The sequence below is a fragment of the Streptomyces sp. NBC_00370 genome (genome assembly GCF_036084755.1).
Lineage (GTDB): Bacteria > Actinomycetota > Actinomycetes > Streptomycetales > Streptomycetaceae > Streptomyces.
In genome coordinates this window covers 4,650,001-4,765,343 of sequence record NZ_CP107968.1, presented here as the reverse complement: position 1 = coordinate 4,765,343, position 115,343 = coordinate 4,650,001, and the positions used below count along the sequence as shown (strand labels likewise).

Sequence of the window (115,343 nt, the reverse complement as noted above, 5' to 3'; positions counted from 1 at the left end):
CTCGGTCCACTTCCAGCGGCGGACGAGCCGCCCGAAGTGGGTGTCGACCGTGAGCCCGGGGACGCCGAACGCATTGCCCAGCACCACATTGGCCGTCTTGCGGCCCACGCCGGGCAGCGTCACCAGATCCGCGAGACGGCCGGGCACCTCGCCGTCGAACCGGTCGCGCAGGGCCGTGGACAGCCCGATCAGCGACTTGGCCTTGGCGCGGAAGAAGCCCGTCGGCCGGATGACCTGCTCCAGCTCCTCCGGGACCGCCGCCGCCATGTCCTCCGGGGTCGGATACGCGGCGAACAGCGCGGGCGTCGTCTGATTGACCCGCAGGTCGGTGGTCTGCGCGGACAGCACCGTGGCGACCAGGAGCTCGAACGGACTGCGGAAGTCCAGCTCCGGATGGGCGTAGGGATACACCTCGGCCAGCTCACGGTTGATCCGCCGGGCCCTGCGGGTCATCGCCAGCCGCGACTCCGGCTTGGACGCGGGCTTCGCGGATGCGGGCTTGGCAGATGCGGGCTTGGCAGATCCGGACTTGGCAGATGCGGGCTTCGCGGGTTCGGGTTTCGCCGTTGTTCGCTTGGCCGACTCGGGCTTCGTCTGCTTGGTGGCTGCCTTGGCCGCTTTCTTCGTTGGACCTTTTGCGGCTTTTTTCGCTTTCGCCGAGGGCTGTTCGCCCACAGCGGAATTAGGCTCCGCTGACACTCTTCCAGCCCCCTTGGCCTGCGCTGTCATGGGCGATTTCGACACCCGGCCAGCGTAAAGCCCGACACTGACATCCGCCCGGGCCATGGGAGATCACCACCCGAATCGGCCCCCCGGGCACGCTGGGACACTCCTGTGCGTCAAACTTGTGACTGATCGCACGGTTTCACCGCGCGTAATCGGAGAGGTGGTGCCGGGCAGCGAGTAAAGGCGCAGTCCGTACGACATCACCAGTACCTACGGCATCATGGGGACCACGGTTTCCTGACCATGGATCCCTGAGCATTCTGAGCATTTCAAGAGCAGGTCGATAGGAGAGAACTCGTGGACGACGTTCTGCGGCGTGCCCCGCTCTTCGCGGCGCTCGATGACGAGCAGGCTTCGGAGCTGCGCGCCTCGATGGGTGAGACGACGCTCGCCCGCGGCGACGCGCTGTTCCACGAAGGCGACCCCGGCGACCGCCTGTACGTGGTGACGGAGGGCAAGGTCAAGCTGCACCGCACCTCCCCCGACGGCCGCGAGAACATGCTGGCGGTCCTCGGCCCCGGCGAGCTGATCGGCGAGCTGTCGCTCTTCGACCCCGGCCCGCGTACGGCCACGGCGACGGCCCTCACCGAGGTCAAGCTCCTCGGTCTCGGCCACGGCGACCTCCAGCCCTGGCTGAACGCCCGCCCCGAGGTCGCGACGGCCCTGCTGCGCGCGGTGGCGCGCCGACTGCGCAAGACGAACGACCAGATGTCCGACCTCGTCTTCTCGGACGTCCCCGGCCGGGTGGCCAGGGCGCTCCTGGACCTGTCGCGCCGCTTCGGTGTGCAGTCCGAGGAGGGCATCCACGTCGTGCACGACCTGACGCAGGAAGAGCTGGCCCAGCTGGTCGGCGCCTCACGCGAGACGGTCAACAAGGCGCTCGCCGACTTCGCACAGCGCGGCTGGCTGCGGCTTGAGGCCCGCGCGGTGATCCTGCTGGACGTGGAACGCCTCGCGAAGCGCTCGCGCTGACGTCGCTGACGTCGCTCGCCCTGACGCCGCAGTGGCCGTCGACATCTCAGTAGTCGTCGGGCACGTCGATCAGGCCGTGTTCCCGCAGGTAGGCCAGTTGCGCCCGGACCGAAAGCTCGGCCGCCGGCCACAGTGACCTGTCGACGCCCGCGTACACGTGGGCGACCACGTCGGCCGCTGTCCGGTGGCCGTTCTCGACGGCCGTCTCGACCTGCGCGAGACGGTTCGCCCGGTGGGCGAGATAGAACTCGATCGCGCCCCGCGCGTCGTCCAGCACCGGGCCGTGCCCCGGCAGGACGGTGTCGACGCCGTCGTCGACCGTGAGCGAGCGCAGCCGGCGCAGCGAGTCGAGGTAGTCACCGAGCCGGCCGTCCGGGTGCGCCACCAGCGTGGTACCGCGCCCGAGGACGGTGTCGCCGGTCAGTACCGCCCGGTCGGCGGGCAGATGGAAGCAGAGCGAGTCAGCGGTGTGGCCGGGCGCCGGTACGACCCGCAGCTCAAGGCCGCCGGTGCTGATCACGTCCCCGGCCGCCAGGCCCTCGTCCCCGAGCCGCAGCGCCGGGTCCAGGGCCCGTACGCCGGTACGGGTCAGCTCGGCGAAGCGCGCGGCGCCCTCCGCGTGGTCCGGGTGGCCGTGGGTGAGGAGGGTCAGCCCGACCCGCTTGCCCGCCCGCTCCACCGCCGTCATGACCGCCTTGAGGTGCAGGTCGTCCAAGGGGCCCGGGTCGATGACGACAGCGAGGTCGGAGTCCGGTTCGGCGACGATCCAGGTGTTGGTGCCGTCGAGCGTCATCGGCGAGGCGTTGGGCGCGAGTACGTTGACCGCGCGCGCCGTGGCGGGGCCGGACAGCACGCCGCCGCGCGGCTGACCTGGAAGAGCTGCGGCCTCGGTCATCGGGACTCCCCCTCGCTGTGTGCGGCGTCAACGTCGGCGTCAACGCCGGCGGGACCGCCCGGATCCGCACCGGGGCCCCCGTCCGAACCCGCGCCCGCGCCACCGCCCGGACCCGCCGGTCCGACCCGTTTGGTGAACTCGTCGTGGCCCGGCCAGCTCAGCACCAGCTCGTCGCCCTCCAGCCGCGCCTTGGCCAGCACGGGCGTCATGTCGCACGTCTCCGCCGCCGCCAGCGCCTCCGCGGCCGTCGCGCTGCGGCCGAGCTGCCGCAGGGTCGAGACGGTCGGCGGCATCATCAGCAGCTCGCCCTTCTCGTACGCGCCGAGCGCGTCGGCCGGTGCGATCCACACCGTACGGTCGGCCTCGGTCGACGCGTTCCTGGTGCGCTGGCCCGCCGGCAGGGTGGCGACGAAGAACCACGTGTCGTAGCGGCGCGGTTCGAACTCCGGGGTGATCCAGCGGGCCCACGCGCCGAGCAGGTCGCTGCGCAGCACCAGCTTCCGCCGGTGCAGGAACTCGGCGAAGGACAGCTTCCGCTCGACCAGCGCCGCGCGGTCCGCCTCCCAGTCGTCACCCGTGGTGTCGGTGACGACGGTCGTGGGGCTCTCCCCCGCGAGCAGGACGCCGGCTTCCTCGTACGTCTCACGGACAGCGGCGCACACGACGGCCTGCGCCGAGGCGGCGTCGACACCGAGCCGCCGTGCCCAGACGTCCCGGCCGGGCCCCGCCCAGCCGACGGGCCGGTCGTCCGGGCCTGGGGCGTCCCTGGGGTCGACCCCGCCACCCGGATAGACGTACGCGCCCGCGGCGAACGCCATGGACGCCTGGCGGCGCAGCATATGGACGGCGAGACCGCCCGTACCGTCGGCGCCCGGATCGTCGCGTACCAGCATCACGGTCGCGGCCCTGCGCGGTGTCACCGGCGTCAGTTCGCCGGCGGCGAGGGCGCGGATCCGGTCCGGCCATTCGGGCGGGTACCACTGACCATTGGGCATGGCCGGATGCTATGCGCTGATGTGCGGATGTTCGAGAGGGTGTGGCACGCGCCTCATCAGTGACGTACCGCGTCCCACACCCTCACCCCATAGCGCTGCTCAAGTTCCAGTCAGGCCTCAGGCCTCGGTCAGCTCGACCAGGATCTCGACCTCGACCGGCGCGTCCAGCGGCAGCACCGCCACGCCCACCGCGCTGCGCGCGTGCACGCCCTTGTCGCCGAGGACCTGTCCCAGCAGCTCGCTCGCGCCGTTCACGACGGCCGGCTGGCCCGTGAAGTCGGCCGCCGACGCCACGTACCCCACGACCTTCACGACGCGCGCGATGCGGTCCAGGTCGCCGGTGACGGACTTCACGGCCGCCAGCGCGTTCAGCGCGCAGGTGCGGGCGAGTTCCTTGGCCTCGTCGGCGGTGACTTCGGCGCCGACCTTGCCGGTGACCGGAAGCTTGCCGTCCACCATCGGCAGCTGGCCGGACGTGTACACGTACAGACCGGTCTGCACGGCGGGCTGGTACGACGCCAATGGCGGTACGACCGCCGGCAGGCTCAGTCCGAGCTTCGCGATGGACGACTCGACGGCCCCCAGGGCGCCCCCGGCCGCGGCGGACACGCTCATGCCGACTTCTCCCGCTTCAGGTAGGCCACCAGCTGCTCGGGGTTGTTCGGCCCGGGAACGACCTGGACGAGCTCCCAGCCGTCCTCGCCCCAGGTGTCCAGAATCTGCTTGGTCGCGTGCACGAGAAGGGGCACGGTCGCGTATTCCCACTTGGTCATGAGGGCGACTGTAGCCGTAACCGTGTGGCGGCCTCGTGCGTAGCCCACGACCTGACTGGTTAGGCTCGAATACGTGAGCAGGCTCCAGGTCGTCAGCGGCAAGGGTGGTACCGGTAAGACGACGGTCGCCGCCGCCCTCGCGCTTGCCCTCGCGACCGAGGGCAAACGCACTCTCCTCGTCGAGGTCGAGGGAAGACAGGGCATCGCCCAGCTCTTCGAGACGGAAGCCCTTCCGTACGAGGAGCGCAAAATCGCCGTGGCCTCGGGCGGCGGTGAGGTGTACGCGCTGGCCATAGACGCAGAGCGGGCCCTCCTCGACTATCTCCAGATGTTCTACAAGCTCGGCAGCGCGGGCCGGGCCCTCAAGAAGTTCGGCGCGATCGACTTCGCGACGACGATCGCGCCCGGGGTCAGGGACGTCCTGCTTACCGGCAAGGCGTGCGAGGCGGTACGGCGCAGGGACCGGCAGGGCCGGTACGCGTACGACTACGTCGTGATGGACGCGCCGCCCACCGGCCGCATCACCCGCTTCCTGAACGTGAACTACGAGGTGGCGGGGCTGGCCAAGATCGGCCCCATACACAAGCAGGCGCAGGCCGTGATGCGGGTGCTGCGGTCGAGCGAGACGGCGGTCCATCTGGTGACGCAGCTGGAGGAGATGCCGGTCCAGGAGACCGCCGACGGCATCAGCGAGCTGCGCGCCGCCGAGCTGCCGGTCGGGAACGTGATCGTGAACATGGTGCGGCCGCGTCTGCTGGACGAGGCGGCGGTGCAGGCCGCGGCCGGCGACCGCCGCAAGGAGGTCTCCAAGGCGCTCGCCGCCGCCGGGGTCTCCGCGCCGACGAAGCTGGTGGGTCCGCTGCTGGAACAGGCGGCGGAGCACGCGCAGCGCGTCGAGCTGGAGCGTGAGCAGCGGGCCGTCCTGGCGAAGCTCGGGCTGCCCACGTACGAACTCCCCCTGATCGGCGAGGGCATGGATCTCGCGGGTCTCTACCGGCTGGCGGGGGAGCTAAGGAAACTTGGGGAGGTCTTCGCATGAACCTCGACTCCGCCGCTGCCCCGCTCGAAGTCGACGCGCTGCTCGACGACCCCGCCACCCGCATCATCGTGTGCTGCGGCTCGGGCGGCGTCGGCAAGACCACCACGGCCGCGGCCCTCGGCGTACGGGCGGCCGAGCGGGGCCGCAAGGTGGTCGTGCTGACCATCGACCCGGCCCGCAGGCTGGCGCAGTCGATGGGCATCGACTCCCTCGACAACACCCCGCGGCAGGTGAAGGGCGTCGAGGGCCCCGGCGAACTGCACGCGATGATGCTCGACATGAAGCGGACCTTCGACGAGATCGTCGAGGCGCACGCCGACGGCGAGCGGGCCCGCTCCATCCTGGAGAACCCCTTCTACCAGTCCCTGTCGGCCGGTTTCGCGGGCACGCAGGAGTACATGGCGATGGAGAAGCTGGGGCAGCTGCGGTCCCGCGACGAGTGGGACCTGATCGTCGTCGACACCCCGCCGTCGCGCTCCGCGCTGGACTTCCTGGACGCGCCGAAACGTCTCGGCTCGTTCCTGGACGGGAAGTTCATCAAGCTGCTGATGGCTCCGGCGAAGATGGGCGGCCGGGCCGGAATGAAGTTCCTGAACGTCGGGATGTCGATGATGACCGGCACCCTCGGGAAACTCCTCGGCGGCCAGTTCCTCCAGGACGTGCAGACGTTCATCGCCGCGATGGACACGATGTTCGGCGGCTTCCGGACGCGCGCCGACGCGACGTACCGACTGCTGCAGGCGCCGGGCACGGCGTTCCTGGTGGTCGCGGCCCCGGAGCGGGACGCGCTGCGCGAGGCGGCCTACTTCGTACAGCGGCTGGCTGCGGAGGGGATGCCGCTCGCCGGGCTCGTCCTCAACCGGGTGCACGGCAGCGGCGCTTCGCGGCTGTCGGCCGAGCGGGCGCGGGCGGCTGCGGAAAATCTTGAAGAGGGCGGCATTGTGGATCAGGAGGCCGGGAATGGTCTCCCTGGCACCGCCACACCTCTGGCCGGTTCTTCTCCCGAGACCGCCGCCGGAGCCCCCGAGACCGTGTCCGATTCAACCGAAAAAAGCACATCCGCGTCGTCGCCGACCCCCGATCCCGACACGCCTTCTGTCACAACTGTGGAACAGCTGACCGCCGGTTTGCTGCGGCTGCATGCCGAGCGCATGCAGGTTCTCGCACGCGAACAGCGCACGCGCGACCGCTTCACGGCGCTTCACCCGGAAGTCGCCGTGGTCGAAGTGGCCGCCCTGCCCGGCGATGTCCATGACCTCACGGGTCTGCGGACGATCGGCGACCGGCTGGCGGCGGGGCGTACGAGCCGTCCGGGCCGTACGGCCTGAGCGGAAGCCCCTGACCAGGGCAGAAGTCAGCCGTTGGCGGTACGGAAGGGACCAGCACCCGACGTAGGAGCCGTACGTACGTGAGGTACGTGCGGGTCGTCCGCGCGACGTCGTACGGATCGGCGTACGGGCATGCGGCGGCATGTACGGGCACGCGACCGTTGCCCGCGGCCGTTGCCCGCATCGGCTCCGCACGGTCGACGCGGCGCGGGCAGGGTGATGCACGCAGGCGAGCGCATCGGACCGCGCGCCGTCACCCTGTGACGGCGCGGCTGTCCCATGCCCGCCCATGACCGGCCTGCGGCGCACGGCTGACCTGCGACGTCAGCCGATCCGCTGTGCCGGCCTGCGGCGCTAGCCGACCGCTGCGTACGTCGCGTACGTCTCGTCGTCCTCCAAGCCCACGGGCAGGATCCCCGCACTGCGCTCGTACTCCGTGCGCGCGGTCTCAAGCAGCCGTCGCCACGAGGTGACGGTGGGGCGCCTGCGCAGCAAAGCGCGGCGCTCCCGCTCGGTCATTCCGCCCCACACGCCGAATTCGACGCGATTGTCCAGCGCATCGGCCAGGCATTCGGTGCGTACCGGGCACCCGGTGCACACCGCCTTGGCTCTGTTCTGCGCTGCACCTTGAACGAACAGTTCATCCGGATCGGTAGTGCGGCAAGCTGCCTGCGCACTCCAGTCGGTTACCCAGCCCATGCCGGCGCCGTCCTCTCCCGAATCGAGGCTCCCCCACGGCGGCAGCGGCATATTCACCGCTGCCAGTTGAGGACGTTACGGCCGGGGGGCACAGCGCAACACCCCCTTCGGGCCCAATCTTGCATGGCCCGAACGGACTATGGGTGCGCGGCAGATCACCCAGGGGAGTGACCTGTGGCATAACCGACCAACCAGACATAGCCGGGCAGTTCACTTGTGTCACAACGGGCGTCAGCGGACGCATGGGGCGGAATCGGGCAGAGCTTTCCGCGATTCGGGTTCACGGGAAGTTCATGCCGGTGTCTTGATGCACAACCGCACTGCTGTGACAGTTGGGTACAGCTTAGGCCAGAGCCTTGACGCGTGTCCGGCGAATGAGAACGTAGGCTGCCCTCATGCCAAAGAAGCGCTCGGGCGGGGGTCTGACCAAGACCCAGCAGGCCGCCAAGTTCCTCGGTGTCAGCGTGCTCGCAGGGGCGGTGCTCGCCGGAATCGCCCTGCCTGCCGCCGGGGCGCTGGGGCTGGCCGCCAAGGGAACCGTCGACGGGTTCGACGAGATCCCCGCCAACCTCAAGACGCCGCCGCTGAGTCAGCGCACCACGATCCTGGACGCCAAGGGCGGCAAGATCGCGACGGTCTACTCACGCGACCGCACCGTGGTGCCGCTGAAGGCCATCTCGCCGTACATGCAGAAGGCGCTCGTCGCCATCGAGGACTCGCGCTTCTACGAGCACGGCGCGGTCGACCTCAAGGGCGTACTGCGCGCGCTGAACCGCAACGCGCAGGAGGGCGGGGTCTCCGAGGGCGCTTCGACCCTCACCCAGCAGTACGTGAAGAACGTCTTCGTCGAAGAGGCGGGCAACGACCCGACGAAGGTCGCGCAGGCAACCCAGCAGACCCTCGGCCGCAAGGTCCAGGAGCTCAAGTACGCGATCCAGGTCGAGGAAGAGCTGGGCAAGAAGAAGATCCTCGAGAACTACCTGAACATCACCTTCTTCGGCGAGCAGGCCTACGGCGTCGAGGCGGCCGCCCAGCGGTACTTCTCCAAGTCGGCCAAGGACCTGACGCTGGAGGAGTCGGCGCTGCTCGCCGGCATCGTCCAGTCGCCGAGCCGCTACGACCCGGTCAACGACGTGCAGGAGGCCACCAAGCGCCGTAACACGGTGCTGGCGCGGATGGCGGCCGTCGGCGACATCTCGCAGGGCGAGGCGGACAAGGCCATCGCCAAGCCGATCAAGCTCCATGTGACCGAGCCGAAGAACGGCTGCATCACCGCGGTCAAGGGCGCCGGCTTCTTCTGTGACTACGTACGCCAGGTGTTCCTGAACGACCCGGTCTTCGGCAAGACACCGAAGGAACGGGCCGCGATCTGGGACCAGGGCGGTCTGACGGTCCGTACGACGCTGGACCCGCAGGCGCAGGACTCGGCGCAGGCGTCGATCAAGGACCACGTCTACAAGACCGACCCGGTCGCGACGGCGCTGTCGATCGTGCAGCCCGGCACCGGCAAGATCCTCGCGATGGGGCAGTCGAGGCCGTACGGCTTCAAGAAGAACGAGACCCAGATCAACCTGTCCGTCGACAAGGACATGGGCGGCGGCGCCGGTTACCAGCCGGGGTCGACGTTCAAGCCGATCGTCGCGGCCGCGGCGCTGGAGCGGGGCATTCCGGCGACGCAGACGTTCCCTGCGCCGTACAAGATGACGTACCCGACGCCGGTGCAGACCTGCAACGGCCCGTGGACGGACAAGGACGTCCCGGTCGAGAACGAGAACGAGTCCGAGAAGGGCCCGATGGGCATGAAGGAGGCGACCGCGAAGTCGGTCAACACCTACTACGTCCAGCTGATCAGCCAGATCGGCGTCTGCCCGGTGACGGACCTGTCGAAGAAGATGGGCGTCGTACGGGCCGACGGCAACCCGATCCAGCAGGTCCCGTCGATCACCCTGGGCTCGCAGGAGGTCTCGCCGCTGACGATGGCCGGCGCGTACGCCACCTTCGCCAGCCGGGGCACGTACTGCACCCCGATCGCCATCGAGTCGATCACCGGCCCGGACAAGAAGCCGATGGCCGTGCCGAAGTCGAAGTGCGATCGGGCGATGTCCGAGAAGACCGCCGACACGGTCAGCGCCCTGCTGAAGGGTGTGGTCGAGGACGGTACGGGTACGGAGGCGGGCCTCAGCGACCGCCCGAGCGCGGGCAAGACCGGTACGACGGACTTCCGTTACGCGGCCTGGTTCGTGGGCTACACGCCGAACATGGCGGCCGCGGTGTGGGTCGGCGACCCGATGCACAAGAAGCGGATGGAGAACATCACCATCGGCGGGCAGTACCACGAGAAGGTCTTCGGTGGTGACACCCCGGGCCCGATCTGGCGCGACGCGATGAGCGGCGCTCTGCAGGGCGTGCCGGCGCTGAACTTCAACGAGATCAACATCCCGGACCCGCCGAAGGAGAACGACCCCGACAAGGGCCACGGTAAGCCGGGCGACGACGGCGGGAACCAGGGCGGCGACCAGGGGAACGACCAGGGCGCGAACCAGGGCGGCGACCAAGGTGGCGACCAGGGGGCCGACCAGGGCGGCGACGGAAAGCCGGGCGACAACGGGAACCCGGGGTTCCCGGGCTTCACGACGGGCGGCAACGGCGGCCCCCAGGACGGCGGAAACCAGGGGAACGGCGGGAACGGGCCGTAGCGGCTGATGTGACGTGAGCGGAGGGGCGGGCGCCGGAAGAGGCGCCCGCCCCTCTGTCATGCCGGGCCTTCAGGCACCAGGCCGGCAGCCGGCACCAGGCCGGCAGCAGACGAGAAGGAGGCCGCCGGGAGCGAGCCGGGGAGGAGAAAACAGCAGCGAGACCTCAGCCGGCGAGAAGACGCTTGACGGCGCCGGCGACGCGGCCGCCCTCGGCCCGCCCTGCGACCTTCGGGCTGACGATCTTCATGACGGCGCCCATGGCCCGCGGCCCCTCGGCCCCGGCCGCCCGCGCCTCGTCGACGGCCTGCGCGACGATGGCGCCCAGCTCCTCGTCGGAGAGCTGCTGCGGCAGGTACGCGTCGAGGATGACGCCCTCGGCCCGCTCCTTCTCGGCCTGCTCGGGCCGACCGCCCTGCGCGAAGGCGTCGGCGGCCTCGCGTCGCTTCTTGGCCTCCCTGGCGATCACCTTCCGCACCTCTTCGTCGGAGAGCTCACGGGCTGTCTTGCCCGAGACCTCCTCCTTCGTGATGGCGGACAGGGTCAGCCGGAGCGTGGCGGAGCGCAGCTCGTCACGCGCCCTGATGGAGTCGGTGAGGTCGTCGTGCAGCTTGGACTTGAGGCTGGTCATACGGCCAAGTGTGGCAGGTGCGATTACCGGCCCGCCCGGATTTCCGAGCCCTGCGGCGTCTGCGACGATGGGCGCATGCGCGCACGCTACGGAGTACCTCTGTCCATCGCGGCGGTCGGCGCGGCGGGTATCGCCTACGCCGCCGGATTCGAAGTCCGCTCGTTCCGGCTGCGGCGGGTGACCGTACCCGTACTGCCGCGCGGCATGCACGACATCCGGGTGCTGCAGGTCTCCGACATCCACATGGTGAGCGGCCAGGGCAAGAAACGGCGCTGGCTCCAGTCGCTGGCGGGGCTGCGCCCGGACTTCGTCGTGAACACGGGCGACAACCTCTCGGACCCGGACGGCGTCCCGGAGGTCCTGGACGCGCTGGGGCCGCTGCTGGAGCTGCCGGGCGTCTACGTCTTCGGCTCGAACGACTACTACGGCCCGAAGCTCCGCAACCCCGCCCGCTACCTCTTCGAGAAGGCCCAGGGCAGCCACGGCCTGAACGGCAACCCCCCGGCGGTCCACGCGATCCACAACCCGTGGGAGCCGATGCGCGACGCGTTCGACGCGGCTGGCTGGGTGGGCCTGACCAACACCCGCGGCCGGCTGAAAATCGACGGCCACGAGATCGCCTTCACGGGCCTGGACGACCCGCACATCAAACGGGACAGGTACGAGCACGTCGCCGGCGGCCCGGACGAGGCGGCGGACCTGTCGATCGCCGTCGTGCACGCCCCGTACCTACGCGCCCTGGACGCGTTCACGGCGGACGGCTACCCCTTGATCCTGGCCGGCCACACCCACGGCGGCCAGCTCTGCGTCCCCTTCTACGGCGCCCTGGTCACCAACTGCGACCTGGACACGGCCCGCGTGAAGGGCCTCTCCACCCACACCACCGCAGGCCACACCGCCCACCTCCACGTCTCGGCAGGCTGCGGCACCAACCGCTACACCCCCCTCCGCTTCGCCTGCCCCCCGGAAGCCACCCTCCTGACCCTGACAGCCCGCCCCTGACCCAACCGAATCGGATTTCGCCTCCGGCCGACGGTGGGCTAAAGTAATCGATGTCGCCGCGACACGGGCGACATCGGGGTGTAGCGCAGCTTGGCAGCGCGCTTCGTTCGGGACGAAGAGGTCGTGGGTTCAAATCCCGCCACCCCGACAGCTTTAACACCAGGTCAGGGGCCTGATCCGCTTAGCGGGTCGGGCCCCTGAGTGGTTTCCGGGGGCGTTTTGGGAGCCGTTTGGGAGCCAATCTCAGGATCCGGCTCCCAGAAGGCGACGAGAGGGCATGTCCGTGGTCTGGCGAAAGAACCTTCAAGAGGTAGGCCCACCCGCGTAGGGTCTGGAGGTCCGGCACACCGCTGCCGGGCGCGTACCAGGGGGCGCCGTGGATCATCTCTTTACCGTCGCCGGCCAGACGGCCACGCCCATATCGCGCACTGGGCTAGCCGCAGAAAGCCTTCTTGAGCGGCAGCACCTTCAGGAGTGGGTGATCGCCCATCCGCAGGTGCTCGGGGAGTCCGTGCTCGTGGTAACCGCGGAGTACGACCGGTGGGCCGACACGGACGGGGTGCCGGCGCGCGACAGGCTGGACGTATTGGGGCTGGACGTGACCGGACGCCTCGTCGTGGTCGAGCTGAAGCGCGGAACGGCCGACCGGGACGTGCACCTCCAGGCGATCACGTATGCCGCTCTGGTGTCCCGGTTCGACCTCGGCACCCTGGCCCAGGCGCACCGCGACTTCCTGTCGCGCAGGGGCCAGGACCTCGATATCGACGCGTGCCCGCAGCGCCTACTCGATCACGTGGACGGGGAATGGAGCCCGGAGCTGCTCCAGCGCCCCCGCCAAGTGATCATCGCCGCCGACTTCCCCAAGCAGGTCACCCATTCCGTGGTCTGGCTGTCGGAGATGAGCCTCGACATCGACCTCATCCAGGTGGGCCTGTGGAAGGTGGAAGGTCACCTCGTCGCCGGCTTCACCAAGGTCTACCCGACTCCGGAGGTGGAGGAGTTCACGCTCGCACCGGCTCGGGTCGAAGGCGAGGCGGCGGCCAAGAAACTGCAGGAACGCTCACGCTCGCGCAACGCCGTCCACGTGCTCTTCGACGCGGGCCTGCTGCCCGACGGAACCAGGCTACTGATGAGGCCGCGCCATGGCGTGACGGACGCCATACGCAACGACATCCACTCCTGGGTGGCCGAAGACACCCGTCGAGCGACCGCCACCTGGGTTAACAACACCGCCAAGCCACTGGTCTGGGACGCGGACGGAGCCTCCTACTCGCCTACCGGGCTGGCCAATCACATCTTTACGGGCGTGACCGGTCGCACCGCCGACGGCATACAGGGAACGACGTGGTGGGACGTGGACACCGCCCATGTGCCCGCCGACGTCGATCCTGAGGAATGGGCCAAGCTGGCGGACACCGATCTCACGTGGCTGGCCAGGCAGCTCATCGGCACCGGCAAGCGCTAGACCGGTCTACACACCCTGCCCGCTGCCATCCCCGCCGGAAAGTAGTGGACCATCTACGACAAGTGACGACGGTGGTCGGCAGCCATACCGTTCCGATCGGCAGACATCTGGGCACCTGCGGCCAATGCCCGAACCCCTGGCGAGTTCTCACGGCAGCAGGGACGGTAGGCCCCGGCTTCCAATAGGCCCCTCTCGCACGGACACTGCCGCAGACCTCCTGAACAGGGAAGCCACACGCTTCGACGGGGATGCCGACGACCCGGTTCAACGCCTTCGTGAGGACGCTCTCCGGCGCATTCTCAACACCTGAGGGGGTCTCCAGTCTGTGATGCCGTGACTGCGAGTGCCCTTCCTGTTCACTGACCACAATGGCGAGATGACAGCAGCGCCCCGGCTTGGCTTACGAACTGGGGAGCCACGCGAAGGGCACTTCCACTCCACTTGGTCGGGACCGGCCGTTAGGCGGATGACTCGCAGCGGGCACAAGGTCCGTACCCGGCCGATTGAGCGTCGCCAAACAACATCCAGCTCGCCTTGTCCGGCTGTCGGCCCTCCCCTGTCGCCGACCCGCAGCAATCATCACTGTGGAAGACATCCCGGTTGCCTGGTGCGCTCGCCCGCACAGGCACAGCTGGCTCGTTGCGCCTGTCCGTACCTTCGACCAGGTAGCACTCCTGCATATACCGCTGAGCATCTTCCCGCCCGCTTGCCTCAGTCGCAGGAAGCTCTCTACCTCGCATCGCATTCACTCCTGTCCTGCTGGGCTTGCCCAGCGTGTTCATATAGCGGCGCTGCCTGGACGAGCCTAAAGTTCCAACCTGTTGGAACTTCCGAGGTGTACCGGCCCGTAGCGTGGCAGGAGGCCCGACCCGTGCGGGTCTCTAAGCTCGAACTGACACATACTCCGCATAGTCTTGTCCCACCCCGCCTTCGCCCGTCCGCGCCACGATGGGAGACGCCCAACACGTCCGGGATCGGCGGCCAAGCTAGTCCCGGACGGCCGAGGCGGTCCCCACACAGGCCCGCGACTCGGCGACTCAGGGCCGTTGCAAAGTCCGGCATGGTTGAGCCGTGCCGACTATTGCTGCATCTGACCCAGCAGCCGTACGCGCAGGTCAACACGTGTTTCGCGGCCCCACCCGGAGCTGATGCCCTGACAGGAACGCCTGACGGCTAAGCCAGAATGAGGCCACCGACCTGCGGAAATGCTGCTAACTCACGGATTTCAGCAGACCTGTAATGATTAGGCCGAAACGCAGTTCTTGGCGCAGTGCGAGCGTACTCTCGCGGTTATCGCGTGAAGCGCACGCATCTGATCTCAGGAGTGCAAGATGCCCAAGGGTCACAAGTGTCCGGTTTGCGGCACCCAGACACTGCATCCAACCAGCACCAACCGCCTGAAGTGTTCGAAGTGTGATTCGACTTTCCTCAAGAGCGTGATCGTCGACCGCTGACGTCCACGGGCGTTCTGTAGCCCTGATGATCACGTAAGCCTGCGGGTCGTAGTGGTGCAGGGTGGCGCGGATTACCCGTCCCGGAGGCAACGCAACTCCGGTTGCACGAGGCGAACCTCCCAAGTCACCCTGCTCACGAGAGTTTCGATATGTCGTCACTCTGCCACCATCTGTCTGGGCAAGTGACCTATTCCTCGCGGGTGTCGGCCCATTCCACTGGGCGAGCGGTTGCGGATACTGCCTTACTGATCGTTTCAGAATGAGATCCCAAGCCGCCTCAAGCAGATGACGCTGCAGGCGAGTGGGAGGAGTCCGAGGTGGAGGTCGGCTCGAATCTCGTAGCGGATGCGCAGTCGTTTGAACTGGTGGAGCCAGGCGAATGTCCGCTCGACGACCCACCGTGTTTTACCCAGCCCCGAGCCGGTGCGGGGTTCCTCGACGGTCGAACTTGGGGATGATCCCACGGGCGAAGACAAGACGCCGGTACTTGTCGTAGTCGTACCCACGGTCGGCGAACAGCCGACGGGGCCGGTGGCATGGCCGGCCGCGCAGGCCACGGACGCGGGGTATGTCACCCGGCAGAGGCATGAGCTGGGTGATGTCGTGACGGTTTCCGCTGGTCAGGGAAACGGCGAGCCGGGTTCCGTGCCGGTCGACGATCAGGTGGTGCTTGCTGCCGGGGCGGGCTCGGTCGACTGGCGGAGGTCCGGTGTGAGCCCCCCTTTGAGAGCCCTGATGTGCGAGCCGTCGATCGCGGCGTCGCCCATCTCCAGCAGGCCCTCTTTACGCAGTTCCGCCAGGAAACCTCGTGCAGGCGGGGCCACACTCCGGCCTCGGTCCAGTCCCGCAGACGCCGCCAGGCAGTCACCTCGCTGCAGCCCACCAGCCCTGCGGGAACATCCCGCCAGCTCACACCCTTGCGCAACACGTACACGATGCCCCGCAGAGCAGCACCGTCATCAGCCGACAACCGCCCCGGATGCTGACGCCGCCGAGGCGGTCGAACTGCAGCAGTGGGGCTACGCGTTCCCACAGGTCATCAGGCACAAGATCAGCAGATACCCACCAAATCCTGCCGACACAACACCCAACTACCAAGCCACCAAACCGATCTCATTCTGAAACGATCAGTTAGTCGGTGGCCGTGGGCGGTCAGGACGCTGGGGTCGGCATCCTGGATGAGGGGCGGCACCTCGCTGAGGCTGAGGCGGGCGGTGAAGGTGGGGTGCATCGCCGCCGCGTGGGGTTGGTCGGCGTCGCGGAGCCAACCGTGCCCGGCAGCTGCGGCGAGGACCAGTTCGGGGCCGTCGTACAAGGTGGTGGGCGGGTTGCATCGGTCGAGCGCCAGGAGAAACTCGGTGATGGCCTCTCCCGGTACGCCTGGGGTGAAATAGGCGGACCAGTCCGCGAGCGAACTGGTGGTGTCCGAGCGGGCAGAGACCTGCCACGCGATCGGCAGACCACCGAGGTGGAACGGCTCGTCTGCCAGCACCCACTGTGCCCACCGAAGGGCGTCGGGACTGATGTGCAGGACGGTGCTGCGCACCACCTGGTGATCTCCCTGCGCGTCGAAGTCTCGCCGTCCTCGCACGGCTGTCAGAATCGCCCAGCCCAAACCGGCGAGACTGTCCGCGACGACATCGCAGAGACGACCGTCATCGCCGGCCAAGTGCCGAGGGCTGACCCAATACGCGGGAAGCGCGCCAGCCATAGAAGACGGATCGAACGGGTGGTGCGGATTCAGGAGTGCCTCCAAGGGCCGGGTTCGGGTGTACTTGCCGTCGGCAACGCGGAGCGGCAGCGTCCGGACGGGAGCCTGCCGGTTTATGGCGCCGGCCCCCTCGGGCGATGGGCGCCCGAGCCCACTGTCGGCGTCATGCCTCCGCTAGATAGACAAGTGGAGAAGCTGCGGTCAGGGAAGTCGTAGGCTCGCCGAGCAATGCTCTGACCTGGAGGTCTGGCAGGTCGTCTACGTTGACGTCCCTCTGCACTCGCTGACCGGTCTTTCGAGACTCTTTCCTGTCTGCCCCCGGCGAACTAGGCCACAGGCGACGCTCATACGTCGCCGGAGGGGCCGCGTAGGAGCCGTGAACCCCATCCCGCGTCAATGTCAGCGCAGAGGGAGGCCAAGGCGAACACCTTTTGCCCGCAGGCACGGTCCCGCTGACCTGGAGACATGCCAGATGGAGCAGCAGTCTGCCCCTGGGGACAGCTCTGCCGTATCCCCATAGAAACCCGGTGCGCACGACAGACAGAGTGCTGAACAGTTGCTGCATGGATGCGATCGACGCCGCACATGCCGTCATCAAGGAGCACCACCCTGACGCCCGGGCCGCCTTCCTAGGAGGCAGCGTCGTGGCGGACCGTCGCACGGCGATGTCGGACCTCGACATCGTGGTGCTTCTCCATGGACCCCCAGCCCCGTACCGGGCAAGCATCCAGCACGGTGAGTGGCCCGTGGAGATGTTCGTGCACACCGAGGCAACGTGGCACGCATTCGTCGAACGGGAAGTACGAAAGCGCAGATCACCGCTGCTCTGGATGTGCGCCGACGGGATCCTGCTCTTCGACCACGACGGGGTCGGCGCCTACGTCGCCGCTGAGGCCCGGAAGCTGGCCGCGGCGGGACCGCCTACGGTGTCGGCCGAAGAGATCGATGATCGCCGCTATGCGATCACTGACCTTCTCGACGACCTTGCGGGGAGCGAAGATCGGAGCGAACGGCTGTTCATTGCCACCGAATTGGTGCGACGCACCGGCGAGTTGGCGCTGACCGCCGACGGATCTTGGAACGGAGGCGGGAAGTGGCTGGCGCGCCGTCTTGAGACAACGGCGCCGGGACTCAGCATGCGCCTTCACGACGGCCTTCGTGACGTACTGGCGAGGCGGATTGAGCCGCTCGTGGAAGTCGTGGACGAGGTGCTGGAGCAGGTCGGCGGTCGGCTGTGGGTCGGCTATAAGCGCGGTGGCACTCCGTGAACGAAGTCGCCGTGGAGGGGGCCACCTTGCGGCCAACCTTGAGATACAGCTCGACTCTGTCGAGCGCACCCGCCACACCAACCACCGCACCGAGCGCCTGCTGGACGGACGCCTCCGTGAGCTGAGTGGTCTGCTGCTCTCCGTCTGGCGGCCTTAGACCCAGAGTCAGTTCAGAGCAAGCAATCCCGAACCTCCTCGGCGCACCCCCACGACAGGGTGACACCGGCACCGCCGTGACCGTAGTTGTGCACGACCAGCGCACCGCCCTCCCTCCGCTCCGCCTCCACGCGGACCGGAGAACGGGTCGGCCGAGCGCCGATCCGGTACTCCAGGACACGGGCGCGGGCGAGGCGGGGTTCGACCTTGGCGCATCGAGCGAGAATGCCAGCCGCCGCCTTGTCGTCAGGGGCGAGGCCGCCTTCGCTGTCGATAGCTGTGCCGCCCAGGACGACGGTCTCTCCATGCGGGTAGAAGCACAACAGATCCGGTGAAGTGCCGGTGTCCTCGGAAAAGAACTCGGTGAGCCCCGGGTTGGTGACGACTACGTGCTGGCCGCGAATCGGCCGCAGTTCTTGATCCAGGACCAGGTCGCGGGCTCCCAGGCCCGCGCAATTGACGATCACAGAGACTGGGCCGACTTCCGCGAGCGAAGTCAAACGTCGCTGCTCGACCGTTGCGCCGGCCGCATGCAGCCGGCGCAGGAGGTAGTCGAGATACGCGGGCATGTCGATCAGCGGCACTGTGAACCGGTACCCGGCGGTGAACCCGGTCGGAAGTTCGGTCGGCTCGCACGGCCGAAATCCCGGCAGGGTCGTAGCCCAGTCCGGTGGAGACTCGGCCGTACGCGATGCCTCGATGCCGCTGGTGAGCCGGACACCTGTGGCCTGGTCCTCGGCCAGCTCCCGGAATACCTCCAGGGACCGCTGTCCCCACCGGTCGACCTTGTCCTTCGGCTCCACCAGGTACGGGCCCCACATCGCTCCGGCGGCCAGCGAGGTCGCACCCGGCACCTGCTCGGCGATCACTCGCACCAAGGCCCCGGCCTCGGCGAGAACGACGGCGGAGGTCAGTCCTGCCACCCCAGCCCCGACAACGACAACGCGCTCCCCTGCGTTCATGTCTCGACATTAACGGCCGGGTGGCGAGGATGGAGCATGTCGGGCGAGGGCGTCTTCGAGGACCGGCAGGAAGCTGCGGACATGCGGGTTGCGCTGGCGGCGGCGGAGGTCCGCGGCAAGCTGGTGCAGTAGGGCGGCGCTCCTCGGTGAACGCACGACGCCAAGGCGATCAGCCGCGATCTGTCCGATCTCGCAGGCTGCCTCCAGGTCTCCGTGAGCGCTGTGCCCCAAGGCCAGCCAGGCACCCTCGAACATGGCCCTACGTTGGCTGGGATCGCCACGTGGAACGTCGTATGCCCCTGACCGGAGCATCTCGGTCCCCTGCGCGAGGAATCGTCGGGCCTTCGTGCCGCCGTCCGCCTTCTGCCGCGCGCGCCCCATCTGGATGAAGCCGTAGCCGGCCTGGCAGTCCAGGTGGTTGTCGGTCAGGAAGTACATCCACCGGGGCTCCTCCTGGCTGCCGTCCCGACTTGCGATCAGTTCTCGGGCAGAGCCGCGGGTGTGTGCGAAGTCGTTGTCACGGCCGGCAGCGGCATACGCGTAGGCGAGCCGGGAAAGGACGGATGCCCGGGCTGCGGGCGGAGCAGCTTCGCTGGCGCGGTGGGCGGCCTCGCCGAGGGCGATTGCGTCCGCTGGGTGTCCTCGGCTCGCTGCTTGGAAGGAGAGGTCGCCCAGAATGTGGGCGCACAGGGGCAGGTCGTTGGCCTGATGCGCGGCTCTCAGCGCCGTGGCGAAGTAGCGCTGCGCCAGGCCGTGATCGGCGGCGTCGAAGGCCATCCAGCCGGCCAGCTGGCCGATCTCCGCAAGCGCGCGAATAAGCCTGCTCGTCACGACGGGCGAGTGCCCACCATCGTGAATGAGTAGCCCCACCGCACGGAACTGAGCACCTACGTAAGGGAGGTGGCGCGCTCCTCCGTGCTCGTCGTCAAGCAACTGGAGCATGGGCAGGTGCTGCTCAACCTGGTCGACAAGTGGATCGGCGCCGTTCGACGGAGCTATCCGGGGCGCGTACTGGCCTCGCCCTGCCGTTCCGTCAAGGTACTGGGCGACGATCGCGAGGAGTCCCGCGCCTGAAATCGCGAGGAATCGGCGCCGGTCGACGAGCCCTCCCATCACCCAGTCCTCCACGATCGCCTCCATGCCCTGCACGGTCCAGGGCCGTGCGAGATCCGTGTCCGCAGGGACGAGAGCCGAGGAGTCGCCCGCGCGGCCTTGCCACAGTTCGGCCACCGAGATGGCTCTGCCCAACTCCTGGGAAAGCACGTAGGCAGCCATCATCGGTAACGGCGAACGCGGAAGGGAACCGCCGTCCCTCCAGTGGTACGGCGCCGACTCGGCGACAGTGCCCGCTCCGAACACCCTGTTGAGCTTGCGAGCAAGCGCCTTGGGGCTCCATCCGAGTTCGTCGAGGCAGCCCGACAGCACGGCGTTCGGTCCCCCCGCCTGCTGTGCCACGTGCGACCACCTCGCGTCCCAGGGGTTCGTCGACCACTTCGTGCTCCCCATGGTGGGGCAGGCAGCTGCCGAATCTTCTGCCTATCAAGGAAGTTGACCGAGTTGACCGACTGATCGGGTGCTGCACGACCGGCCTCCTCCGGTGTTCTTGAGTCACGGCGGAAGGCGCCGCCTTCGACGTCGGCGGAGAAAGAGGTGGGCTTTGAGAGACCACACGAGCACCTCCCGAGACCGTCCGGGCAGTGTGCTGGAGCGCGACACCGGGCGACCGATCTCCGCGCCCTCACACGGGTACGCCGATGGCGGCGGTACGACCACGCTGATCACGGACCTGCCGTACGGGCCGAAGGCGGCTGCGGTCGCTCGGGAAGCCGTCGCTGTGGCGCTCCTCGGCACCGAGGCGGACCTGCTCGACGACGCCCGACTGATCGGGTCGGAACTCGCAACGAATGCGTTCGCCTCGGGGAACCCGCCCCTGGTCCTGTGCGTGGACCGCAGGAGCCCGGTCGTCGGTGGCCTGGAGGTCGAGATCACCGTGACCGACGGTGGCTGCCCTCGACCCGCGCCTACCTGTCACCCGGCGCCCGAGGAGCAGGCCGAATCGGGGCGGGGCCTGGTCCTCGTCGAGGCACTGGCCGACGCCTGGTCCTTGACGACCGGAACCGACGGCACCCGCGCCTGGTGCCGGCTGACGCGCGCGTCCAGCTCTTCGCCTGCGAGAACGCTCTGATGCCCGCGCCTGCAAGGTCCTGTCTTCGAAGGAGACACCACACAGTGCGCATCGACCATGCGACCCCACCGTCCCCGTCCGCTGAAGCACCGACGGCCGTTCGTCATCCTCGCGTAGTCGTCGCCCTTCACGAGGGCCTTTACGGCGCTGAGTCGGGCACCGGCTTCAGTAACCGTGCCTTCCTCACGGCGCTCGCTCGCCTCCTGCCGACGGGCCGCCTCTCCGTGATCTCCCCACCCGTCTCTGAAACAGCGGTCGCGCACGATCGGCGGTGGCGCCGCGAGGTCCAGCTGATGCTGGACGAGGCGGAGGCCGAGGTGATCACGATTCCCGAGGTCCAGATGCCCCCGGATTCGGTCCGCGGCTCCACGCACCTGTGCGCCCTGGCGGGGAGGGCTGCCGCACGCGTCGCCGATCGCACGAGCCACTGCCTGCTCGTCGGCCTCGACGTTCCCTTCCTCGGCCTCGCGGCTTACACGTCACCGACCACAGACCTGCTGCTCGTCCCCCGCTCCGCAGCGGCCCTGACGCGGCCTGGCGACCTGTCCCGAATCCACTGGGAACGTGAGGCCCTGCGGGCGGCGACCGCCCAGGGCGGTCGGATCGGGGCCATCTCCACCCACATGCGAAACCACCTCGTCACGAACTGTGCCATCCCGCGAGCGGACATTGTGAACATCCCGAACGGGCTGATCCGAGAGGAGATGGCCAGGCCGACGCATGTTCGGCCCCTGCCCTTCAAGGCCCGAGCCGGCTTTCTGCTTGCGATGGGGCGCGCGGTGCCCAGCAAGGGGTTCGAAGACCTCCTGGAGGCGCTGCACGTTCTGAAGGAACGAGGGGTCCGCCTTCCGCATCTGCTCCTGGCGGCCGTCACGTCAGGTGATCACGAGCACCTGACCTCGTACCAGAGGGACCTGGCGGCAGGTATCCGCGCCTACGACTTGTCCGCGACGCTGATCACCCGCTTCACCCCCTCCATCCGCTCCTGGCTGCACAGCCCCGCGCTGCACGCGGTCGTCGTTCCCTCACGCGAGGAGCCCTTCGGACGGATACCTCTGGAGGCGTTCGCAGCGGGGGCGGGGGCGGTCGTCGCCACCAGCGCCGGCGGACTGGCCCAGACCGTCATCGAAGGCGAGACCGGATTCACCGCCGCACCCAGGGACTCCCCGTCTCTGGCGTCCGCCCTGCACCGAGCCCTGACCGCCCTGCCTCGAGAACGCGAGCGGCTCCGGAACGCCGGTGCGGCTCTGGTGCGTTCACGCCACGACTACGAGGCCAACATCGGCTCCGCCATCGGCCGCATCGCCCCCTGGGCTCTGGCTCCGTCGCCCACCGGGGAAAGCAGGAGCCAGTGACCCGGCCGGTGGTGCTCATCAACCTGGAATCCCCCCACTCGTTCTGGCGGTTGTCCGCCGAGCACAAGCGTTCCCTACGTGCTTCCTTCCCGAGTGTGGAGTTCTGTACGGCCGCCGAGGAGGACGTGCCGTACCGGCTGGCGGAAGCCAGCGTCTACTTCGGCTGGCGGTTCGAACCCTCCTGGCTGGTCGGCGCACCGCATCTGAACTGGATCGCATCCCCGGCCGCCGGCACCGACCATCTGCCCGCTGCCGAGGCGCACTCCGCCGGGGTGGCCCTGACCCGCTCGTACGGGTTCCACGGCCGTCCCATGGCCGAGCACGCCATGGGGCTGATCCTGGGCTTCTCTCGCGGGTTGTTCACGAGCCAGCGCGTTCAGCGGAACCGGACCTGGTGGAAGGACGACCTCGCCGAGGAGTTCTTCGACCTGGCCGGGTCGACGATGACCATCGTCGGCTGCGGCAGCATCGGAGGCCACCTCGCTCGCACCGCGCGCGCCTTCGGTATGGACGTGATCGGAGTACGTCGGACGCCACCTGTGGCAGCGGGGGACGGGATCACCTGGATGCACGCCTCGGCGGTGCACCAGGCCGTTGCCGTCGGCGACGTGGTGGTCGACCTGCTGCCGGCCACCCGGGCCACAAACCATCTCTTCGACCACGGCCTCTTCGCGGCCTGTAAGCCGGGAGCCGTCTTCCTCAACCTCGGCCGTGCGACAACCGTCGACCAGTCGGCCCTCCTAGCCGCCCTCAATACCGGCCACCTGCGGGGCGCCGCGCTGGACGTATCCGACCCGAGGCCCCTGCCCGCTCGCCATCCGCTGCGGCTCCACCCCCGGGTCGTGCTCACGCCGAAGAGTTCGACGCTCTGCCACACGTACATGGACGAGGCGGTCGCGTTCTTCGCCGAGAACCTGCGCCGATTCCTTGCTGGCCAGCCGCTCAACGGCCTGGCCGAAGTACCCGACGCCCATTCCCCCCTCGCAGGAGGCTGACCCATGCCCACCACCCGCCACCGTGACCTGACCGCAGCCTTCGCGGCTACCGGCCGCAACCACCCCTATCTGGCCTTCACTCTGAACTCGTTGTGCAACCTGGACTGCGTGTTCTGCAAGCCCCGCTGCATGCCGGACTACGGGCACAAAGACCGCCCCCTGACCACCGCCGACTACGCTGCCATCGCCGCCGAGGCCGGAGTCTGGAAGATTCGGAAGGCGCACTGCTCCGGCGGCGAACCGACCCTGCGGGCGGACATCCTCGACGTGATCGAGGGCCTCGCCGACGGCCTCGGGCCCGACGCCGCGATCGGCATGACGAGCCACGGCAACCTGCGCCGCGGGCTTAGCGTGAAGAAGCTGCACCGCGCCGGACTGACGTACCTCAACCTCAGCCTCCACAGCCTCGACCCGACGCGATCCGCCACGATCATGGGCGGCGGCGACCCGCGCACGACTATGCGCACCCTCGACGAGGCCCTCTCCCTCGGAATGCGGGTGAAGATCAACTGCGTCCTCCAACGCACTTACCTGGACGACGCCTTCGCCGTGGCCGAGCTGGCCCGCGACCTACCTGTCGCCGTCCGTCTGATCGAACTCCAGAACATCGGCCCCGCACAGGCGCTGTTCGACACCGAGTTCATCAACGAGGCGGACGTCCGCAATCGTCTCCATGAATGGTTCGCGGGTGCGGGGGAGGTCTCTCGTGAACAGCTCGGGGTCCGTAGCCCCGGGCAGTATCTCCGTCCCGACGGCTGGGCGGGCTCGATCGGCTTCATCTCCAACTCCAGCTGTGCCACCTGCTCCGACGCCAATCGCATCAAGATCACGCCCACTGGTATGGCCCGCCCCTGCATCCTCCACAACCGTGACATCCCCCTGAAGCCCCACCTCGCCGACAGCACCCTCGGCGACGCCTTCGCCCACCTCTTCCAGGCCATGCTCGACCGCAACACGAACGACGCCTGGCAGGGCTTCCATTACGTCGACTACGACCTTCGCTGGGACCGGATGGAGCGTCCCGAGGGCACCCCGGTCCTGCTGCCCCTGCTCCCCGTCCTCCCCTCGGACGCGGCCCAGCCCTCGTGCACCCGAGCCTCCACCGGAGAGCAGTGATGGTCGCGGCCGAAGCGCCGCCGCTCTACCCGGGTCTCGGAACGCTGTACGAACACGAGCTGGACGCCCACGGGGTCGGGGCCGTGATGCTCACGCACAAGTGGCAGCCGGCCGATCTGCTGGCTCCCCACTCCGACATCGACGTACGTGTCCTCCTTCCCGAAGCCCCCGCGAACTGGGAGGAGTGGAATCACCGTCTGGCCGCCGCGCATAAGTCCGCGGTCCGCCGGGAGGTCTCCCACGGGCGGCTTCTGGAGCATCCTCCCGGGTTCGCATTCACCGTCCCCGAAGCGGACGGACGGCTCGTCTCCGCACCTGAGCTGGCGACCTGGTCGTTGATCAGCGGTAGCGCCCGGAACTTGCAACGCTGGAGGTCCCGGGCCCAGATGGCCCCCTGGTGCGAGATCGACGAACGCTTCTACCGGGCAATTCTCCAGTCGAGGCTCGGAGGCCGGTACCAGCTCGCGGCGGACAGTACGGACAACGTGGTCGAGGACATCACCGCGTACCGGCGTCACTGCGTGGCCTGGCACTACCTCGCACCCTGCTGGTTCGCCGCCGCCGCACTCGCGACACGGACGCGCTGCCCCGGCAAGACCGCCGCGCTCACCCAGTGGCGTCCGGACGGGCTGGACGCGTACGCCGAGCTGTTTCTCCGGCACGCCGAAGGCGGACCCGACGGGCGACTCCGCAGCCCGCGCCACCTGCTCCGCGCGGCACACGTCTCCCTGGAAGCGGCCATGCGCCGCATTCCGCAGGCAAGCCACCCTCCCGACAGGGGCAAGGAGTCCGCTGCCACCGACTGGGCAATGACCGCCGGAATGCTCCGCGTACGTGTCGCCCGCTGGCTGTACTACCTAGCTCCGCCGCCCGGTGTCGCGACCGAGTACCTGATCCGGCGGGAGGCAAAGGAACTCCGTTCCGCCGCGCAGACCCTGAACGCGCTCGCGGAGGAAGGGGCCACTCCCGCCCAACGCCTGGCCGCCCGAATGGCCGGGCTGATCCCCACCGGACCGACGACTGTCGACACTCTGCGCACCACCCTCGCGCTCTGGCACCGGCAGAGGTCCACGGTGCAGGACTTCCTCAGCCTCCCGCCCGGTGCCATCCACCCCTGACACAAGGAGCCTCGCCATGCCCGCGCGTGCGTCCCAGCCCCGCGCCCTGAAAACGACGAAGATCAAGATCACGACGAAGTGCAACCGGTCCTGCGACTTCTGCATATTCGCCGACGGCGCCCAGGGCGAGAACATGGCCCCAGAGCTGTTCTCCACCATCCTGACCCGGCTGGAGACCATCCCTTTCCAGCAGTTGCACATCAACGGCGGCGAACCCACCGTGCACCGGGACTTCCCCGCTCTCAGCGAAGCCGCCCGGACACACCTGCCGGACAAGGTCATGGTTCTGGGCACGAACGCCATCACGCTGGCCCGCAACCAGCGGATCATGGAGGCCACGCTCCGCTCGTACGACCAGGTCCTCATCGGCTGCGACGACGAACACGAGAACTACGCCGAAGTGCACGCCGTCGTGCCCCGTCTCCGCGAAGCCGGCAAGACCGTGGTCGTCAACAGCGTGCTGGAAGGCATCAGTTCCTCCCGTCTCGTGGAGCTCACGAGGCTGTGCGACACGTACGGCGCGATCCACGTCACCAACCACGTGCACCACGTCGACGTCGGCCAGCCGTCGAACGAGCTGCGCGGCATCTGCGATCGCTACCTCGACCAGCACCTGATGATCGAGATGGACGGCTCCTGCTACCGCTGCTTCAACGCCATGGCGAAGGTCGACAGCGAATTCAGCATCTGGGACGAGGACTTCGCGGCCAAAGTGTTCGCTCCCCGAGGCCATCACTTCCGGTTCTGCCTTCGCTGCCACGAGTACACCGACTCGGGCGCCGCTCTCCTGCCCGCCCGCATTCCGACCGCATGACTCCAGATCGGAGGTACACGACCATGCCCGCAGTCCTCGGGCTGAACTTCCACCACGACACCGCCGCCGCCTTGATCGTCGACGACCGCCTCTACGCGGCAGAAGAGGAACGCTGGAGCGGCGTCAAGCACAACCACCCCACCCGCAAGGGCACGCTCGCCGCACCGGTCCGTGCCCTTCAGTGGTGTCTGGAGGCCGCCGGCATCGAACCGCAAGACGTCGACGCCGTCTGGGCCGCCTCCATGCGCCCCAACCCCGCAGCCGGCTGGTGGCTCACCGAGGAGCGGGACGAACTCGCCGCTCTCTTACCTACCCCGCTCGGTGACCAGCTCCGCCTCCTCTCCCACCACACCGCCCATGTGCTCTCTGGGTACCTGCTCTCCGGACACGACCACGCGGCGGGTCTCGTCATTGACGCCGGCGGCTCCTCCCTCGGCTCCGACTTCGGTCCGGGGCGGGAACGCATCACCGGCTACGACCTGCGACTGGATCGCATCGACCGCATCCACCAGAGCATGCCGACCGTGGTTCCCGGCCCTGTCGGCCCTCGGCGCGTTCACTCCTCCCTCGGGCACTTCTACCGAAACCTGGCCCGCAGAGTGATCCCACCGGGCGACGAACCCGAGGGCAGCATGATGGCGCTCGCCGCGTTCGGCGACCCCCATCGCTACCGGCCGCAGATCCGCGAACTCGTACGGCTCGGCGATGACGGCGAGGTCCGGATCGGCCACCCCTGGGGCTCGGCGGACAGCAGCACACCGCTGCTGCTCCGTGGCCGCGTCTGGACCGCTGACAACGTCGTGGAGCAAACCGACGCGGAACGGGCCGACCTGGCCGCCGCAGTCCAGGATGTCTTCTCCGAGTCGGTCATCCACATCGCACGCCATCTGCAACGGCTCACAAGAGCCTCGGCGCTGGTGTTCTCGGGTGGGTGCGCCCTGAACTCCCATCTCAACGGCCGACTGGCCGACGACAGCGGTTTCGACACCCTCTTCGTGGCGCCGGCACCACACGACGCGGGCACCGCTGTGGGCGCCGCCTTGTACGCCTGGCACTACCAGCTCGGGCAGGAATGTCTCCAGGTGCCGACCGACGCGGCCTGGGGCCCTAACCCGGGCACTCTGAAAGCGGGTGCGATGCCATCCGGGTACCGCGCTCTGACCGGCCTGGGGGCGGACCTGGCACCGGCGGCGGCAGCGCTGCTCGCTCAGCACCGCATCGTCGGCTGGGTACAGGGACCGCTCGAATTCGGGCCCAGGGCCCTCGGGCACCGCTCGATCCTCGCCCACCCGGGCCACGCCGCCACGCGGGATCGACTCAACGCGATCAAGCAACGAGCTACGTACCGCCCGTTCGCCCCGGCCGTCCTCGCCGAGCACGCCACGAAGTGGTTCATGTCGACGGGCGACCCCTTCATGAACCGCGTCGCCCACGTCCGCCGGTGCCGAGCCGACCGCATAGCCGCGGTCACCCACCACGACGGCACCGCGCGCGTCCAATCCGTGGCCACAGACCACCAAGGCCTGCACGAACTCCTCCAGCGGTTCCACGAGCACACCGGCCTGCCGCTGCTGTTGAACACCTCCTTCAACCTCAAAGGCACGCCGATCCTGCGATCCGCCGAGCAGGCCGTACAGGCGGCAGCCGGCCTCGGGCTCGACGCCCTCGCCGTCGGAGACACCCTCCTGATCGCCGACCAAGTCCCCGACCCCCGGGCTCTACCCCAGCCATCCTTACGAGAGGGGTGACGGAAATGGCCGTTGCCAATCTGCCTCACATCCTGACCACACTCGCTACCAGCACATGGGCCGTCGGGGACCGTTCCCGCGCCCGTGTGGCTGCCGGTCTGGCCCTCGCGATCTACGCCGGGCATACCCGGGATCAGGGCACCCCGTACGTCCAGCATCCGCTCGCCGTCGTCACGGTTCTGCGGTCCGAGCTCGGCGTCACACAGCCCGAAACCCTCCTCCTCGGCCTTTTGCACGACGCCCTGGAGGTCGATCCGGGCTCAGAGGCTCTCGTCACCCACCAGCTGGGGGCACCCTTCGCTGAACGCCTACGCGCGATGACGCCCGACCATCGGCTCGAACGCCGGCCCAAGGTTCCGGGCGACGAGAACCGATGGCGCGTGAAGACAGCGGCCCTCCCCGCGGAGGAGCTCCTGATACGGCTGGCCGACCGTATCCACAACCTGCGCGACCTGGCCGCCTCGCCGAACCATGAACGCCGGCGGAAGTTCGTACGGAACCTCACAGACTTCCACCTCCCCCTGGCCGCCGCCGCACGCCGCCTCAGCCCTCACCTGGAAGCCGCGCACACGCTGCTCAACGCCGAGTACATCCACCACCAACAGGAGATACGCCCGTGAGACGGATCGTGTACTCGATGGAGCCGGTTGGTCGGACCGGCGGCCGGGTCTACCTCCGGATGCTTCACGAGGCGACCGCCGGCGATGTTGAGTGGCGCACGGTTCCGGACCACAAGCGCACCTACCGCGTCCGCCGCTGGCGGAAGATCCGCCACCTCGCCCGACTGGCCCCGACCGTCCGGGCGCTGAGTTCCGCCGCCACCGGCACCTTCGTGTGGGACGACCTCAGCCTGCTGCTCTTCACACCGGAGATGCGGGCCCGCACGGTGTTCCTCCTGCACCACTACGAGCCGTTACAGCACGACTCCACTCCTGTGGAGGCCATGCTCTGGGAACGGCTGTTCCGGGTGCTGCCGCAGTGTGCGGCCGTGGTGTGCGTATCCCCGTACTGGGCTGACTTCCTCCGGTCCCGCGGTGTCCACAACGTACGGGTGATCTACAACGCCTTCGACATGACCGAGATCGAGCGGGCACGCGCCCTTGACCGGGCCGAGTGCCGCGCCGAATTCGACCTGGCCGCGGACACGATCGGCGTGTACGCGGGCAAGGCCGTCCACTGGAAGGGCACCGCGGAGGTCGCGGAGGTCTTGGCCGGCGCACCCGGGCTTCAAGTGATCACCAGCGGCAGCAACACCATCGGCTTCGGCGGTACGCACTACGACGTGGAGCGCGAGCGATACCTGCGGCTGCTGCGGGCATGCGACGTCGGCGTCTTCCTGCCCCGGATGCGGGAGGGCTGGAGCCGCTGCGCAGCCGAGGCACTGCTGCTCGGGCTGCCCTGCCTGATCCGGCCGGTCGCGGGCCTCGGCGATCTCGCGGCCCTGACCGGCCAGCCGGCGCCAGACCTCGACCGTCTATCGACGCAGGTCCGGGAACACGCTACGGCGCGCCGAACCGAAGCCAAGGCCGCGTACGAGGCCCTGGCCCGGTTCGACCTGCACTACTTCGGAAACGCCTGGGGCGACCTTCTCGCGCAGGTCGCCTGACCGGGGCCGCTTACGCCTGCGCGGCCAGCTTCTCGGCCGCGGCGTCCAGACGGGCCAGCACGCGGTCCCGGCCGAGCAGCTCCATGGACTCGAACAGCGGGAGTCCGATCGTTCGGCCGGTGACCGCGACCCGGATGGGCGCCTGGGCCTTGCCCAGCTTCAGCCCGTGCTTCTCTCCCACAGCGAGCGTGACGGCCTTCAGGCCGTCCGCTTCCCAGTCCGCGACGGTGGCGAACTCGGCGCGGACATCGGCCAGGATGCCGTCGGCGCCCGCCTTCATCGCCTTGTTCCACGACGCCTCGTCCTCGACAGGCGAGTCGAGGAACAGGAAGTCCACGTTGTTGGTGATCTCGGACAGCAACGCCAGCCGGGTCTGGGCCAGCGGTGCCACCGTCTCGAAGACCGCCTGGTCGAACGCCTCCGGCTGCCACGGCGCGTACGGGGCGACGAGCCACGGCGCGCAGGCGGCTGCGAACTGCGCGGGCGCCAGGGCACGGATGTAGTCGCCGTTGAACGCCGTCAGCTTCTTCACGTCGAAGAACGCCGGGGCGGTGTTGACGTCCTCGATTCGGAAGAGCTGCTCCAGCTCCTCGTACGGCATGAGCTCCCGGTCACCGCCGGGGCCCCAGCCGAGGAGCATCAGGTAGTTCACCATCGCCTCGGGAAGGAAGCCCTCGGCGAGGTAGTCCTCCAGCGCGACCTTGTCGCGACGCTTGGACAGCTTCTGCCGCTTCTCGTTCACGATCACCGGTAGGTGCGCCCACACCGGCGGCCGGGCACCGAGCGCCTCCCACAGCAGCTGCTGCTTCGGCGTGTTCGAGAGGTGCTCCTCGCCGCGGATGACCTGAGTAATGCCCTCGTCCAGGTCATCGACCACGTTCGCGATCAGGAAGACGGGGGACCCGTCACCGCGGGCGATCACGAAGTCCTCGATCGCACTGTTCGGGAATGCCGGCTCCCCGCGGATCAGGTCGACCACAACGGTCTCGCCCTCATCCGGTGTCTGGAACCGCAGCGCCCGCCCCGCCTCGAAGGCCAGCCCCCGGTCCCGACAGAACCCGTCGTACCCAAGGTGCTCCGACCCGGTGCGCTCCTTCAGCTGCTCCCGGGTGCAGTCGCAGTAGTACGCCTTGCCCGCCGCGTACAGCTGCTGGGCGGCCTCGCTGTGCCGGGCCGCGTTGTGAGACTGGAAATACGGCCCCTCGAAGGCCGCGTCCTCACCATGGATGCCGATCGCCGCGAGCGCGCTGATGATGCCGTCGATCCACTCCGGCTTGTTCCGGGCCGCGTCGGTGTCCTCGATCCGCAGGACGAACGTGCCGCCGGACTGTCGTGCCACGGCCCAGTTGTAGAGAGCGGACCGTGCGCCACCGACATGGAACATGCCGGTCGGGGACGGGGCGAAACGAACGCGAACCGGGGCAGTAGACATGCGCTCCAGGGTACCGACGCCGGGCGCCCGCCCTGAACCACTCCACCTCTCCCCGCGCCCTCGTTTTCCGGCGGCCCTCGTCATCTACTCGTACGTCTGCTTCCACAGCTTCCGCTGCGGCCGACCCCTGCCCCAGACCGTCCAGAGCGCCGAGCGATAAAGATGGGGCTGTTCGCCGCTCCACCGCTCCGGTTGCGCAATGCACCCCACCTTCCTGCGGGTCGCGTCGTCGGCGACGGGTATGGACCACAGCCGACACCAACAGTGCAGAACTCAGGGGCTGATCACCGCACCGTTCTGCGGGGCGGAGGACAGCTGCTCTGGGAAGCTCCCGGATTTCGGCTTCGTGAGCCCTAGCCGCATCTGCACCTCGTCGAAGCTGAGGTCCGGCGTGCCGATACGGCCGACGGATCGGCTATATGCAATCAGCATTGCTTCGGAGAAGGGGCTATCGAGGGTAGCAACCCGCTTCCAACCCCGTGCCTCATCGAGCGCGACGGAGCTTACGTTCTCGAAGTCGATCACTAGATCCGGAACATCCAGATAGCGAGGGAGAGCACGGTACCGATTGTCATCGACTCTGAACGCGCGCTGCGCTAGGCCCTTATCCCTATTACTCTTGGCGCTCGACTGCCACGAAATGATGGGCGGGGACTCGGAGCTGTTCCCCTCATCGGTGAACACCCGGTCTGCTTTGGCCAGGTGCACGTACTGGACCTTCGCCACACGAGGCTTCGAAACCCTTGATTCAGGACGGTCCTCATAGAGGTCGCAAGCCGGCGTAAGGACCAGCCACCAGCCGCCCTGTGGGTCGATAAGGAGGTCTGTCGCCGTGAGGTGATGGGTCACAGGGGGCATCAGATAGACCCGTGCCGCCTCGGACCGCCGTGCTGTTGCGACGAGGTCACCCTCCACGACGCGATCCAGCTCATGGAGACCGTTCTCCTTGAGCCAGGCTGCGAGGCGATTGACGATGACAGGAGCGATCTCGTTCGGGTCGGCAGCTGCCATCTCGGTCCAGTGCGGAGCAACCACGTCGCGCATAAAGTCGCGGACCTGGCGCTCCACGAGACCGGAGATGCGACGTGTCAACGCCGGCACTCCTGAGAGCAACCCCTCCCTGACCGCAGGGGCGATATCGTCCAAAGCATTCTTCGTCACCACTCGAATGAGGGGAGGCTCCTCCAAGCCGCGTACCTGCTGGGGGACGCCCGTGAAGAAGACCACTGGCACCCACCTGACGCTGGCGATCTTCTTGTACAGCTCACGTCCGCGCCCCTCGGCGTCTGCGGACGGGCTACCTTCAGTAACATCCCGGACATCGAGGATGACCAAGTCGAAGTCTTCTTGGTTCAGCCGCTCTTCGGCGGTGGCAAAGTCCTGCTCGACTTCGAACTGGATGACTCCCAGATCCGCGAGCTCTTCCGTTAGGAGCCCACGAAGGTCCTCGGTCATCTTGGCGTCGTCGTCAACGATGAGCACGCGATACGCGGCGTCCGCCGTCGTCACCCAACTCTCCTTCGCAGTCGTGCCCGGAAACTCGCGCCGGAGAGGGCGCCGGGGCTTACCAGCGACAGGTCACCATCGTAGAAGTCCTTCACGACGCTGCCTGCGATACTGAGGCCGAGGCCGATGCCGTCCGGCTTGTCACTGAAATAGGTGTCGAAGATCAGATCTTTGATCTCCACACGCACTCCAGGCCCGCTGTCGCTGACCGTGATATCCACCACGTCGGCTTCGCCCTCTTGGTTGCGCTCAGTTTCGATCAAGATCTCCCGGTCTGCCTCGCTGGGCATCGTTGACAACCAGTAGACCGCGTTATTGACGAGATTTAGCACGAGTGTCCTGATATCACCCGGCTCGGCCGTGACCGTTACGTCCTCTCCGCCGATTGTGACGGTCACACCGTACTTGGCGATCTCAGATTCCAGTACGGAGACAGCCGCAGAGATGCTCTGGTGAAGCGAGAGTTCTCGTGGCCGCCCACGTTGCCGACCACTGAGAGGTTCGATGCGAGTGAAGAGCCGGTCGATAGCCCTCTCCTGCGCGGTGAAATCCGTGTGCAGTTCCCCGAGCGCGTCGGACAGGTCGGCGTCATGGACCTCGACCTTTCCCGTGATCTTCCTAAGTCGACGAAGGTCGAATGCGATGCGGGCCAGGGCGGTCCTACCCTCGTGGAGGACAACGTCGACAAGGGTGCCTAGTGTCGCGAGCCGGGAGAACTGGGAGATGATCTCCTGGACTTTGCGCACACCTTCGTTGATCGTCTCCGTGGCTTCCTCGATGGCTCGCCCCAGGACGACATCATCTGGATACCGCTCGCTGGCGACTTGCCGAAGAGGATCCAGGTTGAAACTCCGGAAGACTCCGTGACCTCGCCCTTCGGGAGGACTGACCAAGGGTTCGTCGGCCACTTCCACGGTGGACTCCGGACGGCGCAACTTGTAGCGCAGGATCTCAAGTTTCGAGATCGCCTGCACTATCACCATCTTCAGTTCCTCGTACTCCGGACTATCAATCAGCCCTTCCCGGTGCGACCGGTCCTGGAGGCCCGGGTTCTCATCCGCCGAGATATAGACAAATCCGGCAACCTGGTTATTGGACAGCCGCATGGTCGGGTTATTGACGCGTCGCTGGTCGAATCCAAGCCAGTCGTAGCCCGGTTCGCCGAAAGGCTGGACTCGGAACCCGTCCCGGTACAGCGCTACGCCGCTGTTGTCCCGGATCAGCTTCCGCACCTCGGTGAGGTTCTTCGACCCGGTATCAATATGGAAGAGCGGGTCCAGCGCCGACTTCTCTAGGTCCCATACGCGAAAGTCCAGCTTCAGTGGTCCGCAGGACGGTCTGTCCGAATCCTTCCGGATGTTCTCCTCGACGACCACCGCGGGTTCGCTCCCGTTGGAGTAGATGGCCAAGTGGGCATTACCGTCGGCATCCACTGTGCCGACGAGCCGATAGAGCGGGTGGGCCAGCGCTTCGCTCGCGGCGACAAAGCCATGGTGGTGACGAAGGGGACCATCAGGGGTGTCTATGTAGATGGCAAACTCAGGCTGGTCCGGCACCGACAACTCAGCGGGAGGCGGCGGAGGCAGGAGCCGTGACAGCGAGCGCTTGAGGGCCTCAACGGCGTCAGGCCCCCAAGGCATCCTCAGCTTCTCAAGTCGGACTACGGTTCCGTGGCCAACCGACGCGTCGATCGATGCGGTCTGGAACCCCGTGACGACGTCAGCGAAGTTCCGCGCCGCCTCGCCACCCACCGCGAAGACGGACGGCAAGGCCGTGGACCAAGTGACCGGAACCTCGTCCAGGTAGGCGTCACCCTGCGTGAAGTTTCCCCAGTTGATACGGAGGGTGACTTCTGGGTCGCTGGCCCGTCGCGTCGTGATGGTGGTGACGTTGGCCAAGCGGGCGGCTGCGAACCGACCGATGCCCTTGGCCCCGAGCACACGCCGCACACCCGACTCGCTGCGGCGGTTCCGGTGCCTATGCGGAGTAGCGATCTCCATCCAGGTGCCACGCACTGTGTCCGGGGACATGCCGTGCCCGTCGTCCCATACTTCGATCGAGCCATGCCCCTCCACTAGCGGCGGGTTGAAGCGGATCAGCACGAGGCTGGCATCGGCGTCGTAGGAGTTCTTCACAAGTTCGGTGAGTGCCACCCGCTCGTTGCTGATCAGCTCCTCACCCAAGGTGCTCATCAGCCGCGCGCGCGGCCGGAGATACGCTTCCGTACCCTCCGAATCCAACTGGGCCTCACTTTCGGTCCGTCACGGTCCAGCCTCAGCGTAGCCAGAGAGGTAGATTGTATCGACGTTGCGGATGACCGCCCGTGTGTGGCTGTGCGACCGAGGGCCCGTTGCTCGGAAGTGGCCGAATACCGCCCCTGAGTGGCGCCGACCAGGAAGAAGGTCACTCGGATATTCCTTCTGGTGAGCCGACCCGTTGAGGCGTAGGGGGTGGAACGGGGCGCTTGTCCGCGAGGCCCGTGATCGAGCTGTCGGTGGCATCCCGTACGATCGATCATTTCGAGGGGTGTCCCAGGAACATCACCTCGAAAACACAGAGTGCGGACCTCACCGATCATGAAGCCCACTGGTGAATCAAGCCAGGTGGATGCCGGGTGTTCGGGTGGCTCGACCTCGTCGAAGTTGTTGCTTCCGCGAGCGTGTCCGTGATCTCCTGGTGCTCGTTCGTCCCGTGCCTGTTGGAGGTTGTGCTGTGGAGAAGGGGAAGTACGGCGTACCCCTGGAGCGGAGCGACTACCTTCCGCTCGAACGGCACGAGGAGAGCTGCTCTCCGGAGGACTTCCGGAAATGGCTGAAGACCCACGGTAAGGGCCAGCGGCTCGCCGTCGACCTGTTCTCCGGCGCCGGTGGTCTGAGCTACGGCGTGAAGCAGGCGGGTTGGACGGTCGCGGCTGCCGTCGACTTCGACGAGCGCGCTCTGGAGACCCATGCGGCGAACTTTCCCGGCATGAGTCTCCACATGGACCTCGGTAACCCTGACGAGCGTGACCACTTGGTTGAGCTCCTGAAGACTGCTGACATCGACCTGATCGCAGGCGGGCCTCCCTGCCAGCCCTTCAGCCGCGCCGGACGCAGCAAGATCCGGGATCTTGTGACGAACCACAAGCGGGACCCGGAGGATCTTCGCAAGGAACTGTGGCGCGCCTACGTGGACGTTGTCACGCGTGTCAGGCCCCGGGCCATCCTCATGGAAAACGTGCCAGACATGGGGCTTGGAGACGACTTCTTCGTGGTGCGCACAATCGAGCAGCACCTGGAGGATCTTGGGTACGCCACGCAGGTCCGCCTTGTCGACGCCTGGCACTACGGTGTTCCCCAGCACCGGAAGCGCCTGATCCTGCTCGCGAGGAACGACGTCGAGCGCTTCGACTGGCAGCCGAAGCAGGACGGCTTCACCAACCTCCGTGAGGCGATCGGCGACCTTCCCCGCCTCGATCCGCAGCCCAGGAAACGCGTCGGCGAACGAGAGATGGCCTACCGCATGCCAGAGGCTCCCTCAGCCTTCGTGGAGATGATGCGTAAGGGCGCCCCGGAGGGGCTTGTCTGGGACCACATGACGCGCCGGGTCCGAGACGACGACTGGAAGATCTTCTCCGAGCACATGGACTCCAAGACCCTGTACTCGGATATTCCGAAGGAGTTCCGTCGCTACAGTGCCGAGAACTTCACGGACAAGTACAAGAAGCTGGCCTGGGGCGAGCGCAGCCGTTCCATCACTGCGCATATCGCCAAGGACGGCTACTGGTACATCCATCCGGACGAACCCCGAACACTCACTGTGCGTGAGGCGGCCAGGGTGCAGACCTTCCCAGACTGGTTCCGGTTCGCCGGCACCCGTAGCGACGCCTTTCGGCAGATCGGGAACGCGGTACCACCACTGTTGGGCAAGGCGGCAGCCGAAGCACTGGCACCCGTGGAAGGCGTACAGGCACAGCTCGGAGGACTACAGCCGCATTGGCGGCAGGTCAGAGAGGAGCTAGTGGCCTGGGCCCGGGAGAGGCGGAACGGCGACGACTGGTGCCACCTCCCCGGCGAGCAGATGTCACAGCTCTCGGCAGCCGTGATTGCGCTTCTCTCCGGCGCCAAACCGTCGGCAGCCCAACTGGACGAGATCCTGAAGGACGTGAGATGGCGCAAGACCCTCACGTCCAAGGCCTTCCATAACCTCTTGGAAGCAGCCCCCTCCGAGAAGGTCAGGACACGACTGGAACGGCTTGCTCCCCTCGTCGATGACACAGCTGCCTGGCAGGAGAGCAGGCGTCTTGAGATTCCCAAGCGCCTCGCTCTCAAGCCGGCGGAAGCATCTCTCTATCGCCTGCTGGTGGGCGAGGACCTCCTCTGGGTGGGCCAAGGGGCGCTGCGGGTTGCCGCACGTCTGAACGACAGCGACGCGGACCGTACGAACAGACTCAGTGACGGCCGGGTCAACCTGGTGAGGCTCGTGGGCGCCGGGGGCGAGGATGCACCGCTCCGCATGGCTGCGTTGCGTCTCATCAGCAGCACCGTCTGCAGCGCGCGTGAACCGATGTGCGCCGAATGCCCGCTGAGTAAACACTGCAAGCGGAAGTCCGATGCCTCAGACGTCTCAGTGACCACAAACGGCAACAGGGCATCAGAGGTCAAGGAACGCGGAGATAGGAAGCGCCCTTCGGCGTAGGGGGCACGCTGGAAGAGGGCGTTCAGGAGGACTGCCCGATGCAAGCTGTGTACACCCTGCGCGCGGCCTGCTCGACATCGGTGCGGATCTCGCACTCCCAGACGCGGACGACGGTCCACTCCTCTGACTCGGCTGCCATTGTGTTGCGGCGGTCCCGCTCTCTGTTGATCTCGATCTTCTCCCTCCACAGCGAGGCGTTCGGGCCTCGGAAGTCCTTGGGCCCGTGTACAGGGCAGCCGTGCCAGAAGCATCCGTCGACGAAGACGGCAACGCGGCACCTGGGCAGGACGAAGTCCGCTCTGCAGCGGGCCGCCACCCGGCGCTGAAGTCGGTGACCGCTCTTCCCGGTACTGTGACCCAACCGGTGCCCGCCGTGTCGTCTCCCGTTGCCATGTTCGTTGTCCCGCCGTCGGCCAATCTGGGCGAAGGGAGGGGCGCCACACTCTTCCCATGCTTAGGGAACCATCTGAACTCCGGATCGACAGCCAGGGCCGGATCGAACTCCCCATGAGCCTGCTCGCGGAGGCGGGCATCACGCCGGAGGCTGCGCTCATCGCGTTCAGTGACGGAGACGGACGGACGGTGCTCCGCCGCGCCGAGGACGCGATGAGTGACCTGATCGAGCGGGGGCAGCTCTGACCGTAGGTGGGGTGTCGTCTACGCCCCGGGGGTGAACCCGAGGGACAGGGCCTCGTTGCGAGCGTGCAGGGCCTGCACCGCCTGCGGCTCGGGGACCTCTTGGTCGAGTTCGAGACGCCTTCCGACGTACTGGGCCAGCTGACGCTGTGCGGGTACGAGGTTGTGGGTCTCCTTGGCCCACTGCTCGAGCGCGTACCACTCGTCCGCGGGGACCATCGTCACCTCATCCCTGGCCCCCTCGTCTCCCTCGGTGCCGCCCGCCAGCGCCTCCTCGTCCAAGGGATGCTCAAGGAGCTCCGACTGCAGGTCGCGGGGGACGGTCCAGCGAACCCTGGAGACCGCGTCCCAACAGCTGGGCTTCTTGGCCCATTCGCCCACGTGGTTGCCTTCGCGTGGATTGGTCACCACCGCCATGACCCTGGGACACAGATCGTCGATCGCGTCTTCGAGAGCCGGCGAGATCCGCTGTTCACGCCAGATCCGGTCGAGGTCGATGCGCCGGTCCGTGGCGAGGGACAGGCGTGCCACCGTGTAGGTCGTGATCATGCTCTTGTAACTGCCTGCCTCGTGGGTCGCCGCGATGCGGTCGACCGCGTTGAACAGAACAGCCATCGCGATCACGCGTTGGCAGTACTGCACGTCGACGTGAGGGGGCGCCTCGTCGATGCGGATCATGAACGCCGCAAAATTCTTCTGCGCTCCACGACTGACCTGGAACGGAAGGTGGTTCCAAGAGTTGACGTACTTGGCGAGGTCCGCCTTCGTGAACTTCTGCCTCGTAGGGTTGAGCTTCTTGAAGGTGCGCTGCTTCGCAGGGGTCCGGGCCTTGGCCACCTCGTCGGTGTACTGGCCGCGTGCACGCTCGTAAAACCAGTGAGTCTCCTGACCGCTCCCGTCGGTCGCCGACGCCCAAAGGGATCGCGTGATCCGCTGGACGGCCACGTGGTACTCGTGGTTCGAACTGAAGTCGACCAGCGTCACCCGGTTCTGTGTGTTCGAGTACTCGGAGATCATCGGCACGATCTCCGCGAGCCGCTCGGGTGACACCTCCGTCAGTTTCATCTGTACCGACACATGCGAGAGATCCGCCTTGTCGCGGCTCTGCGCGTAGTGCAGTGACGCCGTCGTCTGGCCACCGTTCACCACTTGGAGTCCGTGAACACGGGAAATGCCTGTCGGCTGTCCGTCCGGGCCGTGCACGAAGTCGACCTGCGAGGCGGTCGCCGTGATGCCGTTGTTGTACGCCAGGAACCTGCCGGGCGCACTCAGGAGCGTCTCCCTGATTCCCCGGTTCACCGAGCCACGGGCCTGCAGGAACGAGCGGACGTTGAGTTCGAGGAGTCGGGTGCCGTACTCCCCGTACAGCTCGGCCAGTCTCCGCCCCGGGATGACCGCCATGGCCACCGAGTGGTCCGACTCGCTGCTGGGCGCGGAGACACACGGCAGCGGAGGTTCGAAGGAGACCACGATGGGCTCGCTGATGCTGCCGGACGTCGCATGGCGGTGCAGCCGCGCCAGGTCCCACACCTCGTGGGTCACGGGGAGACCGTCGAAGTCGGTGGGCGAAACCACGGTGCTGGTGCCGACACGGTTGCTGAGGAGGAAGAGCCGGATCCTCTGTACCTCGGTGAGGGCCTTCTCGACCGCCGCGCACATGTCGTAGACATCGAACGACTCGTCGATGTGCTGACGCAGCCCGTCCCGGCACCGTTTTACGAACGTCAGCAGCCGCTTGAAGGCCGTCTCGGTCTGGCTCTTCGTGAGCTTGGACTCCGAGGGGCCCAAGGTGAAGTCCGTGACGAACAGGTCGAGGCACTCCCCGGACTCCCCGATGCCATATCCGTGGACCAGATGCCCTTGCGCCTTGTGGTAAGCGGTGAAGGTGTTGGAAGCGATGCCCGCCTGCTCCAGGTCTTCGAAGACCCGTCGGGTGAACGCCTCCGGGGGGTTGGTTCCCTCAGCGTCGGCGGTCGCCTGGACATCTGCCACGAGATCGCGGGAGTACTCGGACAGGTCGAGCTCAGGCATGCAAGCCCCCGATCAGTTCGGTCACCTCGTCGGTCGTGGCACGGTACTGATCCAGCCCCGAGGTACTCACGTGGTAAGTGCAGTCGCCGACACCTGCGGCGAGATCCGCTTCAACAATTCTCGGAAAATCCCCCCGCACATGCCAGAAGTGCAGGTCGCGAAGGGTGTAGCGGGGCTCGTCGTACATGTCTCGCTGTCCGGGAAGGTATCCGGCTCGGACGAGACGCCCATCGAACTGAGCCCGGTCAGCGGAGCTGGTGAGCCGCTCGCGTATGCGTTCGACCAGCCGGTTCAGACTCTCGCCCGAACCACCACGCCGTTCGTCAAGCATCACCAGTGCCAGCAGCAGCGCGGGCGTGCCGGTGCCGTCCAGCTGCCGCTCGCTGGCGATACTGATGCTACGCGGACGCTTGGCGGTGCTGGCCTTCGCCTCGATCGCCACCTCGGATAGCTGGAAGTCCTGGTTGGCTCCGCTCGGACCAGTCCACGCCTCCACGGCGTCAGCCGGGTCGACGGCGGGCAGGACGTGCTCTCGGAGTACGAGGAGCTCGCCCGCGAGGCCGCGGCGCGCCTCGGGAGCCAGGCCGGCCCTACTTACGGAGCGAAGGAGGTCCTGCCACCGCTCGAACCTGTCCACGGCGGCGGTCAGGGCGGCAGCGGCCTCGGGGGCGTCCCTGACGGTGTCGGCAACGTCGGTGACGAGCGGGTTGAAAACCTCACGCAGTTCGTTCGCGGTCAGGACCACCTGGAGTTCGTACTCGAGCCGCGACACCGCGCTCAGGTTCATCTCCAGTCCGGCCGCACGCGGCAGCCGCCCCACCGAGCGCACGATGTGGTCCGCGGAGCGGGCGTCGGTCCTGAGAACCAACATGCGTTGGTGACCGGGGTGGGAGACGGACAGGAAGACGTCCAGAGGAGCGTTCGGGTGTAGCCGAAGCCGGGACCTACCGGGCGTGCTCTGGGGGGTCTCCAGGCCACGCCACTCGGCCTCGGTGACGGTCACTCCCCGCCCTCCTCGTCGTCGAAGGCGTCGAGGCCCTCCTGCTGCCAGATGGTGTTGACGACGTACTCCGTGTCGGACTGGTGCTCGGAGCGGGGGAAGCTCACCTTGAAGCCCACCAGAGGCGGCTCTGCCTCACCGTCCGGAGAGGCCGCCGGCCGCTCGATCAGGTAGATCAGCAGCAGGGCCTGGTCGGGCCTCCTCTGCCAGCGTAGGTGCTCGCCCGAGGGGGTCTGGGGAACCTTCTCCTTCTTCTTCATCGCCGCGGCTATCTGCGTGGCGTCAAGAGCGGCCTTCACCTGGGCCGGTTCGAGGTCGAGGTACTCGTCAGGCGGGCTGAGTACCCGGCGGATCGTGTAGCGCCCCTCCGTCCTGAAACCGGGATTGATCGCCGCGCGGGTCACCGGCCCGATGGTGTGTCCGGCGACGTTCTGCGGATCCTGTGCCGCGGACTTGCCGACCAGGTGCACCGTCCACTCGTGCAGTTCGCCCACCGCCACGCACTGGTCGATGTACTTCGCGATGAACCTTGGACGGACGCGCTGCGCCATGCGGTCGGTCTCGTAGCTGGAGAGGAAGTCGGCAATCACCTCGGAAGGCACCGACTTCCACGCGACATTGCCGCCCGGAACCTTCGACTCGGCCGCCGCGACGCCGTCGAGCCGCTGGACGAAGTCCTCAAGTGCCTTGAGGTTTTGGTCAACGGTCTTCTCAGCAAGGTTGAAGATCACAGTCTCCGGGCCCTCGCCGGAGTAACTGAGCATGACCTTCGTACCCTGGCGCATCTTGTTGGTGGCTGTGATCGCGAGGCCGAGCGAGGAGGCACGTACCTTCAGCCCGAAGTTCCTTGGGGTGAGGTTGAGCGCGGCCATTTCCTCCACCTCACGGCGAAGTTCGTCGGTCGCGGCGGTCACCTCGACGTACTTGGCCTGGAGGTCGGACGTCGTGTAGAGACGGCACAGGTCCTCGTACCCCGGGCGGAATCCGAACCACCGGCCCATCTGCAGCAGGGTGTCGTAGGTATTGGACGTACGCAGGTAGTAGCTGACGGTCAGCCCTTCCAGGGTGAGTCCTCGGGAGAGTTTCTGACCTCCGATGGCAATGACGGAGAGACCGGTCCTACGGTGCTCGTAGTAGTCGAGCGCGTCACGTGAGGCGCCGTTCACCGTCTTGACCACGATCTTGCGCAGGGCCGGCGTGACCTGTGGGGCCACCTCCTCCCAGGTCAATGGCTCGGCCTCGTCCGCGGGGAAGTGGTCCGTGGTGGGGACGAAGTCGCGCTCCCACAGGGCTTGGAGCTCTGCCATCCGCTCCGGAGCCTGCCCGTACCGGTCACGGAGCGAGTCCACGAGAAGGCCCAGATGGTCGGCCACTTGGTCACGAACGATCCCCTGGACCGCGGTGAAGCGGGTGACGTGCACCAGCATGGAGTTGTGCACCTTCGTCTGCCCCCGCGCCCTGCGAGCGGCACACGAGAGCACGAACGAGGCGATCGCCTCACGCAGAGACTGGGGTAGGTCGTCGGACGGGACAAAGGAGGACTTGTGCTTGCTCGGAACCCAGCTCTCGGCGTCGTCCACGGGACGCACGAGCGGCAACGGGGGCACGTCGTCCTCGTCGTCGTTGTCGACCTGGAGTCCGAAGACCCGCTCAGGGCCGAGGTAGTTGGACGGTGAGGGCAGCGTCCGGATGAAGCTGTCGGGGAAGAGGTCGGCGCCGAGGGCGGCGTGGTCCACATCGGGATCAATGTAGATGTTGGCGTACGGCGTCGCGGTGTACCCGACGTAGGCCGACTTCTCGAAACTCTGCATGAGGTCTCGGATCGCGGCGTTGGTCTTCGTCGGATCCGCGTCAGGGTCCCGCTTGGTGTTGATGGAGGCGTTGTCGGCCTCGTCGTCGATGACGAAGAGCGGGATGTCACGCACGACCTTGCGGCCGGTCTCATCCTCGGCGCCTTGTACCTCCGTCACCCACGTACGGAGGTACTCAAGGATCTTCCAGTGCTTCTTCACGACGAGGACGACCGGGAACCGGCCGAGGGGGAAGTTGACCGCGTTGGCCGCCTGACGACCGAAGTCGCCCTTCTCGGAGCTGTTCGTGGGCGACGCGATGTCGAGCCTCTTGGCGCCGGGCATCCGCCCAGCACCCATGAGACGGGACTTCCCGTTCTGGTTGGACCGCTGCTGGTGCTGTGTGTCGAAACCCAAGAGGCCCTCGTCGACACGCAGCTGCGTCTGGCTGCGGAGGTCGTTGTGGATTCCGGCCAAGACCACCACGAACTGGTATCCCGCGTCCACGGCCTTCGCGGCGAGCCCGATGTACTGCCCTGTCTTGCCCGACTGAACCTGACCGATCACAAGGCCGGTACGGCGCCAGGATCCGATGCGGCGCGGGTCCTCCAGCTGGCTCAGGACCTCGTCCGTGCTCTGGTCCAGCCGACGCACGACTACCGGGGGCAGGCTACGGACGTCCTCGAGGTAGCGACGGTAGCGCTCCCAGAAGTCCCATTCGCGGTCGTTCTTCGCCTCTGGCAGCCACGGCTCGTGTCCCCTGTCGCTCTCCAGTCCGGAGGAGCCCTCCTGGAAAACGGCGGTTATGGCCTCGATCTCCTTGGCCAGCTGGTCTCGATCGACAACCTCCCCTTGGCCGGCCAACATCCCGAAGATGACGGTGACGGCGTTCTGCACCTCTTCCGGAGTCGGCTGACGGTCCTGGGACAGCAGCGCGAGAACCAGGCGCCTGGCTTTGGCAAGGGACTCGAAGGAGTCCTCAGGGGTGGAACTCACAGCTGACCTCCAGCTGAACGGGGACGGTATCGGGCAGGGTAGGGGCGGCTGCTGACAACGGGCTCACCCGCTCCAGAAGCCCTGCATTTGGTCGAAGGGGGGCATGGTCCGGAGTCGCTCCCGGGCGGCTGCGGGCGAACGACCGTCGGAGACCATCGCCTCGTAGATCCGTTGTGCGACCTCCGTCGCGCCGGCGTCGGCAGGTCCCGGACCGCCGAAGGGCTCGGGGTCGTCACTGGTGTCCGTCTCATGCATCACACGGAGGGCCGTAACCGGCACGGTCTCCTCCAACAGGCGGATCAGGGCTCGCACGTCATCTGTACTGGCGCCGCCGGGGCGTAGCGCCGCCCTCACCAAGGGGTGACCACGGTTGATCCTGCAGGTGACCTGGTCACTCGCACGGCGGACGTTCCACGCGTAGAGGAGTGGGTCACCGTGCGTTCGCGCCGCGATCTGCCCGCGGTGGCGCAGCACGTCGGCGGCTCTCCTCCGAGCCTGCAGAGCGATCCGGCGGAGGTGGGGACGCAGGCCGACGGGCGGCACAACGCTGGACTTACGGACGTCGACGCCCCACTCGACGTCCGTCCCAGCGGGGATGTCCACGGCGATCCGTGCCAGGTTGTACTTCTCCTCGCGGCGTACACCGCGCTGGCCAAGCCAGTCACCGGCCAGGATCAGACGGTCCCGCCGGTACACGTAGAACCCCTGCTGGTCGAGCCAACCGCGTGGGCCGCTGGCCTTGTCGTACTCGGCAGGCGTGAGCCGCTGCTCGCTGGGGAGGACGAACGCCTCCACTCGTACGAAGCCGGTGCCGAGCGGAAGTTGCTCCACAGGGAGGGGCTGAACAGAAGGGTGCCCGGAGAGGAAGGGGTCCCAGGGCTCGACCGGGCTACCGGAGACACGCATGGTGCGGCGACGACTGCCCGTCAGGAACCGGGCGAAGACCATGCCCAAGTGCGACTCCGCGCGGGCGGCCTCTGCGTAGAACTGCTTCTGGGTCCGCTCGTCGTCCTCGGTCACGCCGTCGACGTGGTATCCGTTTAGCCGCCGCCACAAAACGACCGTGCCATGGTCAGCCCTACCGCGGATCCTGTCGAGCAGGTCCGCCGTCGCCTCGTCCGCGCCGTGCAACAGCCTCCACTCACCGAACTTCTCAACGACGTCGAGATCCCACGTACGTACGTGCCACTCTCCGGAGACAGCGGTCGCGACGGTGAGCTGACGGGCCTGGGAGAACGACGCGGACTTGAGTCCGACGCCGAAGCGCCCCAGGTCCGTGGCGGTACGCGGTGTGGCGGGACCGCGCGCAGCCACGGTCATGGCGGTCACGAGATCGTCCGCACTCATCCCTTCGCCGTTGTCGACGACAGCGATCCACGAGTCCTGTCCAGCCCATGTGAACTCGATGTCGATGTTGGCTGCCTTCGCGGAGATGCTGTTGTCCACGAGATCCGCGATGGCGGCGGGCAGTGAATAGCCGAGAGAGCTGAGCGAGGCGACCATGCCTGCAGGTTCAGGGGCTGCGATGTCGTATTTCATGCCCAGTTCCAGCCCTGCTCCCCGTTGCAACCCCTTGCCGACGCGTGGTGTCCGAGCGATCCACGGAGCTGAGAACCGAGACGTTCCTCTGGACGTCTCGCAAGTAGCTCTGTTCTCATCCCCCGGGCCAAATCCCCACCTATGCAGGATGGTAGTTGAGCCTGGCCAGCAAGGTCGGTGCCTCGGCTGGTCTACATCGCTTTCCCGCACCGGCGTAGTCTGCGGCGGTGCTCCACGAAGTCACCGAGGATGGCGGGCTGGGCTTCTGCCATCACGTCCTTCCGGGGCTGCTGCCACCCGGCTACCACGGTCCGTTGGTCGTCGCCGTCGACTCGAACGTCCTGATCGACCTCCAGCAGCATGGGGCCGCGGTCATGAACGATGAGTCGCTGCCCGATCGAGTTGCGGCGGACATCGCCTACACCAACGAGCTGTACGGCCTCGCGGACCTTCTCAACCTTTGGCTGTTGCGCGATATTCGATTCGTGGTAACCCCCCGCTCGAAGACCGACGCCAAGAAGGTCACCGAGCGCTTCCTGGAACAGCGGCTTCCGTCGATCAACGCGTTAGCGGACAGCTTGGCATTCCAGGTGGGAAACTGGTCTGTGCCTGCGCCGTCGCACGGACCGTCGCCCACTCCCGTCGGTGAAGTGACCGGCCTTCCTGATGGCGCTGACCGCGACTTGGTACTTGAGGCTCAGGCCGTTGGCGCTCACGTTTTCCTCACCCGTGACCGGCTTGTCTTGGAACGTGCGGAGCTCGCCGGGCCCCCTATGGCCCTGCTCCCGCCCCAGGGCTTGGCGGCCGAGCTCGTTGCCGCCGGAGTCCAACCTCTCCTCGGGGGCACGTGCGGCGGCGACGGGTGCCCGTACCTTGACTGGGGGCTCCCCGCCCCAGATATGGGCAAGTGGGGCGGACTCCTCTCCGTGCTGGAGTAGCCGGAGAACCGAGGTCGGCGGCGGCATTCACGGGGCGAATCTGGCATGGGCTCTTTTGAGTTGGGGAGGCTGCCGGACCATGACTTCTAGGTGGTCTGCCGAGAGTCGTTCAGCAATCTCCCTGTCATCCCGCTGAAGATCTTCCCGCGCGGCCGGGACTGTACGGCAGAGCCGAGCGCGTGTTCGCGCTCCGGGAAGCAGAACGGAACACACGGCTCCAGTACGCCCCGGATCCTGCGGGATTCGTCCGGGTGTTCCGACGCTGCTCGCGATCACGCGCTGGTCACCGACCTGATGCGCAAGCTCGACAACAGGCGCTGCCCGCTGGGAGCCAGCCCGCTCCCGAAGCCTCGTCCAGACAGCCCGAGACCACTCCAATCCAACCTCCTGAGCAGGCAAAACACTAAACTGCTCGGTGTCGTTCTTGATCGAACCTCATTCGGGACGAAGAGGTCGTGGGTTCAAATCCCGCCACCCCGACCCAGGTCAGAGGCCCTGCAGGATCATCCTGCAGGGCCTCTGGCGTACCCGTACAGCAGCGAAGTACAGCAATCGTGCTGGTTAGCGCTCCGCGCTATATCTTGTTCGGCTCCCGGGGTCCGGCTTACCCGCGCCGATGCAAGGCACCGGTCTGGCTGCTTTCAGTCAGTTTCCTCCTCGAAGCGCCCGGTGCCGGACTTGTTCCTGGGTTTCAGTAGCGAGGCAGGCCAGGCACGAGGAGGATCGGCATCCTCGTTGGCTTGGTGACGGGAACGAGCGCCCGGGGGGGCAATGTCCACGACCGAAAAATCCTCGATCTTCGCAGTACCTGCTGTGCCGATCGGCCCGGCGACCGAGGGACAGTCCGATGAGTACACAGGACGCATCACCAGGCAGTTATGCGCAGCGGCGTACGTGCGGCCTGATCGGCTGGCGAACGTCCGGAGCTGGGTGCTCGCGTTACGTGCACAGCTGATCGCTTGGGTGCGGAAGCGCCTGCACTTGAAACCCGTGGCTGCGCCGAAAGCCTCGTCGCCAGAGAGCGAACCTGCGGCGCCGTCGGTAGTGCTCGGGCCGGACTACGCGATGTGGGTACGGAAGCGGATCACCTCACAGGCCCGTCGGGTACCGACGCACGCCTTCGATCAAGGACCCGTCCTGCGGGTCTGTGACATGGCCATCCGACAGGTGCGAAGGCGTACCGCCACCCTGGCCGCGGTGGTGCTCGGTTCCTTCGGCTTAGCGATCATGGGCTGGCTTCCGAGCGGGACGGCCGCCATCCTCGCGCTGATCGGCTGCTGGCTCGTCTACCTGGCAGACAGGTACGCCGCCCAGCAACGGTCCAACGCGCTCCTCTCCGGCGGCCTGCCCACCGCGCCATCCGACTCACAGAGTCCCGCCCTCCCCTATGTACGCGAGGCGGGCCGTGGCGGGCCGCGCGACCGATTCCTGGGCGCCGGCCTGACTGCGTGGCAGGAGGCGGTGATCGGCATCGACGTCGAGTCCGCGCCCGAGAGCCAGGATGACGACGAGCCCGCTACCCCGTTCGTCCCAAGGCCGAAGACCGGGTCGAAGAACGAGGACGTCGCCGCAGCAGTCCTCGCTGCACTCTCGCAGCACGGCAAGCGGACCAGCGCGCGCAAGCCGATGAAGCACTTCCGGGACACCGACCTGCACGCCTACATCATCAAGCGGCTGTCCGACCCCGCACCCACACATGACCGCCTCCACCCGAAGCTCCTCATCGACGTCATCGGCATAGCCGGCATCTCTCGAGATCGCTGGGCAAGGCTGGATGACGACGCCTGGCGCGGACTGGCATCCCTCGCGGCGAACGACAAAGTCAGCAGCCTGCCGGGCACCGACACCGCCCGTCGCTACGTCTGGGCTCGGATCACCGACTGGAACGGCGAGCTGGTCGCATCTGTCCTGGTCCACTTCGCCTACGCCGGCGGCTTCCTACGCGTCACCGTCCGGCCGCACATCATGGCGCCACTCAACCCTGCTGTCGACGGGCTGAGCGCCACCGCACCGCTGACGTCCCGGTGGCTGAGCCGAGCCGGCCTGAACGCCGTCGGGGACATCGTCGTAGGAATCAACCGGCTGTTCCGCGGCCGCACTTCCCGACCAGTCCCCGAACTCGGCGAAGATCCCGGGCCGGTCAGCCTGCGGGAGGTCTACAGCCTGCGCCGGATCGAGGACATGCACACGAACGACGATGCCCGCTACTACGTCCAGATGATGCAGCGCCGTGTCTTCGACTCCACCGAGATATTCCTCCGCGACCACAACGTCGACATCGCCGCCTACGCGCAACAAGCCACCGCGATATACAACTTCGGCGTCATGAACGGCGGCACCATGAACGGCGCCGTTCAGTCAGCACCCTTCTCCAACGACGCTCAGATGAGTTAGGAGTCGCCATGCCCCTCGGCCGCAACCATCCGGACCCCAACCCCAACGGCGCCAACTTCGGCATCATCAACAGCGGCTCGATCAACGGCCCCGTACAGGCCGCAGCCTTTTCCTCGAACGCCTCACAGACCAATCACATCGCTCCCGGCGCAGTGGACCACGCCCAAGACAGCATCACCGATCTACGCCAACGCCTCGAAGCTCTCCGCCTCCAGCACCCCGAAGCCGAACAAGCCCTACGCGCCTTGGACGCTATCAGCCCGCGTCTCGCGGCTCCCGACAGCGACCCAGGTGCACTGCGCTTCATGCTCGAGACACTGACCACCACATGTGCCGCGATACCCAGCGTCGTCACCGCCGCCGAAGCCGTCCACTCGGCAGTTGCGGCCCTCCTGCCTGCTTAATAAGGATCTCCCCACAAGCCGCTCAGCCACCTATGTCCAGGCCGACACCGATGCATTCTCTGACCAAGTCGCCGATGCCGATAGCCTCGGGCTTTCTCAATAGGGACCTCGACCGGTTGATCGCGGGGAAGGAGGCTCTGGACTCGGCGTACAGCCAGTGGGCAACTCAAACATGATGGCGAGGCTGACCTGCGGCATTGGTTGATTCTCGGAAGACGTACCGGGTACCGACCATCTACGTCGGAAGTACGAAAGCGGAGGCAGTCCACCCAAGCAGCGGAAAAGCTGGTGCTCGCGGCGACTTGACTGTTAAGCTCCCCGTCACTTCGGCCAGCGACCCGTGGCGCCAAGGCAGACTCGGATGAACAGGACTGGCACATGGATGAGGTCGAAGTATCTGCAGTCTTCGATGCACTCAGCGAAAAAATCATCAGACTGAACGACTGTACCGAAGCCGATCGCGAAGAGGCAATGCGGTCGCTTATCCGCCTGGACAGAGCAGTCGACGAGAGTACACAAGACGGAATACCACGGGCTCTGCTTCGTTTGATGTTGTCGTCCGTGATGATCAACATCGCTGCAGATGCTCACGACGTGGAAGGGCTCAAGACCGGTGTCAAGTGGGCGGCACAACTGATCGACGACGAGGCTCTCCCTTGGAAACTACGTCAGCAGGGGCGATACAACTACGCCAATGGGATTCTGGAGAGATACCAAATAGAGGAAGCAACCGACACATGCGGCCACTTCTCTCAAGTCTCTGATCCTGAGTTCCGCCTCAAGAACACTGAAGACCTTCGGGTTGCACGTACCCTTCTCAGCTCGGTCGGGAATGACGCTGCAGTTCCACCTCCAGCTCGGTCGCGGGCACTGTGCAATCTCGGAAACGTCCTCGATGAATCAGGACGTTGGGTGGAATCGTACGCCGCATACACTGACTCACTACTTGCCGATCCGAGCAATGGGAATGCTGCTGGCAACATCGCGGAGCTGTTGCGTCGTAGGCTCATGATTGGCACTGGCCAGCAAGGACACCTCGCAGCCGTTTATAACCGGTACGTGCTTCTGGCGCAGGTGCTGGACGAACAGACGGTCGAGATCGCAGGTGTCGGAGCTGCAGAACGATGGCGCTCGTTGGAACTCGCAGATACCGAAGGGCACCTCTCCCACACCGGTAACACGCTCGACCCGTATCAGCAATGGATCGTCAAGCATCGTCTAGCTCTTGTGGAGGTGGTTGAAGGGCTCGGCTCCGACGGCGAGCGCTGGGATTCCGCATCCGTTTCTGCAGTGGCTGCAGATTCCACAGATGCGTCAGTTCCAAATATTTTCGCGGCCTTCAACGTCCTCAAGGCCGAATTCCTAGTGGCGCGTCGACTCGCCTTCCGCGGCGTCACCATGATCAACGAGTCGGAACTCCTCCAGCATCCGGATGACAGCGGGGTCTACACCGACACGCTCGACGGTGGCTTCTACGGCGAGGGAACAGCAATGCTCCTGCTGGCACAGCGCTCCGCCCTTGACGTCCTCGACAAGATTGCCGTTACCGCTAATGAACACTTCAAATCTGGGATGAATCCAGCGAAGGTCGGATTCACCAAGTACTGGATGGACTCCAAAAGCAGCGATATTCGTCCTTCCCTAACTGCAGGTGACGCCGGCCGCCGACCGATACTAGCCCTCGCCGAACTGGCCATCGACATAGAAAATGGAATGTATTCGGATGCGAAGTTGTTGCGTAACGCGGGGACCCATCGACTCGTGCATGCAACATTTGGACGCCCCACCGGTCCGACCAAGGAAACCTTCAGCTCCGTCGATATTACGGAACTAGAGAAGGCGACCATCTCAGCGCTTTGGGTCGTTAGGGCGGCCTATCTCTACCTCGTTGACCTTCTCGATAGCCAGGCTCCCGAGGGAGGCGACGGCTTGATCTCTATCCCTAACCAGCGTTAAGGCAGCCGCTGCTGAGCCGAGCATCGCCTTCCAAGTCCGTTACAAGAACCCGTACCACCGCATGAACCATGAGATTGACTCCCAAGTTCATGCGGTGGTTGATCGCAAGGCTCAAGCAAAAGGGCGACGGTATTTTAAGTCACCAGACTACCCCTTCTTTCACCGCCGCCTTTCGTCGCTTTCCGCCGGTTCGGAACTACCACTCTCATGAGATGAAGCCGACCAGTCCACTCGGCCGGCACCCAGGCTCGTGCCGAGCTTGCGGAGGGCCTTGCGCGTCTCCTCCAAGGGGACGTGGGTGTAGACCTCCATCGTTACGGCGATCTGGGTGTGGCGGAGGATTTGCATCGCGACACGTGGGTGGACGTCCAAGGCCGCGAGCAAGGAGCCGCAGGTGTGGCGGGTGTCGTGGACGCGGATCAGGCGGACGCCGACCTGCTCGCAACGAAAGGCGAAGCGGCGGTTGAAGTTGCGGAGCTCGACCGGGGTGCCGTATCGGGTGGTGAAGACGAGGTCGGACTCGGTCCACAATTCGCGGGCAGCCAGCTTGTGGGCGTCGCGGCCCTTCTGGCGAAGGAGGAGCGCTGACTCGCAGATGTCCGGCAATGGGAGGACGGCCTCTGATGCCTCCGGGAGAACAGCGATCAGTCACAGCGCAAGAAGGGGTGGCCTGGCGTCTCTCCGTATGCCGCCCTGAAATCAAGCACCTTGGGTCCGCCGGGAAGGTGCCGTAAGCGCCCTCGGGCCGGGTCCGGCCGTGACTTGCGAGGCTGCCTCGACAACTCTGTCAGCTGTATCCGGGCAAGCATGCACCCGCCCACTCATGCCTTCGTCACATGGGCTCTGAACTGCACCTTTCTGGAAACTTACCTAGGCGGGGCAACCCTGTTGGACACGGTCAGGGGGAGTTCATGAGCGAGAACGCCAACACGTACGAGGCCGCCCGCATCACGGTGCTGTACGGGGCGGAGACCATTCGGCAGCGGCCCAGGATGTACGTCGGCTCGGTTGGCGAACGTGGCCTGCACGAGGCGGTGTTCTATGTGCTGGGCCGAGCCGCCAACGAGGTACTGGCCGGCCGCGCCAGTTCCGTCGATGTTGCCCTCATGCCCGACGGCGGCGTGCGGGTGGCTGACAATGTGGACACGGATGGTTCCACCGATCTCGAAGCTCTCCTGACCTGCATGCCTGTCGGGGCATGGCACGCCGGTCGCAACGTCGCGGTCGTGCGGACTGGCCGGCACCGCGCCCTGCATCGCCAATGCCCTGTCGAGCCGCCTGGTGGCCGAGGTACGACGCGACGGTGTCCGTTGGATTCAGGAATACGAACGCGGCGTTGCCGTCGCCCCGCCCACCGCCGTACGGCCGGCATCCGGTAGCGGGACGACCGTCACCTTCTGGCTCGACTCCGCCATATTCGACACCGTGGAGTGCTCGTTCGCCGTGCCGGCGGAACGCTCCAGGGAACTGGCCCTTCTGAACGCGGGCTTGGCCATCTCTCTGACCGACGCCCGTCCTCCGGACGAGCCCCGTTCCGTGCAATTCCTGGGCACGGCGCGCGACTTCGTCGCCTTTCTTGACGCCTCGGCGAGGACGCCCCTCCACCCGGGCGTCGTCACATTCACCTGTGAGGATCAGCGGATGGCGGGGACGGCGGAGGTGGCCCTGAGGTGGTGCGTCTCTCGCGAGGAGCGGATCCGCACCTTCGCCAACAGTCGGCCGACTCACGGCGGCGGTATACAACCTGGCGGGCTTCCGCGACGGGGTAGCGCGCGGTCAACGCCTATGCGCGGAAGCGGCAACTGCTGACGGCGACGGACCTCGATCTCAGCCCCGACCGGATCAGTGAGGGACTGACGGCGGTCGTGTCGGTGAAGCTGGACCATCCGGAGTTCGAGGGCGCCACGCGCGGTGTGCTGGGCAACGCCGCGGTACGCACCAGCGTCAGCGAGGCCGTTCGGGAGCATTTGGGCGGATGGATGGAGAGACACCCGGAGCAGGCCGTAGCCGTCATCGGCGCCACGCTCGGGTAACGCGCCAGCCTGGCCCCGGCTACGGCGTGTCGACGGCGTCCAGGTGGTTTCGCAGTGTGGCCGTGATCTCCTCGGTGGCGCCCGTGGTCGGCAGTGGCCGTGGGGTGGTTTCGCCGTTGGCCATGGCCAGGCTGGTGGCGAAGCGTACGAGGTGCGGGGCGGGGACGAAGGAGTCGCGGAGCCATACGGCGAAGACGGCGGCTTCGTCGGCGGAGACATCGGTGAGGGTGATGTAGGCGTAGTCGGGCCTGGGCATCGCCGCCGTTCCGTCCACCCATACGTCCGGGGCCAGTTCGACCTCGAAATCGAGTGCGGTCCTGTCGTGGATTCCGGACTTCCGGTATTCCACGGTGAGTTCGGGAAACCCCTGCCGCAAAGCCCCCTCCAGGGACTCCAGGGTGGCGCGCCACGCTCCGCCGTCCGTCTCGGGCGGGTAGAAGGCGAAGTTGGTGCGGAGGTTCCGCTCAGCGGTCACTGTCTTCCCTCGGTCTCGGGGTACGTATCGCGTCTAGCCGGGCGAGAGTTCATCCAGGTACGGAACTCCTGGTGAGGCTGCCCGCGAGGCAGAACCGAAGGCGCCGTGTGGAGTGTTGGAGGTCTGCCCTAATCTTCACTCACTGGCCACAGAGCCGGTACAGGCCGCACACAGTGGCCACATGCTTGGGGGGTTCGAATCAACTTGCGCATGCGCATACTTCCGGCCGCCGTCGCGACGGCGGCTCTCTTCAGTTCCATGGTGCTCGCGGCCGTCCCGGCGGCCGCCGACACCAGCGTGCCGATCGGCGTCGACAGTGTGCTCGACACCGTCGTCGACGGCGCTCACCAGCAGCTCTACATGAGCGGCAACAGCGCCATCGCCGTCGTCGGGTACACCGGCAAGGTGGTCAGGACGCTCACCGGTCTTTCCGGCGTGTCCGACCTCCAACTGAGCCCGGACGGCGGCACGTTGTACGCCGCCGTCACCGGCGCCGACAAGATCGTCGCCTTCGACACTGCGACGCTCGCACAGACCGCCGAGTACCCGACCGGTGACGGGACGGCGCCGCGCCGGATCGCGCTCACCGAGGGGCGGATCTGGTTCGGCTACGGCGACCAGTGGGATTCCGGGCTCGGCGAGATCGATCTGACCGCCGACCCGGCGGCCGTCACGCTCGACCTCGCGGGCGCCCACGACTTCGCCACCACGCCGATGCTGTACGCCGACCCGGCGAACCCGGACACCCTGGTCGCCCTGGACGGCGGCATCAGTTCCGGGCCGATCGTCGTCTACGACGTGTCGTCCGGTACCCCGGTCATCCGCGTCACCGCGAACGAGGGCGGCTTCTACCGGGACGCCGCGCTCACGCCGGACGGACAGTCGATCGTCGTGGCCGGGCCGGGGAACCGGGCGGTCACCGAATACCGGCTCTCCGACCTCCAAGAGGTACACGAGTACCCGGTCAAGGACGAGCCGGAGACCGTCAGCGTCGCCCCGGACGGCACGGTCGCGGCAACCGCGCTCGACACCGAGAACACCGGCGACACCTACGTCTTCCCCGCCGGCGCCGGCGCCCCCGCCAGCGTCCGCAACCTGTCGAACGAGTGGATGCCGTGGGGCGGGCACTCGACGGTCTGGTCGGCGGACGGCACGAAGCTGTTCGTGCTGACCGGGTCGTCCGGCTCCACGCAGTTCCACGCCGTGAACGAACCGCGCAAGTACGAGGCGAAGCTCACCGCGGTCGCCCCGGCCACGGCCACGCGCGCCAAGACACTCACCGTCAAGGGCACGCTCACCACCGGTCTCGTGCCGCCCGCGGGGACGCCGCTGAACGTCGTACGCACGGACCTGCTGTCCCCGTCGGGCAAGTCCCTCGGCATCAAGGCGCTCGGCGCGAAGGGCGCTTTCTCCTTCACCGACGCGCCCCCGTCCGGCGGTTCGGTGCGGTACACGGTGACGTACGCGGGGGACGCGGCGCACACCTCGGCGTCCGCCTCCGACACCGTCGCCGTCACCCGCGCCACGCCCGCCCTGACGCTCACCAACAACCACAAGACGTACGACTACGGCAAGAAGGTCGTCTTCACCGCCCACCTCGGCGCCACCTACACCAACCGCACGGTGGAGATCTGGGCCGACCCGTACGGCGGGGACAAGCCGAACAAGCTGCTGAAGACCGGCAAGGCCGACTCGCACGGCAACCTGTCGGCGACCGTCCCCATGTCGCGCGACACCAACGTGACCGCCGTCTTCAAGGGCGATTCCCGGTACAGCGCGCGGACCGTCAAGTCCACCGCGTACGCGCACGCGAAGATCACCTCCTCGCTGTCCAAGTACTACCGGACAGGCAAGATCGGCTCGACCCGCTACTACTACTTCCACAAGAAGACCGACGCCGTCGTGAACACGACGATGACGTACTACAAGGGCCGCAAGGAGCGTCTGGACCTCCAGATCTACTCCAAGGGCAAGTGGTACACGACGGATTCGGAGTACTTCAAACTCGGCACGAACGGCAAGTGCGCCGTCAACCTGGGCCATCCGGGGACGTCGGGCGTACGCGCCCGGGTGCGCGCCGCGTACATCGACACCTCGTCGGGTGACAACGTGAACACCACGACGTACGGCGCGTGGTCGTACTTCTACTTCAGTAACTGACTTCAGTAGCTGACTTCAGCAACTGACCAAGCCGGACAACCACGTTCGGAGCTCAGAAGATGTCCGGGCACCAGGGGCGGCGGGGCGTGCGGAAGAGGTGTTCCGCCGTCGCCGCCGCCCCTGGAGTCTCCTCCGCGACAGCGCCCAGCGCCGCCAGCCGCAGGGCGGACTCCTCGCCCAGGTAGAGCGAGCCCAACTCCCTGACGTCCAGGGTGAGATCAGCCGACTCCGTCGTCGCCGTGACGCTCGCGCCCTGCGGGGTGGCGTCCAGCCGGAAGCGGCCCGCCGCCAGCCCGGCCTTGTCCTGGACCTCCAGGGTGAGGGTGGCCGACGTGTCGTACGTACGGGCCTCCAGGGCGCGCGGGACGTCGAGGAGCCGCACCCACAGGAAGTCCGCCTGCGTGACGATCTTGGCGGCGCGCGGGTCGGGGAGGAAGTACGGCAGCAGGTCGTCGGAGGCGCGGTAGCCGGTGCGGACCGTGTTGACCCAGTCGATGGAGCAGAGGAACCGCCACAGCGCGCGGTCGGCGGCCGGCGTCAGGCCGATCAGGCGCCGGACGCTCACGGTGTTCAGGGGCTGCTTGGCATCGCCCCACTCGGCGTCCGCCGTGTACGCGGCGAGCCCCTCCACCTCGCCCGCCGCCGAGCGGTACACCGCGTAGAACGGCTCGGTCCAGGGGCGGCCCACCGGGTCCTGACCCGTGTGCGCCTTCCACCACACGTCGTCGAGGCTGATCGCGCCCGGCTGCGCCGCGCGGAACCGGTCGTGGAACTCGGGCCCGAGCTTGCGTACGTCGGCTGCGTCGACCAGATCGATCCTGCCGCCGTCGTCGGGGCCCGACCAGCGCGGGTCGAGCCCCGCGCGCGGCACGTCGATGCTCCACTCGGTGATCGCGGCGGCGGGGCCGAAGCCGTAGCGGCCGTAGATCGGGTACTCGGCGGCGATCAGCGTGGAGACGACGTCGCCGCGCTCCTTCGCCTGCGCCTGGTCGTCGGCCATCATGCGGCTGAGCAGCCCGCGCCTGCGGTGCGTGGGCGACACGGTCACGTTCGAGATCGCGTCGGCCGCCAGCACGGCGCCGCCCACCACCGTCAGCTCCTGGCCGAAGGAGCGGAACGTCGCGACGCACCGCCCGTCGTCGAACGCGCCGCGCGTACGCGTCAGATCGCTCAAGGCCAGCCTCGCGGCCACGGCCTCGTCGGACGCCACCGGCGGCCGCAGGAATCCGGTGTCCAGCGCTCGTGTCCAGTCGCGGAGTTCGGATGCGGTGACGGTACGGACCTCAAGGCTCATGGCGCCACGCTAGGCGAACCGCCTCCGAGCGCGCACGCGGTTTTCCGCCGGCGGGAGGCCCTGCGAGAACGACAAGGAACCTGGTCAGAACGCCACCCGCACCTCGCCCACCTCCGCACCACCGCCCAGCACCGGCGCCCGCCCGATCCGCTCCAGCACCTCGTCGTCCTCGCCCAGCATCCGCAGCGCCCGCGCCAGCACCGGGCCCACCGCGCGCCCGCCGCCGTCGTCGATCTTGAAGGCCACCGTCCGGCCGTCGGCCAGCGCGACCGCCTGGACCGCCTCGGCGCCGTTCTTGGACAGCGCGCCCGGCAGCGCCCGCATCAGCCACGTGTCCGAGCGGCGCGTACCCGCCACATACTCGGGATGGGCGCGCATCGCTGCGGCCACCCGGCCCTCGGCCGTACCGGCGTCGGTCTGCACGAAGTGCCGGAAGGCGCGGGCGAGTCCGGTGAGGCTGAGCGCCATCAGCGGGGCGCCGCAGCCGTCCGTACCGACCGCGGCGACCTCCTCGCCCGACGTCTCCTCCACGACCGTACGGACCAGCCGCTGGAGCGGGTGGTCCGGGTCGAGGTACGTGGCGGTCGGCCAGCCGTTCAGCAGGCAGGTGGCGAGCATCGCCGTGTGCTTGCCCGAGCAGTTCATGGCGATCCTGGCCCGCTCGTGCCCCGCGGCGAGATACGCCTCGGCCGCCTCCCGGTCCAGCGGCAGGTCGGGCGGCGTCCGCAGATCGTCCTCCGTCAGCCCGTGCTCGGCGAGCATCGTACGGACGAGATCGAGGTGGAACTCCTCGCCCGAATGGCTCGCCGAGGCCAGCGCCAGCCGCTCCCCCGACAGGTCGAGCCCGGCCCGCAGCATCGCCGCCGCCTGCATCGGCTTGTTGCTGGACCGCGGGAAGACCGGTACGCCGGGGTCGCCGAGCGCGAACTCCACACCGCCGTCGGCCGCGAGCAGCACCAGCGAGCCTCGGTGGTGGCCCTCCACGAAGCCGGACCGTACGACCTCGGCGAGGACCGGCAGGGCGGGGGTGGCGGGAGCGGTGTGTGCGGTGCGGGCTTGCTGGGTCGTCATGGTCGGCCTTCCGAGGGGTGCTGGGGCCTGGGGACCCCCGCCCGACCCTGACCGGGGCCGGTCCGGCCCCGATACGGGCCGCTCCGGCCTGATCCGGCCGAGAGACCCTAGGTGAGCAGGTCGTCCACCTGCGCTTCTCCCACACGGTACCTGCGGGTGATCTCCGCGCTGCAATCGTCGACCGTCCGTTGCAGCAGGTGCCTGCGGCGCGAGATCTGCCGCTCGTGCCGCACCAGCCGGCCCATCGCGGCGTGCAGCTCCTCGCTCGTACGCGCGTCGAGGTCCGACAGCTCCACCTCGGCGAGCGTCTCGGCGGCCAGCTGCCGGCACTCGGCGCTGCGCGGCGTGGAGAGGGTGAGATGCCGGGCGGACGAGCGGTGGCGCGAGGGCGCGTCGGTCAGGATCTCGGAGAGCCGGTCCACCACGGGGGTCTCCAGCAGCGCCGGGTTGCCGGCGGTCGGCAGGGACTCCGGGGCGTTACGGCGCGACAGCTCGGCGCGCAGAATGTCGATGCGCCCCTGCAACAGCCGCCGCAGATAGCTGAGATCGGCCTCGTCGCGCTGCGAGTCCCTGCGCAGCATGCGCAGGTCGGGCAGGCCCAGCTCGGTGAAGTCGTACGGGAGCGGGTCGGTCGGCGCCGGCAGTGCGGCGAGAGCGGTCGGCCCGGCGGGCCTGCCGGCCGGTGCGGCGGCGTCCTGGCCGGTGTCGCCGGCCGTCCGCTGCGCCGGTGGCCGCGACCCGGCCGCTTCGCCCGGCAGGGCGGGGCTGCTGCCGGTCCCCATGGTCGTACGGGTCGTCGGTACGGGACCGGGCGACTGCCCGGCTCCAGATGTGCTCATCGCGCGTGCTTCCCCTCACTCCGCTGGGGAGACCCCCATCCCTCGACCGGTGCGCGAACGCACCGCCTCCCTGCATCGTGCCACTCATGCGGCTGCCCGTGCGGGCACTCTGCACCCGTTCGGCCCCGGATAGGTTGGTCCGTATGCGAGCTGTGGTGCAGAGAGTCGACGGCGCGAGCGTCGCCGTCGTGACCGGATCAGGGACGGAAACCGTCGGCGAGATCATCGGCGAAGGGCTGTGTGTGCTGGTGGGAGTCACCCACGAGGACACGAAGGAGAAGGCGGCGCAGCTGGCCCGCAAGCTCTGGTCGATACGGATGCTGGAGGGCGAGAAGTCCTGTTCGGAGGTGAACGCCCCGCTCCTGGTGATTTCGCAGTTCACTCTCTACGGGGACGCCCGCAAGGGCCGCCGCCCCACCTGGAACGCCGCCGCGCCGGGGCCCGTGGCCGAGCCGCTGGTCGACGAGGTGGTGGCGCAGCTGCGCGCGCTGGGCGCACAGGTGGAAACGGGCCGGTTCGGGGCGGACATGCGCGTCTCGCTCACGAATCACGGCCCGTTCACGGTGCAGCTGGAGATGTGACCGCCGGCAGGGCCTGGAGATGTGACCGCCCGCGGGGGCGCGGCTCAGACCTCGACGACCGACTCCTGGGCCGCCGCGGTGTCCCCCGCCATCAGCTCGGCGTCCAGCGGCACGTTGCGCTTCACCAGCGCCAGCGCGATCGGCCCCAGCTCGTGGTGGCGGGCGGACGTCGTGATGAAGCCGAGCTGGCGGCCGTCCTCGCCGTCGGCGGCGAGCCGGACGGGTGTGCCGTGGCCCGGCAGGTGGACGTCGCTGCCGTCCAGGTGCAGGAAGACCAGCCGGCGCGGCGGCTTCCCCAGGTTCTGGACCCGCGCCACGGTCTCCTGGCCCCGGTAGCAGCCCTTGTCCAGATGGACGGCGGTGCCCAGCCAGCCCAGCTCGTGCGGGATGGTCCGGTGGTCCGTCTCGAAGCCGACGCGCGGCCGGTGGCCCTCGACGCGCAGCGCCTCGTAGGCGAGCGTCCCCGCGAGCGGACCGTGCGCCGCCGCGTACGCCTCAAGCTCCGCGCGCGGCAGGAAGAGGTCGCGGCCGTACGGGGTCTCCCGTACGACGACACCGTCCGGCGCCTCCGTGATGGACCCGGCAGGCAGATGGACCACCGCGAAGTCCTCGGTGCGGTCGGCGACCTCGACGCGGTAGTAGAACTTCATCGATTCCAGGTACGCGACGAGCGCGTCCTGCGTACCCGGCTCGACGTGCACCCAGACCGTCTCGCCGTCGTCCACGAGATACAGCGCGTGCTCGATGTGGCCGTTGGCGGAGAGGATCAGCGCCTCGGTCGCCTGTCCCGCCGGCAGCTCGCTGACGTGCTGCGTGAGCAGCAGATGCAGCCAGCTCAGCCGGTCGGCGCCGGTGACGGTCACGACTCCGTGGTGCGACAGGTCGACCAGCCCCTTGCCGTCGGCAAGGGCGCGCTGTTCACGGAACAGATCGCCGTAGTGGGCGGCGACACCTTCGTCCTGTCCTTCGGCGGCGACAGCTCCGGGCAGCGACAGCAGAGGGCTCTTCATGCTTATCAGCCTACGACTCGCCGCGAGCGGCGCGTTCGGCGCGAGCCGTGCAGTCTCGGCAGCGGCCGAAGATCGCGAAGTGTTTCATGTCGGTCGTGAAGCCGAAGTCCTCGCGCAGCTTCTCCGCGAACTCGGCGGCGACCTTGGTGTCCGCCTCGATCACGTTCCCGCAGTCGCGGCAGACCAGGTGGATGTGGTGGTGCCGGTCGGCGAGGTGGTACGTCGGCGCTCCGTGGCCCAGATGGGCGTGGGAGACCAGCTCCAGCTCCTCCAGCAGCTCCAGCGTCCGGTAGACGGTGGAGATGTTCACGCCCGACGCGGTCTTGCGCACTTCACAGAGGATGTCGTCGGGCGTCGCGTGTTCCAGTGAGTCGACGGCTTCGAGGACAAGCTGGCGCTGGGGCGTCAGCCGGTAGCCGCGCTGTCGCAGGTCGCTCTTCCAGTCGATGCTCACCACGGCCCCAGTGTAGGCAGCCGGTGCGGCGGAACGGACCGCTCCGGCCCGCCGTTCCTGGTTGCCGGGTTACTTGAAGAACGTGCCGGGTTACTTGAAGAAGGCGATGCCGTCGTCGGGGAGGTCGCCGAGGTCCTTGGCCCAGGCGGCGACCTGCTCGGGGCTGACGACCTTCTTCAGATGCGCCGACATGTACGGCCGCAGCGGGATCTCGGGCGTCGACTTCTCGCCCACCCACATCAGGTCGCTGTTCACATAGCCGTAGAGCCGCTTGCCGCCGCTGTACGGGCCGGCGCTCGCGGTACGGGCCACCGCGTCGGTGACCAGGTCGATCTGCGGCTTCTGGTCGGCCAGCTCGCCGTACCAGATCTCCACCACGCCCTGGTCGCGGACCATCACGACCTCGACCTTGCGGTCCTCGTCGATCCGCCAGAAGCCGGACTCCGACTCGATGGGGCTGACCTTGTTGCCTTCGGTGTCGAGCGCCCACGTGTGCGAGACGTACTCGATGAAGTCCCGGCCGTCGTGGCTGAAGGTGACTTCCTGGCCGAAGTTGGCCTTCTCGTCACCGGGGAAGTCGAAGACACCGACGCCTTCCCAGCGGCCCAGGAGAAAGGCGAGGGGGACAAGGCCCGGGTTCAGGTCGGACGGGATCTCGATCATGAGCGGCTCAGTCTCTTGGCTGGGTCTTGGTGGGAATTGCCGGTGCTGGAGGCTGTCAGCGCTGGCCCTGGTACAGCTTCTTCACGACCAGGACGGTGAAGGCGAGCACGGCGACGCAGACCAGGATCAGCAGAGAGGTGTAAGTGTCCTCAAGCACGGAGTGCTCCTCGGATGAGCGGGATGAGCGGAACGGCCGGTCCCCAGCCTAATGGGTGGGGACCGGGCCTTCTTCCGGAGGTGGGCCGGTCAGCCGAGCAGCTGGCTCTGCAGCAGCAGCGTCTGATGGAACGGCACGGCGGGAGCGGTGCCCTTCTTCTCCTCGATCACCAGCGCGAGGGTGTCACCCGCCAGCACGTACGCCTGCCGCACATGGGTGGCCCCGTACGGCTTGAGCTCGGTGAACACGCTGACCGAGGTGTCCGAGACCTGGAGATCGCCGGGCCAGCCGTTGTCGAGGGTGGTCTGGGGCGCGGAGGTGAGCGGGGTGCCGGCGTCGAGGCCGGCGTGGGACTGGATCTGCGCGTCCTTGTAGTCGTTGGCCGCGCTGACCGACAGGAACGCCAGCAGGTAGATCCGCGTGCTGGTGCCGTCCGGCATCGTCCAGCCACGCGCCGCGATGTGCCGTACGGGGAGGTTGCGCAGGCCCGACGCCATGACCTCGCGGCTGTCCGCCTCGTACTCCGAGAGGTACTGGGCGTTACTGATCCAGCCGCCGGTCAGCTTCTTGTCCTGGACGGCGCCCGCAGGCGCGGGCAGGAGCAGCTTCCGCAGGTCGGCGTAGTGGATCTCACCGTCGTTGCCCACGGTGAAGGGGCGCGGGGAGCCCGCGGGCAGCGCGGGGAGGGACAGCTTCGGGTAGTCCCAGCGGCCGTCGCTCCGCGTGGCGAGGCCGGGGACGTCGTCGCGGTCCATGCCGGTGATGCCGTAGGCGACCCCGCCGCCGACCCCGGCGAAGACCACCGCCGCGAGTGTCCACCGGGCGACCGCGCGCAGCACGCGCCGGGGCGGCCGGACGCCGACGACCGGCGGCTCGGTGGGCGGGGGCGGGAACGCGCCGAGCGGTACGGGCGCGGGCTCGGCGACCGGTACGGGGGCGGGCTCGGCGGCCGGTACGGTCGCGTCGGCCGACAGCGGGGTGATCTGCTCGGTCATACGGCCTTCCCCGGGGTGTCGATACGGTCGAGCTGGTCACCGAGCAGGCCGGCGACCTCGGACGCCGCGAGCGGCTCCGTACCGAAGGCGTTCACCTTGATGAAGAGTTCGCCCTTGTACGCCGTGCACACCATGTAGCGGGGATCGAACTCCAAGCCCTCGGGCGCCAAAAAGCACTTGGCGTTCTTCTGGCCCTTGACGGCAGGACCCTTGCGTCCGCCGATGCTCGAAGCGTTCCGGTACATGTCCGCCACGGCCGAGCGGTCCTTCATCTGCGTCACGAACGTCTCGACGACCAGGTCGCCGGTCGCGGCCACGTAGGAGCGTGCGGCCATGCCCTTGATGCCGACCTTCTCGATCTCCTTGTTCATCTCGGTGCGCACCCTGCTCGGAAGGCCCTCACCGCTGCCCTTCAGGAGCGCTCTGGCCTGCTGGGCCGAGAGCGAGGTGTCGTTCCCGAACTCGTCGAGGTCAGGACCGAGGCGGTAGCCCTCGGGCGCGGGCAGCAGTTGCTTGCTCAGCTCGGTGTCGGTGCGGCCCTTGTACGCGTTCGCCGCCGGATCCCGGTTCGGTTTGGCGCGTGCCGCCTGCCACAGCTTGGTGGGGACGGTCCTGTCGGCACCGTCGACGGTGGATTTGACGTACACCGCACCGCCGCCGACGGCACCGAGCACGAGTACGACGGGCAGTGCGATCCCGAGGATCCGGCGCACCCGGCGGCGGGGCGCGGGGACCTGCGGAACGTCGTCCGGTGTGACCGGCACGGCCCCCGGCGCGGGCGTGCTGACTTCTTCCTCGTTCACAGGCGCTCCATCTGCCGCTCGGCCAGCGTCCTGATGGCGCTCTCGCGGATCGTGCCCCTGTCGAAGATGTCGATCTCCATCATGATGTCGCCGCGCCAGGCCACTGCTCTGGCCCTGTTGCGCGACTGGTGACGGGGGTTGTCGTACACCCAGTAGCGGCCGTCGTCGGTGCCCTCGATCACCGAGCCGTTGTTGCCGGCCGCGGTCGCTCCGGGCATGTACGACTGCTGGTCCAGCGCATAGCCGGCGGCGTCCTGGAACGCGCTGGGTTTGAACTGGACGAGGGTGACGACCACCTCACGGTTCTTGCCTTCGTTCCAGGAGACGTTCACGGCCCGCCGGAAACTGGGGGCCAGCGACGTGATCAGGGATTCCGGGTCGGCGAAGTGGCCGGCGTAGGTGTCGAGCGCCATCCAGCCGTCCTCGCTCCCCTCGACCTTGGTCGCGCCCCTGGGCTTGCTGATCAACAGCTTCCGCAGGTCGCCCGAGGTCTTGAGCCCGGCGTCGTGCGCCACGGTCAGCGGCTCGGGCTCCTTGCCCTCGGGAAGGGACTTCGCCGGGTACGCCAGACCCGGCTGGTTCAGCGGCGGCAGCGCCTTCGGCGCGCGGTCCGCCTGTACGGCGTATCCGGTCGCCGTGCCGGCGACGACGCCGAGCACGGCCGCCGCGACGACGATCAGCGTCGTACGGCCGCGTCTTCGTTTCGTTTTCAAGGGGGTCCCCCACGAGACCTGGCTGCAGGTACCAATTACCTGCGCACAGAGCTGACTTGCGAGAGGGAAACGCGGTTGTACAGGGGCGGATTACAGTTCGGTATATGCAATCGGCGAAGAAGCTCGTGATCAAAGTGACGGCCGGGGCCGACGCCCCCGAGCGCTGTTCCCAGGCCTTCACGGTGGCGGCCGTCGCCGTCGCCAGCGGTGTCGAGGTGTCCCTGTGGCTGACGGGCGAATCCGCGTGGTTCGCGCTGCCCGGCCGGGCAGCCGAGTTCGAACTCCCGCATTCGGCGCCGCTGCCCGACCTGATCGAGTCGATCCAGGCCGGCGGACAGATCACGCTCTGCACCCAGTGCGCGGCCCGGCGGGACATCGCGGAGAAGGACCTCATCGAGGGCGTACGGATCGCCGGGGCGCAGGTCTTCGTCAGCGAGATCATGGCCGACGGCGTACAGGCCCTCGTCTACTGAGGGCGGCGGGGGCGCTTCTTGTCGTCCATCTCGTCCCACCACTCGTCCGACTTGGCGTCGTCCGGCGGCTCGTCCCACCAGCGGTCGTCCTTGCCCCGCCGGTTTCCGACGATCGCGGCGACGGGCGGGATGACCATGGCCACCACGGCCATGGCGACGGCGGCCGGAACCGACCACAGCCGCACGAAGGACCAGGCGGAGACGAACAGGACCAGGCATCCGCCCATGAGCAGGAAATAAGCGCGACGCCGTCGCGTGTACATGTTTCCAGCGTACGACGGCACGAAGGACCGCACCCCTTCCAGTGAGCGTCCAACTCCCCTGGGGTGCGGTCCTCCGGCCGATCAGCAGTTCCGGCCGATCAGCAGTTCCGTCGGACAGCTGTCAAACGGCGATGGCGACCTCGGAGAGACCGCCCGTCTGCGCGACGACCGTACGGTCGGCCGTGCCCCCGGGGACCAGTGCGCGCACGGTCCAGGTACCTTCCGCCGCGTAGAAGCGGAACTGCCCGGTCGCCGAGGTGGGCACCTCGGCGGTGAACTCACCGGTCGAGTCCAGCAGGCGTACGTAACCGGTGACGGGCTCGCCGTCACGGGTCACGGAACCCTGGATCGTGGTCTCACCGGGCTTGATCGTCGAGGCGTCCGGGCCGCCGGCCTGTGCTCCACACATACTGTTCAGTCCTCCGGGGTCAGGCGTGATTGCTGGTCGGGACGTGCTTACTTGGCGGCGCCGAGCTCGATCGGCACGCCGACGAGGGACCCGTACTCGGTCCACGAGCCGTCGTAGTTCTTGACGTTCTGGACGCCGAGCAGCTCGTGCAGCACGAACCAGGTCAGCGCGGAGCGCTCACCGATACGGCAGTACGCGATGGTGTCCTTCGCCAGGTCGACCTGCTCGTCGCCGTAGAGCTCCTTGAGCTCGTCGTCCGACTTGAAGGTGCCGTCGTCGTTGGCGTTCTTCGACCACGGGATGTTGCGGGCGGACGGGATGTGGCCCGGACGCTGCGACTGCTCCTGCGGGAGGTGCGCGGGGGCGAGCAGCTTGCCGCTGAACTCGTCGGGCGAGCGCACGTCGACCAGGTTCTGGCTGCCGATCGCGGCGACGGCGTCGTCACGGTAGGCACGGATCGAGGTGTCCTGCGCCTTCGCCTTGTACGTGGTGGCGGCGCGCTCGGGCACGGCGTCGACCAGGTCACGGGAGTCCAGCTCCCACTTCTTGCGGCCGCCGTCGAGGAGCTTGACGGAGTCGTGGCCGTACAGCTTGAAGTACCAGTACGCGTACGACGCGAACCAGTTGTTGTTGCCGCCGTAGAGCACGACCGTGTCGTCGTTGCCGATGCCCCTGGCCGACAGGAGCTTCTCGAAGCCCTCCTGGTCGACGAAGTCGCGGCGGACCGGGTCCTGGAGGTCGGACTTCCAGTCGATCTTGACGGCGTTCTTGATGTGGTTCTTGTCATACGCCGAGGTGTCCTCGTCGACCTCGACGATGACGACCTTCGGGTCGTCGATGTGGGCCTCGACCCAGTCGGCGTCTACCAGGACGTCACTACGGCTCATGCTGTTCTCCTCCGGGGCAGGTGCGGCGAGATGGTGCGGGTTCGTGGACAGTCTCCGGGCGCCAGAGGCGCGAAGGGGGGAGACCCGCTGAACGGCGCGGGGGTGGCCCTGGGCCGCCTGACACGGTCGGGGGCCGGGAATGCGGGAATGCGAATGTCCCGCTCAGACAGTGCGACAGAGCATGGCGGAAACGCGGCACAGGTCTACTGCCCGCCGCTTGGTGAGATCCGCGCGGCCTCCTTGCGGAAGGCCACAGATGAAGCACTGCATAGGGTCGATCGTAAGGACGTGGCGGCGGCAATGTCACCGGTGTGTCACATGATGAGACGCGATCGTCCACTCCGTGAGAATTTTGGCTCACGCATGCGATTTCCCAGGCCCGGCGGCGCTCTCCCGGTCATATTTCTTCTACGAGCCGGACACCGTCGTCTCACCATCCGGCCCGGTGCGGGCCGCCCCCTGAGCCCGGCTCAGCTGGTCAGCGAGACGTCCGTGCCCGTCCCTGAGAAGCGCAGTCCGTCCGGGGACGCCGTCACCTTGCTGAGCGCGACCGACGACGGCATTCCGTCGATCTTCAGGTCGTAGTCGATCAGCTTCTGGAGCTGTTCGTCCAGGCCGGGCACCGGCAGGTCGGGGAGGCTCTTGGCACGCAGCCGCACGGTCTTGCCGTCCGAGACGGACACCTCGCTGTACGCGGTGAAGACCTTGTCGCCGAGCAGGGCCGCGACCGCGTCCGGCATCGGGATGCCCGCGCCCTTGAGGATGTCGGTCAGCTTGCCCGCCACCTTGACCTGCCCCTTGGCCGCGCGCTCAGGACCCGCGTAGCTGACGGTCGCGCCCTTGGGCGCCGAGCCGCTGAGGTCGGCGTACGAGATGCTGGCCGCGCCGTCGGCCTGCGAAGCGGTCGCCGACGAGAAGCTGCTGTTGATCCGGACGTCCTTCAGGACCGCCCGCACCTCGGTGACCCGGACCGAGTGGCCCTCCGTCGTGGCGGTGACCCCGTCGAGGGTGATGTCGACCTCGTCGAGCTGGGAGTTGGCCACCTGCGTCAGGAAGGGAAAGCCCTTGATGGAGACCTGGGGATCGCTTTCCAGGCCCTGGCTCGACTTGATCTTGTCGGCGACCTTGCCCTCGGCGAAATTGACCGCCAGCCGGTCGGCGGCGACGAAAAGACCCGCCAGGATCACGACAAGAATCAGCAGTATTCGAAGCCCACGCATCGCTCGGTGTCCCCCACCATCGGTCGTACACGTCCCCCTGACGACCGTGAGCCTAACGTGACGACGATCAGGTCAGCGCTCGCCCCAGCAAGTAGACGGCGGGTGCCGCTGCCGCCAGCGGGAGAGCCACACCAGCGGTCATATGGACGAAGCGGGACGGGTAGTCGTAACTCGCCGCACGCAGTCCGATCAGGGCGCATACCCCGGCGCCGAGGCCCAGCAGCGCGCCGCCCGACCCCAGGTCGGTGAAGCCGCCGACCGCGATCCCGGCGCCCGCCGAGACCAGCAGCGCGACCACGACGGACGCGACCGCGGGCAGCGGCAGCGCGCGGGCGACGGTGGCGGCGGCCACCGCGATCCCGCCGACGACGACGGCGTCCGAGGGCGCGGCGAGATGGCCGGTGACGATGATGGCGAGCGCGGCGGAGGCGACGGTGGCCATCAGGCCCTGCATCCGCTCGTCACCCCCCGCGTGACTGCGCAGTTGGAGGACGACGGTGAGCAGGACCCAGACGCCGAGCGTGCCGATGATGGCCGCCGGCGCGTTCTCCTTGCCCGCGGCGAGCAGCGCCACGTCGGAGACGAGGCCGCCGAGGAAGGCGAGCGCGATGCCCTGCCGGGCCGGCCACATGCCGTTCAGCCGGAACCAGCCGGCCGCGGTCACCGCCTGGAGGATCACCAGCGGCACGACGAGCGCGTACGGCCCGACGGCGGCGCCGCCGGCCAGCAGCAGGCCGAGCGCGGCGGTCAGCCCCGCGGGCTGCATCCCGGGCGGAATGATCGGCGACCGGCCCTCGGCGCGGGCCCGCTGGGCGTCGGTGACGCGGGTGTTGCCCATGGTCGTGGGCGAGCTGTAACCGGCGGCGGCGGACGGATCGGCGAAGGGCGCGGCTGCGGAGGCGCCGGCGGCCTGCGGCGGAGTGGCCTGCGGGGCGGCGCCGTACGGCGGTGCGGCGTGCGACGGAGTGGCCTGCGGCGGGGCCGCGTGCGGCGGTGTCGGGGGCTCGTACGGCTCGTACGAGGCGGCGGCTGGCGCGACCGGGGACGGCGAAGGGACCTCGGGCGGCAGCGGGTAGCCGCCCTGCGGCGGCAGGTACGCGGTGTCGGCCGCCGCGGCGTGCCGGGGCTGGGGGCGCGGCTGCGGCTGGGCGGGCGGCGGCTGCAGCGGCTGGATCTGCGGCTGGTACTGGGTGTCCCAGGTCTGGCCCTGCCAGGTCTGGGTCCCGGGGTCCTGGAACGACGGGTCCTGGAACGACGGGTCCTGGAACGACGGGTCCTGAGCCGGGTTCTGGTACGCGTGGTCCGGATACGAGGGGTCCGGGTAGGCGGGCTCCGGGTACGAGGGGGCCCGGGGCGCCGGGTCGTACGGCGCCTGTCCCTGCGGGTACCGGCCGTACTCGTCGTACGGCGGCTGCGGCTGACCGTTCGGCTGCGGCTGACCGTCGGCCCGGTGCTGGCCGTTGCCCTGCTGGTGCCCGTTCGGCTGCTGGTGCCCGCCGTACTGGCCGCCCTGGCCGGTCTGGCCGCTCTGCTCGCCGTACGGATACTGCTGATCGCTGCTCATCTTCTGCGGTTCACCCTCCTGCGAACGGCGGGAGCACCTCGACCGTGCCGCCCTCGGCAAGCCGTACGGTCTCATGCTCCCGGGACCCGACGGGGTCACCGTCGACAAGGAACGAACACCGCTGGAGTACCCGGACCAGCTCGCCCGGGTGCCGCTGCCGTGCCGTGTCGAGCGCCGTGGCCAGGTCATCGGCCAGATACGGCTCCTCCGCGACGCCTGCGGCCGCCTTCGCCGCGGCCCAGTAGCGGATCGTGCCCGCTGCCATAGCGGCTCTCCCTTCGGTCTTCCCGTTCCGTCTTCCGTCGGCGGTCCGTTGCCTCGTGTGGCCCCCCATGATGGCCGATGCGAGGCACTGCTCCCTCATTGCCGCTTCGTCACTGCTTCATCAGCCAGTCCGCGATACGGGACAGCAGCTCGTCGTCGGCGGCGTCCTCCGCGTGCCCCATCCCCGGTTCCACCCACAGCTCGGCGGGCCCGGCGGCCGCCAGCATGCGCGGATGGTCCAGCGGGAAGTAACCGTCGCGGTCGCCGTGCACGATCAGCAGCGGGGTCGGCGCGATCAGCGGCACGGACTCGACGGGGGACAGCGGCACCGGGTCCCAGTCGCGGTCGACGATGCGCGTGTGGAACCCGTAACGGCCGACGATCCGGCCGACCCGTCGTGTTACCACCCAGTGAACGCGGCGCATAGGGGCTGTACCCCGGTAGTACCAACGGGCGGGAGCGCTTACGGACGCCACGGCGTCCGTCCGCGACTCCGTGCGCCCCCTGTGCAACGCGGCGTGCCGCAGCACGACGGACCCGCCCATCGAGAAGCCGACGGTCACCACCCGCTCATGTCCGAGCGACCTGGCCCACTCCACTGCGGCGGCCAGATCGAGCACTTCACGGTCACCGACCGTGGAGCGTCCCCCGGAGCCGCCATGGCCACGGAACGAGAAGGTCACCACGGCCGCACGCTGCGCGAACGCGCGTGCGGCGCGCCGCACGGCCGGCCGCTCCAGCCACCCGGTGAAGCCGTGCGCGACGACGATCGCCGTCCCCGGCGAGGGTGCTGGATCGCCGGCTTCATCTGCCGTACACGGCTCGTACATCGCCTCGATCCGGACCCCGTCCTCGGTGCGCAGGACGGTCCGTACCGCCTCCGCCGGGTGGGAGGAAACAGATGATCTGCGGGATTGCCCCTCTGACACGGAACGCATGTGGGCTATTCTGCTTCCAAGAGGATCCGGGCAACGTAGCCCCCGGGTCCTTTTGTGTTTCCCGTCCGGTGTTACAGACAGATGAACAGACGGGAATTCGCAACACAGCTCGATACCAGCTCGACCGGAACCATCAGAACGACCGGATCCACCCGAACCACGGATCCAACAGTGCCGCATACGTCCTCGCAGGGACCGAGGAGGAACCGACGTGATGGGCAAGCGAACCACGCACGACCTATGTACGGCTTGTACGGCTCAGGCAGGTGAGCGGCGATGAGTTCACTGCTGCTCCTGACCAACGCCCTCCAGCCGTCGGCGGAGGTGCTTCCCGCCCTAGGACTGCTGCTCCACAACGTGCGGGTGGCCCCGGCGGAGGGACCCGCCCTCGTCGACACACCTGGTGCCGACGTCATCCTGATCGACGGCCGCCGCGACCTGCCGCAGGTGCGGTCGCTGTGCCAGCTGCTGCGGTCCACGGGACCCGGCTGCCCGCTGGTCCTCGTCGTGACGGAAGGCGGCCTCGCCGCCGTCACCGCCGACTGGGGCATCGACGACGTGCTGCTCGACACCGCGGGCCCCGCCGAGGTCGAGGCGCGGCTGCGGCTGGCCATGGGCCGGCAGCAGATCACCGCGGACGACTCCCCGATGGAGATCCGCAACGGCGACCTCTCGGTCGACGAGGCCACCTACAGCGCGAAGCTCAAGGGCCGGGTCCTGGACCTGACCTTCAAGGAGTTCGAGCTGCTGAAGTACCTCGCCCAGCACCCCGGCCGGGTCTTCACCCGCGCCCAGCTGCTCCAAGAGGTGTGGGGATACGACTACTTCGGCGGCACCCGCACCGTCGACGTGCACGTACGGCGGCTGCGCGCCAAGCTCGGCCCCGAGCACGAGTCCCTGATCGGGACCGTACGCAACGTGGGCTACCGCTTCGTCACGCCGGAGAAGCCCGACCAGGGCGAGGTCCCCGGCCACCAGGCCCGTACGGGATCCGCTCCGGGGTCCGCGACGGCCGCTGCGCCGGCATCGGCGGAACCCGCGGCGGAGGCGGCGGACACCCCCGCCGAGCACGCCGAGGTACGGCCTGCCGACCGGTAGTTCACCACGCGTAGACTGCCGCGCGTGGCCAAGGTGACGCGGGACGATGTGGCAAGACTGGCGGGGACTTCGACCGCTGTCGTCAGCTATGTCATCAACAACGGACCCCGGCCGGTCGCCCCGGCCACGCGCGAGCGGGTGCTCAACGCGATCAAGGAGCTGGGCTACCGCCCCGACCGGGTGGCCCAGGCCATGGCGTCGCGGCGCACCGACCTCATAGGAATGATCGTCCCCGACGCCCGGCAGCCGTTCTTCGGCGAGATGGCACATGCCGTCGAGCAAGCGGCTGCCGAGCGCGGGAAGATGGTCCTCGTCGGGAACTCCGACTACCGCGACGAGCGCGAGGTCCACTATCTGCGGGCCTTCCTCGGAATGCGGGTCTCGGGACTGATCCTGGTCAGCCAGGGCATGAGCGAGCGCGCCGCCGCCGAGATCGAGGCCTGGGACGCACGGGTCGTGCTGCTGCACGAACGCCCCGAGGCCATCGACGACGTCGCCGTCGTCACCGACGACATCGGCGGTGCGCAGCTCGCCACCCGCCATCTGCTGGAGCACGGCCACCCGTACGTCGCCTGCCTCGGCGGCATGGAGTCGACGCCGGCCGTCGGCGACCCGGTGGCCGACCACGTGGAGGGCTGGCGGCGGGCGATGCAGGAAGCCGGCCGGTCCATCGAGGGGCGGCTCTTCCAGGCGCCCTACAACCGCTACGACGCCTACCGGGTCGCGCTCGACCTGCTTGCGGGCCCGGACAGACCCCCGGCGATCTTCTGCGCGACGGACGACCAGGCGATCGGTGTGCTGCGGGCCGCGCGCGAGCTGCGTCTCGACGTACCGGAGCAGCTGGCGGTGGCCGGCTTCGACGACGTCAAGGAGGCCGGGCTCACCGACCCGCCCCTGACGACGATCTCCTCCGACCGACCGGCGATGGCGCGGGCCGCCGTCGACCTGGTGCTGGACGACGGGCTGCGGGTCGCGGGGTCGCGGCGCGAGCGGGTGAAGCAGTTCCCCTCGGCACTGATCGTGCGGCGCTCCTGCGGCTGCGAGTAACACCCCGCCCCTGACGCGCGGCGGCCTTCGTGTGGCGGCCTTTATTTGGCGGCCTTTATATGGGGCGAACGCGGTTCTGTCGGCCTTCTCACAGCGTACTCAGCCTGTTTTCATGTCCGGCGGCGACAGTCAGTGACATGACCAACTACTTCCGCCACAGCGGCGACGACGACAGCAGCAGCCGGCAGGAACCGCAGCACCAGGACCCGTACACCCAGCACCAGCACCAGCACACCCAGCCGTACGGGGCGGACTTCCCGCCGCCCCCGGCGTACGCGCCCACCGCACACACCGCGCACCACGGCCGCCGCGCCAAGGGCCCGGTCGGTCTCCTCGCCGCTGTCGCCATCGCGGCGGCGGTCGTCGGGGGCGGTTCGGCCGCGCTCGTGGAGCACGTCAGCGACAACGGCGGGGACGGCACCAGCAGCGCCGTCAGCGGTACAACGGTCTCGCAGAGCAGCAAGGGCACGGTCGCGGGTGTCGCCCAGGCGCTCTCCCCGACCGTCGTCGAGATCACCGCCACGTCCAGCTCCGGCACCTCGCAGGGCTCCGGCGTGATCATCACGTCCGACGGCGAGATCGTCACCAACAACCACGTGGTGGCCGGCTCCTCGCAGCTCTCCGTCAAGGCGGGCGACGGCAAGACGTACACCGCGCAGGTCGTGGGCACCGACCCCGACAAGGACCTGGCCCTGATCAAGCTCCAGGGCGCGAGCGGGCTCAAGACGGCCGGATTCGCGGACTCCAGCCAGCTCCGGGTCGGTGACCAGGTCGTGGCGATCGGCTCCCCCGAGGGCCTGACCGGCACGGTCACCACCGGTATCGTCTCGGCGCTCAACCGGGACGTCACCGTGCCCAAGGAGGACGGCCAGGACCAGTCGCAGCAGCAGGGGCAGCAGCAGGGCCAGGGCGGGGGCGACAACTGGCCGTTCCAGTTCGGCGGGCAGCAGTTCAACGGGGACACCGGCAGCTCGACGACCACGTACAAGGCGATCCAGACGGACGCGGCGATCAACCCCGGCAACTCGGGCGGCGCCCTGCTCAACATGGACGGCCAGGTCGTCGGACTGAACTCGGCGAACGCGGCGGCGCAGAGCGCCGACGGCGGCGACTCGGGGTCCGGCGGCAGCATCGGCCTGGGCTTCGCGATCCCCGCCAACACCATCAAGGCGGACCTGGCCAACCTGCGTGACGGCGGCTCGAACTGATTCCATGGTCTCCTGAAGAGAGCCCCGAGGAGGCGGACAGCCGCCGACGAAACCGAGAGAGGACGCGCCATGAGTCCCGCCGAAGGCGATCCGCAGAGAATCCTGATCGTCGACGACGAGCCCGCCGTACGCGAGGCGCTGCAGCGGAGTCTCGCCTTCGACGGCTACGGGACGGAGGTCGCGGTGGACGGGTACGACGCCCTCACCAAGGCCGAGGCGTACCAGCCGGACCTGATCGTCCTCGACATCCAGATGCCCCGGATGGACGGCCTGACCGCCGCGCGCCGGCTCAGGGCCGGCGGCTCGACCGTACCGATCCTGATGCTGACCGCGCGTGACACGGTCGGCGACCGGGTGACCGGCCTCGACGCGGGCGCCGACGACTACCTGGTCAAGCCCTTCGAACTGGACGAGCTGTTCGCCCGCATCCGGGCCCTGCTGCGGCGCAGCTCGTACTCCACCACCATCGGCGAGCAGCCGGACGACGACGTCCTGTCCTTCGCGGATCTGCGGATGGACCTGAACACCCGCGAAGTCACGCGTGGCACGCGGCGGGTGGACCTGACCCGTACCGAATTCACCCTGCTCGAAATGTTCCTGGCGCACCCCAGGCAGGTGCTGACGCGGGAGCAGATCCTCAAGTCCGTCTGGGGATTCGACTTCGAGCCCAGCTCCAACTCGCTGGACGTGTACGTGATGTATCTGCGCCGCAAGACGGAGGGCGGCGGGGAGCCGCGCCTCGTGCACACGGTGCGGGGCGTGGGGTACGCGCTGCGGGCGGACGGCGCGGCGGGCGCGGCGGGCGCGAGCGGTACCGGCCCCAGCGGTAGTGCCCCGGGCTCCGGCGGCGCGGCGGGCTCCGGCGGCGCGGCGTGAGCGGTGGTCCCCTCCGCCGGTTCCGCACGCTGCCGATCCGGTCCAGGCTCGCGCTGCTGGTCGCGGTCGCGGTGGCCATCGCGGTCGCGGCGGTGGCCGTCGGCTCCTGGCTGCTGACCCGCTCCCAGCTGTTCAACGAACTCGACACCTCGCTGAAGAACATCGGCGCTTCCGACAGCCAGGTGGTCCAGGCGCTGGAGAGCTGCCAGAGCGGCGCCAACCCCGCGGCGACGGCCCAGCGGGGATTCGCCTACACCCAGGTGATCCTGTCCAACGGCGGCCGGTGCGTCACCCCCGGCGCCCAGCCGGTCAAGGTCCAGCCGGCGGACGTCGAGGTCGCCAGGAACCTCACCCTGCACGGCGTCAGCAGCATGACGCTCCACGACAGCACGACCGACAAGGGCGAGCACGTCCGCGTCCACACCTCCGTCGTCACCGTCCGGAGCCCGAACCTGAACGGTCCCGTCGCCGTGTCCGTCTCCCGCCCCGACGGCGAGATCGAGACGTCCCTGAACCGGCTGGCACTGCTGCTCACCGCCGTGGCCGGCGTGGGCGTCATCGGCGCGGGCGCCGCCGGACTGTGGATCGCCAGGACCGGGCTGCGCCCCGTCGACCAGCTGACCCGCACGGTCGAGCACGTCGCGCGTACGGAGGACCTGACCGTACGGATCCCGGCGGAGGGCGAGGACGAGATCGCCCGGCTGTCCCGGTCGTTCAACTCCATGACCGCGGCGCTGGCCTCCTCCCGCGACCGCCAGTCCCAGCTGATCGCGGACGCCGGGCACGAGCTGCGCACCCCGCTCACCTCGCTGCGTACCAACATCGAGCTGCTGGCCCGCAGCGACGACACGGGCCGCGCGATCCCGCCCGCCGACCGCAAGGCGCTGATGACGTCCGTCAAGGCGCAGATGACGGAACTCGCCTCCCTGATCGGCGACCTCCAGGAACTGTCCCGCCCCGACGCCCCCACCCCCGGCCCCCTCCAGGTCGTCGCACTCCACGAGATCGCCGAGACGGCCCTGGAACGCGCCCGGCTGCGCGGCCCGGGCCTGACGATCGACGCCCGGCTGCACCCCTGGTTCGTACGGGCCGAACCGGCGACGCTGGAGCGCGCGGTGGTCAACATCCTCGACAACGCGGTCAAGTTCAGCCCGGAGGGCGGCACGGTCGAGGTGGCCCTGACCGAAACCGGCGACCTGACGGTCCGCGACCACGGCCCCGGCATCCCACCGGACGACCTCCCCCACGTCTTCGAACGCTTCTGGCGCTCATCCTCGGCCCGAGCCCTGCCAGGCTCAGGCCTGGGCCTGTCGATCGTGGCCCGCACGGTCCAACAGGCAGGCGGCGAGGTGACGTTGCGCCCGGCCCCGGGGGGCGGCACGGTGGCATCAATCCGCATCCCAGGAGCCCCGACCCCACCCCCGGAGACCCCGGTATGACGGACGCCGCCGCCGGTCAGCCGCCATCCTCCGCCCCGGCCGCCAGGAACAACTCGGCCCAGACCAGCTTCCCGACCCCGTCGCGGTCGGCGACGCCCCACTCGTCAGCCAACGCGGCCACGAGCGCGAGCCCCCGACCCCCCTCGGCCTCGACGCCGGCCGCCCGCTGCTCGGGCTTCTCGGACGACGCGTCGTGCACCTCGATGCGTAAGCCGCCGGGCAAGGGCTGGAACCACGTCTCGACCTCCCGCCCCGGAGACACCCGGGCGTGCCGCCCGGCGTTGGTCAACAACTCCGAGAGCACAAGCACGGCTGAGTCCTCCAGCACGCCCAACCCCCAACCGGCGAGGGCCCTGCGAAGCTCAAGCCGGGCCAGGCGGACGCACCGGGGGTGACGGGACCAGCGGAGTACGACGGCGGTGCGGGGATCCAGAGCCATCACGCCACCTCCCCACGGGGGACGGGCTGCGGAACGGTCTGAGAAAGACGGCCAATGGCTGGCGGCACGGCGAAGCTCCCACTCTCTGTGACGAATCCCTCACAGCGTGGGGCTTGCGCGACTACCGTTACCAGGGGTGATGACCTGACCGCACATCTGTCAAGTGGGAGCTGAGTTAATGGCGAGATCCGGTAAAGCACTCACGCCCCGACAGAAGTACGGAGAGGAACTGAGGCTCCGACGGCTGGCGGCGGGCATGACCCAGGAGGCCCTGGCCGAGCTGGTGGTGTGCTCTCCGACCCTGATCAGCCACATCGAAGCGGGCCGCCGACTACCGAACCCGGAGGACGCGCAGCGGATTGATCAGGCCCTGGGGACGGACGGGTTCTTCGTACGGTGGTTGAAGGACCTGGACTCGAAGTACGCCAGCCACTTCGCGGGGGTTGCGGAGTTCGAACAGCGGGCCACTGAAGTACGTCACTACGGCTCGTCGTTGATCACGGGACTGCTTCAAACAGAAGCGTACGCAAGGGAAGTGCTCGGGGCGCATCACGTGAACTGCCGCCGACAGGAGATTGACCAGCAAGTTGTCAACCGGATCGAGCGCGGTCAGCTCCTGGAAGACCCGTCGGGCCCCGTAGCGTGGATCCTGCTGGACGAAGCGGCGCTCCGCCGAGGGGTGGGCGGACCGCGCGTCATGGCCGAACAACTCCACAAGATCGCAGCCATGGCAGAGGCCAAGCGGCTGCGCCTGCATATCTTGCCGTTCGCGGCGGGAGCCCACGCATTGCTGACGGGCATGCTCTACCTGATGAGCTTCGACGACGCTCCGTCGATCGCCTACGTGGAAGGAGTTGCAACGGGGCACGTCTTCGACGACCCGGCAATGGTGAACGACTGCAAGAACGCCTTCGATCTGGCCCTGGGTGATTCGTTGTCGCACAAGGAGTCGGTGACCATGATCAAGACCGTGGCACAGGAGTACGCACATGAACAGCAATGAGCACGTGGCCTTTAACGCCGTCGCCCCGCTCGGGTGGCGCAAGTCCAGCTATAGCGGGCCGAACAACGACGACTGCCTCGAAGTGGCTGACGGCCACAACCTCGTACCGGTCCGTGACTCCAAGAGCACCCATGAACCCGCGCTTGTCTTCCAGCACGACAGCTGGTCACGGTTCGTCCAGGGGATCAAGCACGGTGAGCCGCGCGGCTGCTGACCGGTCAGGGCGCATGAACGCGAAGCTGTGTGGGCCGGGAAGTTAGCTGAACCGAGCGCCGCCCCTTGCTGTTGAGTGTCGCGGCTCCGGTCCGGGCGTCAAGGGCGCTCCTGCGTCGCGTCGGCTTCGCCGATTGCGCTTCGCTTCACCCTTGACCCCCGGCCCTCCACCGCAAGTACTTCTTTGAGGGGGGGCGGCCGGGGGGCTCCACGGAGGCGCTGGGCTCGTGGTGACGGCGGCTCGGCCGACTGCGGGTGCCACGCGTCAGCTGCTCGGGGGACTCGGATCGGCTCGGCGTCCGCCCCCGCCGGTGGGCTCAGAGGCTGTTGCCGATGAGGGCGACGGTCGGGACGGATGTGCCGAGAAGGCTGAGTGCCCAGTACTGGGCCGGCTGGAGGCGGGTGCGGCGGGCAAGGGGCAGGTTGGCCAGCCACCAGAGGAATCCGCAGATGGCGACGGGGATCCCCAGCCCGAAGAGGACGACGCCGAAGCCGTCATTCTCTTCCGGTGCGGGATCCACCCACGTCGAGCCGATGTAGTAGAGCATCCACAACGGGACGACGGCCGGGATGCCAAGAAGCAGGTTGATGCCGAGCGCCGTGTACCACTGCCTGATCATGGCTCCCCCCGCCCCCGTGATCATTTGCCGGTGACCCTATCCCGATTTCCGCGCGTAACGCCCGTCGGTCGATGGGTGAGCAGAGCGGGTGTGACTGGTGGGACGGGTGTGGGCTTGTGAGGCACCCGTCGGGCGCCTTATGCGTGGGGAGTTGCGTTAGACGCACCGCAGGGCGCATCAGTCCGGTGTGGAGGCGCAGAGGGCTGCGACGGGCCGCCGGGCATCTCACGAGCCCATCCTCGCCCCCCGGCCGGGCGGCCCACCCGCTTGATGCGCCCTACGGCGCACCTAACGCAACACGGGACGCAAAAGGCTCCCGACGAGCACCCCACAGGTCGCGTTCTCCCCCGTGAGTCACATCCGTACCACCTACCGGCCCATTGCCCCGGCCCAACTACCCCCGCCAGGGCGTCCTCCCGACCTCGCCCCACCCCCAATGACCAGCGGGGCATGAGTCTCAGCCGATACCCGGCCTGGGTGGACGCTTAGCCAGCCCGAGTCCCCCTACGCAACTGCCGCGCGGCACCCGCCAGTCGGCCAAGCACCCGCCACCACTCCCCGGCCTCCCCCGTGGAGCCCCCCCGGCCGCCCCCCAAAAAAGTGCACTTGCGGTGGAGGTTCGGGAGTCAAGGGTGACCGCAGGTCATCGGCGAAGCCGACGCGACGCAGGAGCGCCCTTGACGCCCGGACCGGAGCCGCGACACTCAAACCCCAGGGGCGGCCCCACGGGCGGCTCATCCCTCCGGCCCACACAGCTCCCGGCCCATGCGCCCTGACCCGCACACACCCACCCCCAGTGACCAGCGGGGCATGAGTCTCAGCCACTACCCGGCCGGGGTGGACGCCGAGCCGGCCCGAGTCCCCCAGGGAAGACCACCCGCGCCGCCAACAGCGAAGGGCGGCGGACACGCCCTCGTGTGTCCGCCGCCCCGTCAGTCACGTACTACCGACTGCTCGTTACTTCACCACCGTGATCCGGTCCGTCGCCGGCGGCGCCAGCGGCGCCGCCGCCGTCGAGTTGGCCGCCAGGTAGGTGTTGAACATGTCCAGGTCCGACGCGCCCACCAGCTTGTTCGCGCCCTGGCCCAGGACCGCGAAGCCGTCGCCGCCGCCCGACAGGAACTCGTTCATCGCGACGCGGTACGTCGCCGCCGGGTCGATCGGTTCGCCGTTCAGGCGGATCGAGTCGGTGACCACCCGGGCCGCGCCCGCCTTCGTCATGTCCAGCGTGTACGTGAAGTTCTTCGACACCTGGAGGATCTTCGGCGACGCCTCGTTCGCGCCGCTGACCTGCTGCTGCAGTGCCGTCACGACCTGCGCGCCCGTCAGGTCGATCGCCGTCATCATGTTGGTGAACGGCTGCACGGCGAACGCCTCGCCGTACGTGACGACCCCGTCGCCCTCGCTGCCCGACGCCGCGTACACCAGGTCGGTCCTGATACCGCCCGGGTTCATGAACGCGAACTGCGCGCCGCCCTTGTCCGGCGCCGACATGCCCGCGAGCTGCGCGTCGGCGATCACGTCACCCAGCGGCATCTCCGGGCCGCTGCGGCCGATGTCCGCCGAGATGAAGCCCTGCGGGGTGTTGGCGATCGGCGCGGCGATGGTGTTCCACCGGGCGATCAGGTCCGTCATGTCCTTGGCCTTGGGCTGGTCACGGGTGACGACGTGGTTCGCCGACGCCACGCCCGTACGGACGATGTCGTTCGTCCGGCGGTCGTACGTCAGCGTCGTGTCCGTGTACAGCCGGCCGAAGGACGAAGCGGACGTCACCATGCGCGGCTTGCCCGCCGGGTCCGGGATCGTGCAGACGTACGCCTGGTGCGTGTGGCCCGTGACCAGCGCGTCCACCTTGGGCGATATGCCCTTGGCGATGTCGACGATCGGTCCCGAGATGCCGTCGCCCGAACCCGGGCTGTCACAGTCGTAGTTGTACGACGTCGAGGCCGGCTGGCCGCCCTCGTGGATCAGCGCGACGATCGACTTGACGCCCTGCTTGTCCAGTTCCTTGGCGTACTTGTTGACGGTCTCGATCTCGTCGTGGAACTTGAGCCCCTTGACGCCCTCGGCCGTCACGATGTTCGGCGTGCCCTCCAGGGTCACCCCGATGAAGCCGATCTTGACGCCGTTCTTCTTCCAGACCGTGTACGGCTTGAGGATCGGCTTGCCGGTCTTCTCCGACGTCACGTTGGCCGCGAGGTAAGGGAAGTCGGCGCCGGGGAACTTCTTCCCCTTCTCGTAGCAGCCGGCCGTCGGGTGGCAGCCGCCGTTCTGGAGGCGGGCCAGCTCCGTCGCGCCCTCGTCGAACTCGTGGTTGCCGACGGATGTCACATCGAGGTCGATCTTGTTGAGCGCCTCGATGGTGGGCTCGTCGTGGAAGAGGCCCGACAGCAGCGGGCTCGCGCCCACCATGTCGCCGCCCGCCGCGGTGATGGAGTACGGGTGGCCCTTGCGCGCGGTGCGCAGCGAGCTGGCCAGGTACTCGACGCCACCGGCCGGGATCGCCTTCGTCGTACCGTCGGGCTGTATCTCGGTGACGCTGCCGGAGGAGCCGGCCGGCGGTTCCAGGTTGCCGTGCAGGTCGTTGAAGGACAGCATCTGGACGTCGACGGTGCGCGGCGACGGCTGGTGGTGGCCGTGACCGGAGTTGTGGCCGGAACCATGTCCCGAGCCGTGCCCGTGGCCATGTCCGTTTCCGTGGGCCTGGGCGGCCGGGGCGGCGGCGATCAGCGCGCCCACGGTGGCCAGACCGGCGACGGCGGTGAGCATCCGCCGGGCCGCACGGTTCTTCTGCGGTGTCGCTGACATCGTTCCCCTTGTGAGTTCAGCGTGAGCATGGAGAGTCGTGAGGTCGTACAGGTGGTCGTGCAGGTTCATGAAATCTTCATGAGGAATGTCAGCCGCAGCCTAGAGTCAACGCGCGTAGCGCGACAGGGGCTCCCGGGTTACGAGCTGGTTGCCATTACGACCCCGCGGCGCCTGACACACGGTCACGCGCTCCGCCAACCCGGGCACTCACCTCGCCTGCGTACCGGCACCGGCGCCGTACCCTCGTTGCATGACTGACGCAGCAACCCGCGAGCCCGGCCGGCAGATCCAGACCCTCGACGCGCTCACCTCCGAGCAGGCCGCGGCAGTGGCCGGACTGCTCGCCGAGGCCGCCGCTTCCGACGGCGTCCAGGCCGTCTCCGAACAGGGCAGGCTCCAGTTGCGCGGCGGTCACCGCGAGGGCGTACGGCACTTCCTGCTGACCGTCGGCGACGAACTCGTCGGCTACGCGCAGTTGGAGGACACCGACCCGGTCGAAGCACCCGCCGCCGAGCTGGTCGTGCATCCGGGGCGCAGGGGCCGCGGCCACGGCCGGGCGCTGGGCAACGCGCTGATGGCCGCCTCGGGCAAGCGGATGCGGGTCTGGGCGCACGGCGGCAAGTCGGCGGCCCGGCATCTCGCGCAGGTGCTCGGGCTGACGATGTTCCGCGAACTGCGGCAGCTGCGCCGCCCGTTGAGCCCGCTGGAGATCGCCGAGCCGGTATGGCCCGCAGGCGTCACCGTCCGTACGTTCGTGCCGGGGCAGGACGACGCCGCGTGGCTCGCCGTGAACGCCGCCGCCTTCGCCCACCACCCCGAGCAGGGCGGGATGACGCAGCGCGATCTCGACGACCGCAAGGCCGAGCCGTGGTTCGACCCGAAGGGCTTCTTCCTCGCCGAGCGCGCCGGCAGCGACAGCGGCACCGACGGACCCGCCGAGCTGCTCGGCTTCCACTGGACGAAGGTGCACGCCGAGGAGCAGCTCGGTGAGGTGTACGTCGTCGGCATCCGCCCCGACGCGCAGGGCGGCGGTCTCGGCAAGGCGCTCACCGCGATCGGACTGCGCCACCTGGCGGCCGAGGGGCTGCCGACCGCGATGCTCTATGTGGACGCCGACAACATCGCGGCGCTGACGGTGTACGAGCGGCTGGGCTTCAGCACGTACGAGGTCGACCTGATGTACCGCACCGAGACCTGAGCCGTCCCCGAGGCTCAAGCCCCGGCACGGGAGCGGTTGACGTCTATACGGGCCCGCACGCGACCGACCGTGACCGTATGTGACCACCCAGCCGCTCCCCGCCCGTTTTTCGGACAAGCCCCCGCACCCCCGCCCCCTGGGAGCCCCGCCCCGCTTCCCTCCACGTCATGTCCCCGTTACCAGCCATTCAGACGGCCTTGCGACGCTCGCTGAATGCAGCCCGCTGTGCCCCCCACCCCGAACGGCAGGAATCCGAACCCACTCCTTCCTGCGCTCTCCGACGCGCCTCCTGTCCCCTCAGCGCGGAAGAATAGGGACATGAGTCAGCAGCCCGCCGAGGTTCCGGTCCAGCAGCCCCAGCCGTCCGTCGGTTTCATAGCCGCGCACCGGCCCCATACCGTCGCCGCCGCCGTCTCCGATCTGGAGCCTGATCTCGACGCGGATCTCGACACGTACGAGGAGGACGGCGACCCCGACGACGCCGCGCTGCCCCGAGGGCGGTTCCTCGACCGCGAGCGCAGCTGGCTCGCCTTCAACGAGCGCGTGCTGGAGCTGGCGGAGGATCCCGCGACGCCACTCCTCGAACGGGCGAACTTCCTTGCGATTTTCGCGTCCAACCTGGACGAGTTCTTCATGGTCCGGGTGGCAGGCCTGAAACGCCGCATCGCGACCGGGGTCGCCACCCGCTCCGCCTCGGGGCTGCAGCCCCGCGAGGTGCTGGACCTGATCTGGACCCGCTCCCGCGAACTCATGGCCCGGCACGCCGCCTGCTACCAGCAGGACGTCGCCCCCGCCCTCGCCGACGAGGGCATCCACATCATCCGCTGGCCGGAACTCACCGAGAAGGAGCAGGCCCGCCTGTTCACTCTCTTCCGCCAGCAGATCTTCCCCGTCCTGACCCCGCTTGCCGTGGACCCCGCGCACCCCTTCCCGTACATCTCGGGTCTCTCGCTGAATCTCGCGGTCGTCGTGCGCAACCCCGTCAGCGGCCATCAGCACTTCGCCCGGGTCAAGGTGCCGCCGCTGCTGTCGCGGTTCCTGGAGGCGTCCCCCGCGCGGTTCGTCCCGCTGGAGGACGTGATCGCCGCGCACCTGGAGGAGCTGTTCCCCGGGATGGAGGTGCTGGCGCACCACATGTTCCGGGTCACCCGCAACGAGGACCTGGAAGTTGAGGAGGACGACGCCGAGAACCTCCTCAAGGCGCTGGAGAAGGAGCTCATGCGGCGCCGCTTCGGGCCGCCGGTGCGCCTGGAGGTCGAGGAGTCCATCGACCCGTACGTCCTCGACCTGCTCGTCCGTGAGCTGAAGGTGTCCGACGCGGAGGTGTATCCGCTGGCCGGGCTGCTGGACCTCACGGCGCTCTTCGGGATCTCCGCCCAGGACCGGCCCGAGCTGAAGTTCCCCAAGTTCATCGCGGGCACCCACCGCGATCTCGCACAGGTGGAGTCCGCCTCCGCACCGGACATATTCGCGGCTCTCCGCGAGCGCGACGTCCTGCTGCACCACCCGTACGACTCGTTCTCCACCTCCGTGCAGGCGTTCCTGGAACAGGCCGCCGCCGATCCCGACGTGCTGGCGATCAAACAGACGCTGTACCGCACCTCGGGCGACTCACCGATCGTGGACGCCCTGATCGACGCCGCCGAGTCCGGCAAGCAGGTGCTGGTCCTCGTCGAGATCAAGGCCCGCTTCGACGAGCAGGCCAACATCAAATGGGCGCGCAAGCTCGAAGAGGCCGGCTGCCATGTGGTGTACGGGCTCGTCGGGCTGAAGACGCACTGCAAGCTGTCCCTCGTGGTGCGCCAGGAGGGCGAGAACCTCCGCCGCTACAGCCATGTCGGCACGGGCAACTACCACCCCAAGACTGCCCGGCTGTACGAAGACCTCGGCCTGCTCACCGCCGACCCGCAGGTGGGCGCCGATCTCTCCGACCTGTTCAACCGGCTCTCCGGCTACTCGCGCCGGGAGACCTACCGCCGGCTGCTGGTCGCACCGAAGTCCCTGCGTGACGGGCTGATCACCCGGATCAACAAGGAAGCGGCCCACCACCGCTCGGGACGCCCCGCCTATGTGCGGATCAAGGTCAACTCGATGGTCGACGAGGCCATCATCGACGCCTGTTACCGGGCGTCGCAGGCGGGTGTGCCCGTCGACATCTGGGTGCGTGGCATCTGTGCCGTACGGCCGGGCGTCGCGGGCCTGTCCGAGAACGTACGCGTGCGCTCGATACTCGGCCGCTTCCTCGAACACTCCCGGGTCTTCGCCTTCGGCAACGGCGGCGAGCCCGAGGTCTGGCTGGGCAGCGCCGACATGATGCACCGCAACCTCGACCGCCGTATCGAAGCGCTGGTACGGGTCATCGACCCGGCCCACCGCGCGGCACTGACCCGGCTGCTGGAGACCGGAATGTCCGACACCACCTCCTCCTGGCACCTCGGCGCTGACGGCAACTGGACCCGGCATGCCACGGACCCGGAAGGCCAGCCGTTGCGGCACGTACAGGAAATGCTCATAGACGCCCGGAGGCGCCGGCGTGCAGCACCATGACACGGACACCGACCGGCTGACGGCGGGCGAGGTCCTGGCCGGCTATCTGCACGCCCGGGCCGCCGACTTCCTGCGCAGCCTCCGGCTGTACAGCGAGAGCGGTTCGGACACGGCAGCCGCCGACCAGGCGGCGCGCGCGCTGCGCTCGTCGGCCCGGCGGATCGGGGGGAGTCTGCACACGTACCGTGCGCTGCTCGACCCGGCCTGGGCCGACCAGCTCCGCAAGGAGCTGGGCTGGCTGTCCGGCACCCTCGCCCAGGAACACGCGTGCACGGCCCGGCTGCACCGGCTGGTCGGCGCGCTGGCCCGGCTGTCGGGAGCGGGCGCGGTGGCGGGCGCCGAGTCCGTACCGGTCGCGGTGTCCGTGCCCGCGACGCGGACGGAAGGCGCGAACGGCGCCGGGCCCGCGCTGCCCGGCGGTACACCGACGGTGGCCCCCACGGCCCCCACCGCTCCTGCCGTCACGAGCACGCTGACCGTCGGGGCCTCGCGCGCGGGCGCCCTGCTGGAGCGCCAGCTGACCCTCGCCCGGACACGCTCGCACTCGGCCGCGCTCCAGGCGCTCGGCTCGTCACGGTTCCACGCGGTCGCCGACGCCGTCGCCGTACTGGCCTCCGAGGTACCGCTGGCGCCGGCGGCGGCTGCCGCTGCCGAGGTCGTACTCGCGACGCCGCTCACCACCACCGAACGGCAGCTCCTCGAAGCGGTGTCCGCGCTGCCGCTCGCGGTCGCCGCGCATCCGTACAACGCCGAGGCGCTGGTGCACGGGCTGGCCACGGCTGCGGACGGCGAGGCGCAGGACGCGCCCTGGCACCAGGTACGGCAGCTGCTGCGGCTGCACAGGTACGCGCAGGAGGTGTGGTGCGTCGGCGGGGCGCCCGACCCGCTGCTCGCCGGCGCCGGGCAGGCGCTGGACCGGCACAGGGACGCGGCGGAGGCGGCGGCAGCGGCGGCGAACGCGGCCCGCACGCCCCGGATCGCGCCGGCCACGGCGTACGCCCTCGGGGTGCTTCACGCGGATCAGCGGCTGGAGGTGGAGGCGGCCAGGTTCGCCTTCCAGCAGGTGTGGCAGGAGGCGGCGGTGGCCGCGTCCTGACCGGGTAAGCGCTCGAAGCGGTGGGTTCGGTACGACGGGACAGACGGGACGACGGGGCAGACGGGAGTCCGGACATGTCGGTGAACAGCACAAACGGTACGGGCGGCACGGGCGACACGAACGGCACAGGCAGCACGGGCAGCACGGGCGACGGCGCGAACACGGTGCTCGCCGCGGGCTGCGTGCTGTGGCGTCGCGCCCCCTACGGCAACGCCGGCCTCGAACTGTGTCTGGTGCACCGCCCCAAGTACGACGACTGGTCCCACCCCAAGGGCAAGCTGCACCGCGGCGAGGACCCGCTGGCCGCCGCGCTGCGCGAGGTCTTGGAGGAGACGGGCCACCACTGTGTGCCGGGCGCACGCCTGGGTACGGTCCGCTATCCCGTGCAGGGCCGGCCCAAGCAGGTCGACTACTGGGCGGCCGAGGCGTCCGGCGGCGCGTTCCGGGCGAACGACGAGGTCGACCGCGTCCTGTGGCTGTCCCCCGCCGCGGCGCGTGAGCGGCTCACCCAGCCCCGCGACCGGCTCCTGGTCGACGCCCTGCTGAACGCCCTGCACACCGCCTGACCGTTCCTGCCCCAGCCCCGCCCCCGCCCCGCGCCCCTTCCACCCACGCCCTGCCCCCGGGGTCCGGCCCGACGGCGTGTCCATCCACCGCCCCGGCCGGGCCTCCGTAGCGTCCTCATCTGCCGCTGGAACCGATTCCTCCGCCCGCGTACGCCCTCCCGCACAGAGCCGCACCAGGCCGTCCATCACGGTTCACCTTCCGTTCACTCGCTCCCGTCGGCGGCTTCACCTGATCTGCCTAATTTCGGACGTACACGGTGACGGGCACAGCGCCGCACCGACCACCCCGACGCACGCCGCCGTAGAAATACGACTACCGGCGGCTCTTGGAAGGAATCACCCGAAGTGAAGCTTTTGCGCAAGAACGGGCTGCGCGCCACCGCGCTCGGTGCCCTCGCCGTCTCCGGCGCCCTGGTTCTCACGGCGTGCGGATCGGACGACAACAGCGACGACACGGGCAGCGGAAGCACGTCGGCGGCCGCGAGCGCCCCGGCGGCCAACGCCGCGTGCGACGGCGCCAAGGGTCAGCTGCGCGCCTCCGGTTCCAGCGCGCAGGCCAACGCCCAGAACGTGTGGGCCAAGGGCTACATGGCCGCTTGCCCCGGCGTCGAGATCAACTACAAGGCTTCCTCCTCCGGTGAGGGCATCACCGCCTTCAACCAGGGTTCGGTCGGCTTCGCCGGTTCCGACTCCCCGCTGAAGCCCGAAGAGGTCGCGGACTCCAAGAAGGTCTGCTCCGGCGGCCAGGGCATCGACCTCCCGATGGTCGGCGGCCCGATCGCGATCGGTTACCACCTGGAGGGCGTGGACAACCTCACGCTCGACGCCCCGACCCTCGCCAAGATCTTCGCCACGAAGATCAAGAAGTGGGACGACCCGGCGATCAAGGCGCTGAACCCCGACGCGAAGCTGCCCGGCAAGGCGATCCAGCCCTTCCACCGCTCCGAGGACTCCGGCACCACGGACAACCTGGGCAAGTACCTGACCGCCGCCGCGCCGAAGGACTGGACGTTCGAGGGCGGCAAGTCGTGGCCCGCCCCCGGTGGCCAGGCCGCTTCCGGCTCCGCCGGTGTCGCCACGCAGGTCAAGCAGGTCGACGGCTCGATCGGTTACTTCGAGCTCTCCTACGCCACCTCGCAGCAGATCTCCACGGTCGACATCGACACGGGTGCCGCCACTCCGGCGAAGGCCACCACGGACAACGCGTCCAAGGCCATCGGCGCCGCGAAGGTCGTCGGCACGGGCAGCGACCTGTCGCTCCAGCTCGACTACACCACCAAGGCCGACGGTGCCTACCCGATCGTCCTGGTGACGTACGAGATCGTCTGCGACAAGGGCAACAAGGCCGACACCCTCGGCACGGTCAAGTCGTACCTGAACTACACGGCCGGCGACGAGGGCCAGAAGCAGCTCGCAGCCGCGGGCTACGCCCCGATCCCCACGGAGATCAACGCGAAGGTCCGTACGGCCATCGCCGCACTCTCCTAGGAAGTGTCCGCGAAGTATCGTCGTCCGCCCTTTGGGCGAGCCAGACGAGACTTCGCGGACACGACCTAGTCCCACCGACAGTCCGTACGAGCCGGCCCGTCCTGCTCAGCTGAAAGTTGACGGCGGCCGGCCCGGCACTCCTGCCGGGACCGGCCGTCCGTCGTCCACTCATCCGGTGCACCGCCGCCAGGGGAGCCGAAGCTCCCCCACACAGACCGGAAAGACCATGGCTACCACCACACCGATAGACACGCCTCCACCGGCGCCGCCCGTCAACCGCCCGTCGGACACCTCGACCGGCCGCATGGGCGACAAAGTCTTCTCGGGCCTCTCCAGAGGCTCGGGCATCCTGCTGCTCGTCGTCATGGCGTCGATCGCCGGCTTCCTGACGTACCGGGCGGCCATCGCCATCTCGGGCGACCACGCGAACTTCCTCACCACCTTCGAATGGAACACCGGGCTCACCCCGCCCGTGTTCGGCATCGCCGTGCTGCTGGTCGGCACGATCGTCAGCTCGATCGTCGCGATGATCATCGCGGTGCCGATCGCCGTCGGCATCGCCCTCTTCATCTCGCACTACGCGCCCCGCAGGCTCGCGACGCCGATCGCCTACGTGGTGGACCTGCTCGCAGCGGTTCCCAGCATCATCTACGGCATCTGGGGCGCGATCGTCCTCGTGCCCTACCTCGAGGGCCTGAACCTCTGGCTCGACCACTACTTCGCCTGGACGTACATCTTCGACCAGACGCAGCCCGGCGTCGCCAGGAACATGTTCACCGTCGGCATCCTGCTGGCGATCATGATCCTGCCGATCGTCACCAGCGTCAGCCGTGAGGTCTTCCTCCAGGTGCCGCGGATGAACGAGGAGGCGGCCCTCGCGCTCGGCGCGACCCGCTGGGAAGTCATCCGGCTCTCCGTGCTCCCCTTCGGCCGCTCCGGCATCATCTCCGCCTCGATGCTGGGCCTCGGCCGCGCGCTCGGCGAGACGATGGCCGTCGCGACGGTCCTGTCGCCCAGCTATCTGATGTCGCTCCATCTGCTCGACCCGGGCGGCGGTACGTTCGCCCAGAACATCGCGGCGAAGTTCGACGAGGCCAACGAGTTCGGGCGGGACGCCCTGATCGCTTCCGGTCTGGTCCTCTTCGTCCTCACTCTGCTGGTGAACGGCGGCGCCCGGCTGATCATCGCCCGCCGCAAGGAGTACTCGGGGGCCAACGCATGAGCCACGCAGCCGTACAGGACAAGCCCGCTCCCGTTCCGCCGCCGGACAACGGCGAGAACAGCCTGAGCGAGCGCCGACTGCCGCGCTGGGCAGGGGCCGGCTTCGCCGCCGCCGGGATCGTCGTCGGCGTGGCCGTCGGCGCGGGCGCCGGGCTGGACAGCAAGGTCCAGTGGGGCCTGATCGCCGTCATCGCCTTCGTCGTCATCTCGTACGTCGTCACGAGCACGGTCGAGAACAAGCGCCAGGCCAAGGACCGGCTCGCCACCAGCATCGTCTGGGTGTGCTTCATCCTCGCCGTGATCCCGCTGTTCTCGCTGCTCTACACGACCATCAAGCGCGGCGTGAAGGTCCTCGACGGGAACTTCCTGACCCACTCGATGGGCGGGGTCATCAACACCGAGGCGGGCGGCGGCGTCTACCACGCCATCATCGGCACGCTGGAGCAGGTCGGCATCGCCACGGTGATCGCCGTACCGATCGGGCTGCTGACCGCGGTCTACCTGGTCGAGTACGGCAAGGGCGCGCTGGCCAAGGCCGTGACGTTCTTCGTGGACGTCATGACGGGTATCCCGTCGATCGTCGCCGGTCTGTTCATCCTGTCGATCGTCCTGATCATCAAGGCCGGTCCTTCCGGCCTCGAAGGCTCGCTCGCGCTGACGATCCTGATGATCCCCGTGGTGGTCCGCTCCACCGAGGAGATGCTGAAGCTCGTACCGAACGAGCTGCGTGAGGCGGCGCTCGCCCTGGGTGTGCCGAAGTGGCGCATGATCCTCAAGGTGGTCCTGCCGACCGCGATCGGCGGTATCACCACCGGTGTCATGCTGGCCGTCGCGCGTATCGCGGGTGAGACGGCACCGATCATCCTGCTCGTGTTCGGCAGCCAGTTCATCAACACGAACCCCTTCGACGGAGCCCAGTCGTCGCTGCCGTTCTACATCTACGAGCAGTACCGGTACGGCAACCCGGCCAGCTACGACCGTGCCTGGGGCGCGGCGCTGGTGCTGATCGCCTTCGTCATGATCCTGAACCTCGTCGCCCGCGGCATCGCCCGCTGGAAGGCCCCGAAGACCGGCCGCTGAGGCCACGGAAAGAAGTGATTGACATGGCCAAGCGAATCGACGTCAGCGGACTCTCCGCCTACTACGGCAGCCACCGGGCGATCGACGACATCTCGATGACCGTGGAGCCCCGCTCGGTGACGGCCTTCATCGGCCCGTCCGGCTGCGGCAAGTCCACGTTCCTGCGCACGCTCAACCGGATGCACGAGGTCACGCCCGGCGGGCGGGTCGAGGGCAAGGTGCTGCTGGACGACGAGAACCTGTACGCCTCGACCGTCGACCCGGTCGCCGTGCGCCGTACGGTCGGCATGGTCTTCCAGCGCCCGAACCCGTTCCCGACGATGTCGATCTTCGACAACGTCGCCGCGGGCCTGCGGCTCAACGGCCGGTACGGCAAGCAGGAGCTCTCGAACATCGTCGAGAAGTCCCTGAAGAGCGCCAACCTCTGGAACGAGGTCAAGGACCGGCTGAACAAGCCGGGTTCCGGCCTCTCCGGCGGTCAGCAGCAGCGCCTGTGCATCGCCCGCGCCATCGCGGTCGAGCCGGACGTGCTGCTGATGGACGAGCCGTGCTCCGCGCTCGACCCGATCTCGACGCTCGCGATCGAGGACCTGATCGGCGAGTTGAAGGAGCGCTTCACGATCGTCATCGTGACGCACAACATGCAGCAGGCGGCCCGTGTCTCGGACCGCACGGCCTTCTTCAACCTCTCGGCGGTCGGCCAGCCCGGCAAGCTCATCGAGATAGACGAAACGGAACGGATATTCTCCAACCCGTCCGTCGCGGCCACCGAGGACTACATCTCCGGCCGTTTCGGATAGTCCGTACGAATCCGACCGGTCGACAAGCCGTCCTGCGGTGCTGCATGGCGGTGCCACCGCACGACGAAAGGGCCCGCCCCCTCTCCCAGGGGGCGGGCCCACATACGTTCCGGTCCGCCCAGGCGCGTTCCGGTCCGCCCAGGCGGACGGTTCCCGGTCAGCCGAAGGCGAGGTTCACGATCCAGAAGCTGACCGCCGCGACCAGGGCGGCCGCCGGCATCGTGATGAACCAGCCGAGGATGATGTTCTTGGCGACGCCCCAGCGCACGGCGTTCACCCGCTTCGTCGCCCCGACACCCATGATCGCCGAGGTGATCACATGGGTCGTGGAGACCGGCGCCTGGAAGATGTAGGACGTCGAGTACAGGATCGCGGCGCCCGTCGTCTCGGCGGCGAACCCCTGCGGCGGGTCCAGCTCGATGATCTTGCGGCCGAGCGTCCGCATGATGCGCCAGCCGCCCGCGTACGTACCGAGCGACAGCATCAGCGCACAGACGATCTTGACCCAGACCGGGATCGGGTCGCTGAAGTTCTCCGAGCCGGAGATGACCAGGGCCATCATCACGACACCCATCGTCTTCTGGGCGTCCTGCAGACCGTGGCCGAGCGCCATGGCGGCGGCCGAGACCGTCTGGGCTATCCGGAAGCCGCGCTTCGTCTTGTGCGGGTTCGACCTGCGGAACAGCCACATGATCGCGACCATGATCAAATAGCCGACGACGAGACCGACGATCGGCGAAAGGAACATGGGGACGACGACCTTCTCGACGACCCCGGACCAGATGACATCACTGCCACCGGCCAGCGCGGCGCCCACCAGGCCGCCGAACAGCGCGTGCGAGGACGAGGACGGCAGGCCGAAGTACCAGGTCCCGAGGTTCCAGACGACCGCGCCGACCAGCGCGGCGAAGAGGATGCCCATCCCCTTGTCGCCGGAGGGCGTGTCGATCAGCCCCTCGCTGACGGTCTTGGCGACTCCCTGCCCCAGGAACGCGCCCGCGAGATTCATCACGGCGGCCATGGCCAGAGCGGCACGAGGAGTCAGCGCCCGGGTGGACACCGAGGTCGCGATCGCGTTCGCCGAGTCGTGGAAGCCATTGGTGTAGGTGAAACCGAGCGCGACACCGATGGTCACGATCAGAGCGAAGGTGTCCACGTGGGTCAGGACTCCTTGACCGTGATCGTCTCCACCGTGTTCGCGACGTGCTCGAACGCGTCGGCGGCCTCTTCAAGCACATCGACGATCTGCTTGAGCTTGAGCACCTCCATCGCGTCGTACTTGCCGTTGAAGAGATGGGCCAGCAGCTTGCGGTGGATCTGGTCGGCCTGGTTCTCCAGGCGGTTGACCTCGATCCAGTACTCGGTGAGGTTGTTCATCGTGCGCAGATGCGGCATGGCCTCGGCGGTGAGATCCGCCGCCCTGGCCAGCACCTCGATCTGCTGCTCGACGCCCTTCGGCAGCTCTTCGACGTTGTAGAGGACGACGAGGTCGACGGCCTCCTCCATGAAGTCCATGATGTCGTCGAGCTGCGATGCCAGGTTGTAGATGTCCTCGCGGTCGAACGGCGTGATGAAGGAGGAGTTGAGCTGATGGAAGATCGCGTGGGTGGCGTCGTCCCCCGCGTGCTCCGCCGCCCTCATCCGCTCCGCGATCTCGGCTCTGGCGGAAGAATCCGCCCCGAGCAGTTCCATGAGGAGCTTGGAGCCCGTGACGATGTTGTCCGCGGAGGCGGAAAACATGTCGTAGAAGCTCGTCTCCCTTGGGGTCAGACGAAATCGCACCTGGGGTCCTCGGGTTACATGGAATTCGGTCAGGCTGATGCTAGATGAGTGCGCCCCCAGTGTCGCTCATCAGGCAACACCATCCGAACAGGCCCCCTGCCGCAAGGCTCCCAGCGGGGTATCATATACCTACCTGGGGTATATACCCCCGTTTCGGACACCGCAAGATCTCAGCCACCCACCCCACAGGAGGACGCGATGACGACCACCGAAGCGGCCGGCTCGACCGCCAGCGAAGCGCCCTCCACGACGGAGGGTGAGACCGGTCACGCGGTGCACGGATACCACAAGCAGAAGGACGAGCACCTCAAGCGGCTGCGCCGGATCGAGGGCCAGATCCGCGGTCTGCAGCGGCTCGTGGACGAGGACGTCTACTGCATCGACATACTCACCCAGGTCTCGGCCTCGACCAAGGCCCTGCAGTCCTTCGCGCTCCAGCTCCTGGAGGAGCACCTGCGGCACTGCGTCGCCGACGCGGCCGTACGGGGCGGCGAGGAGATCGACGCGAAGGTCGAGGAAGCGACGAAGGCGATCGCCCGGCTGCTGCGCACCTGAGAGCGCCGGCCGCGGGGGCGCAGCGAGCTGCACCCCCGCGTCGGGCGGTCACTGACCACTCGGGTCACTCGGATTACTCGCGGCCACTCTCGGCCGCGACGTTCAGCACCTCGTCGATACGGTCAGGGCTGAGCCGGTCCTCGTCCGCGGCGGACGCCGCGATCATCAACTCTCCGCACAACTCGATCTCGGCGAGGGCCACGTGGTCCTGGACGGTCGCGGTAGGCAACGGAGCCACGTGCAATCACCTCTTCCTGCCGGTGTCTTCCTGCCGGTGTCGGCTTCCTAGCGTAGGGAGCACGACACTCCCCGCGCATGGCACGTCCGGACCATTTCCGCCACGATCTTGGAGGATTTCCGGTCACCGAGAGGCCCTGATACCCCGATTACCCGCCCTTTGCCACTATTTGCCGCCGCTTGGCAGCGCTTGCCGGTGAGTGCCCCGCTACTTGACCGGTACGTAGCGCTACTTGACCTTCCCGGCGAAGATGTCGGCGCCGGGCGGCAGGGTCACCGTCACCGGGGTCCCGAAGCCGAAGAGGAGCGTCGTCGACGAGACCGCCACCGTCTTCCCCGCGTTGACATAGCTGAAGCGGTGTCTCACCTTGCGCAGCCGTCCCGCCTCGTCGAGATACGCGTCGAACGGGACGACGTCCTTGGCGAACCCTTTCGCCGCGGCCGTCAGCGCCGCCCGCGTCCCCGCCGACGCCACCTTCGCCGCCTGCCCGATCTCCGTCACGCCCCGGTAGTGCCACACCAGCGTCCCGGCCAGATCCTGCTCGGCGACGAATCTCACATCACGGGCGGTACGCAGCAGTTCGGCGGCGGCGAGCGGATCGGTCACCCCGCCGGTGACCAGATTCCCGTCGGCGAGCGCGGTCGAATCCACCCTGACCCACTTGTCGGCGGGCACCCCCGCGCCGCGGTTCTTCATGTAGAGCACGCCGGGCGACAGCAGTTCGGTGATCGGCCGGTGCTCGCTCGCGCCCGCCGGGTCCTTGGGCAGCGTCACGGTGAGCCGGCCACGCCGGCGGCCGAAGTCGTACCCGCCCTCGCCCCTGATGGTCACCCGGGTGCCGCCGGCCGCCATCTCCATCGACGTACGGGCCTTGGCACTCCCCGAGGCGAGCAGCACGTCGGCCGCCTTGCGCACCGCCCCCGGGTCGGCGCCCGGACGGTCGTCGGCCGCCGCGCCCGCGCCCTGCGTGCACCCGCCGGTCGTCGCGACGACCCCGGCCATGGTCACCGCCGCCAGGGCCACACCCCTGTGTCCGTGCTGCCGCACCGCCATCGCCTGCCAACCCCCAACGCCTTACCGCTGCTTGTCCGAAACGCCACCCGTTCCGGATAACGACGCCCGGCGTCGCCCGTCACGCCGGACCACCCGGCGAGGGGACCCCGGTACGGTGGAGACGTGTGCGAGCAAGGCATCTCCGAAGCCCAGACCGCGTCCCCCCACACCACATCGACCGTCGAGCGCGGTTCCTTCTGCACCGCCCGCTGCGTCTGCGGCTGGGCGGGGCCCGCCCGAAGATCACGGGACCTCGCGCGCAGGGACGCGCAGGCCCACGCCGAAGCACAGCCGCAGGTCACCTAGGGCCTGTCTGACACATCCCGCCTGGCTTGCGACGCCTGGCACGCACGCTCGCCGCGTTGTCGGGCTCGTTCACGTATATCCAGTACGAGAACGGCCCTCCGCCTTGCGATCGCACGCACCAGACGCCGCAAGCCCCGCCCCGAGGGCGGACGGCGCTCTGTGTCAGACAGGCCCTAGGACTGAGACGGCGAAGCCGGGACACCCGCAAGAGTGCGTGACGCGCGCAGGACCCGCGCGCCGCGCACTCCTTGCCCGCCTGTCACGCTCCTTTGTCACCTCTTCACCTTGTCCACGGAACCCGGCGGCTCCCGGGGATCGTCCCGTTCCGGGGAGGCCCACCCAGGTCTCCCGGTTCACCGGTTCGCCGCCCCCTCGGAAGGCCGTCCCATGGTTCGTACCGTCCAACGCCGCACGCTGCTCGGCGCGGCGGCGGCGCTCGCCGCCACCGGCGCACTGAGCGCCTGCTCCCCCGACGACGCGACTGCCGGGAAGGGCGGTGACTCCCCGGGCAACTCCCCGTCGGGCGGCACCGGGCCGGCCGGTGGCGCCGCGTCGGCGAGCGCGTCACCGGGCGCGCCGAGCTGGGGCGCGCTGGCGAAGGGGCTGGACGGCGAACTCGTACGCCCCGGGGACGCCGACTACGCCACGGCGCGCCAGCTCTACAACACGCGCTTCGACAACCTGAAGCCCGCAGCCGTCGCGTATGTCACCGGCGAGGGCGACATCAAGGAGTGCCTGGCCTTCGCCCGTACGCACCGCACGCCGGTCTCCATACGCGGCGGCGGCCACTCGTACGCGGGCTGGTCGAGCGGCAACGGCCGGCTCGTGATCGACATATCGAAGCTCAACTCGCTCGACGGGGCCGCCGACGGCAGGGTCGGCGCAGGCGCCAAGCTCTCCGACGTCTACCGGGCCATGGCCGACCACGGCCGTACGATCCCGGCGGGCTCCTGCCCCACCGTGGGCGTCGCGGGTCTGACCCTCGGCGGCGGCCACGGCGTCGCCGCCCGCGCCTACGGGCTCACCTGCGACAACCTGACCTCCGCGACCCTCATCACGGCGGACGGCCGGCGGCTGACCGCCGACGCGGACGAGAACAAGGACCTCTTCTGGGCGCTGCGCGGCGCGGGCAACGGCAACTTCGGGGTCGTCACCGAGCTGCGCTTCGACACCCATCCCGCCCCCGAAGGCATCGCGGGATTCATGAACTGGCCCTGGTCGAAGGCCGACACCCTGCTCGCGGCCTGGCAGGAGTGGGGCCCCGAGCAGCCGGACGAGATCTGGTCGTCCCTGCACCTCGACGCGGGCCCCGGCGGCGTCACCCCCACCCTGTCCCTCTCGGTCTTCTCGCTCGGCGACGAGGCAGGGCTGCACAAGGCGGTCGACCGCCTCGCCGACGGCCCCGGCGGTCCGGGGCCCGCGAGTTCCGTCTCGATCAAGCCGCGCGGGTACGAGGACGCGATGCAGGTGTATGCCGGCTGCTCGGGCCTCACCGCCGAACAGTGCAAGCTCCCCGGCGGCACTCCGGGCCGCAGCAGGCAGGGCGGGCTGCACCGCGAGACGTACGCCGCCGCTTCGGATTTCTACGACCGCTCGCTGTCACCGGCCGGCCGGCAGGCCCTCATATCCGCTGTGGAGGACTTCACCAAGATCCCGACGAGCCAGGGCGGCGGCAGCGGCTCGGTCGCCCTGACGGCGCTCGGCGGCGCGGTCAACCGCGTCGACCCGTCCGCCACGGCCTTCGTCCACCGGCGTTCGCGGATGCTGACGCAGTACATCGGCTCCTGGCAGCAGGGCACCTCGGGCTCGGCCCAGCAGGCGTGGCTCAAGAGCGCGCACGGCGCGATGCGCCGCTACGCGTCGGGCGCCGCGTACCAGAACTACATCGACCCGACGCTGAAGGACTGGCGCAACGCGTACTACGGCTCGGCGGCGGGGCGGCTGGCGACGCTGAAGAAGCAGTACGACCCGGACAGGCTGTTCGACTTCCCGCAGGCACTGTGACGGCGGTCGCCGCGGACGCGGGCGCCGCAGCGGTGCGGACCCGGCCGCTCCGGTAGCCCGTACGGCCCACCGAAGTGGCCGGAAGGACCGGCTGCCGGTGGCCTGTATCCATGCACCGTTACGGACCCCGGTCAGCCGCAGCCGTCGTGACCACCGCTCTGCTGCTCGCCCTCGGTCTCGCGACCGGTACGGCGGCCACGGCCGTCGACCGGCCGACGAAGCCGCGCGAGCTGACGCTCATCAACACCGCGAGCGGCGCGGCCCTGGCGGACGAGAAGGGCAACCCGCTGTATCTGCGGAAGGCCGACAAACCTGACGTCTCCGGCTGTACGGGTACGTGCGCGAAGACCTGGCCGGCCGCTGTCGGCTTCCCGACGAAGGCGCGCGGGGTGACGGGCGACACGGGACAGACGAAGCGGCTCGTGCCGGGCACGCGGCTGCCGCAGGTGATCTACGACCAGCACCCGCTGTACTACTACCGGAACGACGAGCCGAAGCACCCGCAGGGCCAGCACGTGGCGGGCTTCAGCCTGATCGCCCCGGACGGCTCCCCGCTCCCTGCGGCCGAGCCGGGGACCGGGGAGACGATCTCGTCGACGTCGCGGCCGGAGTCGGAGGTGACGGGGAAGGCGACGGGACGGGCGACGGCCTCGGCATCCCGCCGCCCGGCGGCGACTACCCGGCCGACTTCCCACCCGACGGCGACTCCGCGGCCGACCGCGACACCCCGGCCGACCGCGACGTCCTCCCGGACCCCGTCCGCCACCCGATCCACCACGTCGTCGTCGGGGATCGCATCCGGGGTCGCGACGGGGATCGCTTCCGGGGTCGCATCCGGCGTGGCGTCCCCGACGGGGTCCGCGTCCGCTGTGGTGGGGGCGGTCCAGGTAACGCCGTCCGGCGCCGCGCGCGGCGGCGCGGACCATCCGGCGGAGGTGGCGGACGCCTCGGGCCCGACGGGTCCCGCCGAGCTGTCCCTCGCGATCGGCGCCACAGCGGCGGCCGGGGCGGGTGCGCTGCTCGTCATCCGCCGGCTCCAGCGCCGAGCCGCGGGCGGGGACCACTGACCGTGAGGGCGACGGCGCCCGCGGACACCGCGATAAAGGTGCTGCTGGCCGTCGCCGGTCTGTGCGCGGTGGGCGCCGTACTGCTCCAGCTGTTCGTGCCGCGCCCGGCGCCGCCGCAGGCGCCGGTGCAGCCGGCGGCCGAACCACGGCAGATCCGGGTGACGGACGCGCACTCGGTGCCGGTGAAGCTGCACATCCCGTCGCTCGGCGTCGACGCGGACATCCTGCCGCTGGGGCTCGACGCGACGGGCGCGCTGGAGGTGCCGGGGTTCCGTAACCCGATGCGGGTCGGCTGGTACGCCCTGGGCCCGCGCCCCGGCCAGCGGGGGCCCGCCGTGCTGGTCGGCCACCGGGACGCCCCCGCCAACGAGTACGAGCACGGCAAGCGCATCGGCGGCAACCACCTCAGGAAGGGCGTCTTCGCCAAGATCGGCCGGTTGCACGACGGCGCCCGGATCGAGGCGGAGCTGGGCGACGGCAGGCGGCTGCCGTTCCGGGTGACGTCCGTCGAGACGTACCGGACACGACGATTCCCGACGGCCCGGGTGTACGGCCCGGTGGATCAGCCGCAGCTGCGGCTGATCACCTGCGGCGGAGTGATCGACGCGCAGGGCCACTGGGACTCGAACGTGGTGGTCAGCGCCGTACAGGTCGCGGCGCCGACCGGGTAACGCACCCTCAGGCGGCGAGGTTGTTGTCGTCGGGCCGGGGCTCGGGGATGTCCAGCGCGCGCGTACCGCCGGCGCTGAGCGCCGCAGCGTCCGCCGCGCGGGCGGAGCGGGAGCGTACGAACCAGCCCGCGAGGGCCGACCGGGAGACCGCCGACATCAGCGGCGTGAGCAGGGCGAGCGCGACGGGCGTGAGCAGCAGCGTGACAGCCGTGCCGAGGGCGAATCCGCCGATCACGTCCGTCGGGTAGTGCACCCCCATGTAGACGCGGCAGAACCCTTCGAGCAGCGCGAGGCCGATCGCGACGAGCCCGAACTTGCGGTGGACGATGAAGATCCCGACGCCGAGCGCCATCGCCATCGTTGCGTGGTCGCTGACGAACGAGAAGTCGTCCTTGCCCGCCACGAGCACGTCCAGGCCCTTGTGGTCGACGAACGGCCGGTTGCGGCCGACGAAGTCCCGGATGGGGATGTTGATGAGCAGGGCGACACCGGCGGCGAGCGGCGCCCAGACGAGCCCGGCGACGCCCGAGACCGAGTCCCCGGCCGTCCCGCGCCGGCGCACACTCCACCAGCTCCACAGGACGACGAGCACGAGCCCGAGGAGAATGCCGTATTCGCCGACGAATTCCATGACGCGGTCGAACCACGAAGGGGCGTCCTTCGCGAGTCCGTTGATGTCGTAAAGCAGACTGACGTCGGGGTTCGACCCATCCAGTACGAGTCCAGCCATCTGCTGCGGCCCCTTGCCTTGTTGCCCGCTGCGACCGCACTTCCTCGTGCGTCGCTTCTACCAACCCCCGTGGTCAGTACGAGACGTGCTGCGTGATCAGTACCGCAGTCACAGTCCAGGGAACGGCCCACTCACCGACTACGTTCCGCACTCCACCGAAAGATCACCATCACGTTATCGAAGAGTGACACGTCGTCGCAGTTCAGCGCCCGCGTCCGACGGACAGTTCCAGCCATCGGACCGGGCCGGCGCGGTCCGGGCGGCGACCGCCGTCAGGCCGCTGACCGGCTCTTCGGCAGGTGGGTGGGCAGCGATTTCGCGCCGTCGTCGGTAACTCGCGTCGCGCCGAAATAATCCGGGGAGTCGATCTTGTCGAACCTGATCACCGCGCCGGTGTAAGGAGCGTCGATCATGTATCCGCCGCCGACGTACATGCCGACGTGGTGAATGGCCCGGGAATTGTTGAGATCGTCCGAGAAGAAGACGAGATCACCGGGCAACAGCTCATTACGTGCGGGATGCTCACCGGCGTTGTACTGATCGTTCGCGACGCGCGGCAGCTCGATCCCGACACTGCGGTACGAGGCCTGCGTCAGCCCGGAACAGTCGAACCGCCCGCCCTGCTCGGGCGTGCCGTTCCCACCCCAGAGATAGGGCGTCCCGAGCTTCTGCTGCGCGAACTCGATGGCCCCCGCGGCCTGTTGCGACGGCAGTATCCGCCCGGCGGGCGCGGTGAAGCTCTTGGCGAGGGTACGGATGGTTTTGACGTAGTTCTGCGTCTCCTTGTACGGCGGAACCCCGCCGTACCGGATGACGGCGTACGCGCCCGCGTTGTACGCGGCGAGCATGTTGTCGGTGATGTCGCCGGGGACGTCCTTGACGTAGTTCGCCAACTCGCAGTCGTAGGCGGCGGCGGACATGATCCCGTCGGCGGGATCCCAGATGTCCTTGTCGCCGTCCCCGTCCCCGTCCACGGCGTGCGCGGCCCAGGTGGCGGGCAGGAACTGCCCGATGCCGCGGGCGTTGGCGGGGGACTGGGCGGAGGGGTTCCAGCCGCTCTCCTGATAGATCTGCGAGGCGAGCAGCGCGGCGTTGACGGCGGGACAGGTCTCGCCGGCCCGCTGGACGTAGAGCCGGTACTCGGCGGGCACAGCTCCCTTGGCCAACCCGACGGCCCCCCCACCCCCGGCCCCGGCGATCCCGGAAGCGGCGGCGAAGGTCCCGACGACGAGAACCCCGACAAAGGTGACCCCGACGCCACCAAGCGCCCCCGCGACGAGCCAGGCCTTACGCACCGTCAAACGCCCTTCGGGAGAGGGACACCACGTCTGTCGGGGCCAGTGTAGGTGGGGAGGGGAGGGATCAGGGGGTGCCGGGCGAGGACGACGCAAGAGGTTCGCTGGATGACCAAAAGTCGTCCTGCACGTCTGGTGGTTGCGGGTACTCGCCGGCCCGGTCGGGCGTGTTCGGCGCGGTCGCGGGGGCGGAGACGGGGGATTCGCGGAAGCAGGGGGTGGTGATGGAGAAGAAGAACTGGCCGCGGCCGCCTACTGCGACGCGCATCCGAAAGTCTTCTGGCGTTGAAGCGAAGATCGCGGGCAGGTCCTTGTCGTCATCTACGCTCGTGATCCGGTATCCGCGCGTTTTCCAGTTACGCTCCACGACGCCGAGCAGATTCCCCCGCCGCGCCTCTGAGACTACGGTCATAACCGCGATGCGACGCTTCACGGAGCCGGTTCCCCGCGACCCGTTCTTGAAGTCGGTGCAGATGCTCTCATTCGAGGGCCCGTGGTTCCAACGCAGTTCCGGCATAATGCCGGAGAGGGTTTGCTGCAAGATCATATCGGCTTGGTTAGCCGCCGCCTGCATATTCATGCCCCGCCTATCTTTTTCGACATGGTCCGCGTCCGACTGCAGCCCGCACCCTGCCACCATGACGAGCAGCAGAACTGCGACAACATGGCGCACGGTTTTCATCGGGGCTCCTGGATGCTGATTTTGTGGCTCCGGCCAGCTACGATCTTGGCAATGTTCTGAGCAGATTCCTCATCTTTCGCCTCCTCGAAGTATCCCGAGTGGGCGGCGAAACCTCCCATATCGGCAATTGGGCGTGGCCCATCTCCCACTCGGAAGCGCCGAGCCCCAAACGCTTCGTGTGCCGGATCTGTCCCGTACCAGATCTCCCTGTCATCCGCCTGTGCGTCTTGCGCGAGGAAGGCTGCGGCGCCCCCCATGGCACCTCCGACACCGGCCCCAACGGGGCCACCCACGACACTTCCGATCATGGCGCCGCCCATTGCACCCTGCACCATTCCACGCCCTTCAATCTTGGCCGGCATCGCCGTGACTGGGTCGTTGTCCGCCGCACCGACGAATACGTGCTGCCGTCCGACCCCAAGTTCGTCTGCTGTCTTCGCTCCCGTGCCCGGACTGCCAACCAAAATAATTTCGTCAGCGCCCGGAATACCGCCCTGCCGCTGTGCGGCCTGACCGACGGTGAGCGAACCATACGAGTGCCCGATCGCAGTCACGTGGGGATCATTATTTTCGTTTGTGGCCGAGATCCCCGACATGAACTCGTTGTACGCCGTGGCACCCGTCACGGCTCGGTCGGCGAACATCACATCCGCGTTTCCCGTGATGTCACCAGTGGAGAGTTGAGGCGCGTCGTAGCCCAGCCACACGATTGAGGAACTGGAGGGGTCATATTCACGCGCGGCAGCAGCCGTTTCGCGTGCCTTCGCCAGATCACCAAGCGCGAACCCCTTGTCCAGCGCCGTCCCCAGCCCCGGCACATACGCCGACACATTCCTCGCCGTATCCGGGTTCCCGTACGCCACAATCGCCCGGCCGTTCCCCTCGTCCCCGATTCCCAGCAAATACATCGGCGGCACCCTCGGGTCCACCGCACGCAACTGCCGGTCGATCTCCCTCAGGCCCTCCAGTCGCGTCTGCGACTCCCCGTCGTCCTGCGCGGACAGTTTTCCGATCAGGAGTTGGAGGTTGTCGCGGTTCGCCGCGTCGCGTGCGTCCGACGGGATGCCGTCCAAGTTGCCGATGCGGTCCGGGAAGACCGCCAGGTACTCCTCGCGGGCCTCCTGGGTCAGGCTCTCCCACCAGGCCTTGCGTTCCGCCGGGGTCTTGTCCTTCGGGATCGAGTCGCTCAGGTACTCGTCCGCCAGGCCCCGTACCGCCGTCGCGTCCCCGTACGCGTCCGTCCACGTCTCCGACGTGACCCCCAGGCCCTCATCGGCCGTCAGTTTCCGCAGCGTGCGCGTGTAGCGGCTGTCGATGTCCCGCGCGTCGAACAGCGCACGCGCGATGCGGTCCGCGATCTCCTGCGCCTTCGCCGCGTTCGGGTTCAGGCCCGACGGACCCGGCAAGGCCGGCGACGCCGGCGATGCCCCCAGGTCCGGTGGCCGCAGCAGCCGGCCCGCGCTCGTGCCGCCCGGCGGCTGAGGCGCCGTCAATGTGGGTTCGCCCGCCGGCGGGTAGCTCACCGCCCCGTCCTCGTGCACGGTGAACCGCAGGCCCCCCGCGTCGTCCAGCGCCCGGCGCAGCTCCCGCTGCGGCGCCCTCAGCTCGTTCGCGAAGCTGTTCAGCGTCGTACGGACCAGGCCGCACTCCGTGTAGATGTACTGGAAGTCCCGGCTCAGCACCCGCAGCCTCGCCACCGCCGCCTCCGCAGCCGCACCCTCCTGCGTGGTCGCCAGCCCGACCAGGACCTGCTTGTCGATACGGTCCCGCGCCGCGTCCGCGCGGTTGCTCGCCCTGCCCCAGCCGTCGGCCGCGTCCTCCAGCTCCGCGCAGTCCAGCGCCCGTAACTGCGCCAGCGTCAGACCACCCGCACAGTCCGGCGTCACCGGCCGTCCCCCGGCGTCAGCCGCGCGAACGACGACCTGATCGCCGTCTCGGTCTCACCCTGGTCCCGCGCCACCGCCCGCAGGCTCGCCGAAAGCCCGCCGCACTCCCCCATCGCCCGCTCCACGCGCCGCTCCCACGACCCGCGTACCGCCCCCAGCACCGCAGCGACGCCCAGGCCCGCCGTACCCGCCGTCAGCCCGTCGTGCGCCGCCGCGAAGTCCGCCCGTACCCGCGCGAGATCCGTACGCAGCGCCTCGGCCGTACCGGCCGCGCTGGTCCACGGCCCGGCGCTGTGCCGCAGAGAGGGGCCACCAGCCGCCCCCAGTCCCGCCTCCTCGATCAGTGATCGCCATTTGTCCGCATCCGAATACGACGTCATGCCCCCGCGCCCCGTTCCTCGACTGCCTCGGCTTCCAGTTCCGGGCGGCACCCTCCCAAAGCCCGCACCGGTGACATGCCGAGGCGCCCAGCAGCTGACCGGGACTGGAGACCCTCGGCGGCGGGCATATTCGCCCATGTGATGGGCCGTTCGACGGACGGGCGGGCGGCGCGGCACCCTTCGTGAGGTTCACCCGTACGGTGGGCGGACCAACCGACGGACCGTCACCACCCGTCGTGCCGAGTGATCTTGCGCCAAGGTGGAACAACGACAGTCATTGCCCGGAGTCACGCACCGTGATACACAGAGTAACCATACGCGTACTCGCATACACCGGTCCGCGCCAGGTCAGAGCACTGCGGTCGGTCATATGTGCGGGGAACGGGTAAAGAGACCCGCCAAGCGGCATACGAGGCCGGTTCCATCAGCGAAGATAGAGCGTGACCCATGCCGTGGGGCACGGGCAGTGAACAACCCAACAGGGGTGGTGAGTTACATGTACCTGGCGGCCGACAAGGGCGACATCTCCACCATCATCGGTGGCATCGCCCCGAACTGGGGTCCGTTCGGCAGTCTCGGGAACGAAGCCAAGGTGATGATCGAGGTCGTGATGGCCGTTGCCATTCTCCTCTGCCTCGGTATCGCGATCTGGGGCGCGGCGAAGCAACGGATCGGCGCGACAGCACTGAGGGACACGTTCAGCGCCGAGCAGGGCAAGGGGTTGATCGTCGCCGGACTGACCGGCGTCTTCATCATCGGCTCGCTCGGGACGCTGTTCACCATCGTGTACGGGATGGCCGTCTGACCACCCGTCCGACGCCCCCGTTCCATCCCCCGCCCCGCCACCGACACCACCCGTCCTTCGCGCCCACCGGCTGAGGTTGCGTCTCCCTGATGTCCAGTCACCACACCCCGCCCGCGCGGGAACCAGGACGGCTACCGTCGTACTACGAGGCACCGCAATCGGTCGAGGGAGCACACGCGGCATGAGCTTCGGTGACGAGCAGGGTTACGGCGGCGACGCGAACCGCGCCGACGACGGCTTCGGCGGCTCCGGGCAGACGCGTACCCGCCTGCCCGACGGCCGCGGCGGCGACGCGTACGGCGGCGGGCGCAGGCCGGTGCGCGGCTCGCGCTCGCTGGTCACGGTGGTCGGGGTCGTCGTCGTCCTCATCGCGGCAATCGCTTTCGCGAATCGCGGCGGCGGGGACGACAAGACGCCGGCCGCCGGCGCCAAGGGCGCAGCGGCCGACCCGACGGCGGCCTCGGGCGTGAAGCCGGTCACGGGGACGAACGGCACGAACGGGGCGATCCCGGCAGGCTTCGCGAAGGATGAACAGGGCGCGGCGAGCGCGGCGGCGAACTACGCGGTGGCGCTGGGCTCGGACGGCATGTTCACCCCGGACAGCCGTCACGCCATCCTCGACGCCGTCTACACCCCCGACGCCGCCGCCCGGCTCAAGGGCGCGCTGGACGCGGCGTACTCGACAGCGTTCCTCCAGAAACTCGGCCTGGACGCCAACGGCGAGCCCCCGCAGGGCAGCACCTTCATCTCCCGGACGATCCCCGTCGGCACCAAGGTCGAGTCGATCAACGGTGACGTCGCCAAGGTGTCCGTCTGGTACACGGGCCTGATCGGACTCTCCGGCCCCGGCTCCACCACACCCGTCACCACCACCTGGAAGACGGACACCTTCGACCTGCGCTGGCTCGCCGACGACTGGAAAGTCACCGCCGACGCGCAGAAGAACGGGCCGGCCCCCGTCCCCGGGGATGTCGCGGCCTCCACGTCGGACGCGATCAGCAAGGCAGTCGAGCAGTACGGAGGCTTCACGTATGCCAGGTAGCCCCCGGCGCCGAACGCGCCGCGCCCGTACCGTCGTCACCGCCTTCGCGGGTCTGCAGACGGCGCTGTTCCTGCTGGCCGCGCGAGCCACCGCAGCGCCCTCGCCCTCGCCGTCCCCGAGCAAGCCCGAGTGCAGCAATCTGGTGCCGGGCCCCGCGAGCGACCTCTGCAACTCCGGAGACGGCAGCAGCGTCGGCCCGCCCAACCCCGACGCGGCGCTCGACCCCCTCTCCTCCCTCGCCAAAGGCTGCGCCGACGCCGCCTCCTGGATCATCGGCAAGCTCAGCGACGCCGTCACCTCCACCGCCAACGTCGACTTCACCAACGCCGCGTTCCTCCGGCAGTACGCCGTCGTGTTCGCCGCCTCCACCGTTCTCACGCTCGTCCTGTGGCTGCTCGCCGTCGCCAAGCGGGCCATTCGCGGGGTGCCGTTGTCGACCGCGCTCTCCGAGGCCATCGGGTTCCTCTGGCTGACCGTGCTCGCCTCCGCCTTCACGCCGCTGATCCTCTACACCGTCGTCTCGGCGACCGACAGCGTCACGCAGGTCATCTCCAGCTCCACCGGCGGCCACACCGACGTCTTCTTCGGCGGCTTCGCCGACGCGCTCAAGAAGGGCGACGACATCGGCGGCGGGCCGATCATGCTGATCGTCGTCTCGCTCGTGTCGATCCTCGCCGCCGGCGTCCTCTGGCTCGAACTCGTCATCAGAGCCGCCCTGCTGTACGTCGGCGCGCTGCTCGGCACCGTCGTCTACGCCGGGCTCGTCGACAAGAACATGTGGGGCCACGTCCGCCGCTGGGCCGGCATCATGATCGCCGTGATCATGGTGAAGCCCGTGATCGTCGTCGTACTCGGCCTCGCCGGCGCGCTCTCCTCCGACAAGGGCCCCGACAGCTTCTCCGCCGTCGTCTCCGGGCTCGCCATAATCCTCCTCGCGATCTTCGCCTCCGCGATGATCTACCGCTTCGTGCCCGGCTTCGGCGACGAGATCGCATCGTCACACACCAACCGCAAGCAGGCCACCGACGGCTCCCAGGCCGCGGCCCTCATCAGCTCCCCCGCCGCCCTCGTCTCCCAGGGCATCAAGACCCACAGCAGCCGCAACAACGGAGACGGCGGAGGCGGCGGTGGAGGCGGCGGCGGCCGGTCGGGGAATTCACTCGCCGGCGGCGTCGCCGCGCACAGTTCCCGTACGCCCCAGTCCGGGGGTCAGTCCGGGGGCGGGTCGGGCGGCGGACATGTCCCCTCCGCCGCACCCCCGCCCCGCAGCAGCAGCCCGACCAGTGGCACCCCGCACAGCGGCCGCCCCACCGGCGGTCCCGGCGGTTCAGGTAACAAGAGCACAGGAGGTGGCGGGCGTTGACGACCCAGTCCCAACCCATCGCGCCCCGCCGTACGTATCTCGTCGGCCGCGCCCGGCCGAACGCGATCGTCGGCAAGAACCGCGAGACCGGCGAGATCGCGCTCATCATCGGCGGCGCGTTCCTCGGCATGATGTGCGGCCTCCTGGTGCCCGTCCTGCCGCTGCGGATCGTGACGCTGATGGGCTTCCCGCTCATCGCGCTCGCCGCGGTGTACGTGCCGTACAAGCACCGGACCTTCTACAAGTGGTTCGAGATCAACCGCAGCTTCAAACGCACCCTGCGCAACGGCACCACCTACCGCTCCGCCGCCATGGAGTCCGGTACGCACATCGACGGCCGCGAGGTCGAGGTCGGCCCGCCGCCCGGCATCGGCCGGATCAACTGGCTCGCCGCGCCCTTCGGCCCCGACGAGATCGCCGTCCTGCTCCACGCCGACCGCCGCACCGTCACCGCCGCCATCGAGATCGAGGGCCCCGGCGTCGGACTGCGCGACAGCGAGGACCAGGAAGCACTCGTCGACCGCTTCGGCACCCTCCTCAAACACGTCGCCAACGGCGACGGCTTCGTGACCCGGCTGCAGATGCTCGCCCGTACGCTCCCCGCCGACCCCGACGCCCACGCCAAGGACGTCGCCCAGCGCGGCGACGGCGCCTCCCCCGGCTGGCTCCAGGAGTCGTACGACCAGCTCCAGTCGATGGTCTCCACCTCCAGCGAGCAGCACCGCGCGTATCTCGTCGCCTGCATGCACTTCACCCGCGAACTCGCCACCGAGGCCCAGACCATGGCCCGCGCCGCCCGGCAGGCCGGCGGCCCGAAGAAGCTCGACCACGACGCCGGGCTCGCCGTCGTCATGGCCCGCGAACTGACCGACATCTGCGCCCGGCTCGCCGAGGCCGACATCCGGGTACGCCAGCCGCTCGGCCAAGGCCGGCTCGCCTCCCTCGTCCACTCGATGTACGACCCGGACCACCCCATCGACCACATCCAGGCCATGACGAAACGAAACGCCTGGCCGGCCGAGCTGGACGCGATGGAACCGACGTATCTCCAGGCCAAGACCCGCGAGTCGTCGACCCGTCAGCCCTGGTGCCACTCCACGGCCTGGGTCAAGGAATGGCCGATGACCCCGGTCGGCGTCAACTTCCTCGCCCCGCTGCTCGTCCACACCCCCGACGTCATCCGCACCGTCTCCGTCACGATGGACCTCGAACCCACCGAGATCGCCATCGAGCGGATGCTGACGGAGAAGACGAACGACGAGGCCGAGCGCAACCGCCAGGCCAAGATGAACCGCACGGTCGACCCGCGCGACATGGCGGCCCACGGCCGGATGGACCAGCGGGGTGAAGATCTCGCCAGCGGTGCGGCGGGAGTCAACCTCGTCGGGTACATCACTGTGTCGTCCCGTACCCCCGAAGCCCTGGCCAGGGACAAAAGGACGATCAGGGCCTCGGCCGGCAAGTCGTATCTCAAGCTGGAGTGGTGCGACCGCGAACACCACCGGGCCTTTGTGAACACCCTGCCGTTCGCGACCGGCATCCGCCGATAACCGATGGCCGACCGCCGAGAAAGGGGCCTGTGATGCGAGATCCGCTGTCCATCGTCACGGACGCCTTCACCAGCTTCCTCTTCGGAGCTGTGGAGACGACCCGGCTGCCCGTCCGTACCTCGACGGGCCAGGCGCAGGCCATCTACCTGCCGACCGCCGCACCCGGCCTCGGCGACTCCGGGGTGATCATCGGCCGCGAGGTATACAGCGGAAAGGGCTACATCTACGACCCCTTCCAGCTGTACGGGCAGCAGCTGCCCGCCCCGCACTGGCTGGTGCTCGGCGAGTCCGGCAACGGCAAATCGGCGCTGGAGAAGACATACGTACTGCGCCAGCTGCGGTTCCGCGACCGCCAGGTCGTGGTCCTCGACGCCCAGGGTGAGGACGGCGCGGGCGAATGGGCCCTGATCGCCCGTCAGCTCGGCATAACCCCCATCCGCCTGGACGCCATGGCCGCCCTGGACGACGGGATCCGGCTCAACCCGCTCGACCCCGCCATCACCACCACCGGCCAGCTCGCCCTGCTCCGCACGATCATCGAAGTCGCCATGGGCCACGGACTGGACGAGCGCTCCGGCTTCGCGCTCAAGGTCGCCCACGCCTACGTCAACGAGACCATCGTGGAGCGCCAGCCGGTCCTGATGGACATCGTCGACCAGCTCCGCCACCCCGAACCCGAGTCGGCCGAGGCAATGAACGTCGACATAGACGACGTACGGGCCTGGGGCCTGGACGTCGCCCTCGTCCTCGACCGCCTGGTCGACGGCGACCTGCGCGGCATGTTCGACGGCCCGACGACCGTCGGCATCGACCTCGACGCACCGCTGATCGTCTTCGACCTCTCGCACATCGACCGCAACTCGATCGCGATGCCGATCCTGATGGCAATCGTCGGCGTCTGGCTGGAGCACACCTGGATCCGCCCCGACCGCAGGAAGCGCATCTTCCTGGTCGAGGAGGCCTGGCACATCATCAACTCCCCCTTCGTCGCGCAGCTCTTCCAGCGGCTCCTGAAGTTCGGCCGGCGGCTCGGCCTCTCGTTCGTCGCCGTCGTCCACCATCTCTCGGACGTCGTCGACGGAGCCGCCGCGCGGGAAGCAGCGGCCATCCTCAAGATGGCCTCGACCAGAACGATCTACGCCCAGAAGGCCGACGAGGCGAGAGCCACCGGCCGGGTGCTCGGGCTGCCACGGTGGGCCGTGGAGATCATCCCGACGCTCACGCCCGGCATCGCCGTCTGGGACGTCAACGGCAACGTCCAGGTCGTCAAACATCTGGTGACGGAGGCCGAACGCCCCCTGGTCTTCACCGACCGGGCCATGACGGAGAACTCCGAAGCCTCCGACGCAGCCGACGCACTGGAAGCCGGCGGCGGACTGCCCGCCGACGTACAGGCCGCCGAGTGGGAGGCGGAACAGCGGGCGGCGCTGATGGAGCAACAACGCCAGTTCAACGAGTCCTCCGAGTCGACGGTGGCGTGACATGCCGGCCCGCGACGACCGACCGTCAGGCGCCGGCGCAGGCTCGGGCCGCCAAGGAGGCATCCCCGACGGCCTGCTGCTGGCCCTGCTCGCCTTCCTGCTCGGCCTGACGATCCTCGTCTGGACGTCGACCGGTCTCGCCGGGCTCTTCTCGCACGGCGGCTGGCCGGACGGGGTGACCTTCGGCCGTACGCCGCTGGCACTGCGCGAGCTGGTGACGAAGCCGCACGACGTGGCGGGCGCCTGGCCGGCCACCCCGCCCGCGCAGCTCTCCGGGTACGGGCTGTTCTGGGGGCTGCTGATCAGCCAGCTGATGGTGCTGACCGTGCTGACGGTGTTCGTCATGGGGGTGCTGGCGCGCTGGCGACTGGTACGGAAGCGGCGGAAGCAGTACCCGGAGTACCCAGAAGGTCCGGCGGCCGGCGTGGACGCGGGTTCGGGCGTGGGCGTAGAGCGGCAGACGCCTCCGGCGCCCGTACCGGTCTCCGTACCGGCCCAGACACCGCCTCAACCGCCGGTCCAGCCGCTGCCGGTCCAGCCGCCGGTGCAGCAGCCCCCGGCACCGGAACAGCCCCTCCAGCAACAGCCCCCCGCCGCCGAACCCGAGCGGATCGTCATCGCCGCCGTCCCAGCGGCCGTCCCCGCACCCCGCGCGGCCCCGCAGGTGCGCTACGGCGACCTGCACACCCGCCGCCCGGCGGCCATACAGGCCGTCCGGGACGCCGAAGGCCCGGCGCTCGTCGTCACGTCCGACCCGACCGTATGGGCCGAGACCAAGGACGCACGGGCCAAGCTCGGACCGGTCCTCGTCTACGACCCGGGGCACCTGTGCGACACCCCGGCCCGGCTGCACTGGTCGCCGACCGCCGGCTGTACCGACGCGGCGACCGCGGCCGCACGCGCTGCGGCGCTGCTGGCCCCCGTACGCCCCCGCGCCCTCATCGACGCGGCGATGGCCGACACGGCGGAGACCCTGCTGCGCTGCTGGCTGCACGCGGCGGCGGTCGACGGTAGGCCCTTCAAGCAGGTGCACAGATGGGCGCAGGGCGGCAGCGCCCAGGAGGCGGTACGGATCCTGCGCACGCACGCCAAGGCCGCGTCGGGACTGGCAGGACTGCTGGAGTCGGCCTACACCGCGCACCCGCAACGGCGAGAGATCGCGCAGCAGTTGACGGCGCGGGCACTGTCGTCGCTGTCGTCGATCCACATCCGTGAGACCTGCACGCCGAATCGGGCCGATTCGCTGACGCTGGAATCTTTCGTCGACGAGGGGGGCACGCTTTACGTAGTGGGCGAACCGATTGAGGATCCCCGCTCGCGCCCCGGCGCGATGCCGCTGCTGACAGCGCTCTCCTCAAGCGTGGTCGAGCACGGCCGCCGCATGGCCGTACGGTCATCTGACGGCCGGCTCGACCCACCACTGACTCTGGTCCTGGACGATGTGGCGGCTGTCGCCCCGCTGCCGCTGCTGCCGGAACTGCTCGCCGCGGGCAGATCACAGGGCCTGCCGACGCTGGCGCTGCTGCGCTCACGGGAACAGGGCCGCGACCGCTGGCCGGACCACGAACTGCCCTACGAGGAACCGCACCACGAAGCGCCGCTCCGGCCTTCGCCCCCTGCGTGAGCGGTCAGTCTTCGGGGCGGGTGATCGCCAGTTCCAGCTCCTCCACCGAGGAATGTGGCTCGAACCGGACGGTAACGCCGGTCGGCTCGAACCCGATCCGCCGATAGGCCCCCTGCGCCCGCAGGTTCTCCGGGTGGACATGAAGCAGTACCCGGGCCAGCCTGGGCTCCTCGACCGACCAGGCCCAGTCCAGGGCCGCCCCTATGAGCTTCCCGATCAGCCCGGTACCGCGATGCTCGGGCCGTACGAAGACGCCGACGACCAGCCCCTGCGCCTCCTTCACCGCGGCGCCGCCGAAGTCCGTCGTCCCCGCGTCCTCGATCAGCAGGGTCACCGAGCCGGCCCAACTGCCGTCCGGCGCCTCAGCGATGAACTGACCGGCCGGCGCACCTGGCTGGGCCGTGGCTCGCGCGGACCGCTCCTGCCAGAACGAGTCGGGCTGCTGGACGGCGTCCTCGTGAGAGTCGAGGAAGGCGACCGGAGCTGCGGGATCCTGGAGCGCGACCAGCCGGAGCTCCTTCGCCTTGGGCCATTCGTCAGCACGGGCGGCTCGTATCACATGGTTCATGCACCGATCGTGGGTGCAGACCGGACGGCAACGCAACTTGTTTTTGAACGCAGAAAAGCCCCCGCACCACGTGGGTGCAGGGGCTTCCCTGGTTTATCTAAAGATTGTTCGGCGGCGTCCTACTCTCCCACAGGGTCCCCCCTGCAGTACCATCGGCGCAATGAGGCTTAGCTTCCGGGTTCGGAATGTAACCGGGCGTTTCCCTCACGCAATGACCACCGAAACACTATGAAGATGTCGAACTACACCGGATATGGACACAGCTGTTCGTTACTTCAGAACTAACACAGTGGACGCGAGCAACTGAGGACAAGCCCTCGGCCTATTAGTACCAGTCAGCTCCAACCGTTACCGGTCTTCCACATCTGGCCTATCAACCCAGTCGTCTACTGGGAGCCTTAACCCCTCAAGGGGGTGGGAGTCCTCATCTCGAAGCAGGCTTCCCGCTTAGATGCTTTCAGCGGTTATCCCTCCCGAACGTAGCCAACCAGCCATGCCCTTGGCAGGACAACTGGCACACCAGAGGTTCGTCCGTCCCGGTCCTCTCGTACTAGGGACAGCCCTTCTCAAGACTCCTACGCGCACAGCGGATAGGGACCGAACTGTCTCACGACGTTCTAAACCCAGCTCGCGTACCGCTTTAATGGGCGAACAGCCCAACCCTTGGGACCGACTCCAGCCCCAGGATGCGACGAGCCGACATCGAGGTGCCAAACCATCCCGTCGATATGGACTCTTGGGGAAGATCAGCCTGTTATCCCCGGGGTACCTTTTATCCGTTGAGCGACGGCGCTTCCACAAGCCACCGCCGGATCACTAGTCCCGACTTTCGTCCCTGCTCGACCCGTCGGTCTCACAGTCAAGCTCCCTTGTGCACTTACACTCAACACCTGATTACCAACCAGGCTGAGGGAACCTTTGGGCGCCTCCGTTACTCTTTAGGAGGCAACCGCCCCAGTTAAACTACCCATCAGACACTGTCCCTGATCCGGATCACGGACCCAGGTTAGACATCCAGCACGACCAGAGTGGTATTTCAACGACGACTCCACCTGAACTGGCGTCCAAGCTTCACAGTCTCCCACCTATCCTACACAAGCCGAACCGAACACCAATATCAAACTGTAGTAAAGGTCCCGGGGTCTTTCCGTCCTGCTGCGCGAAACGAGCATCTTTACTCGTAGTGCAATTTCACCGGGCCTATGGTTGAGACAGTCGAGAAGTCGTTACGCCATTCGTGCAGGTCGGAACTTACCCGACAAGGAATTTCGCTACCTTAGGATGGTTATAGTTACCACCGCCGTTTACTGGCGCTTAAGTTCTCAGCTTCGCCACACCGAAATGTGACTAACCGGTCCCCTTAACGTTCCAGCACCGGGCAGGCGTCAGTCCGTATACATCGCCTTACGGCTTCGCACGGACCTGTGTTTTTAGTAAACAGTCGCTTCTCGCTGGTCTCTGCGGCCACCCCAAGCTCACACCGTAAAGATGATCACCAGGAATGGCCCCCTTCTCCCGAAGTTACGGGGGCATTTTGCCGAGTTCCTTAACCATAGTTCACCCGAACGCCTCGGTATTCTCTACCTGACCACCTGAGTCGGTTTAGGGTACGGGCCGCCATGAAACTCGCTAGAGGCTTTTCTCGACAGCATAGGATCATCCACTTCACCACAATCGGCTCGGCATCAGGTCTCAGACACATGCACGACGGATTTACCTATCGTGCGTCCTACACCCTTACCCCGGGACAACCACCGCCCGGGCTGGACTACCTTCCTGCGTCACCCCATCGCTTACCTACTACCACCTTGGACCGGCGGCTCCACCACTCCCCTTTGCCCGAAGGCTCCAGGACGGCTTCACGGCCTTAGCATTAATGGGTTCAGTACTGGGCGTTTCAAAGCGGGTACCGGAATATCAACCGGTTATCCATCGACTACGCCTGTCGGCCTCGCCTTAGGTCCCGACTTACCCTGGGCAGATCAGCTTGACCCAGGAACCCTTAGTCAATCGGCGCACACGTTTCCCACGTGTGTATCGCTACTCATGCCTGCATTCTCACTCGTGAACCGTCCACCCCTCGCTTCCGCGGAGGCTTCACCCGGCACACGACGCTCCCCTACCCATCCCAACGGGCGTTGGCCCTCATGCTGGAATGACACGACTTCGGCGGTACGCTTGAGCCCCGCTACATTGTCGGCGCGGAATCACTTGACCAGTGAGCTATTACGCACTCTTTCAAGGGTGGCTGCTTCTAAGCCAACCTCCTGGTTGTCTCTGCGACTCCACATCCTTTCCCACTTAGCGTACGCTTAGGGGCCTTAGTCGATGCTCTGGGCTGTTTCCCTCTCGACCATGGAGCTTATCCCCCACAGTCTCACTGCCGCGCTCTCACTTACCGGCATTCGGAGTTTGGCTAAGGTCAGTAACCCGGTAGGGCCCATCGCCTATCCAGTGCTCTACCTCCGGCAAGAAACACACGACGCTGCACCTAAATGCATTTCGGGGAGAACCAGCTATCACGGAGTTTGATTGGCCTTTCACCCCTAACCACAGGTCATCCCCCAGGTTTTCAACCCTGGTGGGTTCGGTCCTCCACGACCTCTTACAGCCGCTTCAACCTGCCCATGGCTAGATCACTCCGCTTCGGGTCTTGAGCGCGCTACTATGTCGCCCTATTCGGACTCGCTTTCGCTACGGCTTCCCCACACGGGTTAACCTCGCAACACACCGCAAACTCGCAGGCTCATTCTTCAAAAGGCACGCAGTCACGACGCACCGAGTAAACTCGATGCGCGACGCTCCCACGGCTTGTAGGCACACGGTTTCAGGTACTATTTCACTCCGCTCCCGCGGTACTTTTCACCATTCCCTCACGGTACTATCCGCTATCGGTCACCAGGGAATATTTAGGCTTAGCGGGTGGTCCCGCCAGATTCACACGGGATTTCTCGGGCCCCGTGCTACTTGGGTGGTTCTTAAACGAGCCGTACAGATTTCAGCTACGGGGGTCTTACCCTCTACGCCGGACCTTTCGCATGTCCTTCGCCTATCCATACGGTTTCTGACTCGTCGACCGGCCGGCAGACCGATCAAAAGAACTCCCACAACCCCGTACGCGCAACCCCTGCCGGGTATCACACACATACGGTTTGGCCTCATCCGGTTTCGCTCGCCACTACTCCCGGAATCACGGTTGTTTTCTCTTCCTGAGGGTACTGAGATGTTTCACTTCCCCTCGTT

At 68.2% G+C, this 115,343-nt stretch carries 102 protein-coding genes, 1 tRNA gene, 2 rRNA genes and 2 pseudogenes (2 of these 107 only partly in view); 55 read left to right on the top strand and 52 right to left on the bottom strand.

Annotated elements, in window-relative coordinates; genetic code table 11:
* Positions 1-729, bottom strand: the 5' portion of a protein-coding gene (gene nth, locus OHS57_RS21270; RefSeq protein WP_328585123.1) for an endonuclease III. Its footprint begins 309 nt before the window's first position; the window shows 729 of its 1,038 coding nt (coding positions 1-729); it begins with the start codon at positions 727-729; the stop codon falls past the left edge of the window.
* Positions 730-1,023: 294 nt separating this feature from the next.
* On the opposite strand from nth, the gene OHS57_RS21265 reads away from it, so the two are divergent.
* Positions 1,024-1,698, top strand: coding sequence for a Crp/Fnr family transcriptional regulator (locus OHS57_RS21265; protein ID WP_041986606.1), 675 nt, complete (start codon positions 1,024-1,026; stop codon positions 1,696-1,698).
* Between the two features lie 46 nt (positions 1,699-1,744).
* Here the strand turns inward: OHS57_RS21265 and OHS57_RS21260 are convergent, their stop codons facing one another.
* The 4 genes from OHS57_RS21260 to OHS57_RS21245 all read right to left on the bottom strand — a co-directional run bounded on the left by OHS57_RS21260 (position 1,745) and on the right by OHS57_RS21245 (position 4,361).
* Positions 1,745-2,593: an MBL fold metallo-hydrolase gene (locus OHS57_RS21260; RefSeq protein ID WP_328583029.1), complete on the bottom strand. Its 849-nt coding sequence runs from the start codon at positions 2,591-2,593 to the stop codon at positions 1,745-1,747.
* Entirely contained in the window at positions 2,590-3,588 is a 999-nt protein-coding gene (locus OHS57_RS21255) for an NUDIX hydrolase (protein ID WP_328583028.1), read from the bottom strand. The genes OHS57_RS21260 and OHS57_RS21255 overlap by 4 nt, the downstream gene beginning before the upstream one ends.
* Positions 3,589-3,705: 117 nt before the next feature.
* Positions 3,706-4,203 carry a RidA family protein gene (locus OHS57_RS21250; RefSeq protein ID WP_041986612.1) on the bottom strand — a complete coding sequence of 166 codons (498 nt, stop codon included), beginning with the start codon at positions 4,201-4,203 and terminating at the stop codon, positions 3,706-3,708.
* A complete protein-coding gene (locus OHS57_RS21245) occupies positions 4,200-4,361 on the bottom strand; it encodes a DUF4177 domain-containing protein (RefSeq protein WP_075033571.1) in 162 nt (53 codons plus the stop codon). Before OHS57_RS21245 ends, OHS57_RS21250 begins: the two co-directional genes overlap by 4 nt.
* Positions 4,362-4,434: 73 nt before the next feature.
* Here OHS57_RS21245 and OHS57_RS21240 point away from each other — a divergent pair, with 73 nt between their 5' ends.
* The gene (locus OHS57_RS21240) at positions 4,435-5,400 is read left to right on the top strand and encodes an ArsA-related P-loop ATPase (protein WP_041986614.1); all 966 of its coding nucleotides are present in this window, start codon (positions 4,435-4,437) and stop codon (positions 5,398-5,400) included.
* Positions 5,397-6,728 (top strand): ArsA family ATPase, encoded by a 1,332-nt coding sequence (locus OHS57_RS21235; RefSeq protein ID WP_328583027.1) that lies wholly within the window; start codon positions 5,397-5,399, stop codon positions 6,726-6,728. Before OHS57_RS21240 ends, OHS57_RS21235 begins: the two co-directional genes overlap by 4 nt.
* A gap of 354 nt (positions 6,729-7,082) precedes the next feature.
* On the opposite strand, the gene OHS57_RS21230 is transcribed toward OHS57_RS21235, so the two are convergent.
* Positions 7,083-7,427, bottom strand: coding sequence for a WhiB family transcriptional regulator (locus OHS57_RS21230; RefSeq protein WP_052457047.1), 345 nt, complete (start codon positions 7,425-7,427; stop codon positions 7,083-7,085).
* A gap of 395 nt (positions 7,428-7,822) precedes the next feature.
* Here OHS57_RS21230 and OHS57_RS21225 point away from each other — a divergent pair, with 395 nt between their 5' ends.
* Positions 7,823-10,123, top strand: coding sequence for a transglycosylase domain-containing protein (locus tag OHS57_RS21225; RefSeq protein ID WP_041986619.1), 2,301 nt, complete (start codon positions 7,823-7,825; stop codon positions 10,121-10,123).
* Positions 10,124-10,286: 163 nt separating this feature from the next.
* Here the strand turns inward: OHS57_RS21225 and OHS57_RS21220 are convergent, their stop codons facing one another.
* Positions 10,287-10,751, bottom strand: coding sequence for a GatB/YqeY domain-containing protein (locus OHS57_RS21220; protein ID WP_041986620.1), 465 nt, complete (start codon positions 10,749-10,751; stop codon positions 10,287-10,289).
* Positions 10,752-10,826: 75 nt separating this feature from the next.
* Between OHS57_RS21220 and OHS57_RS21215 the strand changes: the two genes are divergently transcribed.
* From OHS57_RS21215 to OHS57_RS21205, 3 genes are all read left to right on the top strand, one after another.
* Complete coding sequence (locus OHS57_RS21215) at positions 10,827-11,753, top strand: metallophosphoesterase (protein WP_041986622.1); 927 nt, start codon at positions 10,827-10,829, stop codon at positions 11,751-11,753.
* A 74-nt stretch (positions 11,754-11,827) separates the two neighbouring features.
* A tRNA-Pro gene (locus OHS57_RS21210) sits at positions 11,828-11,901 on the top strand.
* Positions 11,902-12,129: 228 nt separating this feature from the next.
* Entirely contained in the window at positions 12,130-13,218 is a 1,089-nt protein-coding gene (locus OHS57_RS21205; RefSeq protein ID WP_328583026.1) for a DNA-binding protein, read from the top strand.
* Between the two features lie 1,708 nt (positions 13,219-14,926).
* Here the strand turns inward: OHS57_RS21205 and OHS57_RS21200 are convergent.
* Together OHS57_RS21200 and OHS57_RS21195 are read right to left on the bottom strand one after the other, a co-directional pair.
* Positions 14,927-15,743: pseudogene (locus OHS57_RS21200) on the bottom strand (IS5 family transposase).
* A gap of 76 nt (positions 15,744-15,819) precedes the next feature.
* Positions 15,820-16,428, bottom strand: a pseudogene (locus OHS57_RS21195) (DUF317 domain-containing protein); the annotation flags it as partial.
* 518 nt (positions 16,429-16,946) lie between these two features.
* Here OHS57_RS21195 and OHS57_RS21190 point away from each other — a divergent pair.
* Positions 16,947-17,651: a nucleotidyltransferase domain-containing protein gene (locus tag OHS57_RS21190; RefSeq protein ID WP_328583025.1), complete on the top strand. Its 705-nt coding sequence runs from the start codon at positions 16,947-16,949 to the stop codon at positions 17,649-17,651.
* Between the two features lie 170 nt (positions 17,652-17,821).
* On the opposite strand, the gene OHS57_RS21185 is transcribed toward OHS57_RS21190, so the two are convergent.
* Positions 17,822-18,769 carry an FAD-dependent oxidoreductase gene (locus OHS57_RS21185; RefSeq protein ID WP_328583024.1) on the bottom strand — a complete coding sequence of 316 codons (948 nt, stop codon included), beginning with the start codon at positions 18,767-18,769 and terminating at the stop codon, positions 17,822-17,824.
* 9 nt (positions 18,770-18,778) lie between these two features.
* Positions 18,779-20,224, bottom strand: coding sequence for a carph-isopro domain-containing protein (locus OHS57_RS21180; RefSeq protein WP_328583023.1), 1,446 nt, complete (start codon positions 20,222-20,224; stop codon positions 18,779-18,781).
* 202 nt (positions 20,225-20,426) lie between these two features.
* Here OHS57_RS21180 and OHS57_RS21175 point away from each other — a divergent pair, with 202 nt between their 5' ends.
* From OHS57_RS21175 to OHS57_RS21135, 9 genes are read left to right on the top strand one after another with little or no spacing between them, the layout of a single operon-like run.
* Positions 20,427-20,954 (top strand): ATP-binding protein, encoded by a 528-nt coding sequence (locus OHS57_RS21175; protein ID WP_328583022.1) that lies wholly within the window; start codon positions 20,427-20,429, stop codon positions 20,952-20,954.
* Between the two features lie 44 nt (positions 20,955-20,998).
* The gene (locus OHS57_RS21170) at positions 20,999-22,309 is read left to right on the top strand and encodes a glycosyltransferase family 4 protein (protein WP_328583021.1); all 1,311 of its coding nucleotides are present in this window, start codon (positions 20,999-21,001) and stop codon (positions 22,307-22,309) included.
* A complete protein-coding gene (locus OHS57_RS21165; RefSeq protein WP_328583020.1) occupies positions 22,306-23,304 on the top strand; it encodes a D-2-hydroxyacid dehydrogenase in 999 nt (332 codons plus the stop codon). Before OHS57_RS21170 ends, OHS57_RS21165 begins: the two co-directional genes overlap by 4 nt.
* Positions 23,305-23,307: 3 nt before the next feature.
* Entirely contained in the window at positions 23,308-24,420 is a 1,113-nt protein-coding gene (locus OHS57_RS21160; RefSeq protein WP_328583019.1) for a radical SAM protein, read from the top strand.
* The gene (locus OHS57_RS21155) at positions 24,420-25,538 is read left to right on the top strand and encodes a hypothetical protein (protein WP_328583018.1); all 1,119 of its coding nucleotides are present in this window, start codon (positions 24,420-24,422) and stop codon (positions 25,536-25,538) included. The genes OHS57_RS21160 and OHS57_RS21155 overlap by 1 nt, the downstream gene beginning before the upstream one ends.
* Before the next feature lie 16 nt (positions 25,539-25,554).
* Positions 25,555-26,352, top strand: a complete 798-nt coding sequence (locus OHS57_RS21150) for a radical SAM protein (protein WP_328583017.1) — start codon at positions 25,555-25,557, stop codon at positions 26,350-26,352.
* Between the two features lie 23 nt (positions 26,353-26,375).
* Positions 26,376-28,100 (top strand): carbamoyltransferase C-terminal domain-containing protein, encoded by a 1,725-nt coding sequence (locus OHS57_RS21145; RefSeq protein ID WP_328583016.1) that lies wholly within the window; start codon positions 26,376-26,378, stop codon positions 28,098-28,100.
* A gap of 5 nt (positions 28,101-28,105) precedes the next feature.
* Positions 28,106-28,720 (top strand): HD domain-containing protein, encoded by a 615-nt coding sequence (locus OHS57_RS21140; RefSeq protein ID WP_328585122.1) that lies wholly within the window; start codon positions 28,106-28,108, stop codon positions 28,718-28,720.
* Entirely contained in the window at positions 28,717-29,706 is a 990-nt protein-coding gene (locus tag OHS57_RS21135) for a glycosyltransferase (protein ID WP_328583015.1), read from the top strand. Before OHS57_RS21140 ends, OHS57_RS21135 begins: the two co-directional genes overlap by 4 nt.
* Positions 29,707-29,716: 10 nt before the next feature.
* Here OHS57_RS21135 and gltX read toward each other — a convergent pair whose 3' ends face one another.
* The 3 genes from gltX to OHS57_RS21120 form a co-directional block, all read right to left on the bottom strand.
* Positions 29,717-31,090 carry a glutamate--tRNA ligase gene (gene gltX, locus OHS57_RS21130; protein ID WP_328585121.1) on the bottom strand — a complete coding sequence of 458 codons (1,374 nt, stop codon included), beginning with the start codon at positions 31,088-31,090 and terminating at the stop codon, positions 29,717-29,719.
* Between the two features lie 321 nt (positions 31,091-31,411).
* On the bottom strand, positions 31,412-32,647 hold the full coding sequence (locus OHS57_RS21125; RefSeq protein ID WP_328583014.1) for a hypothetical protein: 1,236 nt from the start codon (positions 32,645-32,647) through the stop codon (positions 31,412-31,414).
* Positions 32,644-34,836, bottom strand: a complete 2,193-nt coding sequence (locus OHS57_RS21120; RefSeq protein WP_328585120.1) for a sensor histidine kinase — start codon at positions 34,834-34,836, stop codon at positions 32,644-32,646. The genes OHS57_RS21125 and OHS57_RS21120 overlap by 4 nt, the downstream gene beginning before the upstream one ends.
* Positions 34,837-35,356: 520 nt before the next feature.
* Here OHS57_RS21120 and dcm point away from each other — a divergent pair.
* The gene (gene dcm / locus OHS57_RS21115; protein WP_328583013.1) at positions 35,357-37,321 is read left to right on the top strand and encodes a DNA (cytosine-5-)-methyltransferase; all 1,965 of its coding nucleotides are present in this window, start codon (positions 35,357-35,359) and stop codon (positions 37,319-37,321) included.
* Positions 37,322-37,343: 22 nt separating this feature from the next.
* On the opposite strand, the gene OHS57_RS21110 is transcribed toward dcm, so the two are convergent.
* On the bottom strand, positions 37,344-37,637 hold the full coding sequence (locus OHS57_RS21110; protein ID WP_328585119.1) for a hypothetical protein: 294 nt from the start codon (positions 37,635-37,637) through the stop codon (positions 37,344-37,346).
* 134 nt (positions 37,638-37,771) lie between these two features.
* Between OHS57_RS21110 and OHS57_RS21105 the strand changes: the two genes are divergently transcribed.
* On the top strand, positions 37,772-37,960 hold the full coding sequence (locus OHS57_RS21105) for a hypothetical protein (protein ID WP_328583012.1): 189 nt from the start codon (positions 37,772-37,774) through the stop codon (positions 37,958-37,960).
* Between the two features lie 18 nt (positions 37,961-37,978).
* Here OHS57_RS21105 and OHS57_RS21100 read toward each other — a convergent pair whose 3' ends face one another.
* The 4 genes from OHS57_RS21100 to OHS57_RS21085 all read right to left on the bottom strand — a co-directional run bounded on the left by OHS57_RS21100 (position 37,979) and on the right by OHS57_RS21085 (position 45,313).
* Complete coding sequence (locus OHS57_RS21100) at positions 37,979-39,988, bottom strand: AIPR family protein (protein ID WP_328583011.1); 2,010 nt, start codon at positions 39,986-39,988, stop codon at positions 37,979-37,981.
* Positions 39,981-40,991, bottom strand: a complete 1,011-nt coding sequence (locus OHS57_RS21095; protein WP_328583010.1) for a PD-(D/E)XK motif protein — start codon at positions 40,989-40,991, stop codon at positions 39,981-39,983. The genes OHS57_RS21100 and OHS57_RS21095 overlap by 8 nt, the downstream gene beginning before the upstream one ends.
* Positions 40,988-43,774 carry a Z1 domain-containing protein gene (locus OHS57_RS21090; RefSeq protein WP_328583009.1) on the bottom strand — a complete coding sequence of 929 codons (2,787 nt, stop codon included), beginning with the start codon at positions 43,772-43,774 and terminating at the stop codon, positions 40,988-40,990. Before OHS57_RS21090 ends, OHS57_RS21095 begins: the two co-directional genes overlap by 4 nt.
* 63 nt (positions 43,775-43,837) lie before the next feature.
* Positions 43,838-45,313, bottom strand: a complete 1,476-nt coding sequence (locus OHS57_RS21085; protein ID WP_328583008.1) for an ATP-binding protein — start codon at positions 45,311-45,313, stop codon at positions 43,838-43,840.
* 227 nt (positions 45,314-45,540) lie between these two features.
* Here OHS57_RS21085 and OHS57_RS21080 point away from each other — a divergent pair, with 227 nt between their 5' ends.
* The 4 genes from OHS57_RS21080 (at position 45,541) to OHS57_RS21065 (ending at position 51,005) form a co-directional block, all read left to right on the top strand.
* Positions 45,541-46,251, top strand: coding sequence for a hypothetical protein (locus OHS57_RS21080; protein WP_328583007.1), 711 nt, complete (start codon positions 45,541-45,543; stop codon positions 46,249-46,251).
* A gap of 771 nt (positions 46,252-47,022) precedes the next feature.
* Positions 47,023-48,645, top strand: coding sequence for a hypothetical protein (locus tag OHS57_RS21075; RefSeq protein WP_328583006.1), 1,623 nt, complete (start codon positions 47,023-47,025; stop codon positions 48,643-48,645).
* An 8-nt stretch (positions 48,646-48,653) separates the two neighbouring features.
* A complete protein-coding gene (locus OHS57_RS21070) occupies positions 48,654-49,049 on the top strand; it encodes a hypothetical protein (protein WP_328583005.1) in 396 nt (131 codons plus the stop codon).
* Positions 49,050-49,427: 378 nt separating this feature from the next.
* Positions 49,428-51,005 carry an LA2681 family HEPN domain-containing protein gene (locus tag OHS57_RS21065; protein WP_328583004.1) on the top strand — a complete coding sequence of 526 codons (1,578 nt, stop codon included), beginning with the start codon at positions 49,428-49,430 and terminating at the stop codon, positions 51,003-51,005.
* Positions 51,006-51,164: 159 nt separating this feature from the next.
* Here the strand turns inward: OHS57_RS21065 and OHS57_RS21060 are convergent, their stop codons facing one another.
* Positions 51,165-51,611 (bottom strand): tyrosine-type recombinase/integrase, encoded by a 447-nt coding sequence (locus OHS57_RS21060; protein WP_328583003.1) that lies wholly within the window; start codon positions 51,609-51,611, stop codon positions 51,165-51,167.
* Positions 51,612-51,916: 305 nt separating this feature from the next.
* Here OHS57_RS21060 and OHS57_RS21055 point away from each other — a divergent pair, with 305 nt between their 5' ends.
* The 3 genes from OHS57_RS21055 to OHS57_RS21045 are packed head-to-tail and all read left to right on the top strand — an operon-like array spanning position 51,917 to position 53,038.
* A complete protein-coding gene (locus OHS57_RS21055) occupies positions 51,917-52,384 on the top strand; it encodes a hypothetical protein (protein ID WP_328585262.1) in 468 nt (155 codons plus the stop codon).
* Positions 52,287-52,814, top strand: a complete 528-nt coding sequence (locus OHS57_RS21050) for a hypothetical protein (RefSeq protein WP_328583002.1) — start codon at positions 52,287-52,289, stop codon at positions 52,812-52,814. Before OHS57_RS21055 ends, OHS57_RS21050 begins: the two co-directional genes overlap by 98 nt.
* Positions 52,808-53,038: a hypothetical protein gene (locus OHS57_RS21045; RefSeq protein WP_328585118.1), complete on the top strand. Its 231-nt coding sequence runs from the start codon at positions 52,808-52,810 to the stop codon at positions 53,036-53,038. The genes OHS57_RS21050 and OHS57_RS21045 overlap by 7 nt, the downstream gene beginning before the upstream one ends.
* A gap of 19 nt (positions 53,039-53,057) precedes the next feature.
* Here the strand turns inward: OHS57_RS21045 and OHS57_RS21040 are convergent, their stop codons facing one another.
* Positions 53,058-53,513 (bottom strand): hypothetical protein, encoded by a 456-nt coding sequence (locus OHS57_RS21040; protein ID WP_328583001.1) that lies wholly within the window; start codon positions 53,511-53,513, stop codon positions 53,058-53,060.
* A gap of 210 nt (positions 53,514-53,723) precedes the next feature.
* Here OHS57_RS21040 and OHS57_RS21035 point away from each other — a divergent pair, with 210 nt between their 5' ends.
* Positions 53,724-55,673 carry a YncE family protein gene (locus OHS57_RS21035; protein WP_328583000.1) on the top strand — a complete coding sequence of 650 codons (1,950 nt, stop codon included), beginning with the start codon at positions 53,724-53,726 and terminating at the stop codon, positions 55,671-55,673.
* A gap of 52 nt (positions 55,674-55,725) precedes the next feature.
* Here OHS57_RS21035 and OHS57_RS21030 read toward each other — a convergent pair whose 3' ends face one another.
* The 3 genes from OHS57_RS21030 to OHS57_RS21020 form a co-directional block, all read right to left on the bottom strand.
* On the bottom strand, positions 55,726-56,967 hold the full coding sequence (locus tag OHS57_RS21030; RefSeq protein WP_328582999.1) for a GNAT family N-acetyltransferase: 1,242 nt from the start codon (positions 56,965-56,967) through the stop codon (positions 55,726-55,728).
* A gap of 84 nt (positions 56,968-57,051) precedes the next feature.
* Positions 57,052-58,038: an asparaginase gene (locus tag OHS57_RS21025; RefSeq protein WP_328582998.1), complete on the bottom strand. Its 987-nt coding sequence runs from the start codon at positions 58,036-58,038 to the stop codon at positions 57,052-57,054.
* Positions 58,039-58,145: 107 nt separating this feature from the next.
* Positions 58,146-58,877: an RsiG family protein gene (locus OHS57_RS21020; RefSeq protein WP_328582997.1), complete on the bottom strand. Its 732-nt coding sequence runs from the start codon at positions 58,875-58,877 to the stop codon at positions 58,146-58,148.
* A gap of 143 nt (positions 58,878-59,020) precedes the next feature.
* Between OHS57_RS21020 and dtd the strand changes: the two genes are divergently transcribed.
* Positions 59,021-59,458, top strand: coding sequence for a D-aminoacyl-tRNA deacylase (gene dtd / locus OHS57_RS21015; RefSeq protein WP_041986642.1), 438 nt, complete (start codon positions 59,021-59,023; stop codon positions 59,456-59,458).
* A 44-nt stretch (positions 59,459-59,502) separates the two neighbouring features.
* Here dtd and ygfZ read toward each other — a convergent pair whose 3' ends face one another.
* The 6 genes from ygfZ to OHS57_RS20985 all read right to left on the bottom strand — a co-directional run bounded on the left by ygfZ (position 59,503) and on the right by OHS57_RS20985 (position 64,253).
* Positions 59,503-60,468 (bottom strand): CAF17-like 4Fe-4S cluster assembly/insertion protein YgfZ, encoded by a 966-nt coding sequence (gene ygfZ / locus OHS57_RS21010; protein WP_328582996.1) that lies wholly within the window; start codon positions 60,466-60,468, stop codon positions 59,503-59,505.
* A 10-nt stretch (positions 60,469-60,478) separates the two neighbouring features.
* A complete protein-coding gene (locus OHS57_RS21005; protein WP_328582995.1) occupies positions 60,479-60,925 on the bottom strand; it encodes a Fur family transcriptional regulator in 447 nt (148 codons plus the stop codon).
* An 87-nt stretch (positions 60,926-61,012) separates the two neighbouring features.
* Entirely contained in the window at positions 61,013-61,585 is a 573-nt protein-coding gene (locus OHS57_RS21000; RefSeq protein ID WP_328582994.1) for an FABP family protein, read from the bottom strand.
* Between the two features lie 246 nt (positions 61,586-61,831).
* Positions 61,832-62,737: a hypothetical protein gene (locus OHS57_RS20995; protein ID WP_328582993.1), complete on the bottom strand. Its 906-nt coding sequence runs from the start codon at positions 62,735-62,737 to the stop codon at positions 61,832-61,834.
* Positions 62,734-63,540, bottom strand: coding sequence for a hypothetical protein (locus OHS57_RS20990; protein WP_328582992.1), 807 nt, complete (start codon positions 63,538-63,540; stop codon positions 62,734-62,736). Before OHS57_RS20990 ends, OHS57_RS20995 begins: the two co-directional genes overlap by 4 nt.
* A complete protein-coding gene (locus tag OHS57_RS20985; RefSeq protein ID WP_328582991.1) occupies positions 63,537-64,253 on the bottom strand; it encodes a hypothetical protein in 717 nt (238 codons plus the stop codon). Before OHS57_RS20985 ends, OHS57_RS20990 begins: the two co-directional genes overlap by 4 nt.
* 104 nt (positions 64,254-64,357) lie before the next feature.
* Here OHS57_RS20985 and OHS57_RS20980 point away from each other — a divergent pair, with 104 nt between their 5' ends.
* Positions 64,358-64,726 carry a DsrE family protein gene (locus tag OHS57_RS20980; protein ID WP_041986663.1) on the top strand — a complete coding sequence of 123 codons (369 nt, stop codon included), beginning with the start codon at positions 64,358-64,360 and terminating at the stop codon, positions 64,724-64,726.
* On the opposite strand, the gene OHS57_RS20975 is transcribed toward OHS57_RS20980, so the two are convergent.
* From OHS57_RS20975 to OHS57_RS20945, 7 genes are all read right to left on the bottom strand, one after another.
* Positions 64,720-64,989 carry a DUF3099 domain-containing protein gene (locus tag OHS57_RS20975; RefSeq protein WP_041986666.1) on the bottom strand — a complete coding sequence of 90 codons (270 nt, stop codon included), beginning with the start codon at positions 64,987-64,989 and terminating at the stop codon, positions 64,720-64,722. The two genes, OHS57_RS20980 and OHS57_RS20975, sit on opposite strands and share 7 nt — an antisense overlap.
* Positions 64,990-65,110: 121 nt before the next feature.
* On the bottom strand, positions 65,111-65,398 hold the full coding sequence (locus tag OHS57_RS20970) for a DUF1416 domain-containing protein (RefSeq protein ID WP_028439550.1): 288 nt from the start codon (positions 65,396-65,398) through the stop codon (positions 65,111-65,113).
* A 47-nt stretch (positions 65,399-65,445) separates the two neighbouring features.
* A complete protein-coding gene (locus OHS57_RS20965) occupies positions 65,446-66,285 on the bottom strand; it encodes a sulfurtransferase (RefSeq protein ID WP_328582990.1) in 840 nt (279 codons plus the stop codon).
* A 470-nt stretch (positions 66,286-66,755) separates the two neighbouring features.
* Positions 66,756-67,505 carry an LmeA family phospholipid-binding protein gene (locus tag OHS57_RS20960; RefSeq protein ID WP_198533238.1) on the bottom strand — a complete coding sequence of 250 codons (750 nt, stop codon included), beginning with the start codon at positions 67,503-67,505 and terminating at the stop codon, positions 66,756-66,758.
* Between the two features lie 67 nt (positions 67,506-67,572).
* Positions 67,573-69,069, bottom strand: coding sequence for a hypothetical protein (locus OHS57_RS20955; protein ID WP_328582989.1), 1,497 nt, complete (start codon positions 69,067-69,069; stop codon positions 67,573-67,575).
* Positions 69,070-69,079: 10 nt separating this feature from the next.
* Entirely contained in the window at positions 69,080-69,334 is a 255-nt protein-coding gene (locus OHS57_RS20950) for a MoaD/ThiS family protein (protein ID WP_041986678.1), read from the bottom strand.
* Between the two features lie 109 nt (positions 69,335-69,443).
* Positions 69,444-70,271, bottom strand: coding sequence for an alpha/beta hydrolase (locus OHS57_RS20945; protein WP_041986681.1), 828 nt, complete (start codon positions 70,269-70,271; stop codon positions 69,444-69,446).
* Positions 70,272-70,547: 276 nt separating this feature from the next.
* Here OHS57_RS20945 and OHS57_RS20940 point away from each other — a divergent pair, with 276 nt between their 5' ends.
* The 5 genes from OHS57_RS20940 (at position 70,548) to OHS57_RS20920 (ending at position 75,939) form a co-directional block, all read left to right on the top strand.
* Entirely contained in the window at positions 70,548-71,369 is an 822-nt protein-coding gene (locus OHS57_RS20940) for a response regulator transcription factor (protein ID WP_328582988.1), read from the top strand.
* 24 nt (positions 71,370-71,393) lie between these two features.
* Complete coding sequence (locus OHS57_RS20935; RefSeq protein ID WP_041986687.1) at positions 71,394-72,416, top strand: LacI family DNA-binding transcriptional regulator; 1,023 nt, start codon at positions 71,394-71,396, stop codon at positions 72,414-72,416.
* A 137-nt stretch (positions 72,417-72,553) separates the two neighbouring features.
* Positions 72,554-73,624, top strand: coding sequence for a S1C family serine protease (locus OHS57_RS20930; protein ID WP_328582987.1), 1,071 nt, complete (start codon positions 72,554-72,556; stop codon positions 73,622-73,624).
* 69 nt (positions 73,625-73,693) lie between these two features.
* Complete coding sequence (locus OHS57_RS20925; RefSeq protein ID WP_328582986.1) at positions 73,694-74,500, top strand: response regulator transcription factor; 807 nt, start codon at positions 73,694-73,696, stop codon at positions 74,498-74,500.
* Positions 74,497-75,939 carry a sensor histidine kinase gene (locus OHS57_RS20920; RefSeq protein WP_328582985.1) on the top strand — a complete coding sequence of 481 codons (1,443 nt, stop codon included), beginning with the start codon at positions 74,497-74,499 and terminating at the stop codon, positions 75,937-75,939. The genes OHS57_RS20925 and OHS57_RS20920 overlap by 4 nt, the downstream gene beginning before the upstream one ends.
* Positions 75,940-75,955: 16 nt before the next feature.
* Here the strand turns inward: OHS57_RS20920 and OHS57_RS20915 are convergent, their stop codons facing one another.
* Positions 75,956-76,273 carry an ATP-binding protein gene (locus tag OHS57_RS20915; protein WP_443043087.1) on the bottom strand — a complete coding sequence of 106 codons (318 nt, stop codon included), beginning with the start codon at positions 76,271-76,273 and terminating at the stop codon, positions 75,956-75,958.
* A gap of 283 nt (positions 76,274-76,556) precedes the next feature.
* Here OHS57_RS20915 and OHS57_RS20910 point away from each other — a divergent pair, with 283 nt between their 5' ends.
* Positions 76,557-77,381 (top strand): helix-turn-helix domain-containing protein, encoded by an 825-nt coding sequence (locus tag OHS57_RS20910; protein WP_328582983.1) that lies wholly within the window; start codon positions 76,557-76,559, stop codon positions 77,379-77,381.
* A complete protein-coding gene (locus OHS57_RS20905) occupies positions 77,368-77,595 on the top strand; it encodes a DUF397 domain-containing protein (RefSeq protein ID WP_328582982.1) in 228 nt (75 codons plus the stop codon). The genes OHS57_RS20910 and OHS57_RS20905 overlap by 14 nt, the downstream gene beginning before the upstream one ends.
* A gap of 316 nt (positions 77,596-77,911) precedes the next feature.
* Here the strand turns inward: OHS57_RS20905 and OHS57_RS20900 are convergent, their stop codons facing one another.
* Positions 77,912-78,214: a hypothetical protein gene (locus tag OHS57_RS20900; protein ID WP_328582981.1), complete on the bottom strand. Its 303-nt coding sequence runs from the start codon at positions 78,212-78,214 to the stop codon at positions 77,912-77,914.
* A gap of 957 nt (positions 78,215-79,171) precedes the next feature.
* A complete protein-coding gene (locus OHS57_RS20895; RefSeq protein WP_328582980.1) occupies positions 79,172-81,022 on the bottom strand; it encodes a bifunctional metallophosphatase/5'-nucleotidase in 1,851 nt (616 codons plus the stop codon).
* Positions 81,023-81,272: 250 nt separating this feature from the next.
* Here OHS57_RS20895 and mshD point away from each other — a divergent pair, with 250 nt between their 5' ends.
* From mshD to pstB, 8 genes are all read left to right on the top strand, one after another.
* Entirely contained in the window at positions 81,273-82,220 is a 948-nt protein-coding gene (mshD, locus tag OHS57_RS20890; protein ID WP_328582979.1) for a mycothiol synthase, read from the top strand.
* Between the two features lie 318 nt (positions 82,221-82,538).
* Complete coding sequence (locus OHS57_RS20885; RefSeq protein ID WP_328582978.1) at positions 82,539-84,767, top strand: RNA degradosome polyphosphate kinase; 2,229 nt, start codon at positions 82,539-82,541, stop codon at positions 84,765-84,767.
* Positions 84,754-85,863, top strand: coding sequence for a CHAD domain-containing protein (locus OHS57_RS20880; RefSeq protein WP_328582977.1), 1,110 nt, complete (start codon positions 84,754-84,756; stop codon positions 85,861-85,863). The genes OHS57_RS20885 and OHS57_RS20880 overlap by 14 nt, the downstream gene beginning before the upstream one ends.
* 74 nt (positions 85,864-85,937) lie before the next feature.
* Positions 85,938-86,429: an NUDIX hydrolase gene (locus OHS57_RS20875; RefSeq protein WP_328582976.1), complete on the top strand. Its 492-nt coding sequence runs from the start codon at positions 85,938-85,940 to the stop codon at positions 86,427-86,429.
* A gap of 345 nt (positions 86,430-86,774) precedes the next feature.
* Positions 86,775-87,917, top strand: coding sequence for a phosphate ABC transporter substrate-binding protein PstS (pstS, locus tag OHS57_RS20870; protein ID WP_328582975.1), 1,143 nt, complete (start codon positions 86,775-86,777; stop codon positions 87,915-87,917).
* Between the two features lie 226 nt (positions 87,918-88,143).
* A complete protein-coding gene (gene pstC, locus OHS57_RS20865; protein ID WP_041986706.1) occupies positions 88,144-89,139 on the top strand; it encodes a phosphate ABC transporter permease subunit PstC in 996 nt (331 codons plus the stop codon).
* A complete protein-coding gene (pstA, locus tag OHS57_RS20860; RefSeq protein WP_328582974.1) occupies positions 89,136-90,218 on the top strand; it encodes a phosphate ABC transporter permease PstA in 1,083 nt (360 codons plus the stop codon). Before pstC ends, pstA begins: the two co-directional genes overlap by 4 nt.
* Before the next feature lie 23 nt (positions 90,219-90,241).
* A complete protein-coding gene (gene pstB, locus OHS57_RS20855) occupies positions 90,242-91,018 on the top strand; it encodes a phosphate ABC transporter ATP-binding protein PstB (protein WP_041986712.1) in 777 nt (258 codons plus the stop codon).
* Between the two features lie 157 nt (positions 91,019-91,175).
* On the opposite strand, the gene OHS57_RS20850 is transcribed toward pstB, so the two are convergent.
* Positions 91,176-92,174 carry an inorganic phosphate transporter gene (locus tag OHS57_RS20850; protein ID WP_328582973.1) on the bottom strand — a complete coding sequence of 333 codons (999 nt, stop codon included), beginning with the start codon at positions 92,172-92,174 and terminating at the stop codon, positions 91,176-91,178.
* A gap of 5 nt (positions 92,175-92,179) precedes the next feature.
* Positions 92,180-92,800, bottom strand: coding sequence for a DUF47 domain-containing protein (locus tag OHS57_RS20845; RefSeq protein ID WP_040023684.1), 621 nt, complete (start codon positions 92,798-92,800; stop codon positions 92,180-92,182).
* A gap of 198 nt (positions 92,801-92,998) precedes the next feature.
* On the opposite strand from OHS57_RS20845, the gene OHS57_RS20840 reads away from it, so the two are divergent.
* Entirely contained in the window at positions 92,999-93,355 is a 357-nt protein-coding gene (locus OHS57_RS20840) for a metal-sensitive transcriptional regulator (RefSeq protein WP_041986720.1), read from the top strand.
* Between the two features lie 73 nt (positions 93,356-93,428).
* Here OHS57_RS20840 and OHS57_RS20835 read toward each other — a convergent pair whose 3' ends face one another.
* Together OHS57_RS20835 and OHS57_RS20830 are read right to left on the bottom strand one after the other, a co-directional pair.
* Complete coding sequence (locus OHS57_RS20835) at positions 93,429-93,593, bottom strand: hypothetical protein (RefSeq protein ID WP_198533443.1); 165 nt, start codon at positions 93,591-93,593, stop codon at positions 93,429-93,431.
* Positions 93,594-93,821: 228 nt separating this feature from the next.
* Positions 93,822-94,646: a hypothetical protein gene (locus OHS57_RS20830; RefSeq protein WP_328582972.1), complete on the bottom strand. Its 825-nt coding sequence runs from the start codon at positions 94,644-94,646 to the stop codon at positions 93,822-93,824.
* Positions 94,647-94,769: 123 nt separating this feature from the next.
* Between OHS57_RS20830 and OHS57_RS20825 the strand changes: the two genes are divergently transcribed.
* From OHS57_RS20825 to OHS57_RS20810, 4 genes are all read left to right on the top strand, one after another.
* The gene (locus OHS57_RS20825) at positions 94,770-94,952 is read left to right on the top strand and encodes a hypothetical protein (protein ID WP_078863495.1); all 183 of its coding nucleotides are present in this window, start codon (positions 94,770-94,772) and stop codon (positions 94,950-94,952) included.
* A gap of 387 nt (positions 94,953-95,339) precedes the next feature.
* Positions 95,340-96,956 (top strand): FAD-binding oxidoreductase, encoded by a 1,617-nt coding sequence (locus tag OHS57_RS20820; RefSeq protein ID WP_328582971.1) that lies wholly within the window; start codon positions 95,340-95,342, stop codon positions 96,954-96,956.
* 146 nt (positions 96,957-97,102) lie between these two features.
* A complete protein-coding gene (locus OHS57_RS20815) occupies positions 97,103-98,023 on the top strand; it encodes a hypothetical protein (RefSeq protein ID WP_328582970.1) in 921 nt (306 codons plus the stop codon).
* Between the two features lie 2 nt (positions 98,024-98,025).
* A complete protein-coding gene (locus OHS57_RS20810; protein ID WP_328582969.1) occupies positions 98,026-98,694 on the top strand; it encodes a sortase domain-containing protein in 669 nt (222 codons plus the stop codon).
* 7 nt (positions 98,695-98,701) lie between these two features.
* On the opposite strand, the gene OHS57_RS20805 is transcribed toward OHS57_RS20810, so the two are convergent.
* The 5 genes from OHS57_RS20805 to OHS57_RS20785 form a co-directional block, all read right to left on the bottom strand.
* The gene (locus OHS57_RS20805; RefSeq protein WP_328582968.1) at positions 98,702-99,424 is read right to left on the bottom strand and encodes a phosphatase PAP2 family protein; all 723 of its coding nucleotides are present in this window, start codon (positions 99,422-99,424) and stop codon (positions 98,702-98,704) included.
* A 272-nt stretch (positions 99,425-99,696) separates the two neighbouring features.
* Positions 99,697-100,719 (bottom strand): bifunctional lytic transglycosylase/C40 family peptidase, encoded by a 1,023-nt coding sequence (locus OHS57_RS20800; protein ID WP_041995483.1) that lies wholly within the window; start codon positions 100,717-100,719, stop codon positions 99,697-99,699.
* 67 nt (positions 100,720-100,786) lie between these two features.
* Positions 100,787-101,401, bottom strand: coding sequence for a hypothetical protein (locus OHS57_RS20795; RefSeq protein WP_328582967.1), 615 nt, complete (start codon positions 101,399-101,401; stop codon positions 100,787-100,789).
* A complete protein-coding gene (locus OHS57_RS20790; protein ID WP_328582966.1) occupies positions 101,398-103,287 on the bottom strand; it encodes an alpha/beta hydrolase in 1,890 nt (629 codons plus the stop codon). The genes OHS57_RS20795 and OHS57_RS20790 overlap by 4 nt, the downstream gene beginning before the upstream one ends.
* Positions 103,284-103,667 (bottom strand): hypothetical protein, encoded by a 384-nt coding sequence (locus OHS57_RS20785; RefSeq protein ID WP_328582965.1) that lies wholly within the window; start codon positions 103,665-103,667, stop codon positions 103,284-103,286. Before OHS57_RS20785 ends, OHS57_RS20790 begins: the two co-directional genes overlap by 4 nt.
* A gap of 496 nt (positions 103,668-104,163) precedes the next feature.
* Here OHS57_RS20785 and OHS57_RS20780 point away from each other — a divergent pair, with 496 nt between their 5' ends.
* The 6 genes from OHS57_RS20780 (at position 104,164) to OHS57_RS20755 (ending at position 111,532) form a co-directional block, all read left to right on the top strand.
* On the top strand, positions 104,164-104,472 hold the full coding sequence (locus OHS57_RS20780) for a hypothetical protein (RefSeq protein ID WP_041986745.1): 309 nt from the start codon (positions 104,164-104,166) through the stop codon (positions 104,470-104,472).
* Between the two features lie 181 nt (positions 104,473-104,653).
* The gene (locus tag OHS57_RS20775; RefSeq protein WP_328582964.1) at positions 104,654-105,514 is read left to right on the top strand and encodes a hypothetical protein; all 861 of its coding nucleotides are present in this window, start codon (positions 104,654-104,656) and stop codon (positions 105,512-105,514) included.
* Positions 105,504-106,877, top strand: coding sequence for a hypothetical protein (locus OHS57_RS20770; RefSeq protein ID WP_328582963.1), 1,374 nt, complete (start codon positions 105,504-105,506; stop codon positions 106,875-106,877). The genes OHS57_RS20775 and OHS57_RS20770 overlap by 11 nt, the downstream gene beginning before the upstream one ends.
* Positions 106,874-108,427 carry an SCO6880 family protein gene (locus OHS57_RS20765; RefSeq protein ID WP_041986748.1) on the top strand — a complete coding sequence of 518 codons (1,554 nt, stop codon included), beginning with the start codon at positions 106,874-106,876 and terminating at the stop codon, positions 108,425-108,427. The genes OHS57_RS20770 and OHS57_RS20765 overlap by 4 nt, the downstream gene beginning before the upstream one ends.
* A gap of 32 nt (positions 108,428-108,459) precedes the next feature.
* The gene (locus OHS57_RS20760) at positions 108,460-109,908 is read left to right on the top strand and encodes an ATP-binding protein (RefSeq protein ID WP_041986752.1); all 1,449 of its coding nucleotides are present in this window, start codon (positions 108,460-108,462) and stop codon (positions 109,906-109,908) included.
* A gap of 1 nt (position 109,909) precedes the next feature.
* Positions 109,910-111,532: a type VI secretion protein gene (locus OHS57_RS20755; protein WP_328582962.1), complete on the top strand. Its 1,623-nt coding sequence runs from the start codon at positions 109,910-109,912 to the stop codon at positions 111,530-111,532.
* A gap of 4 nt (positions 111,533-111,536) precedes the next feature.
* On the opposite strand, the gene OHS57_RS20750 is transcribed toward OHS57_RS20755, so the two are convergent.
* From OHS57_RS20750 to OHS57_RS20740, 3 genes are all read right to left on the bottom strand, one after another.
* Positions 111,537-112,100 (bottom strand): GNAT family N-acetyltransferase, encoded by a 564-nt coding sequence (locus OHS57_RS20750; protein WP_328582961.1) that lies wholly within the window; start codon positions 112,098-112,100, stop codon positions 111,537-111,539.
* A 106-nt stretch (positions 112,101-112,206) separates the two neighbouring features.
* A 5S ribosomal RNA gene (gene rrf, locus OHS57_RS20745) occupies positions 112,207-112,323 on the bottom strand.
* A gap of 82 nt (positions 112,324-112,405) precedes the next feature.
* Positions 112,406-115,343: ribosomal RNA gene (locus OHS57_RS20740) — 23S ribosomal RNA — on the bottom strand; it runs 183 nt beyond the window's last position.

Excerpts from the sequence above, each read along its gene's own strand:
- OHS57_RS21140 (WP_328585122.1), top strand. The coding sequence starts at position 28,106 with ATGGCCGTTGCCAATCTGCCTCACATCCTGACCACACTCGCTACCAGC.
- OHS57_RS20840 (WP_041986720.1), top strand. The coding sequence starts at position 92,999 with ATGACGACCACCGAAGCGGCCGGCTCGACCGCCAGCGAAGCGCCCTCC.
- OHS57_RS20950 (WP_041986678.1), bottom strand. The coding sequence starts at position 69,334 with ATGGCAGCGGGCACGATCCGCTACTGGGCCGCGGCGAAGGCGGCCGCA.
- OHS57_RS20780 (WP_041986745.1), top strand. The coding sequence starts at position 104,164 with ATGTACCTGGCGGCCGACAAGGGCGACATCTCCACCATCATCGGTGGC.
- OHS57_RS21155 (WP_328583018.1), top strand. The coding sequence starts at position 24,420 with ATGGTCGCGGCCGAAGCGCCGCCGCTCTACCCGGGTCTCGGAACGCTG.
- OHS57_RS21020 (WP_328582997.1), bottom strand. The coding sequence starts at position 58,877 with ATGAGCACATCTGGAGCCGGGCAGTCGCCCGGTCCCGTACCGACGACC.
- OHS57_RS20980 (WP_041986663.1), top strand. The coding sequence starts at position 64,358 with ATGCAATCGGCGAAGAAGCTCGTGATCAAAGTGACGGCCGGGGCCGAC.
- OHS57_RS21035 (WP_328583000.1), top strand. The coding sequence starts at position 53,724 with ATGCGCATACTTCCGGCCGCCGTCGCGACGGCGGCTCTCTTCAGTTCC.
- OHS57_RS21225 (WP_041986619.1), top strand. The coding sequence starts at position 7,823 with ATGCCAAAGAAGCGCTCGGGCGGGGGTCTGACCAAGACCCAGCAGGCC.
- OHS57_RS20910 (WP_328582983.1), top strand. The coding sequence starts at position 76,557 with ATGGCGAGATCCGGTAAAGCACTCACGCCCCGACAGAAGTACGGAGAG.
- OHS57_RS21260 (WP_328583029.1), bottom strand. The coding sequence starts at position 2,593 with ATGACCGAGGCCGCAGCTCTTCCAGGTCAGCCGCGCGGCGGCGTGCTG.
- OHS57_RS20775 (WP_328582964.1), top strand. The coding sequence starts at position 104,654 with ATGAGCTTCGGTGACGAGCAGGGTTACGGCGGCGACGCGAACCGCGCC.
- OHS57_RS20830 (WP_328582972.1), bottom strand. The coding sequence starts at position 94,646 with ATGGCGGTGCGGCAGCACGGACACAGGGGTGTGGCCCTGGCGGCGGTG.
- pstB (WP_041986712.1), top strand. The coding sequence starts at position 90,242 with ATGGCCAAGCGAATCGACGTCAGCGGACTCTCCGCCTACTACGGCAGC.
- ygfZ (WP_328582996.1), bottom strand. The coding sequence starts at position 60,468 with ATGAAGAGCCCTCTGCTGTCGCTGCCCGGAGCTGTCGCCGCCGAAGGA.
- OHS57_RS21150 (WP_328583017.1), top strand. The coding sequence starts at position 25,555 with ATGCCCGCGCGTGCGTCCCAGCCCCGCGCCCTGAAAACGACGAAGATC.
- OHS57_RS20970 (WP_028439550.1), bottom strand. The coding sequence starts at position 65,398 with ATGTGTGGAGCACAGGCCGGCGGCCCGGACGCCTCGACGATCAAGCCC.
- OHS57_RS20875 (WP_328582976.1), top strand. The coding sequence starts at position 85,938 with ATGTCGGTGAACAGCACAAACGGTACGGGCGGCACGGGCGACACGAAC.
- OHS57_RS20900 (WP_328582981.1), bottom strand. The coding sequence starts at position 78,214 with ATGATCAGGCAGTGGTACACGGCGCTCGGCATCAACCTGCTTCTTGGC.
- OHS57_RS21145 (WP_328583016.1), top strand. The coding sequence starts at position 26,376 with ATGCCCGCAGTCCTCGGGCTGAACTTCCACCACGACACCGCCGCCGCC.
- OHS57_RS21065 (WP_328583004.1), top strand. The coding sequence starts at position 49,428 with ATGGATGAGGTCGAAGTATCTGCAGTCTTCGATGCACTCAGCGAAAAA.
- OHS57_RS21070 (WP_328583005.1), top strand. The coding sequence starts at position 48,654 with ATGCCCCTCGGCCGCAACCATCCGGACCCCAACCCCAACGGCGCCAAC.
- OHS57_RS21245 (WP_075033571.1), bottom strand. The coding sequence starts at position 4,361 with ATGACCAAGTGGGAATACGCGACCGTGCCCCTTCTCGTGCACGCGACC.
- OHS57_RS20955 (WP_328582989.1), bottom strand. The coding sequence starts at position 69,069 with ATGAGCAGCGATCAGCAGTATCCGTACGGCGAGCAGAGCGGCCAGACC.
- OHS57_RS21185 (WP_328583024.1), bottom strand. The coding sequence starts at position 18,769 with ATGAACGCAGGGGAGCGCGTTGTCGTTGTCGGGGCTGGGGTGGCAGGA.
- dtd (WP_041986642.1), top strand. The coding sequence starts at position 59,021 with ATGCGAGCTGTGGTGCAGAGAGTCGACGGCGCGAGCGTCGCCGTCGTG.
- OHS57_RS20755 (WP_328582962.1), top strand. The coding sequence starts at position 109,910 with ATGCCGGCCCGCGACGACCGACCGTCAGGCGCCGGCGCAGGCTCGGGC.
- OHS57_RS20940 (WP_328582988.1), top strand. The coding sequence starts at position 70,548 with ATGAGTTCACTGCTGCTCCTGACCAACGCCCTCCAGCCGTCGGCGGAG.
- OHS57_RS21075 (WP_328583006.1), top strand. The coding sequence starts at position 47,023 with ATGTCCACGACCGAAAAATCCTCGATCTTCGCAGTACCTGCTGTGCCG.
- OHS57_RS21160 (WP_328583019.1), top strand. The coding sequence starts at position 23,308 with ATGCCCACCACCCGCCACCGTGACCTGACCGCAGCCTTCGCGGCTACC.
- OHS57_RS21025 (WP_328582998.1), bottom strand. The coding sequence starts at position 58,038 with ATGACGACCCAGCAAGCCCGCACCGCACACACCGCTCCCGCCACCCCC.
- OHS57_RS20945 (WP_041986681.1), bottom strand. The coding sequence starts at position 70,271 with ATGCGTTCCGTGTCAGAGGGGCAATCCCGCAGATCATCTGTTTCCTCC.
- pstA (WP_328582974.1), top strand. The coding sequence starts at position 89,136 with ATGAGCCACGCAGCCGTACAGGACAAGCCCGCTCCCGTTCCGCCGCCG.
- OHS57_RS20770 (WP_328582963.1), top strand. The coding sequence starts at position 105,504 with ATGCCAGGTAGCCCCCGGCGCCGAACGCGCCGCGCCCGTACCGTCGTC.
- OHS57_RS21190 (WP_328583025.1), top strand. The coding sequence starts at position 16,947 with ATGGATGCGATCGACGCCGCACATGCCGTCATCAAGGAGCACCACCCT.
- OHS57_RS21000 (WP_328582994.1), bottom strand. The coding sequence starts at position 61,585 with ATGATCGAGATCCCGTCCGACCTGAACCCGGGCCTTGTCCCCCTCGCC.
- OHS57_RS21105 (WP_328583012.1), top strand. The coding sequence starts at position 37,772 with ATGCTTAGGGAACCATCTGAACTCCGGATCGACAGCCAGGGCCGGATC.
- OHS57_RS20925 (WP_328582986.1), top strand. The coding sequence starts at position 73,694 with ATGAGTCCCGCCGAAGGCGATCCGCAGAGAATCCTGATCGTCGACGAC.
- OHS57_RS20995 (WP_328582993.1), bottom strand. The coding sequence starts at position 62,737 with ATGACCGAGCAGATCACCCCGCTGTCGGCCGACGCGACCGTACCGGCC.
- OHS57_RS21085 (WP_328583008.1), bottom strand. The coding sequence starts at position 45,313 with ATGAAATACGACATCGCAGCCCCTGAACCTGCAGGCATGGTCGCCTCG.
- OHS57_RS21055 (WP_328585262.1), top strand. The coding sequence starts at position 51,917 with ATGAGCGAGAACGCCAACACGTACGAGGCCGCCCGCATCACGGTGCTG.
- OHS57_RS20975 (WP_041986666.1), bottom strand. The coding sequence starts at position 64,989 with ATGTACACGCGACGGCGTCGCGCTTATTTCCTGCTCATGGGCGGATGC.
- pstC (WP_041986706.1), top strand. The coding sequence starts at position 88,144 with ATGGCTACCACCACACCGATAGACACGCCTCCACCGGCGCCGCCCGTC.
- OHS57_RS21255 (WP_328583028.1), bottom strand. The coding sequence starts at position 3,588 with ATGCCCAATGGTCAGTGGTACCCGCCCGAATGGCCGGACCGGATCCGC.
- OHS57_RS20930 (WP_328582987.1), top strand. The coding sequence starts at position 72,554 with ATGACCAACTACTTCCGCCACAGCGGCGACGACGACAGCAGCAGCCGG.
- gltX (WP_328585121.1), bottom strand. The coding sequence starts at position 31,090 with ATGTTCCATGTCGGTGGCGCACGGTCCGCTCTCTACAACTGGGCCGTG.
- OHS57_RS21100 (WP_328583011.1), bottom strand. The coding sequence starts at position 39,988 with ATGCCTGAGCTCGACCTGTCCGAGTACTCCCGCGATCTCGTGGCAGAT.
- OHS57_RS20960 (WP_198533238.1), bottom strand. The coding sequence starts at position 67,505 with ATGCGTGGGCTTCGAATACTGCTGATTCTTGTCGTGATCCTGGCGGGT.
- OHS57_RS20805 (WP_328582968.1), bottom strand. The coding sequence starts at position 99,424 with ATGGCTGGACTCGTACTGGATGGGTCGAACCCCGACGTCAGTCTGCTT.
- OHS57_RS20895 (WP_328582980.1), bottom strand. The coding sequence starts at position 81,022 with ATGTCAGCGACACCGCAGAAGAACCGTGCGGCCCGGCGGATGCTCACC.
- OHS57_RS20785 (WP_328582965.1), bottom strand. The coding sequence starts at position 103,667 with ATGACGTCGTATTCGGATGCGGACAAATGGCGATCACTGATCGAGGAG.
- OHS57_RS21215 (WP_041986622.1), top strand. The coding sequence starts at position 10,827 with ATGCGCGCACGCTACGGAGTACCTCTGTCCATCGCGGCGGTCGGCGCG.
- OHS57_RS21235 (WP_328583027.1), top strand. The coding sequence starts at position 5,397 with ATGAACCTCGACTCCGCCGCTGCCCCGCTCGAAGTCGACGCGCTGCTC.
- OHS57_RS20820 (WP_328582971.1), top strand. The coding sequence starts at position 95,340 with ATGGTTCGTACCGTCCAACGCCGCACGCTGCTCGGCGCGGCGGCGGCG.
- OHS57_RS21120 (WP_328585120.1), bottom strand. The coding sequence starts at position 34,836 with ATGAGCACCTTGGGTGAGGAGCTGATCAGCAACGAGCGGGTGGCACTC.
- OHS57_RS20760 (WP_041986752.1), top strand. The coding sequence starts at position 108,460 with ATGCGAGATCCGCTGTCCATCGTCACGGACGCCTTCACCAGCTTCCTC.
- OHS57_RS21220 (WP_041986620.1), bottom strand. The coding sequence starts at position 10,751 with ATGACCAGCCTCAAGTCCAAGCTGCACGACGACCTCACCGACTCCATC.
- mshD (WP_328582979.1), top strand. The coding sequence starts at position 81,273 with ATGACTGACGCAGCAACCCGCGAGCCCGGCCGGCAGATCCAGACCCTC.
- OHS57_RS20905 (WP_328582982.1), top strand. The coding sequence starts at position 77,368 with ATGAACAGCAATGAGCACGTGGCCTTTAACGCCGTCGCCCCGCTCGGG.
- OHS57_RS21030 (WP_328582999.1), bottom strand. The coding sequence starts at position 56,967 with ATGAGCCTTGAGGTCCGTACCGTCACCGCATCCGAACTCCGCGACTGG.
- OHS57_RS20795 (WP_328582967.1), bottom strand. The coding sequence starts at position 101,401 with ATGAAAACCGTGCGCCATGTTGTCGCAGTTCTGCTGCTCGTCATGGTG.
- OHS57_RS20885 (WP_328582978.1), top strand. The coding sequence starts at position 82,539 with ATGAGTCAGCAGCCCGCCGAGGTTCCGGTCCAGCAGCCCCAGCCGTCC.
- OHS57_RS21230 (WP_052457047.1), bottom strand. The coding sequence starts at position 7,427 with ATGGGCTGGGTAACCGACTGGAGTGCGCAGGCAGCTTGCCGCACTACC.
- OHS57_RS20965 (WP_328582990.1), bottom strand. The coding sequence starts at position 66,285 with ATGAGCCGTAGTGACGTCCTGGTAGACGCCGACTGGGTCGAGGCCCAC.
- OHS57_RS20750 (WP_328582961.1), bottom strand. The coding sequence starts at position 112,100 with ATGAACCATGTGATACGAGCCGCCCGTGCTGACGAATGGCCCAAGGCG.
- OHS57_RS21250 (WP_041986612.1), bottom strand. The coding sequence starts at position 4,203 with ATGAGCGTGTCCGCCGCGGCCGGGGGCGCCCTGGGGGCCGTCGAGTCG.